Here is a 112063-nt window from a genome sequence, read left to right on the forward strand (position 1 = left end):
TGTGACTTGATCGACCTGTTGATGCCGTCCCAGACGAACTCCCCGGAAAGTGTCGGGTACTGAGATCTGTTACCCTACAGCCCAGATTTCAATCCCATCGAGATGTTGTTCTCGAAGCTCAAGGCCCTGGTGCGTGGTTGGCCGGGAACCTCAGTTCAGGCCCTCTGTGACAGCATTGGTCGCGCCCTCCAGGCGGTCACACCTCAAAACATCTTTGGGTGGTTCCGGCACGCCCATCCATCGGCATTCTTATGACAAACGCTCTAATGTGAAGATCGTGTGTTCCGCATGCCGATTGACAATGCCAAGAATGCGGAATATGCTGTCCTAGACAAGGTTTTTTAGCTCAGTGGCAGAGCATCCGACTGTTAATCGGACGGTCGTTGGTTCGACCCCAACCTGCCGAGCCAGATAGAGCCCCCACTTCGGTGGGGGTTTTTCATGTTCGGCCCAGGCGGTCGTGCTCAGAGCAGGCGACCCTGTTCCGGACCGTGGCCGGGGTCGGGGGTCTGCACGGGCACGCCGTGGGCGTTCAGGGCCTCGCGCAACTGGGGGATGTTGTGCAGCGCGTGCCCCTTGGTGGTGTTCTCGAACAGGACGTACAGTTCGCTCAGATCGTCGGCGGCCAGGGCAATCTTCTGCGCCCATTCGTCCATCTCGGCGCGGGTGTAGCGGTAGTCGTGGCGTTCGGCGGCGCTCTGCCCTTCCCACCAGCTGCCGGTGTTGCGGCCGTGCAGGCGCAGGTAGCCCACGTCGCCCGTGACGTGCAGTTGCGGTTCGGGCAGGCCTCCGGCGGGCGGGTAGTCGGGGCTGACCCAGATCAGGCCGCGTTCGGCCATGCCTTCGCGGACTTCGGGGCGGTCCCAGCCTTCGTGGCGCATCTCGACGGCCAGTTCGTGCCCGGCGAATCGTTCGGCCAGCTGGCCCAGGTAGCGGCGGTTGGTGGGCGTGCGGTGAAACGAGAACGGGAACTGCGCGAGGTAGGGGCCCATGACGCCCGCCTCGCGCAGCGGTTCGGGGCTCTGGAGCATGCGGTCGAAGTCGGCGTCGGTGGGGGCGCGGTCGTGCGTGAAGACCCGGTGGAGTTTCACGGTGAAGCGCACCCGGCCGCCGCTCTTGCGGGCCATGCCCTCGAAGGCTTTCAGGCCGGGAATGGCGTAGAAGGAACTGTTGAGTTCCACGGCGTCGAAGTGCCGGGCGTACGTGGCGAGGTAGTCGTCCTTGCGGACGCCCCCGTAGATCAGGCCCTGTTCTGTCCAGTCGTCGTTGCTGTAGCCGCCGCAGCCGATGTACACGCGCATAAGGTCCAGGGTAACGGCGCGGGGTGCGTGCCGGGCCCGCCGCGCCCTTGCGGTGGCCTTGAGCGTTCCGGGCGCGGCGGGTGGTACGGGTCAGCCGTTGACGCTTGGGGGGCGGTTCAGGGTGGTCCAGAAGGCCTGGATGGTGCGCATGGCGTCGCGGAACTGCGTGAAGTCCATGGGTTTGATGACGTAGGCGCTGGCGCCGTGCGCGTAGGATTCGCGGATGTCGCGTCCCTCGCCGCTGGTGGTGAGCATGACGACCGGAATGCCGCGCAGCGCGGCGTTGGCGCGGATGGCGTCCAGTACGGCGATGCCGTCCATGTGCGGCATTTTCAGGTCGAGCAGGATCAGGTCGGGCAGCGTGCCGCGCACGCGGGCCTGTTCGAGCAGCGCGATGGCTTCCGGGCCGCTGCTGGCGACGCTGACCTCGTGGCCGCCGGGACCGGCCGGGGTTTCGTCGAGGGCCGTCAGGGCGAGTTCCACGTCGTTGGGGTTGTCGTCGATAAGCAGGATCCTGCGGGTGTTCACGGTGCCCCCACGGCCGCTGGCCGGGTCGGTACGAGGAAAACCTGTGACCGGGTGTCACTGGTGACCATCAGCTTAGCAGAGTCCATGAGGGTTTTCTAAAGTCAGTTTAACATTTGAGGACCTGTTCTGTGCAGTAAAGACCTTTGGCGTGGCGAGTGCCGCGCGCCCCGGCCAGCGGCCCGCAGGCGTGCAGACAGCCCGTCCCTGCCCACGGTCCGGGCCGCGCCGAGCGCGTAGACTTGCCGTCATGTTGACCAAGCGCATCATTCCCTGCCTGGACGTGCAGAGCGGCCGCGTGGTGAAGAACGTCCGGTTCTTCGAGGATCACCGTGACGCCGGGGACCCCCTGGTCCTGGCCCAGGCCTACGAGGCGCAGCAGGCCGACGAACTGGTGTTCTACGACATCACCGCCACCCACGAGGGCCGCAGCCTGATGCTGGACGTCGCCGCGCGCGTGGCCGAGCAGGTCATGATGCCCCTGACCGTCGGGGGCGGCGTGAACCACCTGTCGGACTTCCGGCAACTGCTGATGGCCGGCGCGGACAAGATCAGCGTGAACAGCGGCGCCCTGAGTCGCCCCGAACTGATCCGCGAGGCCAGCGACCACCACGGCGCGCAGTGCGTGATGCTGAGCATCGACGCCAAACGCCGCCCGGACGGCCACGGCTGGAACGTGTTCCGCGCCGGGGGCCGCGTGGACACCGGCCTGGACCTGATCGAGTGGGCCGTGCGCGGCCAGGCGCTCGGCGCGGGCGAGATCTGCCTGAACATCATGGACGCCGACGGCACCCGCGCCGGGTTCGATCTGGAAGCGACCCGCACGGTCGCCCGCGCGCTGGACATTCCCGTGATCGCGTCCGGCGGCGCTGGGAAACTCGAGGACTTCCGGGACGTGCTGCGCGGCGGCGAGGACGGCGGCTGGGCCGACGCGGCGCTGGCCGCCAGTGTCTTCCATTTCGGGGAACTGACCGTCCCGCAGGTCAAGACGTATCTGAAAGGCGAGGGGCTGCCCGTGCGGCCCGACTGGCACGACACGCACCTCTGACCCGACCCGTGCCCGCCGACCGTGAACGACCCGGCGGCGCGGCTTGAACCGTGACTCCCCCTGACCTCCCTGCCCTGCCCCCGGAGGGGCCTGACATGACCACCCCCAACACCCCCACCCACCTGAATCTGGACTCCCTGAACTTCGACCCGCAGACCGGCCTGATCCCGGTCGTCACGCAGGACGCCCGCAGCGGCGCCGTGCTGATGCAGGCGTACGCCGACCGCGCCGCCGTCGAGCGCACCCTGGACACCCGCGAGGCCACGTACTACAGCCGCTCCCGGCAGGAGCAGTGGGTCAAGGGCGCGACCAGCGGCCACACCCAGCAGGTCGTGGACGTGCAGGCCGACTGCGACGCCGACAGCCTGCTGTACCGCGTCGTGCAGACCGGCCCCGCCTGCCACACCGGCGCGTACTCCTGCTACCACCAGCCCCTGATGCCCGCCCAGGCCCCCCAGGCCGGACTGGACGGCACGCTGGACCGCGTGTACGCGACCATCACCGAGCGGCTGGCCACGCTGCCCGAGAACAGTTATGTGGCCCGCCTGCACGCCGGAGGCCTGGACCGCGTGCTGAAGAAGATCAGCGAGGAAAGCGGCGAGGTCCTGCTGGCCGCCAAGAACCACGACCGCGCCGAACTGGCCACCGAGGTCGCCGACCTGCTGTTCCACACCCTGTTCGCCATGGCCGAGGTCGGCGTCTCGCCCGCCGACGTGGCCGCCGTACTGCACGAACGCGAGGGGAAAACCGGCCTGAAAGGCCCGAAAGAAGTGGGCTGAGGAAGACCGTAAGGGCGCGGGCAGCGGTGCGCAGTCACCGCAACCCGTGTCCCTCAGAACAGCGTGGGTTGCAGCGCTTCCTCGGGCACCTGGGGAAGCGCCTCGACTTTCACGTACTCCAGTCCGGCGGCCTGCGCGACCTTCAGGGCCGGGACCGTGATGTCCGGGGCGGCCAGGATGCCGCGCACGGTGCCGGGCACCTGTTCCCGCACGGCCTGCACGTACCGGCCGAGTTGATGCACGGCCTCGTGACCGGCCTTGCCGCGCTTGAGTTCCACGACCACGAACCGGCCCTGCGCGTCGCGGGCGTACAGGTCGATGCCGCCCACCCCGACCAGCAGTTCGCGGTTCAGGACACTCAGGCCCGGTTCGATCAGTTCGGGCGTGCGGGCCAGCGCCGCCTGCATCTGCGCCTCGCTGCCCTGAAGCAGGAACAAAGCCTCGTCACCCAGTTGCAGCGCCGTGACCTGCGCGCAGGTGATCACGCGCACCCGCACCACCTCGGCCGGACTGCGGCGTTCGGCGTGCAGCACCACGCAGCCGCCCTCCAGTTCGGCGCTCAGGTGATCGGTGCGCGGCTGCCAGTTCACGGGCTTCACGCCGCGCGGCCCGTGCACCTGCAATGACCCGTCCGGCTTGAGCAGCAGCAGGCGGTCCCCGGCCTCGGCCATGCTGGTCGCCCGCCCGGCGTACAGCACCTCGACCTCACCCGCCAGGTGCAGGGTCACGCGGGCGTGCAGGTGCGCGCGCAGGAAGGTCAGCAGGGCTTCGGGGGTCGGGTGGGTCAGGGAGTCGATCAGCATGGTCGGGTGCGCGGCGCGCGCCGGGCAGCATAGCGCGCACGCAGCGGAATTCAGCAGTGCCCGTGAAACCCGCATGTGAACTCCATGACAGTTTCCCCAGCTTCACGTGAACGTGACCCGTGATCCAGTTCGGGCTGCGCTGCGTATAACTGATCAGAGCCTCACTTCAGCGTCACCCGCCGCCCGTCCACTCCCGCCTCGCCGACGACACGCCCGCTGCCGCTTGCCCCTGCGCTGTAGTCCGAACCCACACCAGACAGGCACCGCCGCGCCCGGCACCGTCCAAGGCACCCCCCCGGAGGAACCACCATGAAAAAAGTTGCCCTGCTCACCCTGATCTCCACCGTCGCCCTCGCCTCCTGCAACATGAACCGCACGCCCGAAGCTCCCGCCGGGCAGATCGCCTACGGCCTGAGCAGCGACGGCAAGCAGCTCGTGACCTTCGGCATGAACAACGCCGACGCCAGCTACGTGAAGACGGACATCACGGGCCTGGGCACCGAGACACTGGTGGACCTGGACGTGCGTAACACCGACGGCCTGCTGTACGGCGTGACTGCCAGCGGCAAGATCTACAAGATCAGCACCGAGAACGGCGCGGCGACGGTAGACAGCACCATCAAGGATGCCACGGTGGTCGCCGTGGACTTCAATCCCTTCGCCAACCGTCTGCGCGTGATCGGCACGAACGACACAAACTTCCGCCACACGCTGGGCAGCACCAACACCACCCCTGACGGAACGTTCGCCCTTTACCCCACGGGTGACACCAACGCTGGCACGAGCCCCAACCTTGTGGCCGCCGCCTACACCAACTCATTCAACGACACCGGCAGGACGGCCCCCGCAACGACGGCACTGTTCACGATTGATGCCGACCTCGACATCTTGGTCGCCCACCCGCCCGTCGGAGCGCCTCAGTTCAACACCCTTCAGACCGTCGGTACCCTCGGCGTGAACGTGATGCCCGAGATGACCGGCTTCGATATTGCCGGGGCCAGCAACGCGTACCTGAGCAGCGTGTCGAACAACGATACGAACCTGTACACCGTGGACCTGACCACCGGGAAGGCCACCATGAAGGGCAAACTGAGCGGCGTGAAGCTCAAGTCCATTGCCCTGAAACTCGCCGCGCAGTAACCCTCCGCGCGCCTGTTTCCGGTGAACGCCCCTGCCTGCGCGGTGGGGGCGTTCACCGTTGCGTGGCGCGGGCGGGGCACAATGGCGGGCATGACCCGACCTGATCCGCCCGCCGACCTGCCGGACAAGGCTGCCTGGCGGGCGTGGGCGCGGGCCACGCGGGCAGGGTTGCCGGACGTGTCGGATGAGGTCGTGGCGGGCCTGCGGGTGTTCCTGCGGTCGGTGGGGGCGCGGCGGGTGCTGGCGTACCGGGCGTTGCCGGGCGAGCCGGACGTGGCGGCCCTGCACGGCGAGTTCGAGTTACTGACCACCCGCGCCCGCTTTCGCCCCGTGCCGAGGTTGACGCTGCACGCGTGGGAGTCGGCGACGGAACTCAGCCGGTTCGGGGCGCTGCAACCGCCGCCCGGTGCGCCGGAGGTGCCGTTGTCGTCGGTGGATGTGGCGCTGCTGCCGGCGCTGGCGTTCGACGTGCGGGGCGTGCGGTTGGGGTACGGGGGCGGGTTTTACGACCGCCTGCTGCCGGGGTTTGCGGGGGTGACGGTGGGCGTGACGGTGCGGGCGCTGGTGGCAGCGCGCCTGCCGCGTGACGCGCATGACTGCCCGGTCGCGTGGCTGGCGACCGAGGCGGGCGTCACGGCGGCCCTGACCGGCCCGTAGCGGCGCGTGTGCCATGCTGGGCGCATGACGCAGATGATCACGGTGCAGGTGGAGGGGTTCGGGGAGATTCAGGCGCGCAGCGGCGAGCGGCTGGTGCTGGCGCTGGAGCGTGGCGGCGTGGACGTCCTGCACCGTTGCGGGGGCGCAGCGCGCTGCACGACCTGCCGCGTCAGCTTTCAGGAGGGCGAGCCGGATGCCATGACGGCCGCCGAGTTCGACAAACTGACCGAGAAAGACCTGATCGGGCAGGCGCGCCTGTCCTGCCAGATCGAGTGCGCGCCCGGCATGAGTCTCACGCCGCTTCAGACGGCGGGCAGCACGGGACTGGAGCCCGGCAAGGCCCCCGCCGAGGAGATCGAACCGGACCCCGTCTGGACCACCCGGCCCGGCGCGTCCACCGAAGGCTGATACGGACTCCGATTGAATGGCTTATAAAGCCGTTCAATCCGAGTTCATATGATCCGGCCCATCGGCAGGGATCAGTGCGGGCCAGCGGCGGCGGGGGCGGCCTCTCCCCCATCGGCTGGCCCGTCGGCTGCACCGTCATCTGGGCCGTCTGCTCCTGCCGCCGGGTTCGGTGAGAGCGGGTCGGTCAGGGCGGGCGTCCAGCGGTCCGAACCGCACGCGCAGGGTCCCGCGCCGTCCTGCGCGCCGTTCTGGGTGCGGCCGCACTCCAGGCAGGCCAGCGGCCCAGTGAACGCCCGCGCCGCGTCCGAGCCGAGTTCCGGGGGTGGTTCCAGATCCCAGGGCGGCACGACCGGCAGGCCCGGCGGCGGGTCGTGCGGGTGCGTGAACACGGTCAGGTTGCCGTCCTGCTCGAAGTACGCGCGTTGCACCGCGCCCAGTTGCCGCACGCCCTGCGCGCGCAGGCGCTCGAACACGTCCTCGCGGCTGAGGTTGGCGCGTTCCAGGCCGCCGCCCAGCAGCACGCCGTCGCGGATCAGTTCGACGGGCGTGCCCTCCACGAACGTCTCGACGCGTTCGCTGACGATCACCAGATGCGAGATCAGGCGTTGCAGGCCCACGACCAGCGCCATGACCAGCATGGCGTGCAGCAGCGGCACTTCCGGGTAGAACATCGGGTCGCCCGCCGCCGACCCCAGCCCGATCACGATGGCGACCTCCAGCGGACTGAGTTGCGCCAGTCCGCGTTTGCCGGTCACGCGCAGCAGCAGCACCAGCCACAGGAACATCACGGCCGTGCGGAACGCGATTTCCAGCAGGAACAGCGGGGGCGTGTCGCCCAGCAGCATCCGCGCCCAGTCGAACGGAACGACCTCGGCGCTCACGGGCTGACCGGCAGGCCCAGCCCGGCCAGGATGCGCGCGCGGTCCCAGCCGGTCAGGGTTGAGAGTTCCGTCAGGGTCGCCTCGAAGTCCGGCCCCGGCACGCCGTCACCGTCCGGCGTCAGGGACCGCAGGCGGCTCCACAGGGCGTTGCGCCGTTCCAGAAACGCGCGGTTCGCTCCGCGCCCGGCCTGTCCGTTCATGCCCGGAGTGTAGTGGGCCACCCACACCCGGGTCTTGAGCAACGGTTCAGGAACACGCGCGCCCATCCAGCCCGGCAGGCGCGGGCACGCACAGAGGGCAGGCAGAGGGGGCAGGCAGAGGGGGCGGGCGCGGTCCGCTTCGACCCTGCCCGCCCCCCGTGTGCTCCCGGTCTGCTTCAGCGGTAGCGGGCCACGTCCCGCAGGTGCGCGGCGTAATCGTGGTTCACGTAGATCTTGCCGTCCAGGCCATGCAGGAAGTACACGGCGTCCCGGCCGTCCGCCATCTTGCGTTCCGGGTTCAGGACGGCCAGCAGCGCCGCCTGACCGGGGTTGTTGATCGGCCCGGCCGGCAGGCCCTGGCGGGTGTACGTGGAGTACGGCGTGTCCTTCGTGAAGTCCCCGGCGCTGCGGTCCAGTTCCGGCAGGTCCTTGCCCAGCCCGTACGCGACGGTCGGGTCGCTGCCCAGCGCGATGCCGTCGCGCAGGCGGTTCAGGAACACGCCCGCAATGACGGGCATCTCGGCGTCGTTGGCCGCCTCGGCCTGCACCATGCTGGCCAGGATCACCCAGTCGCGCACGCTCAGGCCCAGGGCTTTGGCGGCCGCCACGTTCGCGGGCGTGAACTCGGTCTGCATGCGGTCCAGCATGGTCCGCACGATCCTGGCAGGCGTCTCTGCCGGGCGGAAGTCGTACGTGGCGGGAAACACGAAGCCCTCCAGGTCCGGCTGCCCCCCGGCGTACGGGCTGAGGCTGGGGGTACGCAGTGCTTTCAGGATGGCCGCGCCGTCGAACCCGGCCTTCTGGAAGATGGCGGGCAGGTCCTTCACGCGCCGCCCCTCGGGAATGGTGACGCTGACGGTCGGAATGCGGGCCGGGCCAGCCAGTGTCTGCGCGACCTGCGCGGCCGTCATCTGCCCGTTCAGGTCGTACAGTCCTTCTTTCAGGCTGCCGGCCGTGCCGTCACGCCGCATGATGAACCGCAGCACGTCGGCGTTCTTCACGATGTTCCGCTCCTGCAGGGTGCGGGCCACGCTGCCCAGCGTGTCACCGGGTTTCACCTCCAGCGTGAACGCCCCCCCGCCCGCCGCGCCCAGCAGGCCGCGCACGTACAGCAGCGCGCCCCCCACCGCCAGCAACGCCAGCAGCAGCAGGACCAGCAGCACCCGCACCCACACGGGCAGGCCGCGCCGCGCCTCCAGGCGGGTCACCGGGCCACCGTCACGCCGTGCCGCCGCAACCGTTCGTGCAGGTCTGCGTCGGCCGGGGGGCGCGCCCCGAACCGCGACACGACCCAGCCGCCCACCTGCACGGCCAGTCCCGCCGCCCGCACCGCGTCCCCGTGCGTCAGCCACCCGGCCAGGAACGCCCCGCCGAACGAATCCCCGGCGCCCGTGGCGTCGATGGCGCGGTCCTGCGTGGCCGGCACCTGCACCCGCGCCTGCCCCGGACCCTCGATCAGCACGCCGTCCTCGTCGAGTTTCATGACGATCAGCGCCTGCGGGTAGTGCGCCCGGAACCAGTCCATCGCCGCGTGCCGGTCCGCGTGACCGCTCATGGCGCGGGCCTCGTCGTCGTTCGGGAAGAACACGTCGAACGGCACGTCCTGCAACACCCGCAGGAACGACTCGCGGCCCATCTGCTGAATCATCTGGAAACTGCCGGGATCCAGGCTCAGGGTCGCGCCCGCCTCCTTGGCGACCCTGGCGGCCAGCAGCGCCGCCGCGCGCGGCGGATCACGGAACAGACTCCAGGCGGTCAGGTGCAGGTGCGCCGCGCCGCGCAGCGTGTCCAGCGGCAGTTCCTCCGGCAGCAACTCCCAGTCGGCGCCCTGCCCGGTCAGCATGGCCCGCTGCCCGCGCCGGTCGATCAGACCCAGGATCACGCCCGTCGGATGCTCCCGGCTGAGCAGCAGGTCCGTGCCCACACGCTCGGCGTGCAGTTCAGCGGTCGCCAGTTCCCCGAAGCGGTCCAGGCCGATCTTGCCCGTGAAACGCGCCGGGAACCCGCAACGGGCAGCCCACACGGCCAGGTTCGCGGCGCTGCCACCCCCGGACAGTTCGATGCGGCCCGTGCTGTCGCCACCCGGCAGCAGCATGGTGTCGGGTTTCGCCAGGACGTCCCAGGTCAGGTCACCCAGCGAAACGAGAGGGGTACGGTCAGTCATTCCAGCACAGAGCATAGCGCCCACACCCCATCCACCCCGGCAGACGGAACGCCGGGGTCTTGAGGCCCGCCCGTCAGACCCGCTAGCATGCCGGGCGTGTTCCCCCACAAGTCACACCTGCTGCTGTACTGCCTGCTCCTGACGGGCACGCTGGGCACAGACGGGACGGCCAACGCCGAACCCGGCACCCCCGGCAGCAGCGACTTCCGGTACGTGCAGCCCGCCCGGCCCTTCCCACCAGCCCGGCCCGGCGAACCCACCCTGCTGACCCTGCACGCCACGCGCCCGGAACACCTGACCCTGAACCAGCTGCGCGCCCTGCCCGCCACGCAATTCACGGTGCAGCACCCGCAACTGCAACAGACCTTCACGTACCGGGGCGTGCCACTGCGTGACCTCGCGCGGCGCGGCGGGTTCCTGGGACGCGACATCCGCGTCACCGCCGACGACGGCTTCATCGCCATCATCCGCGCCGCCGACTACAGCCAGGCACCCATCATGGTCGCGTACGAAGCCGACGGCCGCCCCATCCCCACCCTGAAAAAAGGCCCGCTGCTGATCGCTTTCCCCCCCGACCGCCGCTTCCCCCCCAACCGCTACGGCAGCCAGTGGGCGTGGTACGTCACCGGCATCAGCGCCCGCACCCCATGACCCCCACCACGCAGACCACCCCCGACCCCGCACGCGACCCCGCCCCCCGAGCCCTGCTGGGCCTGCTCCTCAGCCGCGAGGACCTGCTGCTGGCCCTGCTGCCCACCCTGATCTCGGTCGCGCTGCTGACCGTCGCGTTCCTGCCCGCCTTCCGCTCCCTGAACAACCCCCAGACCACCTGGAGCGGCTACAACTACCAGGGATTCCTGAACCGCGTCCTGCAATACGCCCGCGCCACCACCGACCCCAGCATCACCCCCGAACAGACCAACCGCAAACGCGAACAGGTCCTCTCGGACATCCTGACCGCCGCCCACCAGGCCACCGGCGACCACCCGGACTCCATGTTCGCCGAACTCCCGGAACGGGAACGCGACGCCGGCGTGCGCCTGAACGACATCGCGCCCCTCGTCAGAAGCGGCACCCCCGCCGACGCCGCACAGGCCGTCCGCATCGCCGAACAACTCAACGCCGCCGCCCACACCCACCTGACCCTCGTCCGCAACCAGCTGAGCCGCAACCTGCAATTCATGCAGATCACCGTCCTGCTCGCCGCACTCATCAGCGGCACCCTCGGCTCCGCCCTGATCCTGCGCTCCCTGAACGCCGCCCGCCGCGAACAGGACGCCCGCCACGCCCGCGAAACCCAGCACCGCGAAGCCCTCAGCATGGCCGCCCACGAACTCCGCCGCCCCCTGCAGGCCCTGCTGCTCGCCACCGACGCCCTGCGCGGCACCGAGAACCTCCGCATGCGCGAACAGCTGCTCCGCCGCATCGAAGATCAGGCCGCGCAACTCGCCGTACGCACCGACCTCGAACGCCTCGAACTGATGTACACCAACATCGCCCCCCGCCCCGAACGCACCGACCTGAACGCCCTGCTGACCCGCCTGGAAACCGAACGCGTCCGCACCCGCCGCCCCCCCACCCCCACCCACGTCACCGCCGACCCCAACCACCTGCGCCAGATCCTGGAAAACCTCATCGAGAATGCCCAACGCTACTCACAGGACCTGATCCTCATCACCCTCGACGGCCCCACCCCCGGACACGGCCCCGTGATCCGCGTCCTGGACAACGGCCCCGGCCTGCCCCACGACCTGCTCGAACGTGTGTTCGACGTCGGCTACCGCAAACCCGGCACCCCCCACCGCGAAGGCCAGGGCCTGGGCCTCCCCGTCGCCCGCCGACTCGCCCGCGCCAACCACGCCGACATCACCCTTCACTCCCCCGAAGGCGGCGGCCTCGAAGCGCGCGTCACCTTCCCCGCACCCACCCCGGACCCCACCACCGAACACCCCCACCCCACCCCCACCCCGTAACCCCACACGCCGCACCCCACCCCCCACCCCATGCACTACCCTTGAACCACATGCCCGACGCCCACCCCAACCCCCTCGACCTCACCCACCTCAAGGAACTGCTTGAGGACACCAAGCTGGAACCGCAGAGGGTTACTGAGGAAGCCACCACGCTCTTAACACGGGCGAGGGAATCAGGCGACCTAAAAGCAGAGCACATGCTGTTGTTAGTGCTGGGAGCCGCTCAGATGGAACTGGGCAAGGCGGCCTCTGCTCGCCTCCTTCTTGATGAAGCGCTGGATCTTGCAGGCGACCATTCGGAAATGTGTGCACGGACATACCTAGAGCGACTGCGGTTACTGTTAGGCCACAGCGACAATCTGACTGCACAGGATGATTACACCGCTCTATCAGAACTACTACCTTATTTTACGGATACTGTGGAGCACATCTCAGCGCTCAATGTTCTTGCCGGGGCAGCATATCGCAGAGAAGATCTCGCAGGCACTCTTCAATGGCTTGAGCAGGCTAAGCAGGTAGCTTTAGAGAATCATGATATGGGCAGCTTCGCAAAAGTTGCGGGAAACATGTCAATTCTGTATTCGGACACAGGACAGTTTGCACCAGCTTTGCGCAATGCTCAAGAATTTTTGCGATACAGCACCTCAAAAAATAAGCCCGCCGCAGTTTCTCAGATAGTAGCGACTTACATGACTGTTGATAAGTATCAAGAGGCCGTCGATATAGCCGACGAATATCTGAGTCTTATAGAGATTAATACTCTGAGCAATTCGGATAAACTGCTTCTTAATAATAAAGCCGATTGCCTAATACAATTGAAGCGATTTGATGAGGCGTCTGCCATCATAGAAAACAATAACCTGCACGCTGACGAGAATATGCGCATTAAAATGTATGCGCTGGATACTCTTGGCACCGCCCAGTGGCATCTGCAAGATGTATCTAAATCCAGAATGTGCCTTGCTGAGAGTATAAGACTCTGCTATGAACTGAAGCTGCAACTAGCGAGTGCCAATCCGCTTGTAGGGCTGGCAGAACTGGAACTGGACCATGACGTTTCGCTCGCTCTGAGTTACGGACGGCAGGCGCTGGAAGCACTGGAGGAAGAATCCACGAATCCCAGGCTGTGGTCGCGGGCGCTGCACGTGCTGTCGCGTGGGCATGCGGCGCTCGGGGAGTTCCGGGAGGCGTACGAGTTCGGTGAGCAGCACCGGGCGTTGCAGGCGCGTCTGGACCGTGAAGCGGAGCAGCAGCGCCTGGATGTGGCGTTCGCGGAGTTGGAGGTCGAGCGGACGCAGGTGGTCGCGGAGATTCAGCGGACGGCGCTGGGGCAGGCGCGGGGTGAGGTGGCGGCGCTGCACGCGCATCTGGAGTCGCGGGTGGAGCAGCGGACGCGGGAGCTTCAGGCGGCGAATGAGGAACTGAGTGCGTTCGCGTGGTCGCTCAGTCATTACCTGCGCACGCCGATGCAACTGGTGATGGGGCACGCGGACCTGCTGGTGAGCGTGCCGGAGGCGGAACGGGCCGCGCATGCCGAGGGAATCATGCAGTCCATCGGGCGGATGTCGGAGATGCTGGACGGGTTGCTGCGGTACGCGGAGCGGCATCTGAAGCCGCTGGAGTCGCGGCCGGTGGCGGTGGGTGAGTTGGTGGATCAGGCGTGGACGGAACTGGCGCTGGGTGACGGGGTGCAGTTGGTGGTGAATCCGTTGCCGGTGGTGGTGGGTGATCCGGCGGCGTTGCGGTTGGTGTTCCGGAACCTGCTGGCGAACGCGGCGCAGCATTCGCGTGGTCGGGAGGGCGCGCGGGTGGTGGTGCGGGCCGGTCTGGAGGGGGGCATGCACGTGATCGAGGTGCAGGATAACGGGGTGGGGTTCGATCCGGGGGCGGCGCAGCGGTTGTTCCGGGTGTTCAGTCAGTTGCCGGCCGGGCAGTCGTTCGAGGGGTTGGGGTTGGGGCTGGCGGATGTGTGGCGCGTGGTGATCGCGCATGGTGGGCACGTGCGGACGGAGGGGCGGCCGGGTGAGGGGGCGTCGTTCTTCGTGTACCTGCCGGCAACGCCGGAGTTGGTGCTGGGCGCACCGGCCAGCGCCTGATCTGCCCGGCCCCTGACGGCCGGGGGGTGGGGGTGGCATGCTGGGGCATGTCGCGTTTTGTGTTGCTGTTCCTGCTGGCCGGGTCTGCCCTGGCTGCCGCTCCGGAAGCCCATGCGGGGCCGCCGGCCTTTCTGGTGCAGTTGACGCTGCTTCTGGGCGTGTCGGCGCTGGCGGCGTACCTGTCGTTCCGGTTGCGGCTCATTCCGATCATCGGGTTTCTGGTGGCGGGCGTGGTGGCGGGGCCGGGCGCGCTGGGGTTGATCCGGGATCAGGAACTCATCTCGGCGGCGTCCGAGGTGGGCGTGATGCTGCTGCTGTTCACCATCGGGATCGAGTTCAGTCTGGAGCGGTTGTCGCGGATCGCGCGGCAGATTTTCGTGGGCGGCGGGTTGCAGGTGGGCCTGACGGTGCTGGCGGGCGCGGGGGCGCTGCTGCTGGCGGGGGTGGGCGCGCCGGACGCGGTGTTCACGGGCTGCCTGATCGCGCTGTCGAGCACGGCGATCGTGATGCGTCTGCTGGGCGAGCGTGGCGAGACGAACGGCCCGGCGGGGCAGGTGAGTCTGGGCATCCTGATCTTTCAGGATCTGGCGGTGGTGCTGATGGTGCTGCTGATCCCGATGCTGGCCGGGCAGGGTGGGGGCGCGCTGGGCGTGCTGGTCGCGCTGGCGAAGGCGGGCGGGATCATTGCGTTCGTGCTGATCGCGGCGCGGCGGATCGTGCCGCCCGTCATGGAGGTCGTGGCGCGCACGTGCAGCAGCGAGATCTTCCTGCTGACGGTCGTGGCGCTGTGTTTCGGCACGGCGAGCCTGACGGCCATGGCGGGCGTGAGTCTGGCGCTGGGGGCGTTCCTGGCGGGCCTGCTGGTCAGCGACAGCCGCTACGGGGCGCAGGCGATGGGTGAGATCCTGCCGCTGCAGATTCTGTTCAGCGCGGCGTTCTTCCTGTCGGTGGGGTTGCAGTTGAACCTGGGGTTCCTTGCGGGGAACCTGGGCGTGGTGCTGGGCGCGGCGGCGCTGATCGCGGCCCTGAAGGTGGGGGTGACGTTCGTCAGTGTGCGTCTGCTGGGCGAGTCCACGCGGACGGCGCTGCCCGTGTCGTTCCTGACGGCGCAGGTGGGTGAGTTCTCGTTCGTGCTGGCGACGACGGGCACGGCGCTGGGCCTGAGTTTCGCGGGCATGGGCGCGCAGGGGAGCGGGGTGTTCATCGCGGCGACGGTGCTGCTGATGGCGTTCACGCCCGCACTGAACGCCCTGGCGGACGCGCTGGGCCGCCGCCTGCCTGCCCCGGCACCGGCCAGCGCGGCAGGCGGGTCAGGCGGGGCGGGGCTGGCGGCAGCAGGACCGGGGGGCGGCGAGGCGCACGGCCTGCCGGTCGCGGGGCGGGTGGTGTTCGCCGGGTACGGCGCGCACGCGCGACTCGCGGCCCGCGCCCTGAGCCGCGCGGGCGTGCCGTACAGCGTCATCACCCGCAACCCGGACGGCGCCAGTGAACTGGAGGGCCGGGGGGCGCCCGTGCTGATCGCGGATTACACGCGGGCCGGGCTGCTGCGTGAACTGGAGATCGGCTCGGCCCGCGCGCTGGTGATCGTGGACGACGACACCGAGATGACGGAACGGACCGTCAGCGTGGTCCGTTCCGTCGCGCCGGAGCTGCGGCTCATCACGCGCGCCACGTCCCCCGAGGGCTTCCAGGGGTTGCAGAGCCTGGGAGCGCAGCACATCCTGACCGCCCCGCGCGAGGTGGCGGCCGGGATTCTGGACCTGCTGACCCCGCCGGAGGTGACGCGCGCCGACATCACCCGTCACCTCGCGGAGCATCCGCCCGTGACCCTGAGTGCCACGCAACGCGCGCAGTGCGAGCACGCCGCGCACAACGCCGGGCCGGTCACCCCGGAGGCGGACGTGTGCCTGGAGTGCGTGGCGGCGGGTGACACCTGGGTTCACCTGCGGGTGTGCATGACCTGCGGGCACGTGGGCTGCTGCGATTCCAGCAAGAACAAACACGCCACCGCGCACGCCCGGCGGCAGGATCACCCGGTCATCCGCAGCGCCGAACCGGGCGAGACCTGGGCCTACTGCTACGAGCATCACTGGACGAAGTAGGGGGATCGACGATGGGTGATAGAGGACCAGCCCCCATCACCCATCAACCATCTACTCTGTCCTATTTACTCTGTTCCCCGCCCGGAACGGGTTGCACCTGCAGGGCGCGCAGGGCCAGCAGGGTGGCGGTCAGTTCCAGCAGGCCGCCCAGGCCGTACACGAGTTGCGTGCTGAGGTCCGGGTCGCCGCTGAAGCCGGGGATGGGCACGACGTTCAGGACCGTCATGCCGAGGGTCAGCGCGGCCGACAGGTTCAGCCAGTCCATCAGTTTCCGGCGGGGCGCGGCGGCCAGCGGTTCGGTGCTGACGCGTGCGAGGCCGCCGTACATGGCGTTGCTGGCCACGATGGCGGCGCCCCAGATGGTCAGCAGGGCGCTCAGGGCGACCGGGTTCGCTTCGGGGGTGGCGCCGCCCAGCACGCTGAACAGCGTCAGCGCCCACAGCGCGCCGCGCAGTGAGGTCAGCCACGGGAAGGTCAGGGTCAGGGCGCGCCAGACGCCGTCCGTGCCGGGCGTGGGGTGGGCGCGCAGGGTGCGGCCCAGCAGGGTCGTCCACCACGCCATGACCAGCGCGGCGATCAGCGCCTCGGCGGCGTTGAAGTACCGGCTGAGGTCCTGCGAGTGCCACGCGGCGAACGCGGCCGTACCGATCAGCGCCGCGACCTGCACCCACAGGGCCGCCAGCGCCGCCGCGCGCCAGCGGTCGGGGGTCATGACAGGCCCAGTTTCGCGCTCAGGCGTTCGCGGACCACTTCGGGTTTGGCCTTGCCGCCCGTGGCTTTCATGACCGGACCGAACAGGGCGTTCATGGCCTTGGCGTTCCCCGCGCGGACCTTCTCGACGGTGGCCGGATCGGCCGCCATGGCGGCGTCGATGGCAGCGTCGATGGCGGCCGTGTCGGTCACGACGCTCAGGCCGCGCTCCTGCACGAGTGCGGCCGGGTCGTGGCCGGTCAGAACGTCGGGCAGCAGGTCCTTGGCGATCTTGCCGCTGATGGTGCCCGCGTCGATCAGGCCCACCAGGGCGGCCAGATGCGCGGGACGCAGGGCGCTGGCCTCCAGCGTCTCCTCACGCGCGGCCAGCAGGCCGGACACGTCGCCCAGCAGCCAGTTTGCCAGCTTCTGGGCATCGGGTTTCTGGGCGTCCGGGCGCGGCTCAGGGGTCAGGGCCTCGTCGTAGAAGCGTGAGAGCGGCACGCTGAGGCTCAGGGTCTGCGCGTCGGCCTCGCGCACGCCCGCCGCGCGGTAGCGCTCCAGTTTCTGCGCGGGCAGTTCGGGCATCCGCTCCCGCACCTGCGCGATCCATTCGGGCGTGATATCCAGCGGGGGCAGGTCCGGCTCGGGGAAGTAGCGGTAATCGGCCTCAACCTCCTTGGTCCGCATCAGGAAGGTCTTCTGGCCGCCCTCGTCCCACCCCAGGGTGTCCTGCGTGATGCGCCCGCCGGCGTCCAGGATGCGGGCCTGCCGGGCCGCCTCGAACTCGATGGCGCGCGCCACGGAGCGGAACGAGTTGAGGTTCTTCACCTCGCACTTGGTGCCCCACGGCTCGCCGGGCTTATGAAGGCTGAGGTTCACGTCGCAGCGCATCTTGCCTTCCTCGGGCGTGGCGTCACTGACGCCCAGCGCCTGCGCAATGGCCTGCACGCTCTCCAGAAACGCGCGGGCCTGCTCGGCGCTCACGATGTCGGCCTCGGTGACCATCTCCAGCAGGCTGGACCCGGCGCGGTTCAGGTCCAGCATGGAGTACGGCGCGTACGTGGGGTGCGTCAGTTTGCCCGCGTCGTCCTCCAGGTGCGCGCGCTTGATCCGCACGCGGCTCACCTCACCGCCGGGCAGGGTCACGTCCAGGAACCCGTCGCGGGCGATGGGCCGGTCGTACTGCGACAGCTGGAAGTTCTTCGGGGCGTCCGGGTAGAAGTAATTCTTGCGGTGAAACTGCGTGAAGCCCGATACGTCGCAGTTCAGGCCCAGCCCGAACATCATGGCGAGTTCCACCGCCTCGCGGTTCAGGGTGGGCAGCGTGCCCGGCAGGCCCAGCGTGAACGGGTCCGTGAACGTGTTCGGTTCCGCCCCGTGATACTCCTGCGGGCACGAGCTGAAGATCTTGGACCTTGTCTTCAGTTGCAGGTGAACTTCCAGACCAATAACCGCCACATACGACATGCCACGCAGGATACCGCCGCGCCGCACGGCACCGGCCCGCGCGGGCTAGGAGGTCCCGCCAGCCGGTCCGGGCGGCAGGAAGTGCAGCCGCGCCGCCCGGCTGTTCAACACCTCGGGTGGATAGAAGGCGTGCAGGTACGCCGGATCGAACAGGTGCGGGGTGCGGGCCGCGAACGCCTCCCAGTCCTCCGCCCTGCTCCCGGCGCGGTCCAGATGATCGAGGACTGCGAGGAACCACGCGACGGTCTGCGTCTCGCTGTACTTGTCCTGAAGGCCCAGGCGGTCGGCCAGGGCTCGCAGGCCCGCGCGGAACTCCGCCAGGGCCTCCAGCGCGGGCCGGTCCTGCAACAACTGCCACGCGACGAACAGGTGCGCGGCGTGACTGAACCGCCCGTAGCGCTCAGTCGCCTGCGTGAAGGCACGCTTGAAGGAGGTCATGTGGCTATTCTGCGCGCAGTACGCGGGTCATCTCGTGCGTACTGGCCGCGAATCCCAGCGCCGCGTACAGCGGGCGGGCCATGTCGCTGCTGCCCAGGCTGACGCGCGTGATCCCGCGCGAGCGCACAGCGTCCAGGCAGGCCATGACCAGCGTGCGGGCGTGCCCGGCGCGGCGATGGTCCGGGTGCGTCCAGACGTTCACCACCCGCGCCCGCCACGGCTGCGGATCGCCGCGCGTGGGTCCCCAGTGCAGCAGGGTCACGCCCGCCCCGGCGATCACCTCTCCCCCACCCTCCAGCAGGAAGCCCAGGTACAGGCCGTCCCGGATGGCACCTGCCACCCACGCGGCGTACACGGGCCGCTCGGGGGCGTCCTGCTCGTCCGGGTAACGGTGCGCGGCAATGGTGGTGGCATCAGCGGGTGTGACGGGGCGCATCAGGCCAGTCTGCCGGACCCGGCGGCTCGAAAGTCTGGTACAACGCTGAACATGACGTTCGTGGCGTTGCTGCACGCGGTGAACCTGGGAGCGCGGCGCAAGGTGCCCATGGCCGACCTGCGCGCCCTGCTGACCGGCCTGGGCCTGCGGGAGGTCCGCACGTACATCCAGAGCGGGAACGCCGTGTTCAGCGCGGACCCCGACCCGACGCTGCGCGGGCGTCTGGAGGCGGCGCTGGAAGCGCAGTTCGGTTTCCCGGTGCCCGTGACGCTCCGCACGGCGCACGCGTGGCAGGAGGCGGCCGCAGACTGCCCGGCCCACCTGCGCAGCGAGGCGGTCGTGGTGGCGTTCCTGCGCGACCCGCCCGACCCGGAACGCGTGGCGGCCCTGCGTGCGCGGGACGTGACGCCGGAACGCTGGGAGATAGTAGGGCCGCACCTGTACCAGACGGTGCCGGACGGCGTGCGCAACCTGCGGCTGTCGGCCGCCGTGATCGAACGGACGCTGGGCGTGGGGGTCACAGTGCGCAACGAACGGACCGTGCAGGCCATCGCAGCGATGCTGGACACCTGAGCCCCGGTGGGAACGTGGCTGGTTTAGCCTGCCGCATGACCCGCAAGTTCCCGCCCGCCGCGTTCCTGTCGGCCGCGCCGCTGCTGTTCGTGCTGCTCTGGAGCACCGGGTTCCTGGGCACCAAGGGCGCGGCCCGGAACGCCGACCCGTTCGCGTACCTGACCGTCCGGTTCGCCCTGGCGGCCCTGCTGATGCTGGCCCTGACGGCCGCGCTGCGCGCCCCGTGGCCCACGCGGGCGCAGGCGGGCCGGGCGGGCGTGACGGGCCTGCTGCTGCACGCCGGGTACTTGGGCGGCGTGACCACCGCCATCTGGCTGGGCCTCCCGGCAGGTGTCACCAGCGTGCTGGTAGGCGTGCAGCCCCTCCTGACGGGGCTGCTGTCCTGGCCGGTGCTGGGCGAACGGGTCACGCGGCCGCAGTGGGCGGGCCTGACGCTGGGGTTCGTGGGCGTGCTGCTGGTCGTGGAGGGCCGCGTGGGCGGCGGCGTGGGCAGCCCCGCCGCGCTGGGCGCCGCCGCGTTCGCGCTGATCTGCACCACTGCCGGAACCCTCTACCAGCGCCGCGTGGGAGCCGACATGCCCCTGCTGGGCGGCACGGCCGCGCAGTACGTCGTCAGTGCCGCCGCGCTGGGGGCCGTCACGCTGGCGCGCGGGGGCGGCGTGATCCACTGGAACGCGGAATTCATCCTGTCCCTCACGTGGCTGGTGCTGGTCCTGTCGGTCGGGGCGATCCTGCTGCTCATGCGCCTGCTGCGCGACCTGCCCGCCGCGCGCGTGAACAGCCTCTTCTACCTCGTGCCGCCACTGGCCGTGCTGGAAAGCTGGGCGCTGTACGGCGAACGCCTCAGCGCCCTGTCGCTGGGCGGCCTGCTGCTGTGCGTGACCGGCGTGGCCCTCGCCGCGCGGCAACCGGCCACCCGCCCGGCGCGTACTGGGTGACATGAGCGAACTGAACGGACGGATCGGCGGCGTCACCCAGGGGTACGACCTGCACGCGGGCTGGAACGGCGAACGACTGGACGGCCGCATCGGCGGGACCTTCCAGGGCAAGGACATCAAACTCACGGTCCGCGCCGGGGACGTGGACGGCCGCATCGGCGGCACGTTCGCCGGGTTCGACGCCGACGGCGACGTGACCCCACAGAGCGTCAGCGTGCGCCTCGGCGGCCGCATCGACGGCGACGACGTGCACCTCCAGATCAGCGGCGACCGCGTCCGGGGGCGCTACTCCGGCCGGATCGACGGCAAGACCGTGGACCTGCACGTCAGCGGTGACCGCCTGCACGGCCGGATCGGCGGCGTGCTGGACGGCAAGGACGTGAACCTCACCCTGAACGGCGTGCCCACCGAGGTCGCCGCGCTGGCCGCCGTCTGCGCCTACAAGGCCCTCGAAGACCAGCAGGCGCAGGACGCCTCCGCCGCCAGCAACAGCGGGGGGTGAATCTAGGGGAAGGCGTCGCCCGCTGCGTTCAGAACGGCCGCAGCGGGCGTATCGACGTGGTCCTGAGCGGTCCCCCCAAGGCGTCTCAGGGCGTGGCCTACCAGTTCGAATCCCAGGGTGTACCCGGCCCAGCGGGGCAGGTCGTGTCCTGCGGACCCGTAGAACCACGCCTCGAACCCGAAGTCGGTCGTCTGGAGCAGCGGCCGCGCCCTCTGCCAGAGCGCTGCCCGGTCGATACGGGCCTGCGCGTAAGGGGGTGCCTGCCCGGCCCGCTCGGTCCGTTCGTGGTGCTGGGCGAGGCCCTCGGTGACCAGCACTTCCAGCAGCGTGCGGCCGTAACCGGGACCGCGCCAGCGACGGGCGTGGTGCAGTTCGTGGGCCAGCGTGGCAGGCAGTTCGGTGCGCCAGCCGGGCAGGAACTCCGGGTTGTCCGGACTGACCGTCAGTTCCACATACGACCCGGTGGGCGCGAAGCCGTGAATCCCGGTTTCCGGCAGCCCCCAGGGCAGCACCCGCAGGGCCACGTCCACGCCGGTCAGACCCAGCGGAGCGGTGTGGCGTTGCAGGGTCGCCTCCAGCACACACCTCATCTCGTCCGCCAGGGGCGAAGGCAGGGTCCCGGCCGCGTTCATGACATGCAGGACGTTCACCTGGGCTTACTCGCTGCCCTCCTTGCGGCGTAGCAGGAAGAATCCGGCGGCGCTGCCCAGGGCGAGCAGGACGGCAGGCGCCCCGGTGGCCCAGCTGGCGGTTCCGGCGAGGGCAGTCGTGAGGCCGAGAATGCCGAGGATCCAGCCGCAGGCGAGCAGGGCGAAGGTGGTCCAGGGGAGGCGGCTGACGGTCAGAAAAATTAGCGGCACGAACGCGGGGTAGAGCAGGGTGCGGGCGCTGCCGCTGGTCTGGAGGTCGGCGGTGGCGGCGGTGAGTGCCCAGACGGTCAGTGCGGCGACGGGGATCAGCAGCAACGTGGCAGCGGGGCTGGTGGGTGTCCGGGTGCTGGTCATGCGGTCAGCGTAGTGGGTGGCGATCCGGCCTGCACGCGAGGTTGCGCCTTGCGGGCGGGCGCGGCGGTGGGGGATTCCCAGCAAGCCGCACATTCCCGCGTGTGGGTGCGTGGTACGTTCCGCCCATCATGACGGTGACGACGAAGGCGAGAACGTTGGGTGAATTGCTTCAGACGGCAGAGTACGCCGGGCGCGCGCCGTTCGACGGCCGGATCCGGCTGGTGCAGGACGAGGTGCGGGAGAACCTGACCCGCAAGTTGCGCAGCGGCGAGGAGTTGTTCCCCGGTGTGGTCGGGTACGACGACACGGTGATTCCGCAGCTGGTGAACGCGCTGCTGGCGCGGCAGAACTTCATTCTGCTGGGTCTGCGCGGTCAGGCGAAGAGCCGGATTCTGCGGGCCATCACGGGCCTGCTGGACCCGGAAGTGCCGGTCATTGCGGGCGTGGACATGCCAGACGACGTGCTCAACCCGGTGGGCGCCGAGGGCCGTCACCTGCTCGAAGCGCACGGGCTGGACCTGCCGATCCGCTGGCTCCCGCGCGCCGACCGGTACGTGGAGAAACTGGCGACGCCGGACGTGACGGTCGCGGACCTCGTGGGCGACGTGGATCCCATCAAGGCGGCGCGTCTGGGCACCAGCCTGGGCGACGTGAGAAGCATGCACTTTGGGCTGCTGCCGCGCGCGAACCGGGGCATCTTCGCGGTGAACGAACTGGCGGACCTATCCCCGAAGGTGCAGGTGGCGCTGTTCAACATCCTTCAGGAGGGGGACGTGCAGATCAAGGGCTACCCGATCCGCCTGGAACTGGACGTGATGCTGGTCTTCAGCGCGAACCCCGAGGATTACACGGCGCGCGGGAAGATCGTCACGCCGCTCAAGGACCGCATCGGCAGCGAGATCCGCACGCACTACCCGACCGACGTGCGCCTGGGCATGGACATCACGGCGCAGGAGGCCGCGCGGGCCGAGGGTGTGATCGTGCCGCCGTTCATCGCGGAACTGATCGAGGAGATCGCGTTCCAGGCGCGCGAGGACGGCCGCGTGGACAAACTGAGTGGCGTGTCGCAGCGCCTGCCGATCTCGCTGATGGAGGTCGCCGCCGCGAACGCCGAGCGCCGCAGCCTCGTGGCCGGGGACGCCCCGGTCGTGCGGGTCAGTGACGTGTACGCGGGCCTGCCGGCCATCACGGGCAAGATGGAACTGGAGTACGAGGGTGAACTCAAGGGCGCCGATCAGGTCGCCAAAGACGTGATCCGCAAGGCGGCCGGGGCCACGTACGCCCGCAACTACGGCAGCGCGAACACCCGCGACCTGGAGAAATGGTTCGAGGCCGGGAACGTGTTCCGCTTCCCGCAGGGTGGGGACAGCGCCGCCGCGCTGAAGGCAGCGGGCGAGGTGCCGGGCCTGAGCGACCTGGCCGCCGAGGTCGCCGCGAGCAGCGACGACGCCGTGCGCGTGTCTGCCGCCGAGTTCATCCTGGAGGGCCTGTACGGCCGCAAGAAACTCTCGCGTGCCGAGGAACTGTACGCCGCGCCGGAAGCCGAAACGCGCCAGCAGCGCGGCGGCCGCTGGAACTGATACGGATCTCCGATTGAAGGGGCTGCAAAGCTCCTTCAATCCGAGCGGATGCGAGTGGGAGCAGGGCGGGTTCCGGATTGTCAGCAAACCAGACGGAATCCGTATGAACTGGGCAGAAAACGACAGGCAGTGGGGAGTGGATCGGGGCGGGCGTCCCATCCGCTCCCCGTTTCCTGCTCCCTGCTTCCTATTACCCTGGGTGGGTGCTGCCCTCTGCCCTGGCTGATCTGATCGAGTTTCACGCGCCGCTGTCGGTGGTGCAGCGCGAGCAGGGGAGCGCGGTGACGCTGCTCACGCCGGGCGTGAACGTGCTGGCGTTGAACGCGACGTTCCTGCCGGGTGATGTGACCGGGGTGAATCTGCGGGACGTGCAGGACTGGCATGAGGGTCAGGGGTTGCCGCCGCTGATGGCGTGGGCAGGCGCGGATGCCCCGGCGGGGCTGGCGGCGGGGTTGGCGGCGCGGCCGGTAGCGCGGGTGTGGGTGGGCGACTGGGCTGGTCAGCCGGAACCGCTGGACGCCCCGGCGGGCGAGCAGGTGGTGGTCGAACAGGTGGTGGTCGAACAGGTGGTGGTCGAGCAGGTGGGCCGCCTGCACCTGAGTGCGTGGGCGGAGGCGCTGTGCGCGGCGCACGGCACGCCAGGGTGGGCGGCGGGACTGGCGCGGCAACTGGCGGGGCCGCTGGAGGCCGCTGCCGGGCGTGGGAATGCCGGGGCTTTCGCGCTGCTGATGGCGTACCGGGACGGGCAGTCGGTCGGGTCGCTGCTGTGGCAGGCGCGTGGGGCGGGCGGCGCGGCGCACCTGTGGGGCGCGGCCGATGCCGGAGCGGGCGCGGCGCTGCTGGACGCGGCGGCAGCACTGGGGGACGGGTTGCGCGTGACGGTTCCGGACGGGTGGGCAGGCCTGGACAGGCACGAATCCGTGACATACGCCCTGCTGACCGGCGAGCATGATACGGACTCCGATTGAATGGGCTGCAAGGCCCGCTGGGTCCGAGCGAAGCGAGTGGGAGCAACACGTCCCTCCGGACGTGGAGCTGGCAGGGGCGGTGAAGTTCCGGATTGCTGGCGAAACAGACGGCAGTCCGTATGAGAACCACAACTGACCTGCCTTCCATTTGAAAATCATGAGGAAACCCGCGTGTGAGAATTCCCGCAAAGGCAGGCTTTCCGCTCACCGACAGCCTGTCTAAGCAGACATGAGAAATGAGAAAGGTTTCCTCACGGTAAAGAGACAACGGCACGTTCTAATGCCTGCATGCCCCTCACCCCCCTGCGCGGCGCCGGTCTGACCGCGCTGATCCTGACCCTCAGCGCCTGCGGCGCGGGACTCCCCGGCACACCCACCACCAGCCCCAGCACCGGCCCCAGCACTGGCCCCGGCAACACCATCAGCGACACGCTCGCCCCGCAGGGCGTCGCCAGCCCCGTCACCCTCACAGCCGGGCAGCCGCAGCAGCTGACCGTCACCGTCGGCGGCCGCGCCCCCACGCCTGGCCAGCTCGTGTGGACCACCACCAACGCAGCGGTCGCCACCGTCACGCAGACCGGACTGGTCACGCCGGTGAGCAGCGGGAACGCCACCGTCCGCGCCGCGCTGAGCAGCAACGCCTCCGCATTCATCGACTTCCCGCTGGTCGTCCGCGCCGCTGCCCCGGCCCCCACCCCTGTACCCACCCCCGCCCCAGCCCCCGCCACCGGGTTCGCACAGCAGGTGCTGGACCTCGTGAACGCCGCCCGCGCCCAGGCACGCACCTGCGGCGCGACCGCGTACGCCGCCGCGCCTGCCCTGACCCTGAACGCGCAACTGGGTCAGGCTGCGCAGGGGCACGCCGCCGACATGGCCGCCCAGAACTACTTCAGCCACACCAGCAAGGACGGCCGCACCGCCGCGCAGCGCATCGCCGCCGCCGGGTACGCGTACCGCACCTGGGGCGAGAACATCGCCGCCGGGCAGGCCACCGCCGCGCAGGTCGTGGACGGCTGGCTGAAAAGCGAGGGCCACTGCCGGAACATCATGAGCGCCAACTTCAGGGAACTCGGCGTCGGGTACGCGCAGGGCGGCAGTTACGGCCACTACTGGGTGCAGGACTTCGGCACCCGCTGAAGCACGCAACGCAAAGAGGGGGAGGCCAGATCAGCCTCTCCCTCTTTCTCGCTGCCGTTGCTCTTTACCCGAACAGCTGCCGGTACTCGCCGTACCCCTGCGCGTCCAGCTCCGCGAGCGGCACGAAGCGCATCGCGGCCGAGTTGATGCAGTAGCGCAACCCGCCGTGCTCCTGCGGGCCGTCCGGGAACACGTGCCCCAGGTGAGAGTCCGCCACTGCCGAGCGGACCTCGGTGCGGGCGTACCCGATCCTGTAATCCGTGTTCTCGGTCAGGGTCACGCTGGGAATCGGGCGGGTGAAACTGGGCCACCCGCACCCCGCGTCGTACTTGTCGAGGCTGGAGAACAGCGGCTCGCCGCTCACCACGTCCACGTAGATGCCTTCCCCGGTGTGATCCCAGTACTCGCCGGTGTAGGCCCGCTCGGTGCCCTCGTGCTGGGTCACGCTGTACTGCATGGGCGTCAGCCGCTCGCGCAGCTCGGCATCCGACGGTTTCACGAACGGCTTGTCAGTCATGCAGGCAGTCTAGGCGCCCTCGGACGCCGTGACGGTGACCGAGAGTAGGAAGTGGCGAGTGGGTCGGGGCCAGCGTCCCACCCACCTCACCACAGCCCGCCCCTCCCTTACAGCGGGATGTTGCCGTGCTTCTTGTAGGGCCGGGCTTCTTCCTTGTCGCGCAGCATGGCAAACGTCTGGATCAGCACGCGCCTCGTGTCCTCCATGGGGATCACGTCGTCGATGTAGCCCTTGCTGGCGGCCACGTAGGGGTTGTCGAAGGCGTCCTTGTACTCCGCGATCTTCTGCGCGCGGGTCGCGTCGGGGTTCTCGCTGCCCGCAATTTCGCGTCGGTACACGATGTTCGCCGCGCCCTCGGCGCCCATGACGGCCACGGCGGCAGTCGGCCACGCATACACCACGTCGGCGCCCATGTCGCGGCTGTTCATGGCGAGGTACGCGCCGCCGTAGCTCTTGCGGGTGATCAGGGTGACCTTGGGGACGGTCGCCTCGGCGTACGCGTAGAGCATCTTCGCGCCGTGCCGGATGATCCCGGCGTGCTCCTGCGCGACGCCCGGCAGGAAGCCCGTCACGTCCACCAGCGTCAGGATCGGGATGTTGTAGCAGTCGCAGGTGCGGATGAACCGCGCGGCCTTGTCGGACGCGTCGATGTTCAGCGTGCCCGCCATGACGCGCGGGTTGTTCGCCACGATGCCCACCGACTCGCCGTTCAGGCGCGCGAAGCCCACCACGATGTTCTTCGCCCAGTTCGGCTGGATTTCCAGGAAGGTGCCGTCGTCCACCAGTTCGTGGATCACGTCGTGCATGGCGTACGGTTTGCGCTGGTCCGGCACGACGATGTCCAGCAGTTTCTCGTTCGTGCGGTCGGCCGGGTCACTGCTCGGCTGGCTGGGAGCCTTCTCGCGGGCGTTCTGCGGCAGGTAGCTCAGCAGGTCGCGCACGCCCGCCAGGACCGCCTCGTCACCGTCGTACTCCAGGTGCGCCACGCCGCTCTTGCGGGTGTGCACGTCCGCGCCGCCCAGCGAGTCGAAGGTCACGTCCTCACGCGTCACGGACTTGATCACCTCGGGACCCGTGATGAACATGTAACTGCTCCCGCCACTCATCAGGATGAAGTCCGTCAGGGCCGGCGAGTACACCGCGCCGCCCGCGCAGGGACCCAGGATCGCGCTGATCTGCGGCACCGCGCCCGAGTAGATCGCGTTGCGGTAGAAGATCTCGCCGTACCCACTCAGAGAATCCACGCCCTCCTGAATGCGCGCCCCGGCACTGTCGTTCAGGCCGATCACCGGGCACCCCGTCCTGGCGGCCATGTCCATGATCTTCGTGACCTTCGCGGCGTTCATCTTGCCTAAGGAACCGCCCAGCACCGTGAAATCCTGACTGAACACGAACACCTGCCGCCCGTGAATCGTGCCGCGCCCGGTCACGACACCCTCGCCCGGCGCGTCCACGCCCTGCATCAGACGGCCGCCCCGGTGCTCCACGAACGTCCCCATCTCCAGGAACGAACCCGGGTCCAGCAGCACGTCGATCCGTTCACGGGCCGTGAGTTTCCCGCCGTCCCGCTGCTTCTTCAGGCGTTCGGGCCCGCCGCCCTGCTCGACCCGCGTGCGGCGCTGCTCCATCGCCGCGATCAGTTCCTGTAACTCCACGCCCGGATTTGTCATGCCCGCATGGTATCCAAACGCGCGTTAGGCGCACGCGTGACCGGGCCGGGGACAGAAGGCGGATGGTTGATGGTTGATGGTCGAAAGAGGGTGGGTGGCCTGACCAGTCCAGTCAGGCCACCCACCTCCCACAACCCAACTGCCACTTACCTGCCCGCTTCGACCTCGATACCGTCCGCCTCGCTCATGCGGACGATGTTCGCCAGGGTGTGAATCGGCACGTTCAGGTCCGCGAGTTTCGCGCGGCCCGCCTCGAACTGCTTTTCCACCACGCAGCCGATACCCAGCAGCTCGGCGCCGCTGACCTCGATCATGCCCGCCAGCGCCCGCAACGTGCCGCCGGACGCGAGGAAATCGTCGATGACGACCACGCGGTCCCCGGCGCCCAGGAACTCGCTGCTGATGAACAGGTCCACCACGCCGCCCTTGGTGCGGCTGACGGACTGCGCCGTGAAGGCGGGTTCCTTCATGGTCACGGGTTTCTTCTTGCGGGCGTACACCATCGGCACGCCCAGCACCATGGCCGTGGCAATGGCGGGCGCAATGCCGCTGACCTCGATGGTCACGATCTTGCCGGGGTTCAGCGGCGCGAAGTGCGCGGCGAACACCTCGCCCATCTCACGCGTCAGGTGCGGCAACAGCTGATGGTTCACCAGTCCGTCCACCTTGAGAATCCCACCGGGAAGAACTTCACCCTGCTGCCGAATCGCGTCCACGAGTGCCTGCATGCCCCGGAGTGTACCCGCTGAGGTGCGGCAGCGGCGGGCCAACGGACCCACTACCATGCGGGGCATGCCGTCCGCTGAGCGCCCGCATGATCGATAGGCTTCACCTGGGCCGCCGCGTGGCCCTGGCTGCCCTGCTGGCCGGAACTGTCCTGGGTGTCCATGCGCTGCTCGGGCCGCCGCCGCCTGCGTTGTCAGCCGCCGCACAGACCTGCGATCAGGTGCTCGCGTCCCGGTTCCCCCGCGTCGTGGGGTCCGGCCATTACCGCCTCGAACGGTCCAGGGGGCAGTTGTCGCTGTCACGCTTCCCGAACTTCCGGTACGCAGTGTTCAGTCGCGCGAACAACACGGCCCTGGGCTGGACGCGGTGCGGCCACTGGCAGGACCGCACCGGGAGTGGCTACCGGGTCACGTACACCTCGGGCAGCCTGCTTGATCTGGAACGCCGCCTGCCCCCGTGCGACCCGCTGGCGCCCGGGGGGCGCAGCCACCCGGCGGATGCGGGCGACCCGGCCAGCGCGTCAGACTGTGGGGGTGTCTGACCTTCCCGACCTGACGCCGGGTGAGCTGGCGGCCTTCGCGCAGCAGTTCGGCCTGGAACCGCCCCTGACGCGTCTGCCGAGCGTGGGGATCGTGAACCGCGTGTACCGGGCCCGGCGGGCCGGGCGGGACGTGGTGCTGCGCGTGCCGATGCCCGGCGACATCGGGGATGCCCGGACCGAGAGTGTGGCCGTGCCCGCAGCGGTGCGGGCGGGCATTCCGACGCCGGAACTGCTGGTGTTCGACGACTCGCGCGCGGTGCTGGACGCCCCGGTGACGCTGTACGCCTTCGCGCCGGGCCGCAGCCTGGACGGCCTGCCCTGGAGCTACGGTGATCCGCGCCTGTCCCGCGCGTGGCGGGAGGCGGGCCGCGCCCTGGCCGCCCTGCACGCCGGGGTGACCGACGCGCCCGACCCGCACGGATACCTGGAGTCCATCACGCCGCCCGACCCGGCCCGCACCCGCACGCGCGTCCTGACCGCCGAGCGGCTGGGCACTGCCGAGGCCGACTGGGCGACCGGCCTTACCGCCCGCCTGCTGAGCGAGAACCCGCCGCCCGCGCAGCCTGCGTTCCTGCACGACGACCTGCACGCCGGGAACCTGATGGTGACGGAGGACGGCGCGGTGACGGCCCTGATCGACTGGGGGGACGCCGGGTGGGGCGACCCGGCCCTGGACCTCAGTTACTCCGGGCCGCTGGCTGTGCCGGACCTGATCGCCGGGTACCACGAGGCAGGCGGCACCGCAGGCGACGCCCTGACCCTGCGGGTGCTGGCGTACACGCTGGACAACGCCACCCGTTACCTGACGCGGCAGCCGGAAGCGCACGAGAACGGCGACCTGTGGTACACCCGCCCCGCCACCGCCCTGATGGGATTGCTGCGCGTCAGTCCGCGCGTGCCGCAGTGGCAGGAGGCGCTGGGGCAGTGAGCCACGAGCTTACAGCCCGGCCCTCAGAGCCCCCGTTCCCTTACAACTCGTTGATTTCGGGTCTGAAGCCGACCTGCCGGATGTACTCCAGGTACTCGGGGCCGGTCAGGGCTTCGCGGCGGCCGCTCAGGGCGACGAACATGGCTTCCAGGACGTTGGTGGCGAAGTTGCGGCTGCCCATGCGGGGGGTGGTGGTGATCAGGCGGGCCACGCCGCGCGCTTTCATCCAGTCGCGGTCGGCCTGGGTGATGGTCTGCGTGAGGATGGTCTTGCCGGTCAGGTCCTGCGGGGCGTAGCGTTTGGCGTAGTGGGTGTCTCCGGCGATCACGTCGGCCCAGGCGTAGTAGCGCGTACCTTTGCCCTGCACGCTGGTGTCCTGTTTGGCGCCGGTCGGGTAGAACCAGTCCTGCGGGAGGCGGGTCAGGGCGGGCAGGATCAGCCGCGCGACGCGCCGCAGGGACGTGATGCTGCGCAGGGGCCGGTCCACGTTCAGACCGAACACGATGTCCCCGAACACGATGTCGGCGCCGTGTTCGGCGAGGGCCTCGGCCATCCCGAAGCGGTCCACGGCGGAGACCATCAGGACTTTCTGCGTGCGCCAGTTCAGGATGGGGTCCAGTTGCGCGATGGCGTCGCGTTCCAGGGTGTTTTTCAGGCCGCTGCCGTCGAGGACCGGGGTGATGCGCGCCCCGGCGACGAGTTTGCGGACGTTCGTGAAGGTGTAGCGTTTCCCGCCGGCCAGCAGGTACAGGTCCGCGCCGCCCAGACCGAAGGCGTCCACGCGGCCGTCGAGCGCCTGAAACAGGGCGGCCATCTTCTTCGCGTCGCCGTCCGTGCCGATCCGTTCGATGATGAACGGCTGGCCGAGCACGGTGACGGTCTCGCGGGCGTTGCGGGCGCTGCTGCCCAGGCTGACGCTGACGACGTGCTTGTGCCCGGCGGGCGCGGGCTGCCAGCCCTGGAGGGGATCGGTCATGCGGGGCATTCTACGCGCGTTCACGCCCGGCGCAGCAGTCCCTCCGGCCGGTCAGGTGCGGGGTAACTGTACGCGCACGCCGGTGCGGGCCGAGGCGTACAGGGCGTCCAGCACGCGTGCCTGCGCGACCGCGTCGGCGGGGGGGTACAGCGCCGGTTCCTGGCCGCGCGCGAGCCGCTGGAAGTGAGTGACCATGCGCGCGTACCCGTTGGACGGCGGGAATGCCTCGTGGGTTTCCTGGCCGCCCACGTTCAGGTGCAGGGTCACGGGTTCGTGCGTGTGGCTGTGGTACACGCGGGGCACGTCCAGCGTGCCGAGGGTGCCGACGACCGTCAGGCGGCTGACGCTGGGTTCCGTCCAGTCGAACGCGCAGTCCAGGCTGGCGAGCGCCCCGCCGAACTCCAGGGTGCCGCTGAGGGCCACGTCGATGCCGCCCACGCCCTCGTCCGGTCCGGCGTCGGTCCAGCGGGCGGTGGCGGTCACGGCCTGCGGTTCGCCCAGCAGCAGGCGCATCAGGTTCACGGGGTAGGTGCCCACGTCGAACAGCGCCCCGCCGCCCTGCGCGGCGTTCCAGCGGAAGTCGTCGGGGTTGGTCATGTGGAATCCGAACGCGCCGTGCACGGACCGCACGTCGCCCAGCGTGCCGCTCCGCACGAGTTCCACGATCCGCAGGATGTGCGGCTGGAAACGGTACGCGAAGGCCTCCAGCAGCGTGCCGCCCGTCCCGGCGGCGGCGTCTGCGAGTTGCTGCGCCTCGGCGGCGTTCAGGGTCAGGGGTTTCTCGGTCAGGACGTGCTTCCCGGCTCGCAGCGCGGCCAGCGTCCAGGGCAGGTGCGCGTCGTTCGGCAGGGGGTTGTACACGGCGTGCACGTCGGCGGCGATCAGGTCTTCGTACGTTCCGGCGACCTGCACGCCCCATTCCTGAGCGAAGGCCTGCGCCCGCGCCGACTGAGGGTCGCGCACGCCGACGAACGCCACCTCGCCGCCCGCCTCGCGGATCGCGGGAATCAGGGCGCGGGCAATGCGGGCGGCGCCCAGCAGCCCCCAGCGGAACGCAGGTTCAGTCATACCCGCAGCCTAGCAGGCTGAATGGCGGATGGCGGATGGCGGATGGTCAACGGCATCTGCGCGGCGAACCGGCCCACGTCCCACCTGCCGCGCCCCCCGGTCAGCGTTTGCTGAGCAGGTACGCCTTGGGGTGATGGCCGCCGCTGGCCACCTGGAAGAGTTCGTGGGCGTTCCATTTCTGCTGGTCGGCCATGACGCGTTCGAACAGGCGGATCTCATGCGTGATGACGCACAGGCGGCCGCGCTGGCTGGTCAGGCGGTGCATTTCTTTCAGGAAGGCGGGGTACAGGGCCTCGTTGCCGCCGTGCGTGCCGATGGCGTCGCCCCACGGCAGGTCGGCCATGACCAGATCGAAGGAGCGGGCGGGCAGGCCGGTGTGCAGGGCGTCGATGGCGGCCACCTCGATGTCGCGTCCGGCGGCGCGGATGTTCGTCTGGGCGCACGTGACGGCGTCGGGGTTGATGTCCACGCCGACCAGCGCGTCGTAGGGGCCCATCAGGGCACGCTCGATCAGGAGGGTGCCGCTGCCGCTCATGGGATTGAAGATGCGGTCGTTGTCGCGCTGCCCGGCGAGTTTGTGCGCGGCGTAGGCGATGGTGGCGTTCAGGCCGCCGGACATGTTGCACTCGCGCCACGCGCGGGCACTCAGGGGGCGGCGGGTGATGCGGGCCAGCACGTCCCAGCCTTCACCCTGCTGCTGCGGCAGGATGCGGATCAGGAGTTCGCCGGTTTCGGGTTCGTGCGGGAGTTGCAGGGCCGTCTGGAGTTCCTCGGCGATGCGCTGCATGACGCTGCTTTCCCGGCCGGCCGCGCCGATACGGAAGGAGGTGTGCCCGCCGACCGCGATGACTTCTTTCAGGAAGGCGGTCAGTTCCCCGAGTTGCTGGTGGCCCAGCAGCCCGCGCGGGCGGGGCACGTCCCAGCCCTGCACGCGGTACACGGCAGTGACGCTTTTCATGCGGGTCAGGCGTTCCGGGTCGCCGGGGTACCAGAAGCGCGGGCCGCGAATGTCACGGGCGAGCGGAACGGTGTCCAGTTCGGTGGCGGCGACGTGTTCCAGTCCGGCCAGCGCCTCCAGTTCGTATTCGCGCGCCGGGGCGCGGGTGCGGTGATCGACCTTGGGTCGGCTGGATTTCCGCCCGGTGGGCGCGGCGCGGTCTGATCGGGCGGGTCTGGGCATAGCAGGACAGTATATGCCGGGGCGTGCGGGGGAACGCCGGGGCGTAGAATCCGGGCCACGTTATGACCCGTCCACCCCCGAGCCGTCCCCCTGCAGGTCCATCCGACGCGGCGCGCGCTGTGCGCCGCAAGACGCTCTATTCACGCCTGAGTCCGCCGCAGCTGATCGCGCTGTCGTTCCTGCTGGCCATTCTGGTGGGCGGCGTCCTGCTGGCCCTGCCGGTCACCCACGGCCTGAACGAGGACGGCACGCGCCGCTCCGTGAATTTTCTGCAGGCGCTGTTCACATCGACCAGCGCGCTGTGCGTGACGGGCCTGAACGTCATCGATCCCGCCAAGGACTTCAACCGGCTGGGGCAGGTGATCATCATGCTGCTGATCCAGCTGGGCGGGCTGGGCATCATCACGTTCGGCACGTCGTTCGCGCTGCTGTCGCGCCGCCGCGTGAACTTCACCGAGCGGATGCGGGTGGCGCAGCAGGTGGGCGCGCTGAACGCGGGTGGCGTGCTGTCGTTGATTCGCAGCATCTTCCTGTACACCTTCCTGATCGAACTGGTCGGCGCGGCGCTGCTGGCGTTCCGGTTCGTGCCGCTGGAAGGCTGGGGGCGGGGGCTCTTCTACGCGCTGTTCCACTCGATCAGTGCGTTTAACAACGCGGGCTTCGCGCTGTACAGCAACAACCTGATGAACTTCGTGGCCGACCCGCTGGTGAGTATCGTGGTGGCGCTGCTGATCATCCTGGGCGGCACGGGCTTCCTGGTGCAGCTGAACGTGGTCGCGCACCTGATGAACCCGCGCCGCAACCGGCTGGCGGTGCACAGCAAACTGGTGCTGACCATGATGACGGTCCTGCTGGTGGTCGGCACCCTGACGTACCTGATCTTCGAGTGGAACAACCCGGCCACGCTGGGCCCGCTGGGCTTCGGCGCGAAACTGCTGGCCAGCTTCTTTCAGAGCGTCACGACCCGCACCGCCGGCTTCAACACGCTGGATTACGGCGCGATGGGCCTCACGACGCTGTTCATCAGTATCATCCTGATGTTCATCGGCGCGAACCCTGGCGGGACCGGGGGCGGCATCAAGACCAGCACCTTCTACGTCATGATGGCCAGCGCCTGGAGCATGGTGCGCGGCCGGCGCGACGCGACGCTGTTCCACCGCCGCATCGACACCGACACGATCCTGCGGGCCATGACGGTGGGACTGCTGAGTATCGGGCTGGTGAACATGATGTTCGTCCTGCTGCTGGCCCTCAATACCCGCGCAGACGTACGCTTCGTGAACCTGTTCTTCGAGGCGGTCAGCGCCTTCGGCACGGTGGGCCTGAGCATGAACACCACGCCGCTGCTGAACCCCGACCAGCACATCGTGCTGATCATCCTGATGTTCCTGGGGCGCATCGGGCCGCTGACGTTCGCCGTGGCGTTCAGCCGTTCGGGCTCCGGGGACCTGGTCCGCTACCCGGCCGAGAAGGACATCCTGATCGGCTGAGCCCGGCCCGCCGGACGCCCCTCCCCTTTCCCGCCTCTCGCCCACGCCCGGCAGCGGCCCCGCTGCCCGTCAGATAAGGACTTCCCATGAAAAGCAAACAATGCCTGGTGATCGGACTCGGCCGCTTCGGAACGGCGGTCGCCACGACCCTCTACGAGATGGGCCACGAGGTCATCGCCGTCGATCAGCACGAGGAGAACGTCGAGCGGGTCATGAACCTCGTCACGCACGCCGCCATCCTGGACGCCAGCGACGAACGCGCCCTGCGGACCCTGGGCGTCGCGGACTTCGACGTGGTCGTGGTCGCCATCGGCACGGACGTGCAGGCGAACATTCTGGCTACCATGAACGCCAAGAGCCTCGGCGCGCCGTACGTGGTGTGCAAGGCCATCGACGAGATGGCCCGCCGCGTACTGGAACGCATCGGCGCGGACCTCGTCATCCGCCCCGAACATGACATGGGCGTGCGCCTGGCGCGGCAGATCGCCACGCCGAACATCGTGGACACCCTGGACCTGGGCAGCGATTACGCCGTCGTGGAAATCGAGGCGAACGACCGCCTGAAAGGCACGCTGCGCGACCTGAACCTCACGGGCCGTTTCGGGGTGCAGGTGATCGCCATGAGCCGCGCCGGGAAGATCGAGGTCACGCCCGGCGCCGAGGATGAACTGCGCCCCCACGACAAACTCGTGGTGATCGGCACCACCCACGCCCTGGACGAACTGCGCCGCTACCTGGGCGAGTGACGCCCGAGGGTAGGCTGTGCGCCGGACCCGCCCGCCCTTACTGCCCGCCCAGGGCGACGACCATCGCCGCCAGCAGCGGCAGGGTCGCGGCCAGACCCCACACCGCCCCGGCCCGCGCCGCGCCGGGACGCAGCAGGAACAGCAGCAGCAGCGCGGCGGTCGCCAGGGTCAGCAGCAGATACAGGGCGTTCATGCGGGCCAGTGTACGCCGCCGGCCCGCCCGGCCGGTTTCAGCGCCCTGCCTGGGCCTGGGCCTGGGCCTCGTCGAGCGCGGCCTTCGCGTTTGCCTTTCCGGTCGTGGCTTTCTGAATGGCGGTTTCCAGCAGGGCCGTCCATTCGGCGTAGGCGGGCGTGGTGGGGCGCGGCACGGCGCGGTTCATCTGGGCGTGCGCGGCGCGCAGTTGCGGGTTCCGGCCGTACCAGCCTTCGAGCAGCGGCAGCGCGGCGCGGCGGGTGGGGGCGTACGCGGTGACCTGCACCCAGTCGGCCAGGCGTTCGGGGGTGTTCAGGTACTGCCAGAACGCGGCCGCTCCGGCCTGCTCGGCGGCGGGCGTCCCGGCGGGCACGGCCAGGGTCGCGCCGCCCAGCGGAACCGTGCACGCCCCGGCCTTCTCGCACGGGAACGGCGCGACGCCCAGACTGAAGAACGGGAGTTTACGGGCGTCCGTCCAGTTGGCGACGCTGGCCAGCACGAACACGTTCTGCCCGCGCGCGAAGTCGATGGCGGCGCGGGTCGCCTCGCCCAGCGTGCGCGGCTGCGCCTGACCGGCGGCGCTCATGCGGGCCAGTTGCGTGAGGGCTTCCACGGCGTCCGGGCTGTTCAGGCGGGGCTGCGCGCCACTGACCAGACTGCCGCCGCGTGACAGGACGTTCGCCTCGAAGGTCCAGGCGTCGGCGGCGACGACCAGTGGGCGGCGCCCGCCGGAGGTCAGGGCGCGGCTGGCGCTTTCCAGGGCCGTCCAGGTGGCCGGGGGGGTCACGCCTGCGTTCTGGAGGATGCGGGCGTTGAACATCAGGACCGGCACGCTGACGTTCCAGGGCAGGCCGTACGTGCGGCCCGCCAGTTCACCGGCGCGCCACACGGCCGGGTAGTAATCGTTCTTCAGGGTGCCGGGCAGGTCGGCGACCACGCGGGACAGGTCGGTCAGTTTGCCCGCCTGGGCCAGCGCCGGGAACTGCGTGAATTCCAGTTGCACCAGCGCCGGGGCCTTCCCGGTCTTCTGCGCGGCCTGCAACCTGGGCAGCAGGTCGCGGTAGTTGCCCTGCGCGACCGGCACGAGTTCGTAGCGGTCCTGCGAGCGGTTGAAGTCGCGGGCGTAGGCGGCGACCGTGTCTTTCACGCCGGTCATGGCGTGCCAGAACTCCACGCGGACCGGCGCGGCCTGCGCGGCCGGAAGCAGCAGGGTCAGGGTCAGCAGGCAGGTCAGGGAGCGCATGCGCGGAGTGTACCCGCTGCACCTGACGGCCATCTGCCTGCCGGGCTGACGGTCCGGACTGACGGTCTGGATTGACGGTCGGGGCAGGGTGTCCGGGGTGGGGGCGGCGTTCAGGGCAGCACGGGGTACAGGTCCACGCGGCTGCCGGGGCGCACGTCCTGCCGCGCGGCGATGCCGACGATGGCGACGTTCCCGCTGCGCTCGCCGAGGCGGCCGAGCAGCGTCACGAACTCGGTCACGTCCAGGCCCTGCACGTACTCGCTGGGCACGCCGCGCGTGGTGATGTCCAGCATGGTGTCGCGCACGAGGTCGCTCACCTGTTCCTGCATGGCGCCGGGCGTGGCGCGCAGGTTCACGCTGGCGCGGCGGATCACCTGATTGCCCCGGAACAGCACGGCGTTCGGGCGGGCGTCGCAGGTCAGGTCGACCGGGAATCCGGCGGCGCTGTTCTGCGCGGCGCGGCACTGCACGAAGGTGCTGACGTTCAGGCCGCGCAGTTTGGTTTCCAGGGCGGTGCGGGCCTGGGTGTTCAGGCGGACGCTGGGCGTGCCTTTCGCGCCGCGCGTCTGGGCGGCGCGGGCCGCCTCGGTCAGGAAGGCGTCGAGGTTGCGGACGCTGGGCACCACGGCGGCGTACACGAGGTCGTTCTTGGGGTACGCGAGGTCGGTGTTGCGGCTGGCGCTGAGTTCCGCGCGGCTGCTGGAGTACTCGTCCTGCAGTCTGCCCAGCGTTTCGCGGGCGGCGGCCAGGTCCCGGCCCAGCGCCTCGTTGCTGGCGCGCAGCTGGGTCTGCTGGGCCTTGAGTTGCGCCTGCTGGGCCTGCAGGGTGGTCAGTTCGGCGCGCACGCGGTCGCGGTCGCGGGCGGCGGCGTCGCGGTCGCTGGTCAGCTGGGTGCGTTCGGCCAGCAGGCGGTCGCGGGTCTGCTGCGCGGCCTGCTGCTGCGCGCGGGCGCGGGCCAGGGCGTCCTGCGCCTCGGTCAGGGCGCTGTCGGCGGCGGCGCGGGAGGCGTTCAGTCGGCTCAGCTGGGCGCTGAGGGCCGCGACCTGCGCGCTGGCCTGCGCGGTCTGGGTCCGGGCGGCCTGCTGCGCGGCCTGAGCGGCCTGCTGCTGCGCGGCGGCGCGCGCCTGGGCCTGCTCGGCGGCCTGCTGGGCGGCGGCGGCGCGTTCCTGGGCGCTGCGGGTCTCCTGTTCGCTCAGGGCGATGCGCGCCCCGAGGTCCACGACCTGCGCGTCGAGCGCCTGGGCGCGCTGCTGGCTGCGGGTCAGGGCCTGCTCGCTCTGCGCGAGTTTCTGGCGGCTTTCCTCCGCGCGGCGTTCCAGTGAGGTGCGGGTGGTGGTCAGGGCACTCACGCGGCGTTGCAGGTCGGCGGCCTGGGTGGTCAGGGTGCGTTCGGCGGTGCGGGCGGCGTTCAGGTCGGCGCGGGTGCTGGTCAGGTCGCGCTGCGCGGCCTGCTGCTGCCCGCGCAGGGTCTGCGCTTCCTGCTGGGCGCGGTCACGGTCGGCCTGCGCGGCTTTCAGGTCGCCCTGCACGGTTCCGATCTCGGTGCGCAGGGCCTCCAGTTGCGGGCGCAGCTGGTCAGCCATGGCGATGGTGCTCACGGCGTTGCGGTTGAGCAGCAGGAACGCGGCGAGACTGGCGGCGCTGATGCCCATGCCGGACAGCACCGCCACGAGCAGCGCGGTCGTCTTGGGCCGCAGCCCGAACAGGCGGATGTGCTTGCGTCCGGCCTTGCGGGCGATGGTGTCGGCGGCGTACGCGACCACGCCCGAGAGGACGATCACGAACGGCAGGAACAGCCACAGCATCTCAGGGACTCCGGTGGGGGGCCGCGTTCACGGCGGGGGGCGCGGGGGGGATCACAGTTCGAAGTCGTCGCCCAGGTAGTACTGGCGGGCGTCCTCGTCCTGCGCGAACTGGGCGGGCGTGCCCTCGAACTTCACCTGCCCGTCGAACATCAGGTACACCCGGTCGGTCAGGGCGATGGTCTCGCGGACGTTGTGGTCGGTGATGAACACGCCCAGGCCCCGGCGGTCGCGCAGTTCGTGGATCAGGCGCTGAATCTCGCGGATGCTCTTGGGGTCCACGCCGGTGAAGGGTTCGTCCAGCAGCAGGTAGTCGGGGTCGGTGGTCAGGGCGCGGGCCAGTTCCAGGCGGCGGCGTTCCCCGCCGGACAGCTGGTAGGCGTAACTGCCCGAGAGGTGCGTCAGGCCGAACTCGGCGAGCAGCGAGTCCGCGCGGGCTTCCTGCTCGGCGCGGCTCAGGTTCTGGTATTCCAGGATGGCCAGCAGGTTGTCGCGGGCCGTGAGTTTCCGGAAGGCGCTGGGTTCCTGCGGCAGGTACCCCAGGCCCAGGCGGGCGCGTTCGTGCATGGGCAGGCGCGTCACGTCCCGGTCACCCAGCGCGATGCGGCCCGCGCCGGGCCGGATGAAGCCCACCAGCATGTAGAAGGTGGTGGTCTTGCCCGCACCGTTCGGGCCGAACAGCGCCACGATCTCGCCGGGCCGGACGGTCAGGTTCACGTCGCGGACCACGGCGCGGCGGCCGTAGTTCTTGCCCAGGTGCTCGGCGTGCAGGACCGGGCGCTGCGGCGCGTCCTGCACGGGCGTGACAGCCGTCTGAGAGGGAGTCTGGGAGGCGGGAGCAGTCACGTTCGCAGCGTACCACGCGCCCCCCATGAGTCCCGTGATGAAGTTCCGGTTCAGCCCCAGAACCGGCCCCCGCCGGAGTGTGGGCGGGCGCGGAGGGTCGCGCGGACAGACGGACTCGAGAAAGTCAGACAGCTGGGGCGGCCTAAACCGCCGCTTTCACAGGAGAGCCAATGATCATTTGGCAAGACAAGGCAGTGCCAATTGCAGGCAGCTATGATCGTTGCGTGATATCCGCCCTATCCACTCCGCTCTATCTGGTTTTATCCCTTCAGCCATCCCTTCCCCTGCTGCCGAAAAATCTATCTGATCCACAGCGTAAGGTGGCCCTCACGCTACTTCCAATGGCCAGTACTGCACTTGATGGTCAGCGATACAGTGGCCAACCCTGGACCAGCATATGCCAACCTAAATCAGAGAAACTTGGATTCGTGAAGAACGGCCCCTCTAGCTTTTCAGAGGCTAAAAAGGGATTTGCGAAAGCCGGCTTTACATTGATCAAAGAAACCAAATACGATATTCTGATGGCTGCGGAGTGGCGAGACAAGAATGAAGGTCGTTGGATCTTGGCTTGGCTTCCCGGCCATCAAGAGCCCGCAGTCATATCAGTCTGCAAGAGAAAATAATTCATCGGACCTCCTGCAAAATTCCCCGATTCTCAGCCATACATAAGCATCTCGCAGTACGGACAGCAACAACAGAGAAGTGAACCGGCACGAAAAACACCCCTCGCGGGTAGCTTATTCTCCGTCCTGATCGGCAGAATTCACTCAATTCACTCAACGCTAAAGAGCCTGGATTTGGGGTAAATGCTCTAGACTGGGCGGCATGTTGCTGACGATTGTCGTACTGGATTCCGTGGGTGCCGGCGAACTGCCGGACGCCGCGAGCTTCGGGGATACCGGGGCGCACACCCTGAACCACACCCTGCAGGCCGCGCCCGTGCATCTTCCGAACCTCGCGGCGCTGGGCCTGGCCCACGTGCCGACCGTTCACACGGACCCGGCGACTGTCCCGGCCGTGCCCGCGCAGGGAGCGTTCGGGCGGATGCGGGAGGTCAGTCCCGGCAAGGACACCAGCACCGGCCATTGGGAGTTCATGGGCGTGCAACTGGAACACGCATTCCAGGTGTTCCCGGACGGCTTCCCGCCCGCCGTGATGGACCGTTTCGACGCGGCGACCGGCACCGGGCACCTGTGCAACCGCCCGTACAGCGGCACCGACGTGCTGCTGGACTTCGGTGAGGAGCACGTGCGAACCGGCAAGCCCATCGTGTACACCAGCGCGGACAGCGTGTTCCAGATTGCCGCGCACGAGGACGTGGTGCCGCTGGAGACGCTGTACGCGTGGTGCGCCGCCGCGCGCGAGATCCTGCAGGGCGAGTACGCCGTGGCCCGCGTGATCGCCCGCCCGTTCCGGGGCGAGTTGCCGTTCGAGCGCGTGAACGAGCACCGCAAGGACTTCAGCCTCGTGCCGCCGCCCACCGTGCTGGACGCCCTGAAGGACGCCGGGCGGGCGGTCGTGGGCATCGGGAAGATTCCGGACATCTACGCGCACCGGGGCTTCACCGAGGAGATCCACACCGACGACAACGCCGACGGCATCATCAAGACGCTGGAGCGGATGCGCCGCGCGGCCGCCGAGGGCACCTCGGGCCTGATCTTCACGAACCTGGTGGATTTCGACAGTCGCTTCGGGCACCGCCGCGACCCGCAGGGCTACAGCGCCTGCCTCGCGCAGTTCGACGCGGCCCTGCCGGACCTGATCGCCGCCGTGCCCGCCGGGGGCGCGCTGATCGTCATCAGTGACCACGGGAACGACCCCACCTGGAAGGGCTCGGATCACACCCGCGAGTACGGACTGCTGCTGGCGCACGCGGGCGGCGCGGCGGGCGTGGACCTGGGCGAACGCGCCACCTTCGCGGACGTGGGCGCCACCGCCGCCGACGCGCTCGGCGCCGACTGGAGCGGGCCGGGCGAGAGCTTCTGGCCGCTGCTGAGCGCCCGGAACGGGTGAACGGACCGGCGCCCACCCCGCTGCCGGACGGCCTGTACGCCGCGCCGGAAGCGTTCACGCTGACCCTGACCCTCGGCGGCCGTTACGCCGGAGAGCAGCACTGGGCCATTCACCCGGAACGCAGCGCCGTCGTGGCGCGCGTACAGACCGATTTCGGCGGGGTGCTGCCCGAGATCCGGCGCGTGCAGACCAGCCGCGTCCACCCGCGTCAGCACACCAGTCTGGGGTACGCCGAGGGGGACGGGCGCGGCCGCGCGGCCTTCGAGGTGAACTTCGACCGGCGCGCCGGGACGGTCACGCTGCGGCAGGGTCGCGATGAGGCCAGCGCCCCCCTGACCACCGAGTACCAGGATCCGGTCAGTCTGCTGCTGTGGCTGCGCGCCCTGGTGGCCCGCGACCCGGCGCACACGGACCCGGCCACACCCGAACGGACGCACGCGCAACTGACGGGCGGCCGGGTGCTGATTCAGCGGCTGCCGGACCAGGAGATCGCGGGCGCGGTGTGCAGCGGGTTCTACCTGCGGCCCGGCGGCGCGTACGTGTTCGTGGAACAGGCCGCGCCGTGGCGCCTGACACGCCTGATTCAACCCACCGATTTCGGCCCGGTCGAGGCGAACGTGTCGGCCGGAGCGGCCCGCCGCGCCCCGGCTGGCGGCGCCCCGAACGGGAACGCTCCCCGCCGCCGCCGCGCCTGACCTGCCCCCCTGACCTGCCCGCCTGACTGGCCCGGCGGACCTTCTCCCCTCCCCCCCCTGTCCCCTGCCCCAACCCTGGAGTGATCATGCAAGTTCTGGAAGGCCCTGACGCCCGCCGCGCCCTGACGCGCACCTTCAATGACCTGCCCGTACCGGACGCCGTCCTGGCCCGCATCGAGGCGACCTTCGGCGAGGCCCTGAGCCCCACGCAGGTCGCAGAGCGCATCCTGGCCGACGTCCGCGCGCGCGGCGACGACGCCCTGCGCGACTGGACCGAACGCCTGGACGGCGCCCGCCCGGACACCCTGGCCGTCAGCGCCGACGAACTGGCCGCCGCCAGCGTGCCCGCCGACCTGCACGCCGCCATCCGGACCGCCATCGCCCGCGTGCGCGCCTTCTACGAGCAGCAGCCCGCGCATGGGTTCCTGAACCACGGCCCGGACGGCGCGCTGGGGCAACTGGTGCGCCCGCTCGGCCGGGTGGGCGTGTACGTGCCGGGCGGGCTGGCCCCGCTGATCAGCACCCTGATTCACACGGCGGTGCCCGCGCAGGTGGCGGGCGTGACGGACATCGTGGTCACCACGCCGCCCGCCCGTGACGGCAGCGTGCACCCGGCCATCCTGGTCGCGGCGCGCGAACTGGGCCTGAATCAGGTGTTCCGCGCCGGGGGCGCGCAGGCCATCGCGGCGCTCGCGTACGGCACGGCCAGCATTCCCGCCGTGGACAAGATCGCTGGGCCGGGCAACCTGTTCGTGGTGATCGCCAAGCGCCTCGTGTACGGCCAGACCGGCATCGAGAGTCTGCCCGGCCCGACCGAGACGCTGGTCGTGGCCGACGACAGCGCCGACCCGCGCCACGTGGCCGCCGACCTGCTCGCCCAGGCCGAGCACAACGGCGCGGAACCCGTGCTGGTGTCCACCAGCCGCGAGCTGCTGCTGCGCGTGCAGGCCGAACTGAACGGGCAACTGGAGGCGCTGCCGGAACCCAACCGGGGCTGGGCGCGGGACAGCGTGTCGGCGCGCATGAAGGTCGTGCTGGCCGGCACGCTGGACGAGGCGCTGGACCTCGCCAACCTGTACGCCCCCGAGCACCTGTGCCTGCTGACCCGCGACCCCTGGAGCCTGCTGGGGCAGGTGCAGCGCGCCGGGGGGGTGTTCATCGGCGAGTACTCCATGGAGGCGCTGGGCGATTACGTGGCCGGGCCGAGTCACGTCATGCCGACCGGCGGCACCGCCCGCTTCATGAGCCCCGTGAACGTGCGGGACTTCCAGAACATCATCTCGGTCGTGGGCCTGAACGAGGGCACGCTGCGCCGCATCGGCCCGGCCGGAGCGACCCTGGCGCGCGCCGAGGGCCTCGAGGCGCACGCCCGCGCCATCGAGAGCCGCCTGCCCCGCGACCCGGCGTGAACGCCGCGACCCACGCATGAACGACCTGCACCTGAACGATCACCGCCCCAGCGACCCGGTCAGTCTGGTCGTCCGCCGCCGCATCCGCCCCGGCCGGGAAGCCGAGTACGAATCCCTGCTGACCGAGGCGAACGCCCTGCTGGCCCGCATTCCCGGTCACCGGGGCACCGGCGTCGTGCGCCCCCCGCCCGGCGAGCACGAGTACACCCTGCTGGCCCGTTTCGAGTCCCTGAGTGCCGCTGCCGACTGGGAACTCTCGCCGGAACGCGCCGACTGGCTCGCGCGCATCGCGCCGCTGGTCGACGAGCACGTCAGTTTCGAGAAACAACCGGGCCTGGACTTCTGGTTCACGCCGCCCGCCGCGCCCAGGTTGCGCCAGCCGCCCCGCTGGAAGATGGCGCTGCTGACCCTCGCGGCGCTGTACCCGGTGAGCGTCAGCACGTCATGGCTGTTCGGGGAGGCCCTGAAACCCTGGCTGGGGCACTGGCCCATGCCCGTGCGGGCGCTGCCGCAGATGATCGTGGTCGTGCTGTCCATGACCTACCTCGTCATGCCCGCCGTGACCCGCTGGGCCACCCCCTGGCTGCGCCGCTGATGGGCTGGCTGCGCCGCTGACGGGCACCCGGATTCCGGACAGGAAGGGGGGCATCCGGGTACGTGCCCAGATGCCCCCCTCCTCGTACGGGTTCCGTTTGTTTCCCACTCGTTTCGCTCGGATTGAACGGCTTTGTAAGCCATTCACTCGGAGTCCGTATCAGTTCAGCTGGGCGCCCTGCCAGCCGTGCACGGCGGCGGCGTCGCTGGCGGCGGCCAGCAGCGTCACGAGCTGCCCGTCGCGGTAGGGGGTCAGCAGCAGCGTCTGCTGGCCGTACGTGACCTGTACGCCGCTCAGGTCGCCGCGGTTCAGGTGGAAGCTGGCGGTGGCGGCGGCCGTCACCAGGAAGCGGGCGTACATGCCGAAGTTCTCGGAGAGGGCCTCGCCGAACGCGTCCTGGCGTTCGCCGTCGGCGTCGTACAGCACCGCGCCGAGCACGCCGGGAACGGCGCGCAGCGAGGCCAGCGGCCCGCTGTGGGTGTGCGTCGGGGCGGCCGGTGCGGGTGAGGCGGGCACCGGTGCGGCGGGGGCAGGCACGGCAGGGGCAGCGGCGGCCTGCGGGGCAGGAACCGGGGCGGGCTCACTGACCGCCGGGACAGGATCACTGCTGGCGGGGGTGTCCTGGCGCCGCGCGAGGGCGGCCTGCAGGTGCGGTTCGATGGCGGGCAGCAGTTCGGTGGGCGTGAAGGGTTTGCGCAGCACGCCGCAGGCTCCGGCGTTGCTGGCGTCACGCTGGGTCACGTCGTCCACGATGCCGCTCATGAGCATCACGGGAATGTTCAGCTGACGGTCACCCAGGATGCGGGCCAGTTCCAGGCCGCTCATGCCGGGCATCAGGATGTCGGCCAGGATCATGTCGGGCAGCGGTTCGAGGTTCAGCAGGGCGTTCTCGGCGCTGTCGGCCATGCGGACCACGTAGCCCTGCGGGGCCAGGATGCGTTCCAGGGCCTTGCGGACGCTGACGCTGTCGTCGACGACCAGGATGGTGGTGGGGGTGGGGGGCAGGTCAGACGGGTTCATGAGGCCTCCAGGGCGGCGTTGGGTGATGTTGCCTGAGAATGATCGATCTGCACGGCGGCTTCCATCAGCAGGCGGGACGTGGGAAGCGTGATCTGTTTAGGGTACCCGTTCAGGGCGTCGGGGGAAATCAGGTGGAAGCGGAACTCGCCGGGCCCGGAGACGGTCAGCAGGTGCGTGGCGGCCTGGGTGGGGTTCAGGTCCGCGAATTCCGCGTCGATGATCTCACCCCGGCGCAGCACCAGGTGCGCGGGTTGCGCGCCCAGGTGCAGGATCAGCAGGCCCGTCAGTTGCAGGTCCTGGGTGCACAGCAGCACGTCGGTCAGGCCCAGCGAGGTCAGGGTGCCGTGCATGGCGGCGGCGTCCGGGTCGGCCCAGCGGGGCGCGGTCAGTTCGCCCAGGCGGGCCAGGGCGCGGGCCAGGCCCTCGGGCACGCTCAGTCCGGCGGGCACGGTCACGTCGTGCGGGCCGCCGTAGCGTTTGGGCAGTTGCGCGCCGGGAATCAGGACGATGGTCTCGGCGCTGGCCGGGTCGTCCCGCAGGATCTCGTGCAGGTCGGCCGGGCTGAGGTCCTCGAGGTGCGGGTCGATGATCACCAGGTACGGTTTCTCGCGTTCGATCTGCGTCAGGGCGTGCAGGCCCCCGGCGGCGGTGGTGGCGGTCCAGCCGGCCACTTCGATCAGCGCGGCGTGTGACAGGGCGCGTGACAGGTGCGGCGAGACCACCAGGCAGCAGCTGTCGGAACCTCCCCAGGTCATGCGCTCACCTTCCCGGCGGGCAGCAGCGCGGTCAGGCGGCGTTGCAGCAGGCGTTCCTCGGCGGGTTTGGCGAGGTAGTCGCTGGCGCCGAGTTCCATGGCAAGCTGCTGGTGTTTCTCGCCGGCGCGGGTGGTCATGATCACGACCGGCAGTCCCGTGTGCGCGGGGCTGCTGCGTACGGCGCGCAGGAGCTCGAAGCCGTTCATGCGGGGCATCTCGAGGTCGCTGAGCAGCAGGTCGGCGCGTTCCCCGGCCAGCAGGCGTTCCAGGGCTTCCTGGCCGTCGCTGGCGGTGGTGACCTGGAAGCCGAAGCGTTCGAGGCTGCGGCCCACGTGGCGGCGCACGCTGAGGCTGTCGTCGACCAGCAGGATGTGCGCGGCGGCGGTGGGGGCGGCCGTGCGGCGCTCGGCGCGGCGCACGCCACGGGCGCTGGCCTGCGCCAGTCCGGCCGGGTCGAGAATCGCGACCGGGAAGGCGCGGCCCGACGCGTCGTTCAGGGTGGTCATGCCGCTCAGGTACCCCAGGTTGCCCAGCAGTTGCCCGGCGGGACGCAGCACGATTTCCTCGAGGCTCAGGAACTCGTCGACCAGCAGGTGCAGGGTCCCGGCGCCGTGCTCGCCGGCCAGCGCGACGCGGGCCACGTAGCGGACGCTGGCGGGCGCCTCGCCCCACAGGTCGTTCAGGTCCACGCTGCCGGCGGGGGCCTCGCCGTCCAGGACGCTCATGCCCTGCATCTGCGAGGCGAGGATGGCGACGCGTTGCGTGCCGACGCGCATGACCAGCACGTCCGTGATCTGCTGCGCGACCGGGACGTGCAGGGTGATGGCGGTGCCCTGGCCGGGCTGGCTGCGCAGGTTCACGCGGCCGCCCATGCGGGCGATGGCGTCGCGTACGGCGTCCATGCCGACGCCACGTCCGGCTTCCTGCGTGACCTGCCCGGCGGTGCTGAGGCCCGGCAGGAACACCAGTTGCGCGGTCTGGTCGTCGGTGTACGCGGCGAGTTCCCCGGCGCTGGCGTGCCCGGACTGAAGGGCGCGCTGGCGCAGGGCGTCGAAGTTCAGTCCGCGTCCGTCGTCCTGCACGGTCACGCTGAGGTGTCCGTCGGCCACGCGGGCGTTCACGCTGACCTGCAGGCGGCCGGGTTTGCCCTGCGCGGCGCGTTCTTCCGGCGCCTGCCCGCCGTGCACGGCGGCGTTGGTGAGCAGGTGCAGCAGCGCCTCGCCCAGCGGTCCGGCGTGCTGCGCGTCGATCAGGCTGTCCTCGCCGTGAATGGTGAGGGTCAGGTCGTCGCGGCGGCCCGCCCAGCGGTGCAGGGGCGCGGTGACGCGGCTGACCGGCAGCAGGCGGGCGCGGCTGAGTTCCACGCGCAGCTGGCGGGTCAGTTTTTCCAGGCTGGTCAGTTCGTCGCCCAGCGCGCTGATGCCCTGCGCGGTCTGGGCGCGGATCTCGGTCAGGTCGGCGCTCAGTTCGGTCACGGCGCGCGCCAGGATGTTCAGGTCGTCGTACGTGTCGAGTTCCAGCGCCCCGAAGTCCGCGAGGCGGTCCTGGAGTTGCAGGTCCCCGGCCGGGCGGGCGGTTGGGCCTCCTGCACCGGCGTTGCCCGCTCCCATGCCTGCGCCCATGCTGCCGCCGGGTGTCAGGTGGGGGTTCAGGTAGCGTTCCTCGAAGTCGCGCACGGTGCGCTGCACGCGTTCGTGCGCGGCGTCCAGGCTTCCAGAGAGCGCCTGCTGGCGCAGGAACAGGCCGTTCAGGCGGGCGCGGCTGGCGACCAGTCCGGCCACGTCGTCCAGCATGCCGTCCAGGCGGGCGCTGTCCACGCGCACGCTCAGGCGGGTTTCGCTGCGGGCGGTGTCGGTGGGCGTGACCGGGACCGGCAGGGCCGGGGCCTGACCGCCCAGCAGCGCGGCCACGCTGGCGCGGTAGGTCTGCACGCGGTCCGTCTGCGAGCCCAGGCGGCCCTCGGCGTGAGCCAGGACCGCCTCGGCCACGTTCAGGCCGTCCTCGAGCAGCGGCAGCGCGCGGTCCAGGGGAATGCCGTCCTCCCGGGCGCTGGACATCAGGTCTTCCAGGGCGTGACCGGTGTCCGCAAGGTCCTGCAACCCCACCATGGCGCTGCTGCCTTTCAGGGTGTGCGCCGCGCGGAACAGCGCGGTCAGGTCCGGGGTGTCCGAATCCAGGCCCTGGCGGAGCGCGGCGGTCAGTTCGGCCGCTTCCGGCCCGAAGTCCTCCCAGATGGGTGCGTTGATGACCGCGAAGGGTTGCTCCTCGCGCAGATCGCTCAGGGCGTCGCGGGCCTTGAGTTCGAAGGGATGGGCCTGCAGCAGCGCCGTGACGTGCTGCGGGCCGTCCTTGTGCGCGAACATCAGGCCCACGTCGCCCTCGCCCTCGCCGCGTTCGATGCGGTCCAGGGCGGTGTTCAGGCACCCCACGGCGCGTTCGAGCACCTCGGTGATGTGCGGCACGGCCGTCTCGGGGAAGCTGGCGCGGCCTTCCATCAGGCGTTCGAGCAGGCCGGCCAGCGCGGCGGTCTGCGGGTAGCCGTACAGGCCGGCGGTGCCCTGCAGGCGGTGGCCGAGCACCCACAGGGTTTCCATGGCCTGCATGCGGGTGGTGGGCATCCACAGGTCGACGGTCGCGTCCTCGAGCCCGGCCGTGACGCTGCGGGCGTCTTGCAGGTACGTGGCGGTCAGGTCCGCGTCCAGGGTGACCGGGTTGTAGGGAACGGACGTCATGGCTGGTTTCCTCTCAGGGCGTGAAGGGGGGCGGGCGGAGGGACAGGGGGCCACGCGGGCAGGCGTGACCCCCGTACGTTCAGCTGGGCAGCTTGAAGCGCGACAGGCTCTGCAGCAGGTTCTGCGCGAGGTGCTGCAGGCGCTGCGCGGCGTCACGGCCCTGCTGCACGCTCTCGTGCGACTGCTCGGCCACCTGACCGATCTGCTGCACCGATTCGCTCACCTGCTCGACGCTGCGCACCTGTTCGGTGGTGGCGGCGTTGATTCGTTCCGCGAACTGCGCGGCCTGCGCGGCCAGCGTGCCCAGTTCCTCGATGCGCTCCCCGGCGGTCGCGGCGACGCGGTAGCCCTGTTCCACCTCGCGGGTGCCGTCTTCCACGCTGGTGACGACCTCCGTGATTTCCAGCTGCACCGTGCGGATCAGGCTGGCGATGCGCGCGGTGGCCTGCGCGGAGGAGTCCGCGAGTTTACGCACTTCGTCTGCCACGATCGCGAAGCGGCTGCCGGCGGCCCCTGCACCGGCCGCCTCGATGGAGGCGTTCAGTGCCAGAAGGTTGGTCTGGCTGGACAGGCGCGAGATGGTGTCCACGATTTCCTGAATTTCCAGCGAGCGTTCACCCAGCGTCTTGATTCGGCGGGACACGCCCTGCACCTCGCGGCGGATGTTCTGCATGCCGTCCAGGGTGCCCAGCACGGCCTCGCGACCCTGCTGGGAGGCCGCGAGCGCCTGGCGGGCGGATTCGGCGCTCTGGCGGGCGGCGTCGGCCATCTCGCGGAAGCCTTCGGTCACGGCCTGCACCTGCTCGGCCACGCGGCGCGTTTCGGCGGTGGTGGTGTCGGCGCCGCGCACGATCTGGTCGGTGGTGCCCAGCATCTCGCGGCTGGCGGACGTCACGGACGCCGAGGCTTTCTGCACCTCGCCCAGAACGGCGCCCAGCTCGTCGACCATCACGTTGATGGAGTCCACGACGTTCCCCAGCACGTCCTCACTGACGACGCCGCGGCGGGTCAGGTCGCCGCCCGCGATGTCCATGGTCACGTCCAGGAACGAGCCGATGTTGCCCTGCAGGCGCTGCGCTTCTTCACGTTCGGCGACGTTCTTCTGTTCGTTGGCGCGCAGCTGCGCGGTCGCGTTGTTGAAGGTGTAGGCCATGAAGCCCAGTTCATCGCGGGTCTGCACGGGCACCTGCACGTTCAGGTCGCCCTGGGTCAGGGCGCGGCTGGCGCGGGTCAGTTCCGAGAGGGGCTTGACGATCGAGCGTGACAGGCGGATCAGCAGCGTGAACGCCAGGATCAGCGCGGCGGCCACCAGCGTCAGCGCGATCAGCAGTTGCCGTCTGGCGTCGTCCACGCGCTCTTGCAGCAGGCCGCCCAGGACCTTGGTGCCCACGTTCAGGGTGGCGGTGCCTTTCAGTGACGCGCCGTCCTCGATGCTGCTGGCGTTCACGCCGTTCAGGGTGCCTTTCTCGACCGCTGCGTTCAGGTCGGCCAGGACCGGGGTCAGGGAGTCCGCGAAGGTCTGCGCGGACTTCCCGAGGGTGTCTTCCAGGGCGGGGTTCACGCGCACGGCGCGTTCCACGCTGGACTGGTAGGCGACCAGCGCGCTTTCCATCTGCACGTTCAGGCGGCGGATCAGTTCCAGGTAGGCGCTGTCGTCACCGGGTTCGCGCAGGCCCGCCTCGGCGGTCAGGCTGGCCACGTGCAGGCGGGTCAGGATTTCCGGCAGGATTCGCAGCGTGGCGTCCATGGTGAAGAAGGTGTCGGCGACCGGGTCGAGCATCAGGCCCGACTGGGTCAGGGCGTCCTCGGTCATGCCGCGCTGGTAGTTGGCGGTCAGGCTGCTGAAGGCCTGCACGATGCTCAGGTCGGCCTGCGTGCCGATGGCGTCGGGCAGCACCTTCCACTCCTTGCGGAACTCCTCGATGCGGCTGCGGTAGATGGGGTCCACCATGGGTTCCAGGGCGTCCAGCGCGGCGTCCACGCCAGCGGCGGACTTCTCGGCGCGGGCGGTGTCCCCTTCGAGCGCGCCGTCCATGAAGGCGTTCACGTTGTTGCTGATGGCGCTGAGCGGCCCGAACAGTTGCAGGCCGCTCAGTTCGCGCTGCGCGAAGCTGATGTTGCTCTGCTGCCCGGCCAGCATGATGCTCACCAGGATGGTCAGCGGCACGCCGAAGGCCAGCGCGGTCAGCGAGAGTTTCTGACCCACGCGCAGTTGTCCCAGCCAGCCGACGCGCTGATCCTGGGCGGTGCGGGAAGGGCGGGACAGTCGGGCAGTCTGGAACTGGAGTTGCATGGGTGAACCTCCGGGGGGAAGGGAGCGGCCTGGGGGCAGCGGAGCGGGGGGCGGGCAGGGACGGACAGGAAGGCGGGCGGGGGTCAGCCCAGGGAGTCGCGCAGTTCGCGGGCCAGCACGGGCGGGTTCAGCAGCGGACCGCCGGGCAAGTCGATCAGCAGGGCGCTGCTGACGGGCGGGGTGGGCAGCGCCGTGACGCCGAACACCTCGTTGACCAGCAGGGCCACGCGGTCCCCTTCGAGGCTGGTCAGGACCATCAGGCGGGGCTCGTCGGCGGCAGGTTCGCCGGGCAGCAGCGGGGCGAGGTTCACCAGCGGCACGGCGCGCCCCTGCACGGTGGTCAGGCCCAGCAGGAGCGGCTCGCCGTTCGGGAGGGGCGCGACCGGTCCGAGTTCGGCGATGGTCTGCTCGCCCGAGAGGGGCAGGGCCAGCCTCTCGCCCTGAATGCGGACCAGCAGCGCGTCGGGCATCAGCCGATCAGTTTGGCGATCACGCCGTGCAGCTGGTCCGGGGTGTAGGGCTTGACGATGTAATCGTCGGCTCCCTGACGCAGGCCCCATTTCACGTCGGTTTCGTTGCCCTTGCTGGACACGAACACGACCTTCAGGGACTCCATGCCGGGCTGGCGACGCAGGCCGCGCACGACCTCGTAGCCGTTGCGGCCGGGCATCACGACGTCCACCATCAGCAGGTCGGGTTTGACCTGCTCGGCCACGGCTTCCACCTGCGCGGGGTCGTTCAGGGCGGTGACGGTGTGGGCGCTGCCGTTCAGGGCGGCTTCCATGAATTTCAGGTCGGCGGGGGAGTCATCAACGATCAGGATTCGTGCCATGCAGATTCAACTTCCTTTGGGGGCCGCGCCCCACTGGGTGGGGCCGGGCGCAACCGGAAAACCTTTCCGGGGAGGGGGCGAAACGGGAAGACGGAAACAGAAGAGGTGGGCGCGCGGCCCGCAGCGGGCGGGGGTCAGTCGGCCGGGTCAGTCGGCGGCGCTGCCGGAACCGAAGTCCATCTCGTCCAGGTCGCCGCCGCGCCCGGCGTCCATCAGGATGCTCGTGACGGCCAGACCGATCAGCAGGAACGACACGACACCCACGATCAGGGCCAGCAGCGAGGTGTCCACGCCGCCGGACGCCAGTCCGGTCTTCATCTCGTCGACCACGTGATAGTTCAGGGCGGCCATGCCGGTGTAGTGCATGCCGATCACGGCGGCGCCCATCACGAGGCCCGCGCCGAGCTTCACGCCGAACAGGCCCATGCGGGTCTGGCGGCTGACCCATTCACTGGACAGCAGGCGGAACAGGAAGAACGCGACCATGCTGGCGCCCACGGCAATCAGGACCGACGCGATCAGCGGGAACCACACGATCTGCGCTTCCGTGCCGGGCATCTGGTAGGCGGCCATGCCGGTGTAGTGCATGACCACGATCCCCAGACCGGCGATCGACCCGGCGGCAGCCAGGCGGCCCAGGGTCAGGGGTCCGGCATGCAGGATGCGCAGCGCGGGGTAGATCATGGCCACGGCGATCAGGCCGGAGAACACGGTCAGACCCGTGTTGAAGCTGGCGGCCACGTCCACCTGGTAGGCCAGCATGCCCACGAAGTGCATGGCCCAGATGCCGTACCCGAGCACCAGTGCCTGCGCAACCAGCCAGAAGCGGCTGGTGCTCTGAGTGAAGTTCTGTCCGGCGCGTCCCGCGAGTTCCAGCGAGACGTACGAAGCCAGCGCCGCAATGATGTAGGACAGCACGATGTACGAGCTGTTCCACTGCGCGCTCACCATCTGAGAGTGATCCATAGGTCGTTCCTCCTTCGTCACGGTTGGCCCACCGTTCAACGTCCCTGAACCATAAACCCAGTGAACTCACATAAAACTTACTGACCAGTCACCTCATAGAACGCCACCAACGAATGCCAGAAACCGCACATTCCTGCCGTGCGGACGCTCCTTTCCCCGTAACGGCCCTCTTCCCCACCCCACGCACCTGCCCCGCAGGCGCACAGACGCGCCCCGTATGGTGAAGGCATGACCGACCTCCCCCACACCGACACACAGACCAGCTTCCCACTGACCGACCGATTCACGGCCGCCCTGACCCTCGCCAGCCACTGGCACGCCGGGCAGTACCGCAAGGTCACCGGCAGCGCCACACCCACCGTTCCGTACCTGTCGCACCTGCTGGGCGTGGCATCCATCGCCCTGGAATACGGCGCGACCGAGGATCAGGCCGTCGCCGCACTCCTCCACGACGCCCTCGAAGACGGCCCCGCCAACACCGGCCACACACCCACCCACCTGCGCGAACAGATCGCCGGAACGTTCGGGGAGAGCGTCGCCCGCCTCGTGGACGACGCCACCGACGACACCCCCGCCCCCGGCCAGCCCAAACGCCCCTGGCCCGCCCGCAAGACCGAATACCTGAGCGGCCTGCACCACAAAAGCGCCGCCTCACTCCTCGTCAGCGCCGCCGACAAACTGCACAACGCCCGCACCATCCTCGCCGACGTGAGCGCACTCCCCACCGACCAGCGCCACGCGTACTTCGACCGCTTCGGGCAGGGACACGCCGGCACCATGCAGTACTACCGCCTGCTGAGCGACCACTACCAGGCCGCGCCCGCCACCCACACCCAGCCGCGCCTGCGCGCCCTGCTACGCGAACTCGAACGGACCGTCACCGACCTCGAACACGCCACCGGCCTGACCGCCGACCAGACCCGAGGGCTGCCGCTGCTGCGAGACGCCCAGGCACCCCGGTCACAGGACGCCAGCGGGACGGGGTCCGTCTGACACTCCGATTGAACGGTTTTAGCAAACCCTCCAATCAGAGCAGAGCGAGTGGAAGCCGGGCGGATTCCGGACGTGGAACTGGCAATCCGGTGAAGTTCCGGGTGGTCGACGAAACAGACGGAATCCGCATGAGCCGGACCCGTCACTGATCCCATGGCGCATCTCAGAGCATCAGACCTCTCGGCGCTGCAACGCCGCGACCTGGACACCTTTGTTCAGGTCATGCTGGCACGCGGCTGGCAGCCCTCGGGGACGTTCGGCATCCTGTTCGAGCAGGGTTGGGCCGTGCCGTACCAGGCCGAGTTCAGTCTGCGGCGAACCCGCACGTCACTGATCGTCCGTTACATCTGCGGGTCGGGCGACACGACCGTCAATCTGACCCTTCACGACGCCACTGACAATCAGATGCTTGCGCTGAGGTCTGAACGACCTGATCCCGTGAGCATCCATCAACTGATCGGCCACGCCGAGGAACTTCCATCACAGGGTGTCCGCCGCGTGCTCGAAGCGATTGCCGCGAGTGCTCTGCCGATCACGCTGAATGTCCGTGACACCTACCTTCCGCTGGACGCCGCGCTGATCCGACGTCTGTACAGCCGTTGACGGCCAGTCGTGCACAGGTCACGGCCCGTTTCTCTCAACGTGAGGTCGCATCCATGACGCCAGATACCGAGGCTATCCTCTACTTTCGCCAGCAGTTCGGGACGGTCATCGGCGCGGTGAAGCCTGCTGCCGACACCCTGCGCGAGTATCCGGAGTTCCTGCGGCTGTTCTGGCAGGAAGTCGGATTCGGCTCTCGCGAGGATGGGTTCGTGTGGCTGGTCCATCCGCAGGAAACCGGCTGGTTTGCGCCGATGTTTGACCTTGACCGGAGCCTGATTCCATTCGCGCGGACTTCGTTTGGCGACTTTCACCTGTTCGACCGGAGTGGACGCTGTTTCTTCTTCTCGCCAACGAACAGGGAGCTTCTACTGATTGCAGATTCCTTCCACACCGCCATCATGACGCTGAGCGAGGCGGAGTACATCGAGGATGATGTCCTGTTCGCACGTCATCAGGAGATGTGGGAGGCAGGCCACCATATTAACGCCACCACCTGCTACTGCCTGAGCCCAGCTGTCCCGCTGGGAGGAGACGAGCTGACCTCAGAAATCTACGTGGGCGACCTGCAACCCTACTGCCACCTGCTGAGTCAGGCTTGAGGTCCGTGACTGGAGCGACGCGGCTGGCCCGGGATCCTGGGAGTATCCGGAGCGCAGGAATGAAAAATCCCCCTCTGGGAGGGGGAGTTTCTATGGTGTGCCCGAAGGGATTCGAACCCCTGGCCTTCTGATCCGTAGTCAGACGCTCTATCCAGCTGAGCTACGGGCACGTCCTATGTGTTGCTGGCGCTTTTGTTGCGGGCACTCGTTGCCCAGCCGAAAGAGGCTACAGGGTTCAGGCGGAAATTGCAAGTGGGGATGGTGGGGTGCGGCGCCAGGGCAGCAGCACGGCGCGGGTCGCAAGAGCGAAACACCCACGCGTGGCGGGGGCTCTGCTGTGGTGGTGTGCCCGAAGGGATTCGAACCCCTGGCCTTCTGATCCGTAGGTGGCAGCTTTCAAACGTCCCTGATGACCCTTGGCACCCGTAGATGCCCTCAACAGTGCTTTTAAGTACGTCGAAGCTAACATTGCGAGATTCCGGGAAGGCGCCGGAACCTCTCCATTCCCGCTTCAACATACTTCCTCTGCTACGCGCTCCGCGCGGTTTATCTAAAAGATAAACGCAGTGTACTTAACGGGGTTTCTCAGGTCACCTGCTGTCCTTCGAAGGTCTTGGAGCGCCTGTGAGGCCTGCCCGGGTAAGGCACGCACAAGGCACGATCCTTCCTCATGCAGCGGGAGTCCTGGCGAGGTCAAAGTTTGGGTCCTGGCCATACCGCCGGGCCTGCCGGTCAACGAACAGAACGTGAACAGCCTCGGGTTGATAGTCAAGTATGACGGCTTCAAGGCCCTGATGACCGGGAACAGCGAAATACCCCAGACGAACGCGTGGCTCAAGCCCTTCGGCAGACAGGCGTTCGGACCGGTAGACGTGTACAAGAGCATGCTCCATTCTCTTGATCAGGTCGGCGGCGGCTCCGCAACCGTGTTCCCTGGCTCGGGCCTTGACGCTTACGGTGTCACGCGGATCAACTCTTCAACTGGAGCGGGCTGGAAGGGCCTCGTCCGTAAGATCGAAGATCACGTCCGACCGTACGTCTCCCACAGTAACTACGCGACGGTCAGCATGTCGCCTATTACAGTCGACGTTCGACAAGGATGACTCGCCAAGGATGACCATGATTGAAGAATTCTTCTCCATGTACTTCGACAAGCCAGCCGGGCCGGTTCTCCGACCTGCCATGACGATCAATCACCCGGTGATCCGCCATATTTACGAAGAGTATGGCATCTGCACATCCAGAAACGGCTTTTTCCGCGTGATCGACCCGGAGAAATGGCAGGAGAGTTACATGCCTTGGTTTCGGTTGATGCGGGACGACGACGGCGTCTACGAAGGGCCGGAACTGTTCCCGTTCATGACCACGGTGTTCGGCTACCCGTACATTTTCTCGAATCTGGAAAATGCGACTGTTGCCGGCTATATCGACGTGACCGACAATTTCCACACACTGGGGCACGCAAGTGCCCTCTTCGAGGAGGTCTTGCTGGATGACGTTTCGTATCAGTACAGCCTTTACGGGGAAGTCTACGAGGATCTGATGCCTGTAGACCCGCTCCTTACAAGTGAGGAGTGTTTCGGGTTTTTCCCGCCGATTACAATGGGTGGTGAGCCATCGGCAGAGACAGTGCAACGCGTCAAGCTACGTGAGCACCTGCACTTCCTGGCAGAAATTTCCGGCCTCCCGACCAAGTAGACCTTGCCTCTTCAGCACCGGACATCTTCAGCTTTTTACCGTCCAGACCGTCAAAAATTACGACATTCTCTCCAACGTCATCTATTGACACCGGCGTAAGTTGACATTACTCGTCACTCTCTTGTGTTGGAGGGACGCTGGCCAGGACACCTTGGAGGACAGCACAGGTGATGCGGATTTACGCCGTTATCAATAGAGCCACGCAACGGTTTTTTCGCGTGCCAGACGCGATTGAACCCGAGTTTCCGGTACTGAAAGGGGCACCTCAGGAAGGAGATACCGTCAGCCCAGCGTGCGTGTCCGGCGAGGCGTTCAACTTCTGCAACCCGATGGCAGCGGCCGAGGCACTCAGTTCAGTCGTCCTCAATGGTGCAAGAAGCGGCCGGCGGACCCAGCATGTCTGAGAATTTAATGCCCGTCCCACGCCGTAAGGCACGAACAAGGCACGCGCCCCTGACCGTGCGCGTGCCCAAAATGAAAAACTCCCTCTGGGAGGGAGTTTCTGTGGTGTGCCCGAAGGGATTCGAACCCCTGGCCTTCTGATCCGTAGGTGGAAGCTTCCCAGCGTCCCTGATGATCCTTGGCACCTGCTGATGGCCATAACTCCGTGGTTCAGGGAGTTTCCCGAGGGAAAGCCTTCGCTGGCGGGCTCCAGCACGTCTCCAGGGTCTGCTCCAATAAGGCACGGACAAGGCACGACCCAGGTAAGGAAAATATGTGATAGCAACGATTTGCGGATGATTAGGAGCGACCTGATGCCCCGCCCCTCCCAATATGCGGGCACTCTCAATTCGATGCTCGAGTCTGCTTCTCGACACTCAGCATCTACATCCAGTCAGTCCTGTCCGGCTCGCAAACATCACCGTCCCTCGTCGCCTCTGACCTCAGCTCCTTGACCCTATAAGAACCATCCCCAGAGGCATTTTCTTTTGCTACACCCCGAGGGCAAAGAGGAATGGGGGCGTCGGCAAAAATCTCCCCAGGCACTGGACCGATCAAGGAGGAGGCATATCATATGGCTGTCTTAATTGAAGCAATCAGTGTCATTGTCAGAACGAAAGCCATTAAGGAGAAGATGCGTGGCGGCATCGCTCATTTTGATGCGTTGATTCCCAACGCTACGGGCTGTCGCGATGACCATCTTGTTCGTGTGGGCTTCATGTCACCCGCAGATAGTCGACATTTCTTGGATTCGCTTACTTCGCGGGGCCTAGTTTTCTTTGATGGTCAACAGTTTGTCGACGTAGCCGTCGTGGACCAGCATCATGGACCTACGGCTCCCACGCCGTGGTTGACCATCATTCACACCCCTGAAGGCTTCAAATTCGCCGCTCTCAGTAGCGAAGAGTTAGGGGACTTTATGGTACCTGTAGACTGGTCTCCAGAAATGTCCATGACCCGCCGTGGAACCTTCATAGATACCGCCGATCTGGACACGATTCTTAAGCCGTTGGGCTCAGATAACGGTATCCATGCATTTTATGACCGCCGCTTAAACAAGGTCATGTACTTGGGGAGCCCAGAGCAGCACGAGGCGGGGTCTTCGCCCCTCACCGAACCAGTGCCGTCTTACATTGCGCGGCAGGCCCTTCTGGGTTATCTGCGTGAGCAGAAGACGCTTTATCCCTCGCTGGAACACCTTCGTCTTGCCATCAAACGGGGTGAAATCCACCCGAAGGTTCTCTCGAAAGAGGTTCGCTGGGGCTTGCACTACGCTGGAGTGCCTGGCGTTCTGTAACTTCAGCTATTAATCCCCGCATAAATTGATAGCGCGCCAGAGTAATGCTGCTGATGAAACTGGGCAGGACGTTGGCTGGACTCCTGAATTCGCCAGAATTCTGGCTGCCTGCACGTGGCGCTTCGAATCAAAGGACGAATCAGTAGTTCAGTAAGGAGAAATTGAGGTTGTGACGCGTGTCGCGAGCCCAAGCACGTATGCGTTGCACCCGCAGTCTACAAATGAAGCAGGTTATGTGAAAAAGCTGTTCTAGACGGGCTTGACTGTGTGAGCGAGCCTGATCCAGTGTGTGCTGCCTCGCCAGACCGCAGGCGGGGCAGGAGGCTTCATGACACCGTCAGAAGATCAGCTCAACTTACAGGCCGCTCGCCTCTACCTCACCCGTCTGCTGCCCCACCTGGCGCCGTTTACGCCAACGGAGGTGCAGGGGCTCACGCTCAAGGCGGGCCTCTGGTCGCTGTACCGCCAGACGCAGCCCGCCGAGCCCACCCTCACGGATCACCTCCAGGCTCACGCACGACTCGTGAGAGGGCAGGGCAGCGACCTTGACCGCCTGGAAGCCCAGCACCTGCGTCAGTCGGATCGGCGCGCCACGCCTCCGCTGCTCCCCGTTGAGGCCAGCCCGCCCGCCTCAAGCCCCAGCCTGGAGAGCATGCGGCATTTAGCCCACCGGCTGGATCTCCCCTGGTTCACCCGTCAACCCCTCACTCAGGCTAAAACTCAGGTGACTTACCGCGTCACCCGGTCCTTTGAACGCGCCCTGCATGACGCCTGGAAAGAGAGTGCGCCCCGTGGGGCCTCCCGCAGCGACCTGCAGTCGACGCTCGCCCTGGCTTATCTCAGCCTCCCGGAGTTCAGGCAGCGTGTGAGACAGGTGCAGGACATCCGCTACGCGCGCACGCCAGTCGCCTCAGTTCCTGAAGAGGCCAGCAACGTCGCGGCGCTCCTGACCCGCTGCCGCTTGCCCGCCCGCGGGGCACCCACCCTCCGCAATGAGGTGGTGCAGCTGAGCTACCGCACCACGCTGACGGCCAACGACCAGGTGCGGCGCAGCTTGCCATCGGCAGAGCGCACGCGGGCCTACCTGCACATCGACCTGCTTGCCCTGTACCTCACGGCACCCGACATCCGCGCCCTGATCGACGAGGCCCTCGAAGACCGCGCCCAGAAGTAGCTCACAACAGACAAGAGGGGGCGCACGATCAGGTGCGCCCCCTCTGCGTTCTGTCTTACTGGTCGGCGTCCAGTTCCGCGTAGTACCCCTCGTCCAGCGCCCGCTGCTTGTCCGGCCGGAAGTAGATTCTGAGTACGGTGCTCAGCGTGTCCCCCAGGAGGGTCGCGGCCTGCTGGGCATCCTCGATCTGGCCCCCTCCCACGATGTGCGTGGCGACGCAGTGCCGGATCATATGCGGCCGGAAACGCTGCCCGAGAACCTCCAGCGCGGCGTTATCCACGCACTCCAGGAAGTACTTGTGGCTCATCTGCACCCAGCAGTAGTTCCCCTGATCATCCTGTAGGGTCGACAGCATCGGGAACACCAGAGGCGTGACCTGCTCAAAGTGGTCGCCCAGAAAGGCCCGCAGCTGCTCACGCCACCAGAGAACCCACGCTATTGCTCCTTGCGGCAGGCGCAGCCGATAGGTATTCACCCGGTCGCCGTAGGTGCCGTTTTTCAGGTCTGCGCCGCTAAACTCGATCCACCACTCGCCCGGCTGTTCCTCCCTCAGGTGATCGCCCCAGCGCATCTCTCGCCAGTTCCGGCCCCGGACAGGGGCGTAGACCCCCAGGCCGAAGAACACCGCGGCAAACAGCCGCCGGAAGGCCTGTCGGCGCGACGGGGCCCGGCCGTCCGTGGTTCGCGGGGGCAGGTCCCGTAGCTTGCGTGCCAGGGCGGCCAACTCCCCCGGGGTGCGGATGGGGAGCTTTTCGGCGTCCGCGTATTGCTTCTTCGCGTACCCCTCCTGCCTTTTCCTCCGGCCGATCATCACGAACTGCATCCAGGGGGTTTCCGGGTGCGTGGACGTCACCTCAAAGGGGGTCTCCAGTGAGCCGATTGCTTTCAGGTAGGCCGCGATTTTCGCCAGACCCGTACAGACCCGCTGGAAGAAGGCGTGGCCACCCCGCTTCACCTGCTTGAAGTACCACTGGCGGAATTGCAGGAAGCGGGCGGGGTCGATCAGGTCGAGCAGGGTCAGCTCCTGGTAGCCTTTTTCGTGCAGCAGGAAGGCCACCAGTCGGTTGAGGCTGGTCGCGAAGTTGTCGAAGGAGATGGGCCTCAGGGTCTTCGTGACCAGGTACTTGTACCCGGGACCCGCGTAGTCCGGGTCCGTGTACGCCTCGCGCATCTGCTCGAGTTCGGCCCGCAGGCCTGCAGGCCACTGGTCGGAGCGCAGACCTTTCTGCCACCGGCCCTGTTCGATCCGGCGAAGCTGTCTGGCGGCCTTCGGGGCGACGCCAGGCAGTTTGAGCAGATCACTCAGAGCGGTCCGGAGGTGGCGGAGGCTGGAGCGCAGGTTGCTGGCCATTTTCGCGTTCGGGGCGTGACCCAGTCGCCGCGTGGTGCCGAGGATGAGGTCGTCGAGCACCGTGTCCACATCCCGGGCGAGGAACGAGAGCGGCACCTTGTTGAGGTCCTCCGTATGGGCGAAGCCGAGCGCCGCGTCCTTGAAGGCCCGCAGGCGGTTGCCCAGATCGACAGCGCTGCGCTCAGCATTCGTTCCAGGCTTGCCGTTCTCGCGGGGGAGCGTGAGGTAGTACTGCCAGCCCTGCCCGGCGGTGAGGGGCGAAGACTGTTCGGTCATTCCGGGATGGACGGGAAGTGGTCGGGGTTGGGCTGTGGTCGTCATGCTGGTCATGGGAGACCCTCCTTCGGGGTGTGTGATTACTCGCTCTGATGCAGGAAAAAAGCAAGTCGGAGCAGCGACGTTTCACGGTTTGTTCCTGAACGGCCGGACACGGCCTTTTTTCAGGAAGAAGTTGGAACGTGTAAGTCGTGAAGTTGACTTCTTCTTCCTGAACTTTCGTGGCGGTTGCTGGCGGTTCGTGCCGTTTTCTGCCGTGCTGGACGGGGTGATGTTCCGGTTGGTGTTGTTTGGGGTCTGCTGGGTGCCCCTGGTGCCCCGGTCCTGTTCCTGAAAGCCCACTGACCGTTCCTGAATGGCGTCTCACACGGCACTTTTCCGGATGAAAAATCAGACGACCGGCGATGGCCGAACGGGGTCTTATGGGCCTGATCGGGGCAGCGGTGCCGCGTCAGGTGCCCACCCGCCGGAGGGTGTCGAGGGTGAGGTTGACTGGGCCCTGCTGGAGGAGGCCGCTCATCCCGGTCACGTGCAGGCGGTGTTCATGGCTGTACACGGTGCGGTAGGTGTTGAGGGTCAGGTTCACGTTCTCGTGACCCAGCCAGGTCTTCACGACTTCGGCCGGGACGCCCCTCGCCAGATGCAGGCTGGCGCTGGTATGCCGCAGGCCGTGGAAGGTCACGTGCGCCAGACCTGCCTGGGTGCCGAACTCCCGTGCCAGCGTGGAGAGCCGGTCCGGGTGGAAGGGGGTGCCCCGGAGGGTCGTGAAGACGTGGCCGCTGTCGACCCACTTCTCCCCCACCATCACTCCGAGCGCGCGCTGCCGACCCTGCCAGGCGGCCAGCAGCGCCACGGTCTCGGTTGCCAGCGGCACGGTCCGGTCACCCGCCTGCGTCTTGGGCGTGCCGGGGGTCGGTCGCCCCCGGACCACCACGAGGTTGTCGCGGACGTGCAGGATGCCCTGGTCCAGATCGACGTGCTCCCAGCGCAGCGCGGCGGCCTCACCCCGGCGCAGGCCGAGCAGGCCCGCGATGTGGAAGACCGGGCCGGCGACCTCCTCGAACGGCGCCGCCGCCTGAAGGAAGTCCTGAAGCTGCGCGGAGCTCAGGGCGCGGTTCTGGCGGCTGCGCCGGGAGGTGCGGGCAGTGGGCAGGTCGACGTCCTTCGCGACATTGCGCGGCACGACATCGTTTACCACCGCGAGTTGCAGGGCCTGCCGCAGCACGGCCCGCACCTGCCTCAGCAGGGAGGGGCTGTAGGAGCGGGCCAGCAGGGTGTAGAGCTGCAGGACGTGCTGGGCCCTGAGTTTCTGCACCTTGACGGCACCGAGGTGCGGCACCAGATGCAGGCGGATCAGGTCCTCGTTGTTCGCGAGGGTCTTGGGCTTCCACTCGGCCCGCCGGCTCTCGACGAGTTCGCGGAGCAGGGCCTCGACCGTCAGGGTGCTGGGGCTCCGGAGCAGGCCGCGGCTGTGGTCGGCGAGAAGCTGGGCCAGCACCAGCCGGCCCTCGGCCTCGGTGGGCACGACCCGGCTGACCTGCTGCTGGCCGCCTGCGGTGGTCACGGTGACCTTGACCCGGTACTGCCCGCGGTAGGGCCGCAGGCTGCCCGCGCCGTTGGGGGTCCTCGACCGCCTGGTGTGGGGCGCCTCAGCCATGGCGCTCCCGGCGCTGCTCATGCTGGCGGCGCTGCTCGGCTTCCCAGGCGTGGACCGCCTCGGCGGAAATGCGGTACTCCTTCTGGCCGACGCGCACGGCGAAGATGGCCTCGGAGCGGACCATGCCGTAGACGACTTTCTTGCTGACGCCGAGGTACTCGGCAAATTCCTGGATGGACAGGTAGGGTTTCAAGTTCGAAGCCTCGTGTGGGGACGGAGGTCTTCAGCGTGGTGAGGCCGCGGCTCGACGCGCGGGGCGGAGCAGGTCAGCAGGGCTGACGGGGCGGGGTCAGGCAGTCACACCGTGTTGAGCAGCACCACAAGCCGCTTGACCGCTCAACACGGTGCGGCGAGTCGGGGCTCCACCCCGGCGTGAATCCGGGGTCGGATGAGTCTGGGCCGCGTGAGCCGGGAGAGCTTCGCCTCGGTGCCGAGGCGCTGCTCCTGCAGGGTACGCAGCAGGCCGGTCATCAGCGCGCCGAGCTCCGCCGTGAGATCGACGAAGCCGAGCTCACTCGCAGCGGTACGCAGGGCCTGCAGTCGACCGATCAGGCGGGCCTGGGCGAACAGCGCCAGACTCGCGGCGCGGCCCCGCGCGAACGTCCGGAAGGCCCGTTCGGTCGCTTCGAGGACCTGAGCCTGCGCCGCTTCCTGCCGGCGCCGTTCGGCATGACGACGCCGGGCGCCTGAGCGCGGGGCGGCAGCGGGAGTGGAGGAAGGAAAGGTCATCAGGGAAAGGCAAGCGCCTCAGCGGGCGGTCAACCACAAGCATAGTCGGCTCAATCTGCAGCAGCGCGACCCACTGCACACTCTTCGGCCTGAACTGTTCTGGACGGCGTCTAGAGTTCTGCGCTGCCCTGGATGTATCCCGCGACTTGAGCGAACATCCCACTCCCGGAAGAGCAGAACGCTCACCGGGAGGGAGAAAACCGGATGAAACGACGTGAGAATGGCGAGGGGTGTGTCAAGAAGCTGCCGAGTGGGAGTTACCGCTGGCAGGTCACGCTGGGCTTCGACGATCAGGGCAAGCAGCTGCTCAAGAGCGGCACGGAGAAGACGAAGAAAGATGCGGACCGGGCGCGCGTGCAGGCGGTGGCGGACCAGCAGCGGGGCCTGCTGCCGGTCCCCAGCCAGATCCGACTCGCGGAGTGGCTGCCGCGCTGGCTGGAGCTCAAACGCCCGAACCTCGCGCCGAAGACCCTGGCGAACTACGCGTACGTCATCGAGCGGCATCTGGGTCCTCTCCTCGGTCACCGCAGGCTGCAGGACCTCAAGCCCAGCGAGGTGCGGGGCGCCTACGTCAAGCTGGCCGATCAGGGCTTCTCGAAGTCACTGCTGCATCAGGTGCGGGTGATTCTGCGTCAGGCGCTGCAGGAGGCATTACTGGACGAGATCGTGAGCCGGAACGTCGCAGAGGTGGCCCGACTGCCCAACTTCAAACGCAGCCGGACGGCCAGAGCGCTGGACGCCCGGGAGGTCACGGTCTTCCTGAAAGCCGCCCAACACCACCGGCTGGGCCTGCTCTTCGAGTTCGTCATCGCCAGCGGCCTGAGGCGGGGCGAGGTCTGCGCCCTGAAATGGGCGCACATAGACCTCGACAAGGGCCTGCTGCGCGTCCGCGAGAATCTCACGGTGGTGAACGGTCAGGCCACGCTCGGCACGCCCAAGACGGAGTCCGGTGTCCGCGACCTGCACCTGGCTCCGGAGACGGTCGCCTTGCTGCGCCGGCAGTGGACGGCGCAGCAGACCCAGGGGCTGACAACCGCAGAGCACGTGTTCACGGGCGCGGATGGACGCCGCCTCTACCCGGACTCCCTGACCAAACTGGCCGGCCGCCTCGCGCGACAGGCGGGGCTTGGGGCGGTGCGCTTCCACGACCTGCGGCACACCTACGCCAGCCTGATGCTGAGCATGGGGGTGCCCATGGAGGTGGTCAGCGAGAAGCTGGGCCACTCGAGGCCGAGCACGACCGCTGACATCTACCGGCATGTCTTCCTGGAGGAGCACGAGCAGCACACCTTCGCGCTGGGAGACCTGCTCACCCCCAGGCCGCTGCGGCTTCAGAACCCGGACAGAACCGCCGCTCAGGGAGACAGCGACCAGGTCGCCTGAGGGCCGGTTCAGCCCAGATGCTCGGCCGCCGGGCGCCCGTCCCAGCTCCGAGGCGGCCATACCTGCCGTTGCTCCCGGAGGGCCCGCAGGAACGACCAGCGCTCCTGCGCGGTGCGGCCGGTGTCGCGGATCAGAGCGTCACGCAGTGGATAGTGGCTGTCGATGAGGTACGAGTTGCGCTGGTGCAGCCGCTCCAGAAAGCGCCGGGTGGGGAAGGCATCGCTCTCCTCGCCCGACCACTCGGCGCAGGCCAGCACGAGATCCACCGTTCAGGTCGGTCCTCGCCAGCTGGAACCCCGGCCGCCGTGGAAGCTGTCCGTGAAAGCGAGATCCGCTTGACGACTCGACTGGCTCAAGGCCAGCTCCAGCCCTTCTCAGACACACATAAGGCACGACGTACGACCCTGAGGCGGCAGACTGACAGGCATGACCGAACGCTTGACTCAAACCCGCTGGGAAGGATGGGGGGCTGGACTGAGCCTCCTTGAGCAGCGGCCCGGCACCCTGTGGATCGTCTCCCCTTTCATCACGGCGTCCCTACCTGCCCATCTCGTCAGCGGTGCACGGGTCCTGACGACCCTTGACCCGGTCGATCTGGCGCGCGGCTCCTCGCAGGCGACGGCCCTGGCCGCCCTCATGGATGGGGGTGCGGAGGTACGCACTCTGCCCGACCTGCACGCGAAGGTGTACCTGCGGATGCACGCCAGTCAGGCAGTCGGCTTTTCCGGATCGGCGAACCTGACTCAAAGGGGCAACCACCGCAACCTGGAAGCGATGACCGGCCCGGAAGAGTTCAGCATTTCCTTCATCCGGGACCTGATGGGGCACTGGTCGCGTGCAGATCCGCTCAATCAAGCACGGCTCCTTGAGGCTCAGGCGAAGGGTGACCGTCTCCGGGAGAATTTCCTGACGCAGGAGATGATCGAGAGCGACGTCGTCGTGATCATGGTGGACACCCGCATGATGCGCGGCATGTTCGAGCTGACCGAAAGCAAGGTCGGGATTCCCGTCGCCGACCGGACCCCGGGGTTACGACCCGCACGGGTGGATTTCGTGACGGCCAGGGAGCGAAAAGTCGGGCTGGATCAGCTGCGGGCAGGCCTGAAGAAGCTGCAGGATGGGCAAGCTGGACGCGCCGTGAAGCTGTCTGGCGGCCTGGCCTACGCCGTGCCCATAGCGGATCGTGATCGCTTTCAGAACAGAATCGAGAGCCTGCATCACGAATTGCGGGACACCATGAATGCACTCGTGGCAGACAACGCCTCCGCCTGGAAGAAGGATTTCATGGGGCGGTTACGGCAGGCGGCTTCAAAGTACCTGAAGGCGGATCCGGAACGTGTGGAACATGTGGTGAAGGAAGCCGGGGATCGCTTCGATCACTACCTGACACAACTGGACGTGGGTCTGAGCTACGGGACGTACCTGCCTCTACAGACGCCGTCCCGGCCACTGGCCCATGATTTCCGAACTTACTTCCGGAGCGTGCGGGAGAACCAGACCCTGGAGTTGGACCTCACCTGACAACGAGGCAGCAGGTTACTGCCAAATTTCGAGCTTCCAGCCCTGGCCGCACCCGGTAGCTACTTCCGGGCCGCCGGGTCATCGCGGTCATGTCACCTCTGCCGGGCTCAGGTCACGGGTCGCGCCGGGCGGCAGCAGGCGACGCGCCACCGACCGCACCAGCCCCGGCACGCCCGGCAGCGCCCGCACGCAGCGCGCCAGCACCTGCGCGGACTCCAGGCAGTCCTGCACCGGGTCACTCAGCGACGACTGCTCGCGGTACAGCTTGTCCAGCGCCTGCGACGGCTCACCGGGAAACACCAGACTCGCGAGTTCCAGCGTGTCTACCACTCGGGCATCCAGTTCGGCCGGGAAGTGTGTTCCGATCAGACGCTCCAATTGCGGCACATCGAACCGCCGGACGTTATGCCCCGCCAGCACCGCCACGCGCGGCGCGACCTGCTCCACCTGCGACAGGTGCTCACCAGTGAACACCCACGGCTGCCCCCCGCTGACCATCGCCCCCGCCCTCAGCGACCCGTCCCCCCGCACCTCCAAGTCCAGGAACGCCACGCCCGCAGGAATCTCAGCAGGCCACGCGTCGCCCTCGGCAGGAGCAGGAACGGCAGTAGTCGACACGCGGGCAGCATAGGCCCCTGCTGCGCCCAACGCCGCCGGAAACCATGCAACGGGCAGTCACGGGGTGCTCATACGCCCAGGTGCACCATGCCCACAACCCGGCCACGCGTAGCCGGGTTGTGCACCTATAGGCATTAGGGAGCGCAGAATAGATAAACATCAAGCAGTGACGTTCCAAGATTCGGTATCAGACAACTCACCAACTGCATGAGGCGCCAGACTTGCCCTCGTGTCCCTCAACCTCTTCGAGAGACTCCTTCAGACGAGCGAGTTCAACTATCGTTTTTTAAGCCAAGATGGCACACCTGCCCCTTCGCTCGTAGGCCGATGATCTTTCCACCAGTCTGAGGGTGCCTGTGGCGGAAGAGGAAGTGCTCCGGCACGGACCAAATTCTCACTGAGGGCGGGAACATCTTCAAGCTTCCGTTTCAGCATGGCCCTGATGTTCTGTGCAATGAGTTGAAAGATGGGGTTCTTACCCTGGATGAGTTCCTTCAGAAGACGCGATTTATCCGGCTCACGGTAGTCATCAGCTGTAAAAATCAATTTTTGATCGCCGCCCTGATAGCGATCCCAGAGGTCCGGCTCGATGCTGAGCAGTATCAATGTGTAATAGACAATCCAAGACGGAAAATTATCCATATAAGGCCCGTAGTGACTTGAATTGCGTTCGGGGTGCTGAAAGTTCCGCTGGCCAGCTTCTTGGATATTTTTTCCCTGCAAGGATGGAATGTATACCGCATCGTAATCAATCAAATAGAGTTGATCATCATGGACGATAACATTATCTGGATGGATATCACCGTGCGCTAAATCCAGACCACGCAGATAGTCGAACATCTCGACCCATTTTCCAGCCAACTGCAATAATCGATCCGCATCGCCTAATAATGATTTGATATGCCTTTCCAGCGGCACTCCATCACGCCACTCCATCACCATTAGAGGCTGCCACTGACCTGCCACTTTCAGACCCTGCGGATGAAATTCGAAATCCACAAAGTAGCGACAGGGATAACGTTTCAGATAAGCTGATATGTGAGCGAACCGCTCTCCCTGATCAGAGGCCGGGCGTATGAAACACCGCAACGCGTGGCGCTTGCCAGAGTATTCGGTTTGATAAACCACGGCGAAATTGCCGCTGTCAGGCGTAGGGAGTCCCATTGCATTGACAACGAGCCTACCATTTTTCAGATCTCCCAGACTGGGATGGTATGACGCAGGCATCTGTACCGCTTCACTGAAAGAAGCAAGATCTGGCATGTTTTCAGGCCTCCCGCAGGCTTACATGTACAAATGAGACGTCGTCATCCTTGAGTCCTCTGACTGTTTTTGATTCTTCTACCCAGTGCCCGAACGCTTCATCAAGACTGGGATGCCCAATGATCCCGTCCGATCGGTGAATACTTTTATTCCCCTCTTCGATTCGGCTATATCGAGAGAGGTACAATGATAGCGGCCGAAGATCATCTATACTATAATCGTGACGTTCAACATGAGATACATCCTGGTCCTCATGAATTTGAGGGGATTGATCAGTAAATGTCCGCAAAGTTTCTTGGGGGGTCCTACCCTGCTCCGTCTCCCGAACGAACCATGCGGCTAATGCATCTGTCATTAACAGAAATTCGTCTCCCGCCTGCCACTTACCTTGGGTTTCTCGGAAGTACTCTCGAACCCGCGAGTTCATGTCGGGACGGGTGGGCAAGAGGTAAGGACGCGCGGAAAATGCTTCGGAAGTCTGCAATGGAAAGGAAAACGCATAGTCCCCATTTCGCCAGACCAACTTCCCTTTGCGGCACTGGACGAGGCAACTGTCGCCTATGGCGAGGGCCTGCCATGTGCCGTCCGGATGTAAGGTCAGTTGCAGAAACGTACTGAAGGCTCCCTGCTCGACTTTGGCCGCTGCAAACCAGGGGAGGTCGTTGATCCGGTCCTGAATCGCGGCCTGCCATGCTGTTTGCCAGGAGGGAAGTCGCGCCATCAGGTCATCCACATCAGCGAGGGGTCGCTTTTCTTGTTCCGTGCAGAGAATGTTTGCCCACTCCTGAGAGTAGGAGTACGTTGTCGCCCCATCAGCCACTGCGACCGCCAACCCCTGCGGAGGAAGCAAGACGGGGCCCGACCTTTCTGGAGTTGGTGATGTGGCGTCTTCGCACTCAGACAACGGAGCTCCCGTTTTTGGAACTCTACGGGCGGTGAGAAACGCGATAGGCATGTTCAGCGATCAGCTTCCATAGCCGCCGCCGGACTAGTTCCGATATCGAGGAAGTTAATGAGGTTGGCGGAGTCTGCGTTATAGACAAAGCCTCGGGCACCATCCCCCAATTGATGTCCGGCATGGTTTGCTGCGACCAGAATTCCGTGCGGAAGAACGCTGGACATCTCGAACAGAGTGCGCGAGTAAACGTCACTCAGGGCGGCATCTGAGTCGGGGAACTCCACAGCAATGCCCCCTGATGCACTGATATGAGCGTTAAACACCAGAACGTTGCCATCGTTGGTGTGCAGGTTTTTGAGAGTCTGCGCAGGCTGCACGGGGTCCCCGTCCGTCGATTCTCCATCCGTGATGTGCAAAATGATGGGAGGGTGACTGTCCGGGTGCTGATCGATCCAGGGCTCCAGAATAGTGCGAGCGTATTCGAGCGCCGCGCACATCGGCGTACCACCGGCAGCCTGAGGGTCCATCCAGACTGGGAACCTCACCTTCTGTTCAATCAGACCGCCGGCCCCGTCATCAATTTTCTTGGTCCGATCTTCAACCCGCAGCGGATATTGGGCAATGTCGCTGACAGGAATCAGGTCTCGGTTCGCCAGTGTTCCGCCAAGCACGGGTTGGACCCCACGGCCGTAGCCGATCACGGCGATGTCGAAGTAGTCACGGACACCCTCACCCTTCGTGCAACGAATTGACAAGTTAGTCAATTGGCGGTTGATAATGGTTGCAACCTGTTCAGCTTTGGTCATCCCACTGCTGCCCCATTGCTCCGACATAGAGCCCGATTGATCGATGACGAACACGAAGGCAGAAGGATGAGCACGGTTAATGATTTGTGTGTAGGGCATATGCACTCCTAAGTCAAGAAATGACGAGATGCTAACACCGTTTTTTGCCCAGTGCCACCACATTTGCGCCAACGGACGCGCATTGAAGGTGCGATACTGGCAACAACCCTATGAGCACCGATTCCTCTCCTCTTAATGTCGCCTCATTATTTCTCAGTTTTGTCTTTCCAACGACGGTCGAAGGGATCGTCGTCGTGACTGGCCTCCTCGGGCTCTCCATTTACACCTTCATCCAGAGCCGCCAGTTACGGTCAAACATCGCCGGACTCTCGACCACCCTGGCGGACATCGATAAAAATGTCATGCCCAATATCTTGGCCCATCATGCGGTCCTGCCATTGGGCAACTATGGTGCAGTTGGGGCCACCCTGCAGGAAACATGGCAGCACCTCCGAGGACTGCGGAAACTTCCCTCGGTGGACACACAAGTGGCGCTCAATGCCGTGCCTTTACTGCATGAAAGTACGCTCGCGCGCCTGCGGCAACGACCGAACCAACTCATGTTGATTGGCCTGCTGGGCACCGTCTTGGGCTTGAGTATTACGATCGGACGATTTGCGCCGCAACTGGAGCAGTCACTCGAACTGCTGTCTTCAGGCCAGTCGCCGGAAGCACTCAATGAAAGCCTCGGGTCCCTGCTCCGGCAGATGAAGGTTGCGTTCATCTGCACGCTCTGGGGCGTGGCCACCTCACTCATCGTAACGCGTTGGGCACTGATGCCCACCATGGAACAGCGTGACAACGTTCAACAAACCCTAGAACAACTGGTGATTTTCAAAATGCTGCCTGTGGCCTGGAGCGAGGTTGGGCAGCGTCAGGACGCAATCCTCAAAGCGTTGAGCGCCAACAAAGACAGTTTGGACCGGATCCACACGACAATGGCGCAACAGATTCATGTGTTCGAGAAGCAAAACGACCGTGCGGCGCAGATCTTTACCGACGCAGGTCAGCACCTGGAAACCGTAGGGCTGGAAGCAGTACGGTCAGCGGAAGAAGTTTCCCGCACGAGTAAGGCCGCAGCCGACGTTCTGCAACAGGTCACCGAAACCCTGCAGCGCAGTGAGGCACAACTCAGCGCCACGACCACCTCCCTGGACGCCAACGTCACCGCGCTTCATACCCAGCAGCGCCTGTACACAGAGACGAGCGAGCATATTCTGAAAACAGCAGGTGATCACAGCCGCGACCTGGGCACCTTGGTGCAAAGTTTCATGGACACTACCAGTCGGCTCCTGGACGGCCTGCAGGACAACCTGGATGGTTTCGAAACCGCACGGGCCGAACTGGTTGGCCACACTACGCAGATGCTTGAACAGCAGCGTCGCAGCGGAAGCGATATGACCCAGACGACCGCTCAATTGTTTACGAAGGTCGACGACCTGTTCCGGGACCATCACAGCGCAGCTGAGTTCCTTCGGAATGACCTTCAGCATGTCAGTGCCGCCTTGCAACCACTCGAAGAACTCACGCAGCGCCTCGATCCACAGTTGCTACCTACAGAACGCTGGCAGCAGTTCCAGCAGAGCCTCGAACAGCTGGCCGCCCGATGGAACGCCTGGCAAGATACATTTGCGCAGCGCCTGGACACACTTCTTGACACCAACGGCGTGGCCATCGTGACTGAAACCCGTGCGCAGACCCAGGCAATGGGGCAGCAGCTTACCGACACCACCACAAAGGTCAGCGCCGAGATCCACCAGGCCATCGGGCAATGGCACAGCGCATATGCACAGCTGGCCCAGCACACCACCGGAACACTCCAGGGGCAGATGAGCGTCGCAGAACAACTGCAAAAACAGCATGATGAAACTCGCAGAGATTTCCACCGCATCACGGATTCTCTCCAAGGGTTGGTTACCGAACTCAATAAGCTGACCGAGCGTGAACAGACCAAAACGATTGCCCAGTCGGAACGACCAGTTCGCGAAAGCCAACCCTACCGGTTCATAGGTGACGACCTGCCTGAAACTGCGAGCCTGGGCCGCACCCGTCGAGACGGCACGCAGAAATGACCCGGCGCCGGACCCCAGATATTGAGTCGAACTTCTACATCGCCTATACGGATATGGCGTTCACCATGGTCATGGTCATGACCCTTATTGCAGTGCTCGTCGTCCTATACGGACGAATCGGGTGGGACAGCATTCAGTACAAGAAAGCCCAGGCCCAGGTTGAGCGTGAGGTAAAAGACGCGTATGCGCAGAACAATTTAAAAGCCCCTTATGTCAATAGAGGAAGAAACGACCCACCCGGGGCACAACGCTGGGTCTTCAATCAGCAGAACCTGTTCACCCCTGGCACCGCCCGCCTGACGGTCAATAGCCGAAGGGCCCTGCTGGAATTTGCCCGTGTCGTTCGGGAACATGATGATCAGTGGCGTCGCCTGAGGATTGAGGGGCACACCCGCCCGCCGCGCCCAGGCGAGGCCGACAACTGGCAACTTTCGGCCGCGCGTGCAGAGATGGTGACGCGGGTCTTCAGTGGGGCTGGACATATTCCAGCGTACAAAATGGCTATCGCTGGCCGGGCTGGACAAAACCCTATTTTCAAGGCGTCGCAGACGGGAAATGAGCGAGTCGAGATCCTCATCGAGTATGCCAACTCAGCGAAATAGAAATAAGGTCGAGACATGGCTCACTTCGTCGTAACGGAAGCAATTGCGGGCGATGAGGGGGCCGTTTCAGCACGCGTCTGGCAGGCCGTGCGAGAGGCCTGGAGGACGCGGGACGCTGTGGTTTACTGGCGCTATCCCATCTTCACAACCCATGCTCAACGGGAACCCGACATTCTGATTCTCGACCGGACTCTCGGACTGATCGTCATGAATGTCCATCCGCTTCGGGATGATCAGGTGCTTCGAATCGACGGTCCAACCTGGACGGTCCAACATTACGTCACCAAGACCATGCAACCTGTGGAGGATGCCTGGCAACACGCCAACGCTCTGCTGAAGAAGTTGAATGGTGACCCGCTCCTGCTGGACAAGGTGCCCACCAGGTTTCTCGTCGGACTGCCACTTGCGTCCAGGGCCCAGTGGCAGTCCAGACATCCGAGCACGCTGCCCTGTCTGTTTCTGGATGACCTGAAACCCGAACGTCTCGTCTCTGCAGTTCAAAGCGCCGCCCCTCTGCACTCTCGTGGTCCAATGGACGATCAGACGTGGGCGGCCCTGCAGTCGGCCCTGAGTGCTGGGGGTGGTCTGCGCAACCCAGCGCAGGTTGACCAGGGCTTAAGCGGCCAGAAGGCCAGCATCATGATCCGCGCCCGTGCACACCGGCACGATTTCGATCACCAGCAGGAACGTCTTGCGCGCCTCATTCCTCCGGGTCCGCAACGAATCCGGGGCATAGCCGGTTCAGGCAAAACCATTCTGCTGGCTCAACGCGCTGCCTCGATGCGCCTGAAGCATCCGGACTGGACGATTGCCCTCGTTTTCTTCAACCGGAGCCTCTACCATATGGTCGAGAGACAGGTCGACCGTTGGCTACGCTATTACAGCGACGGAGAGGTCACACTGAAGACCAGCCCCCAGTTGCACGTCTTTCATGCGTGGGGAAGCACGAAACGTGACGGGTTCTACCGCATGCTTGCCCGGCAGCATAACCTCAAGCCGCGCGCCGTGAACGATTACACCGGCACGCCCGCCGAACGCCTGGCGCAGGCCTGCCGGGATCTGCTGAACGCCACAGAGGGGCACGGTGGCATCCGGCCAGTCTTCGACGCGATTCTTCTGGATGAAAGCCAGGATCTCGTGGTGACTCCACCGACATACCGGTACCGTGACCGGCAACCTATCTTCTGGTTAGCCCATGAAGCGCTCCGGCCGATAGGCGGAACAGGTGAACGCCGACTCGTCTGGGCCTACGACGAGGCCCAAAGTTTGAATGCTCAGGCCGTGCCGACAGCCCGCGAATTGTTCGGAGAGGGAGGCGCGAACCTCGTCACTGGAACACATCATGGCGGCGCCCAGAAAAGTGAAGTCATGCACCGCTGCTACCGCACACCTGAAGACATTCTGGTCGCTGCCCACGCCCTGGGCATGGGCTTACTGAGAGAAAACGGCATGTTGGCCGGACCGACGAACCAGCGTGAATGGCAGGACATCGGGTACGTCGTGGACGGGCAGTTTCTGTCTGGACGTAGCGTCACGTTGCGGCGCCCAGCAGAACACTCGCCCAACCCTCTGAAAAGGTACTGGCAAGGATCATTGCTCGACTTTCATTTCTTCGAGAGTCGGGAAGCTGAACTTGATCATCTGGTGGAGCAGTTGCGCCGCAATACGACATTCGATGGGTTCGCTCAGAGTAGGCAGATCCTGGTGGTGGTGCTCGGACAAGGTCGTCAGAAGAACGCACTGGTAAACGCAATCTGCAGGCGCATGACAGAAGCCCATCTCGATTTCTACTTACCGGGCCAACTTCAGAAGAACGACATGAGCGCTACCGATTGGCGCGTCAAGAACGCCGACCTCTTCTGGTGCGACGACGCCATCACCATCACTGACATTCACCGTGCCAAGGGCAACGAGGCAGACATGGTTCATGTCATCGGGGTCGATGCCATCGCCAGAAACGAGAGCAGTATCGCCACTCGCAACCAGTTGTTTACTGCCATGACCCGCACGCGTGGTTGGTTACATGTCAGTGGGGCGCAGTGCAGCCCTCAATTTCAGGACGAAGTGCGGAAAGTCATGAGTGCCAAAGGCGTGTTCACTTTCACGTACCGTCGATCACCGCACCAACATGAGGAAACAAGCGGCAGCACGAAACCGGGATGGCTCTCCGACTGGGTGTCATAAGCGCCGCTTGTTGCAGAGTCCCACGCTGCTGTACGCCACCTTTTCGCTGATCCTCGTGGGGTTGGTGCAGTTCGTCTGGCCGAAGCGCAAGCTCAGGCACATGCTCAACCCCTGACCGACTTCTTTCCCATAAGCGGGAAGAGCGTCAGGTCTCCATACGCGACACAGGTTTCTTCATGGCTCCGGCAATCCGGTCCAGCAGCGCCGATCGACGAGCCATGAAGAACGCGTTGAAGTCGTCGCTGCGCAGGGCTGCCACGTCAATCACGTGGGTTTCCAGGATCTCGTCCAGGCGTTCCCCATCTACTGGGGGCGTGTCCTTGTCACCCCTCTGAAGGCGGGCAAGGTAAGCGCTTGGCGCACTGCCTCCAATCTTGCGGTTTGTCCTGTACGCCAGCGGCGTCTTGTTGATCACGCTGTCGTACACGCGTTTCTTGATGCCCTGCTTCTCACACCAGTCCTGCGGGAAGATGTGATGGATATCGATGCTCTCGTCGAAGTACGCCGTGTCCGTCGCGGGGAGGCCCGTGCGGAAGTCCTCGGCGCCGTCGCGCATCAACAGGGCGTACACGCCCTTGTAAGCGGCGCTGTTGCGGGTGCGGAGGTCATCCAGGCGCTGCGCGTTGAAACTCGCCTCCCGCACCGTGTCCGGCGCATCCTTGCCATCCATCCAGGCCAGCAGTTCCGGGAAGTCCTTCGCGAAGCGCGTCTCTGTGGCGCTGGCGTACAGTTCGCCGAACACGCCGTTCCAGTACCACTCGGCCAGCTTGTCCTGCACCGCCACGCTCTGCGCCTTGTCGCCCAGCACGGCCAGCGCCGCCGCCATGGGCACTAGTTGTGTCCGGTACGGCAGGTCGCGGGCCGTGAACATCTTCTGCGTCCGCAGGAACTGCGCCGCGCGGATGAACCCCTGCTCGACCGCCTGCGCGTGCGCCTGATACTCCTGCAAGGTCAGCTTCAGCACGTCCTTGCGCTTGCAGGACACGGCCGCCGCCTCCGAATCCAGCTTCCCGGCCTGCAACTGCTCCAGCCGCCGCGCCCGCGTGGCCAGCAGCGTCACCGCCTGCAGGAAGTCCGTGTTCTCCACGTTCCCCAGCACCGGATGCTTGTGCAGGCGCCCCTGAATCCCGGTCACACCGGACTTCGGATCGCCCAGCCACGCCTCCCGCAGGTGGAAGTTCTCCGCCGCGAACGTCGCCGTCAGCAGCTCGAACACCGTCAGGCTCACGCCGCCCGTGTTCACCTTCTCGAACACCAGACACACCGCTTCCTTCGGCGTTCCATTCCCCATGGCAATCACAGGCACCTGATACTTCTGGAACGGTTCCAGCACCGCCTTCCGGAAAGCCTTCCAACGCTCCTTATGCTCCGGCGACAGGTCACGGTACTCCTCCGCCCAGTCCTCGTATTCACCAAACATCAGGCCCACCGGGAACAGCCCACCCGCCCGCTCCAGTTCCGGCGTGCTGTAATCCACCACGACCTCACCCCGGAAATTCCGCGTCAGGCGGTCCCTCGGCAGACTCACGAACGCCTCCTCCCGGTCCACGTTCGGATCAACGGCCTTCCGAATATCCACGTAGTACCACCGCTGAATATCCTTGTCCCGCGCGTCCCGCGTATCTACAACTTTGCCACTGGCAATCGCCTGAAACAGACTGGTCATGCGCTGCTGCCCGTCCAGCAGCAGGAAATCCGGCCTTGCATTCACCGGAGGTTCTGCGCCCTCCAGGGGCCGCGTCTTGAACTTCACGTCCGGATTCCCGGTCGCCAGCGTCATGACCGCCCCCACCGGGAACGACATGGAAATACTGGCCAGCAGACTGCGGATGTGATCGTCGTTCCACACCCAGCCACGCTGGAAGTCCGGGAGTTGCAGTTTGCCGTCCGCCACCGAGCGCAGCATGTCGGACAGGGCAATCTTGTCCGGGCTGAATGTCGTCGTCATGCGTTCCCCCGCTCGTTCTTGATGCTGTTCATAAGTACCCCGACCGTCACGCCAGCACCCCCGCAGGGGCCAAGCGCCGGAATTCCGCCAGTGCCGCGTCTTTCACCGTTTGATCCACCAGTGGGAACGTGCCCAGGATGTGCGTGAATTCGCTCTCGCTCAGGCCGTACAGGTGCGCCACGCGGGCGTCCAGTTCGGCGCGCAGGGCGGCGCGGCCCGCGTCGTCGGTCACGCCGTCCGTGTGACCTTGCAGGCCAGCCGCTTTCGCCAGATCGTCGAATTCCGGCGTGGTGCAGATCAACTTCGCCGCCGCCGTCACGATAGGCTGGAAAGAAGGATCAGCAGAAGTGAGGCGAGGAACTGGGAGTTGGTAGATATAGAAGAAATTGATAGTTGTGGTGACCTTCTGCCGGATAACCCAATCCATAGTGAAGCTATTGAAGATAGCTGCAAGAGACAAATTCTGCGCGCCGTCCAAACCTTCTGTGGTGGGTAGCTTGTTGCCGTGGAAAGCTGGAGGAATCACGGTGGAGATGAGCGTACGAGAGTCCGTGTTACGTGCAATGTCTCGGAAGCCCAGACGATAGCCCTGGAAGTCCAGTGTTTGTCCTGCATCAATATCTCTTCCCAGAACGCCTTTTCGCCCCTCCTTTTCATCTACCCAGTAGCGCGGCCCTGCAAAGTCGTGCCTGAATTGATGAATCATTTTCCCTTCGTAGAGCGGGAGTCGCCCTGGCGCTGGCTGGGTGTGGAACAGGTGACTATCAGTTGTCATGTTGAACTCGCTGCTCAATTTCAGGTTCCACACGCCGTCCAGCTGCTCGCCCAGCAGGGGGAAGCGCAGCATCTTCTCGGCAATGTGGGCGTCCAGTTCACTCTTGAACTCCATGACGCTCAAACTGTCCGGTGACAGGCGGCGCACGTTGTCCACGCTGAGGGTCATGCCGACCCCGCCGGGGAAGTTCTTGAGGTCTTTGACGTCGTGGCGCATGAACGCCGCGGGGAAGTCCTGGGTGCTGTGGCCCTTGCGGAAGCTGAGCACCACGAACTTGAAACGGCTATCCACGTTCTCGAAGATCATTCGGCGATTCTCGAAGGCGAACAGCCCGGTCACTTCCGTCTTCTCGAACAGCATCTCGCGCAGGCCCTTGGCTCCCAGGTCGGTGTACACGCCGCTGGGAATCACGATCCCGCACTCTCCCCCGTCGCGCAGCAGGCGGTAACTCTGCTCCAAGAAGTAGGTATAGAGATTTATTTTTGATCCTACGTTCCGACCATTTACAAATGAGATATTATGGCTGAATTGAGGGGATTTTTTAAAGTATGCGGAAGTGTGGGGGTAACGGCTCGCAAATTCTAGCCAGGCGTCCCGTATTTCCGGAATGGCCATAAGCTCAGCCTGCTTTTTCTTCCAATCTTCAATACGGATTTTGTTCTTCTGAATTCCCGTCGCGTGGCGCTGAAAGAATTCTTTCTCGTCCGTCTGCCATACGTCCCAGGGTGGGTTGGCGATCACAGCGTCGAATCCGCCGCGTGCCATGACTTCCGCGAACTCGAACGCCCAGTGGAAGGGTTTCAGGGCCGTGATGTCGTCCAGGGTCAGGGCGCGCTTCTTGGTCTTGCCTTCCTTGCCCTTGGCGGCGTCCCAGGTGACTTCCTCGTACTTGATGCCCAGGTCGTGGAATTGCTTGTGCAGCAGGGCGTTCAGGGTTTCGTAGGCGGTGTCTTTCTGCCGTTGGATGTCTTCGCGCAGGGCGGTCAGGTCCTGGGTGGCCTGCACGTCACGGTGTCGGTAGATCTTCAGCAGGCGCTGGCGTTCCTTGACGATGTCGCCGTACGTGACTGAGCCGATGCCCAGCAGGGGGGTCATGGCGGCGGCCTTGCCACTACTGCGCTGGGCGTTGTAGGCGTTTTCGTTGACTTCGAGCAGGCCGATCAGGCTGTTGCCGGTCAGGATGTTGAAGTCGATGTTCGGCAGGGGTTCCAGGTCGTCCAGGGTGTTGGCGCTGCTGACCAGGGACAGGAACAGGCGCAGTTTGGCGATTTCGGCCGCTTCGGGCATCAGGTCCACGCCGTACAGGTTGTCGGTGATGATCTGCTTTTTCAGGTTGTAGTGGTAGCTGGCGTGGCTGCCGCGCAACTTGGCTTCCCAGGTCAGCAGGGTGGGGTCGTGCAGGGCGTGGATTCGGCCCATGAGGACGGTGTAGATGTCCAGCATGGTTTTCAGGGCGGCGACCAGGAACGCGCCGGAGCCGCAGGCGGGGTCGAGGAGGCTGATCTGTTTCAGGCCTTCGTCTGCGGTCAGCAGGTGCCGGACGAGGTCGCGGTCGGCGCTGGTCAGGGCGTCGCTGAGGTTGTGATGCAGGTGTGTGTCGCTGGGGCGGTAGGCTTTGATCTTGTCCAGGACGAGTTTGCGGACGGTCTGTTCGCAGAGGTACTCGGTGATTTCGGGGCGGGTGTAGTACGCACCGAAGCCTTTCTGGTTGATGTACTTCTCGAAGATGTGGCCCAGCACGTCGGGGTCCAGGCCGTTCGCGTGCTTGTCGTCTTCGCTGAGGTTCCAGGTGTACTTCCCGAACAGGTCGAGGATGCCGTCGAAGGCGGCGTCGGGGATGGTGATGCCGGGGTACTTGAGTTCGATGCCGTGTTTGAGGAACAGGCCGCCGTTCAGGTAGGGGATCTGCCCGGTGCGGCGTACGGTGTCGGCGCTGCGTTGGTCTTCGGGTTTGGCGAAGGCGTCGAAGAACAGGTGGTGCAGGAAGGTGCTGTAGTACAGGTCTGGGCCTTCTGTGCGGCTGGCGTCCAGTTTGTGTTGCAGGTAGCGGCGGTCGCCGTCGCTGGTGGGTTTGGGGCGGCCCAGGAAGCCTTTGCCTTGCAGGAAGTACACGAACATCAGGCGGTTCAGGAGGACGCTGGCGTACCACGCGCGGTCCTTGGGGTCGCTGATGCCTCTGATCTGCTCGGCGAGGGTTTCGCGGACGTCCTTGAATTCGTTGTAGAAACGTTTGACGACCGCTTCGCTGTCCAGCGCGGTGCTGAGGCGGCGGGCGGCTTCCAGGACGGGCAGTTCGCCGTTGTCGTCCAGTTCGGCGATGTCCACGAACAGGCCCGAGAGTTTCCCGATGAACAGGTCGTCCGGCTGGCCCTTGATGTAGGTGTGGGTGCGGGGTTGCGCCTTGCGTTTGGTGCCGTCGAGTTCCCGTTTGACCCAGTACCAGTGGCTCTGGGTGCGGGCGGCGTCCACGAAGATCAGGACGTGTTCGCGGGCGGTGCTGGTCAGTTCGTCGCTGAGTTTGCGGCGCGTCTGTTCCAGCGGCAGGGTGGTGGGGTTGCCCTGGCTGGTGACTTCGATGACCTGCACGCCGCCCAGTTGCGCGATGGGTTTCAGGGTGAACTGGTCGTCGCCTGCACTCAGGGTGCTCTGTCCGGTGGCGTGGTTCCAGCCGAGCAGGTTCATGACGCGGGTGAAGTTGAAGTCGCGCAGCGCGGCGCGGATGTCTTTCAGTTCGGTGCTGCTGAGGGTTCTGGTGCTCATGGGGCCTCCGGGGCGGGTGGAAGGAACGGGGTGGGGCCGGGGCGGGTGGTGGGTCGTGTGGGGTCGGTTCAGGCGGGGCGCAGGCCGAGTGAGCAGATGATCTGCGGTTCGCGGGCCGTTTCGTCGTCGTCGCTGCGCAGGATGAGGCGGTCATCATCGCGCAAACTCAGCACCAGCGCTGCCAGAGTTGCGCTGTCGATGCCGCTACGCAGTTGCCGGGACAGGGTGTCGGCGGCAGCGGCGCGCAGTGGGTGCTGGTAGATGTCGTCGATGGCCAGGGCCAAGTCAGGGTTGGCGTACAGGTTGCCTTCCAGGCTTTCCCAGTAGTGCTTCAGGCGTTCGTACGTGCGGGCGCGGGCGCCGTTGGGGCGGCCCAGTTGCCCGCCGCTCAGTCCGGCTTCCTGCGCGGCGATGTGCGCCACGCCCTGCCGGACGAGGTCGTGGTGGTGGTCCAGGCGCGGCTGGGCGGGGGTGTCCGGGAGGCACTCGGCGGCCTGGAGGACTTTCAGCTGGCTCTGCGTGACGCTCTGCCCCTCCTCGTCCATCCAGGCGAGGGCGTCGTAGCCGCTGGGGGTGCGGGTGTAGACCAGCACGCCTCCGGGGCCGTTCGCGGTGACGTGGTGGGCCTTGGTGCTGTACACCACGTCGGGCAGGGCGGGAATGTAGGCGTTGCGCTTGGGGTCTTCTTTCAGGGCGTTCTGCCAGATCTGGTAGGCGTAACTGGCCAGGTCGACCTCGTTGTCGGTTTCGCCGTCCAGCAGACCGGACTTCTCGTTGTACAGGTCCACGAGTTTCTGGGTTTCGTCGTCCTCGAAGAAGCGTTCGTCGGTGCCGACCACCTCGGCGTTCTCCGCGAGGCGCTGGCGGACGCGGGCACGCAGGTTGATCAGGCGTTCCACGCCGTCGGCGGGCAGGAAGGAGTACACGTCGATCTCGCGGGCCTGCTGCCCGATGCGGTCCACGCGGCCTGCCCGCTGAATCAGGCGGATGATCGCCCAGGGCAGGTCGAAGTTCACGATGACGTGCGCGTCCTGAAGGTTCTGCCCTTCGCTCAGGACGTCCGTGGCGATCAGCACCCGGAGTTCCTGATCGGGCGCGTAGGTCTTGTTGTTGCTGCCGGGCGAGAACCGCCACGCCAGTTCCGTGGGGTCCTTGCTGGACCCGATAGCGCCCTCGATGTGCGTGACGCCTCGTTTCCGCAGTTCCCGCACGAGGTACTCCACGGTGTCCGCGAACTGCGTGAACACCAGGACTTTCTCGTTCGGGTGTGTCTGCGTCAGCAGGGTGTGCAGAGCGTTCAGTTTCGGGTCGTGTTCCGGCTTCCACTCCCCGGCGGCAGTCAGGATGTCCAGCAGCGCGCGCGCGTCCTGCCGCAGGGCCGTGGCGAGCTTACCCGTGAACAGTTCCGCGCGGATCCAGCGGAAGCGCTTCTTGAAGGCCGTTTCGTACACGGCGTACACCTGTGCGGCGCGGGCGCGGTAGGCGGCCTCAGTCAGGTCCAGGGTGTTCAGGGACTCGGCGGTGTCGGCGGTGGGTTCGGCGGGCGTGGTGGCCTCGCCGTCGGTGCTGAACAGGGTGCCCTCGTCGTCATCCCGTTCGTCCAGCAATTCGGCATTCTGCGGGCCGATCGGCAGGGGTTTCCCGTTCTCCAGGGCGTGCAGGAAGATGTAGTTCCGCAGGACGTGGCGTTCCAGGGACTGCACGAAGGTCGCCCCGCCGCTTTCCAGGCGTTTGAACAGGTTGGTGCGCGAGAACCCGATCAGACGTTTCCCGGCGCGGCCCAGGTTGTCCAGCACTTCCTTCTCGGCCCCTTTCGCCTCGCGGCGGGCCTTGTCGGCAATGAAGTTCCCCAGTCCGTAGCGGGGCAGGGCCAGCTGCCCCACGGTGTCCACGACGTCCGGGGCGTACAGGCGGGCGTACACGTCGGCAGGGTCGCTTTCATCCACGGCGAACGTGACGGTGCGGGGGCGGCGCACCGGGAAGTACGCGCGCTGCCCGTCGCTGAACGTCAGGTAGCGGCGGCCGTCGGTCGGGTCCTCTTCGGCGTAGTTGGCCTGCACGAACGAACGGGTGCGGCGCACGAGGTACAGGCGCATCAGGTCGCGCCAGTCGTCCGCGTGGGTGCTCTTTTCGAACGCGGCGATGCTGCGCACGGGCGCCTGGTACTTCGCGCGGAAGTCCGCTTCCCCGGTCTCGCGGATCAGTTCCTCGGGACGGATCCCCAGGTCGGCGTCCTCGGGCACGAACAGCCGCAGTTGCGCGCCCAGGTCCTCGTAACTCTTGTTGTACGGCGTGGCCGACAGCAGGATGACCTTGCTCTCGTGAAAGGCCACGTACTCCTGAATGGCGCGGTAGCGTTTCCCTTCGCGGTTGCGCAGGTTGTGGCTCTCGTCAATCAGGACCAGCTGGTAGTGCTTCTCGTCCGGCAGGCCCTTCGTGACGCGGCTGATCGGCATGACCTTCGCCAGCAGGGCGTGCCTGTGAACGTAGTCCTCCCACATGGGCACCAGGTTCACCGGGCAGATGATCAGCGTCCGGATCGGCGCGGCCTCCTGCATGACCCGTACCAGGGCCGTGGCCATCAGCGTCTTGCCCAGGCCGACCACGTCCCCAAGCATCACGCCGCCCCGCTTGTTCAGGTGGTGCGCTGCGATCTGCACGGCAGCCGTCTGGTACGGGAACAGGATCTTCTGCAGGTCCTGCGGAATCCGGAATTCACCCACCCCGGCGCGGGCCTCGCGTGAGAGGTGGTACGCCATCTTCAGGTAGATGTCGTGCGGCTGGTGGCCCTGCTCGCCTGCCCAGCTCTCATCAATGATCTGCGCGAGTTCCAGGGTGATGTCGATGGCCCAGCGGTCCGTCCAGCGGTCCTCGAACCACCGCGCGAGCTTCTGCGTGGCGTCGGGGTCAACCACGTCCACGTTCAGCTCACCCTGCCGTTTCAGGCCCGCGAAGGTCAGGTTGCTGCTGCCCACATACGCCACGCGCGGCGCGGCGTGATCCGCCCGGTGCAGCAGGTACAACTTGGCGTGCAGCAGGAAGCCCAGGAACAGCTTGACCTGCACCTTCCCTTCTTTCAGCTGACGGCTCAGGCGGCGCAGGCCCACCTCGTCACTGTTCGACGGGGCTCCCAGCATCAGCTGCTGCCGGAACGATTCCGCCACGCGCCGCCTGAGCCGCTTGGCCTCCTTGTTGTCCAGTCCGTCGTGCCTCTCCAGCAGACTCAGCGAGGAGCGCAACTCTCCTTCCGGCAGATCCTGCATCCCCACCAGCAGACGCGTGCGGGCGTCTCCCTCCCCGGACCACTGGTCGGTCAGGTCATCAATGAGCTTCCAGCCGCGCAGGTTGAAGTACCCCACGCAGAAGTCCGCGCGCAGCGCCGAACCCATAGAGATACGCAGGTCGTCCAGCAGCTTGTCATTGATGTTGTCCAGGATCTTCGGCATGGGTCTGCAGGCAGGTTAGCTCAGGTGACCTCGCTGCCGCTGTCCACCTGGGGGCCGCAGGCAGACAGCGGCAGCAACGGCCAATCATCCACAAGGCACGAACAAGGCACGTGCCCCTGACCGTGCGCGTGACCAAAATGAAAAACCCCCTCTGGGAGGGAGTTTCTGTGGTGTGCCCGAAGGGATTCGAACCCCTGGCCTTCTGATCCGTAGTCAGACGCTCTATCCAGCTGAGCTACGGGCACGTCCTGTTTGTGTATTCAACGTGCTGGCGTTGAATGGTGGCGAAGAGGGAGGGATTCGAACCCTCGATACCTTGCGGTATACACCCTTAGCAGGGGTGCGGTTTCAACCACTCACCCACCTCTCCAGTCCGGTTGTCATGTTTTGGCGAGGGGTGAGGGATTCGAACCCCCGGTAGGTTGCCCTACTACGGTTTTCAAGACCGTTGCCTTCAACCACTCGGCCAACCCCCCCTGCATGGCGGGGCGCGCCGTCGCTTAACTCAGGCGCGAGAGGAAGTATATGAGGGGGGGCGCGTCCTGTCAAATGCGGGTCAGGGGCGGCGGCGTAGCAGCGGCAGGGTCAGCAGGGTCAGGGCGGCCAGCGCCCAGGGCCACAGCCTGGGGCGGGGGGCGTGGGCCTCGCCGCGCAGCAGGGCGCGCAGCGCGGTTTCGTGCGGGGTGGGTTCGGGGGGCGTGAGGGGGGTGGCGGGCAGGGTCAGGTCGGCGTGCAGGGTGTCGGTGCGGTACTGGTTTTCCAGGGGGTGGCCGCTGTGCGCGGCGCGGTTCAGTCCGGCCTGCCGCAGGTGGTCGGGGGTGCCGTCCTCGACCCAGGGGGTCAGGGCCAGGAAGCCGGGGCGCGGGTCGGTCAGGACGTAACTGCGGGGCTGGGGGGCCTGTTCGGGCGGGCCGGTGATGGCGCTCTGGCCGTCGAAGGTGAGGTCGAGGAGGTTGCCGACGACCATGGGGTTCACGGCGTAGCGGATCTGGGCGCTGGTGCTGGTGACCTGCCAGCTGCTTTCCAGCCACGCGACGGTCTGGTCGCGGATGTGGGCAGGGTCGGGCGGCAGGCCTTCCTTGGCGGTCCAGGGGGAGCCGTTCGCGTCGGGTTGCAGCAGGACGGTGCAGCCCTGCGCTTCCAGCGTGCCGATCACGTCGGGGCGGAAGGCGTCGAGGCTGATGGCGACGCCCAGGTTCCCGGCGGGGGTGGGGAACACGCGCAGTTCATTCAGGTCGCCGGGGGTGAGGTCCACGCCGCCCGCCTGCTCGTCGGGGGTGAGGTGGACCTTGTCGGTCACGCCGATCAGGTCGCCCTGCGGGTCGAGAAGGACGGTCTGGTTGGTCAGGATGCCGGGCGCGCGGGTCAGCTGGCGGCCGCGCACGCGGTAGCGGGGTGTGGGGGCGCTGCCGCAGCAGAGGTACACGCCGTACTCGCGGGCCAGGTCGCGGCAGGTGTGCAGGTACAGGGCGGTGTTCTCGTCGATTCCGGCGAGTTGCAGGGCGCGGATGGGTGACACGCGTTCGCGCAGCAGGATGGGCAGCGTGCGCGGCAGCCGTGCCAGGAACAGGGCCAGCGCCACGCGCTCAAAGGTGCGTAGCCGCAGTGCCCAGTGGCCGCCGCGCAGGACCAGCGGCAGGCCGTTCAGTTCGGTCAGGACGACCAGGGTGGGGTGGTCGGCGCTCAGGTGCGGGCGGGCGGCTTCCAGCTGGGCGCGCATCCAGCGGCGGAAGGCGTCGGCGTCGGTGAAGTCGTGGGCGTGCCATTTGGGTTGCACGGCCACGGCGCGCACGACCCGGTCCGGGGCGGTTGGGTGGGAGGTCATGTGCCGCTCAGCGTAGCGGTCGGCGCGTGAGATCGCAGCAGGATTGCGCTGTGCGGGGCCGGACGGAACCCGTAGCATGGGGGGCGTGAGTGGCGAGATGTCCGGGGCAGACTTCGACAGTCTGGTCTTCACGTGTCTGGGGGACGCGGCCCTGAGTGTGGGCACGCCGCGCGCGCGGGCGCTGCTGGCGGACCTGCGGGACACGCCGCTGCCGGGCGTGCTGGAGGTCGTTCCGGCGCTGGCGCAGCTGACCGTGCTGTTCGATCCGTTGCAGCTGGACGCCGCGCAGCTGGAGGCGGCATTGCGCGGGCGGCTGGCAGGACTGCCGGAGCGCCCGGCACACGAACCGGCAGGAGCCGCGCGGACGCTGGTGGTGCCGGTCGTGTTCGGCGGGGCGGGCGGCCCGGACCTGGAGTGGTGCGCGGCGCACGCCGGGCTGACCGTGGGGGCGTTCGTGTCGGCGCTGTGCGCGCAGACGCTGGAGGTGGCGTTCCTGGGGTTCACGCCGGGCTTCGCGTTCCTGACGGGCCTGCCGCCGTTCCTGCGGATGCCGCGCCTGGACGCCCCGCGAGCGCAGGTTCCGGCGGGCAGCGTGGCGCTGGGCGGGCCGTGGGCCGGCGTGTACCCCAGCGGCACGCCGGGCGGCTGGCGCATCGTGGGTCACACGGACCTGAGTCTGTTCGACCTGTCGCGGCCCGAGCCGGTGCCGTGGCGGGCCGGGGACCGCGTGCAGTTCCGGGCGGTTACAGCCGGAGGTGAAGGGTGATCGAGGTGATCCGGCCGGGCATGCAGTCCACCGTGCAGGACGCCGGGCGGCGCGTGCGGGCGCTGGGCGTCCCGGCGGGCGGCGCGGCGGACGGGGCGGCCCGCCGGCTGGCGAACGCCCTGGTCGGGAACGCGCCGGAGAGTCGCGCGGCGGGCTTGGAGGTCACGCTGGCCGGTCCCACGCTGCTGTTTCACGCGGCGGCGCTGGTCAGCCTGTGCGGCGCGCCGTTCGGGGGTGCGCTGGTCGGCGCGGACGGCGCGGGGCGGCCCTTCGCGCCCTGGCGGGCCGTGCCGGTGCGGGCCGGGGACCGCCTGAGCATCGGGGGTACCCCGGCGGGCGCGCGGGCGTTCCTGGCGGTGCGGGGCGGGCTGGACGTCCCGGAGGTGTTCGGCAGTCGCGGCACGGACCTGCGCAGTGCGTTCGGGGGCATGCAGGGGCGGGCACTGCGGGCCGGGGACCGGCTGGCGTGGTCTTCCCTGCCGCCCGTCCGGCCCGCGCGGGCGTTCGTGTCGCCGGAGCTGCGCACGCCGGTCGGGCCGGACCACACGCTGCGGGTGCAGGTCACGCCGGACGGCACGCCGGACCTGCTGGCCGCCCTGACCGGGCAGACGTTCACGGTGAGCGCGCAGGCGGACCGCATGGGCGCGCGGCTGGGCGGGGTGGTCGCCGCGCCGCACGATCCGGCGCGCGCCAGTGTGCCGAACGTGCCGGGCATGGTGCAGGTGCCGCCGTACGGGCAGCCCATCGTGCTGCTGCCGGACGCCGGAACGCACGGCGGGTACCCCACGCCGCTGGTCGTGATCAGCGCGGACCTGCCCCGGCTGGGGCAGTTACGGCCCGGTGACCGCGTGACCCTGCAGCCCGTCACGGCCGCGCAGGCCCGCGCGGCGCTGTGGGCGCACGAGCGGGGGCTGCGGCAGGCCGAATGGGCGCTGCGGCACTGGTACGCGGGAGCCGGGAGCGCTCCACTATGCTGCGCCCATGCAGATTGATCTGAACGCGGACCTGGGTGAGGGCAGCGCGCACGAGGAATCGGTCATGGCGTCCGTGACGAGCGCGAACATCGCGTGCGGCGGGCACGCCGGGGACACGGAAACGATGCGGGATTCGCTGCGGCTCGCGGCGCGGTTCGGGGTGGCGGCGGGCGCCCATCCGGGCTTCCCGGACCGCGAGGGCTTCGGGCGGCGCGAACTGCACTTCCCACCAGCCGAGGTCACGGCCTTCGTGCGCGAGCAGATCGAGGCGCTGAAGGCCGTGGCGGCCCGCGAGGGCGTTCGGCTGAGTCACGTCAAGCCGCACGGCATGCTGTACAACATGGCCGCGCGTGACCCGGCGCTGGCGCGGGCGGTGGCGCGGGCGGCGGCCGACAGCGGCATCGGGGTGTACTTCGGGCTGGCGGGCCGGGACAGCGTGATGCTGCGCGAGGCGGCCGCGCTGGGCCTGCGGGCGCTGGGCGAGGGCTTCGCGGACCGTGGGTACGCCCCGGACGGAACGCTGTGGCCGCGCGGTCAGGCGGGCGACCTGCTCGGCGCGGCCGACGCGGCGGCGCAGGGCGTGAGGATCGCGCGGGAGGGCCGCACGCGCGCCGTGACCGGACAGGACATCGCCGTTCCGGCCGGGACGCTGTGCCTGCACGGCGACGGTCCCGAGGCGGCGGCCCTGGCCGGTGACCTCCGCCGGGCGCTGCTGGAGGCGGGCGTGCGGGTCGCGGCGCCGACCTGATAGCGCCCACCTGATAGAGCCGACATGATCGCGCCGACCTGATAGGGACTCCGTCTCTGGGGATGGGGGTACCGCCGGGGGGGCTCTGGGGGGGGAGGAACTGACTGTCAGGTCAGCGTGAGAGTTCACCTGCTTCACTGTGAGGCAAGATGAGACGCCCTCCCCTTTCCCGCAGGGACCACCTGACCTCCAGTCAGGCGGACGGTGGAGTGGTCCGCGACAGTCTGGATCGCCGCACCCTGAACCGCCGCCTGCTGGGCGTCGTGCTGCTGGCGCTGCTGCTGAAGATGCTGTACCTGCCCATGAGCAGTTTCGAGCGGGCCGCGCTGCCGCTGCTGGCCCTGCTGATGGCCGGCGCGGCCGCCAGCACCTACAACGTCACGGTGCCGCTGCGGACCCTGCACCTGACCACGCTGCTGGGCGCCTGGACGTACCTGCTGGGCAGCCTGTGGTTCGTGCTGTTCCGCGTGCCGACCGAGTTGCAGCTCGCCACCCTGAGTGGCATGGGGCCGTGGATCACGGTGATGGTCGCCTCGCACCTGTGGCTGCTGGGCCGCCAGGACAGCGTTCCGCTGAACGTGCTGGGCCTGGGCGGCGTGACGGCGCTGCTGCTGACGTACGTGGCCGGGCACGGCGGCTGGACTTCGCCGATCGTGGGGATGGTCCTGCAGACGCTGCTGGCGTCCGTGATCCTGCTGGCCGGGCAGCACAGCGCGGTGCTGCGCACGCTGGGCAACATGCGCCGCGACCTGCTGGGCGGCGGTCTGCCCGGCGAGCACGATCCACTGACCGGGCTGCCCAACCGTCACGGAATCGAGGACGTGCTGGCCCGCGAATTCCAGCGGCGGCCCGAGGGGCTCAGCGTGGCCGTGATCGGCGTGGACGGCCTGGGCGCGTTGCAGGAGCAGTACGGGCTGGGGTTCACCGAGCGGCTGGTGGCGCACCTGTCGCGCGTGACGCTGGGCGTCGTGCGGGATCAGGACGTGCTGGGTCGCCTGGGGCCGGATCAGCTGGTGATGGTCATGCGCACACCTGATGCCCGCGCCGCCCGCGCGGCCTGCGAGCGGCTGCGGGTGCGGATCGCGTCCCGTCCGCTGGAGGGCGTGAACCTGACCGTCAGTGTGGGTGTCGCGTTCCACGCGGAGCACCCGGACCCGGAGGCGCTGTGGCAGGAAGCACAGGACGCGCTGGTGTCGGTGCAGTCGCGTTCGCAGAACCGCGTGGCGCTGGGCGTGTGGCAGGAAGCGAGTTACGAGGAACCGCAGGATCTGGGCGGCGCGCAGCAGGCGCTGCCTGCCTGACCCCGCCCCGTTCAGTCCTGGGTGCCCTTCAGTCCTGGGTAATCTGCACGCCCTTCCAGAACGCGACCCGCCCGGTGATCTGCCGGGCGGCGTCCTTGGGTTCGGGGTAATACCACGCGGCGTCGGGGTTCTCCTGGCCGTTCACGTGCAGGGTGTGGTAGCTGGCCTCGCCCTTCCAGGGGCAGGTGGTGTGGGTGGCGCTGGGGCGCAGGTACCCGGGGTTCACGCTGCCCGCGGGGAAGTAGTGGTTACCCTCGACGACGACGGTGTCGTCGGACTGGGCGATGGTCGCGCCGTTCCAGGTGGCTTTCATGGGTTCACGCTACGGGCGGCGGGCGGGCGTGACTGTTGCCGGGCTTTCCGCGTGAGCATTCGGTGAAGGTTGACTTCCGGAAGCGCTTCCGCTTTCAATGAAAGCCTACATGAAACGCTTCCATATGGTCGGGCGCGCGGGCGCCCTGGCGGCCCTCACGCTGTCCCTGTCGGCCTGTAGCCTGTTCAAGGCTCCCACCGCAACTCCTCGCATGTGGCAGGACGAGGTCATCTACTTCGCCATGACCGACCGGTTCGCCAACGGCAACGCGGCCAACGACAACGGCCCGAACCGCGACGCCGGGGACCGCGCCGACCGCACCAACCCGCTGGCGTGGCACGGCGGGGACTTCACGGGCCTGAAAGCCAAGATCGACGACGGGTACTTCAAACGGATGGGCTTCACCGCCATCTGGGTCAGCCCGGTCGTGCTGCAGGTGCCCGCCATCAACACGGGCAGCGGCCCCAGCCAGGGCAAACCCTTTGCGGGGTACCACGGCTACTGGGCCGAGGACTTCAAGAAGGTCGATCCGCACTTCGGGACCCTGGACGAGTACAGGGCGCTGATCGACACGGCGCACCGGAACGGCATCAATGTCATTCAGGACATCGTGGTGAACCACGCCGGGTACGGCGCGACCCTCACGAAGACGAACCCCGACTGGTTCCACACGAAGGCCGACTGCGACGCGTCGAGCAACAAGACCACCGACTGCGACCTGGCGGGCCTGCCGGATTTCAAGCAGGAACTCCCGGCGGTCACGGCGTACCTGAACGACTTCGTGACGTACTGGCGCGGCGCGACCGGCATCGACGGGCTGCGCATCGACACCATGAAGCACGTCCCGGACGCGTACTGGACGCAGTTCTTCAGGGCGGGCGGCGCGGGCGACCCGGCGAAGATCTGGTCGGTCGGCGAGGTGTTCGACGGGAACCCCGCGTACCTCGCGCGCTTCATGAACGACCTGGGCGCGCCCAGCGTGTTCGACTTCGCGCTGTACTTCTCGTTCAAGGACCAGATGAGCAGCGCGGGCGGGAACCTGGACCGCATGGCGGACGTGTTCGCGCAGGACGGCGTGTACCGCGACCCGACCCGCCTGACGACCTTCGTGGACAACCACGACGTGCGCCGCTTCGTGACCGAGGTGACCGAACGGGGCGGCAGCGCCGCGCAGGCCGCCGAGCGGCTGGACATGGCACTGTCCACCATGTACTTCTCGCGCGGGACGCCCAGCGTCTGGCAGGGCACCGAATACGCCCAGCCCGGCAAGGGCGACCCCTACGACTACCCGCTGGGACAGGGCAACCGCGAGGACATGGACTTCACCCGCCTGGGCGGCAGCACGCTCGACGAGCGCCTGGGTGCCCTGGCCGCCGCCCGCACGAAGTACCGCGCCCTGACGCGCGGCGCGCAGCAGGAACTCTGGCGCCCGAACGGCGGCGTGCCCGTCCTGGCGTACCGCCGCGTGATCAGCGGCGTGAATGGCGTGGCCGGGCAACCGGTGGTGTTCGTCGTGAACAACGGCGACACGGAACTGGATCTGGGCAGCCTGAGTGGCGGCGGGATTCCGCTGCTGGGCACCTTCGCGGGCACCGCCCTGACCGAGGTGACGGGCCGCGCCAACACCCTGAGCGTCAGCGGCGGCAAACTGGTGGGCCGCGTGCCCGCCCGCAGCGTCCTGGCCGTCACCGCGCCCGGCGGGTCCGGCGCGGCAGGCACCGTGAACGCGGCCCTGCCGGAGGTCGCGGGCCTGACCGTGCTGGCCGGGGACAGCGCCGCGCAGCTGACCTGGACGCCGAGCACCGACGCGAAGGTCGCCGGGTACCGCGTGTACGTGAAGGGGGCGGGCGGCACCGAGCGCCTCGTGAACTTCGCGCCCATCCCGGCCACGCAGGGCAGCTTCCTGGTGCGCGGCCTGACGAACGACGTGACCACCACCTTCCGAGTGGTGACCGTGGACAGCGCCGGGGCCGAGAGCAAGGGCGTGACGGCCAGCGGCACGCCGAGCAGCAAGAACACCGCCAAGGTGACGTTCACCGTGGACGCCCGCACGCAGGGCAACGGCCCCGTCGAACTGCGCCGCTTCGACACCGGCAGTCAGGTCGAGTACTCCATGACGCAGGACACGCCGGGCGTGTGGAAGACCAGCATCGACCTCCCGCTGTTCCGCGAGGTGAAGTTCAAGTTCGGGAACGACAGTGCGGGCGCGAAGAACGGCGGCTACGAGGCCCCGGGCCAGGGTGACCGCGCCTACGTGGTCGGCACGAACGGGAACGCCTACAGCGGCACGTACGACTTCACCGAGCAGCCCGTCCCGGCCGCCACGGTGACCGGGCGCGTCACGGGCGGCGGGCAGAACCTGGGCGGGGCACTCGTGGAGGCGACGGGCGCCAACCCGGCCCTGAACTACGCGATCACCTTCCCGGACGGCACGTACACCCTGCGCGTCCCCGCCGGGGCGCAGACCCTGAAAGCCAGCGCCGGTGGCTACCTGGACGGCACCCTGAACGTCACGGCGCCCGCGCAGGACGCGAACATCGACCTGGCACGCGACATCCGCACGAAGTACACCATCGACGGGAACCTGAACGACTGGACGGCCCCCGCCGTCAGCGTGCAGAGCCCCGCCGAGGGCACCTTCGGCGCGAACAACAACTGGCTGACCCTGCGGGCCGACAGTGACGCGGACTTCCTGTACCTCGCGTACACGTACCGCGTGGACGGCAACAGCGCCATCCTGTACCTCGACACTGCGCCCGGCGGCGCGAAACAGGCCGATCAGTTCGACGCCTGGAAGCGCGCCGCGACCTTCAGCGGCCAAGTGGACGGCGTGAACGCCTTCATCGCCCGCTACGGCACCGAGAAGGCCCAGCTGCGCCTCGTGCAGAGCGACACGGCCACGCCCGAGGTGAACGCCGCCGACTACCTCCAGGCCAGCAGCGGCGCGGCCCCCGACCAGACCGTGGAACTCGCGATTCCCTGGACGGCGCTGGGCCTGAGCGGCAAGCCCGCCACCGGGACCAAGCTGATGGGCGGCATCTTCGGCGGGGACGGCTACGGGGCGGGCGACATCATCCCGGACGCGGGCAGCACCCCGGCCGGCGCGAACAGCACCGACTGCACGCAGCAGTGCCGCGCGACGTTCACGGAACCCCTCAGGCTGCCCTGAACCCGCTACACTGATTCTTCGACCGGCGGGAGGCGCCCAGACTGGCCCTCCCGCCTGACCTTGCCCACCGGAGCTGACATTTCCATGACAGTCCGGCGGACAATCAGGAGGATTGTCATGGTTCTGTCAAAATTCATGCCCACCAACCCCAAGTTCAGCCAGAAGTTCGCTGAAGCCGCCCGCAACGCCCACGCGACCGCCACCGCGCTCGTGGACCTGCTCGAAAACTACACCGACGTGGACGCCAAGGTGCAGAAGGTCCGCGACCTGGAACACGAGGGCGACCGCCTGACCGGCGAGATCACCAACCTGCTCGCCGAGTCCTTCATCGTGCCGTTCGACCGTGAGGACATCATCAGCCTGAACAACGAACTCGACGACCTCGTGGACGACATGGAGGATGCCGCGCGCAAACTCAGCCTGTACGGCGTGGAGAAACCCCTGCCGCAGATGGCGCAACTGGCCCGCATCGTCGAGCAGCAGTGCGCGCTGCTGGCGCAGGGAATGCCGCTGATCGAGAACAAGGCGCAGCTGGGTGAACTGGCCCGCATCGCCCGCGAGATCCGCGCGCTCGAAGACCAGGGCGACACCATCAGCGACGAGGTGCAGCGCACCCTGTACGACGGCGTGAACGACGTGCCGGGCATGATCCGCGCCATGCGTGGCGGCGAGATCGTGGCGCTCATCGAGAACGCCAGCGATCAGGCGCAGCGGGTCGCGAAGACCGTCGAAAGCATCCTGCTGAAGAACGCCTGAGCGCCGGGACCGGACTGTTATGGATCCCCTGCTGATCGGCTTTCTTCTGATTATTTTCCTGGCGCTGGCCTTCGACTTCATCAACGGCTTTCACGACACCGCGAACGCCATCGCGACCTCGGTCGCCACGAAGGTCCTGACGCCCGCGCAGGCCATCGCCATGGCCGCCGTGCTGAACGTGGTGGGCGCGCTGGCGGGCACGGCCGTCGCCAAGACCATCGCCACGTCCATCGTCCCGCAGGAGTACGCGACCCTGCAACTGACCGGCGCGGCGCTGCTGAGCGCCATCCTCTGGAACCTGTTCACGTGGTGGAAGGGCCTGCCCAGCAGCTCCAGCCACGCGCTGATCTTCTCGCTGGTCGGGGCGGGCGTCGCGGCCGGCGGGTGGGGCATCATCATTCCCAAGGGCGTGCAGAAGACCGTCACGGGTCTGTTCACCAGTCCCGTCCTGGGCTTCATCGTGCCGATCCTGCTGATGGCACTGCTGTCCTGGCTGGTGCTGCGGCACATGCGGCCCCGCACCGTGACCGGCACGTTCCGCTGGTTGCAGATCGGCTCGGCGGCCTTCATGGCCTTCAGTCACGGCGGCAACGACGCGCAGAAGGCCATGGGCATCATGACCTTCGCCCTGAGCGCCTACCTGGGCACGCAGGTCGAGCAGGTGCCGCTGTGGATCATCCTGTCGGCCGCCACCGCCATGGGCCTGGGCACCAGCATCGGCGGCTGGCGGATCATCAAGACCATGGGTTTCAAGGTCGTGGACCTCAAACCCGTGGACGGCTTCGTGGCCGAGGCGAGCGCCGCCGCGATCATCACGGGCGCCACCGCGCTGGGCATCCCGGTCAGCACCACGCACACCATCAGCACCAGCATCATGGGCGTGGGCACCACCAAGGGCTTCAGGAAGGTCAAGTGGCAGGTCGCGGGCCGGATCGTGCAGGCGTGGGTGTTCACGATTCCCGTGTGCATCGTGCTCGGCTGGCTGTTCCACAAGGCGCTGCTGCTGCTGGGTTGAGTGCCGCCTACCAGAAGCTGAAGTTGGGGGAGGACGAGTGCCGTGCGTGCGCCGTTCTCCCCCACTGCCCTGTAGCACCCTTCGGATCTCAGTGCTGACCGGAGTTCAGCGTGTGATGCGTTCGCTCTGGCCGGGAGTGGCCTCGCCGCGCAGCAGGGCCGCCAGCACCTCGGCGCCGCGCACCACGCCCAGCGAGGGGCGGCTGAACAGGGCGTTCGCATCCACCGCCCACACCTGCCCCAGCGGCCGCTGCGGGTCCAGGGCGCGGGCGAACGCGACGTTGTCGCCCAGACCGTACCCGCAGCACATGACGACCGTCACGTCGGGCCGCAGCGCCCCGACCTGCGCCCAGTCGAAGCGGCCCGAGTCGGTCCCGGCGGCGCCCAGCACGTTCACGCCCCCGGCCCGCTCGACCTGCCCCGGCACCCAGTGACCGCCGTAGAAGGGCGGGTCCGTCCATTCCAGCGTCAGGACGCGTGGTGTGTGCGGGGCGGGCTGCACGGCGTCCCAGCGGGCCTGTGCCTGCGCGGCCAGCGCCCCGGCGCGTTCCGGCATTCCGGCAGCCTCGCCCAGGGCGCGCAGGTCGTCCAGGATGCCGCTCAGGTCGCGGCCCTCCAGGCTCAGGACGTTCCCGGCGGGCAGGCAGCCCGGCAGGTACCGCGTGGCTGCCTCGATGGTGCCGGGCGTGACGGCGCAGACCTCGCACACGCCCTGCGTGACCACCAGATCCGGGTTCAGGGCGTCCAGCAGCGGTCCGTCCACCTGGTACAGCGCGCGGCCCTCGCGCACGGCGTCACTGACGGCCCGGTCGATCTGGGCCTGCGGGGCGGCGCTGTCCACGATGGACCGCGTGAGGACCGGCAGTCCCCGCGCCTGCGGGTGATCGCAGGAGTGACTGACGCCCACCACCCGCCCGCTCAGCCCGGACTCGCTCAGCAGGTCGAACAGCAGGTCGGTGGCGCTGGGCAGCAGGCTCACGATCCGGGCAGGACCGGACGGCAGGCCGGGCGCGGCGGGAGGCTCGGCACGGGTCATGCGCGTAGCGTAGAGCATCCGCTGGGGGCGCAGGGCAGCAGGTGCGCCGGGCCAACCGGCATGGAAACAGCGGGCAGGGCCCCCGCGCTGCCGTCCGGGGGCCCTGCTGTCTCGCTTTCACTCACTTCTGCCTGCACGCTCTGGCCTTCCTTGTCTCCCGGAGGCTACCTGTCCGGTTCCCGCTCAGGAAAGGGGGCTCAGGGGCGGGTGGTGGTGCTGCCGCTGGCGTCCACGCCGAGGTTCAGGGTGCCCGTCAGGCCGCCGATCAGGCTGGCGCCGCCTGTGCCGTCGCTCCCGGTGTTGCTGCCGCTGGCGCTGCCGCCCAGCAGGCCGCTCAGGGTGCCGGACAGGCCCACGTTCAGGCTCCCCTCGCTGCTGGTGCTCCCGCCGTCGTTGTCGGTCGTGGTGGTGCTGCCACTGGCGTTCACGCCCACGTTCAGGGCGCTGTCGACCGCGCCGAGCAGGCTGCCGCTGCCCGCGCCTTCACTGCCCTGCGCCTGTCCTGCGAGGACCGTGCCCAGTCCGGCGCCGAGGTTCACGCCGACACTGCCGGTGCTGCTGGTCTGCGCCGATGCGGCACCGGCGGTCAGGGCGAGGGCGGTCAGGGCGGTCATCATCTTGGTCTTGGTCATGGTGGTTCCTCCTGACCCAGATGATGCGCGGGCCGTGTGGCACGACCTTGAGAGGATCGGGGCGACCCTTGTGGCTTGCGCCGCACGCTCTCATGACGGCCGGGGCAGGGAGGGAGCCGGAAAGCGCGTGTGGCACGCCCGGACCCCTGCGCCCCGCACGGCGCGCCCTTCTGAGAGAAGCGTGTATTTCCGCGCTGGGCGCCCGTTGCAGTGATCCGATCCGGCCTGAACTGCATACGCGGGCGGAGTGACAGGTGTGGGGAGCAACAGGTGTGGGTCCGGTCAGCGTGTGGTGCTCAGCGGGCGGTCAGCGGCTGGCCCAGAGTTCAACGAGACCGCGCAGGGTCAGGGTCTCGTCGTAGTGGTCGATCTCGCGGCAGATGCCCTCGATGGTGCGGGCGAACCCGCCGGTGGCGATGGCGACCGCTTCGCCCGGCAGTTCCGCGCGGATGCGGCGCAGCAGGCCGTCCACCATCTCGGCGTACCCGAACACCAGCCCCGACTGCAGGGCGTGCGTGGTGTTGCGCCCGATGGCCGTCTGCGGCGCCTGCAACGTGATGCGCGGCAGTTTCGCGGCGCGGCTGAACAGCGCGTCGGCGCTGACCTGCGCGCCCGTGGCGAGCACGCCGCCCAGGAAGCGGCGGCCCCGGCCGATCACGTCGAAGTTGGTGCTCGTCCCGAAATCCACGACCACGGCGTACTCGTGGGTGCTCATGTAGCGTTCCGCGCCGAACAGGTTGCACAGGCGGTCCGCGCCGACCGCGTCGGGCTGGTCGAGTTCCACGTTCACGTCCGGCAGGTTGGTGGCGCTCACGCTGAACGCCTCGACCATGAAGTGCCGGCGCAGCGCCAGTCCGTAGTTCTCACCGACGGGCGGCGCGACGCTGCTCAGCACGGCCGAGCGGGGCGCACTGGCCCCGGCCAGCGTGAACAGCCCGTGCAGTTGCAGCGCGAGGTCGTCGGGCAGCACGTCGCGGTTGGTGCGTACGCGCCACGTGTGCGTGAGGTTCAGGCTCTCGTCCGCGAGCCCGATGACGGTGCTGGTGTTGCCGATATCCACGGCCAGAAGGGGAAAGGCGGGCACGCCCCGCAGTGTAGAGCAGCCGGGGGGCTGCCCGGCACGCGCCGTGCGGGGGTTCGCGCATGAGGGACGGCGGGCTGGGTTGCGTTCACACCGCTCATGCGGGGGCGGTAGCCTGGGCTTCCACACAACCCAATCACACACCCCGACATCCCCCCTTCTTTCCCCCACCGGAGGTTGTTTCATGGACGCTGCCCTGCTGTCTGCCCCGCTCGTGCCGCCCACCGCCGCCCTGAGTGCCCGCCCGCCCGTCCCGCCCGCCGAGGCGCGACGCCTGCGCGACCTGGACCCGCAGGCGTACTGGCTGCACGTGGCGCAGGAACTCAGCTGGGACACGCCGCCCACTGCGGCGCTGGACGGCACGCTGGGCGATTTCCGGTACTTTCCCGGCGCGACCGGGAACGTCAGCGTGAACTGCCTGGACCGGCACCCGCCAGAGCGTGTGGCGCTGCGCTACGAACGCGAGGACGGCCTGCGTGAAACCTGGACGTACGGCCAACTGACGGACGCGGCGGCCCGCTTCGCCGCTGCGTTGCAGGACCTGGGCGTGACGCGCGGGGACCGGGTGGCCGTCTACCTAGGGAACGTGCCCGAGGCGTTCATCGCCATTCACGCCTGCTACCGCATCGGGGCGATCTACTCGGTGATCTTCGCGGGCTTCAGTGCCGCCGCCGTGCGCGACCGCCTGGAGGACGCCCGCCCGAAGGTGGTGGTCTGTACGGACGCCACGCTGCGGCGCGGGCGGGTCGTGCCGCTGAAGGCCACGCTGGACGAGGCCCTGACCGGCCTGCCGCCCGCACAGGTGATCGTGGCGCGGCGCGTGGACGCAGGCCACCCCCTGCACGCCGGGGAACTGGACTTTCAGGAACTGTTGGACGCCACCACGCGCCGCGCCGACCCGGTCATGCTGGAGGCGAACGAGCCGGGGTTCATCATCTACACCAGCGGCACGACCAGTAAACCCAAGGGCCTGGTGCACGCCGGGCTGGGTTTCCTGACCGGCGCGTACGCGAACGTGAAATGGACCCTGAACCTGCATGGGCAGGACACGTACTGGTGCACCGCCGACGTGGGCTGGCTGACCTTCCCGATCTTTGCGCTGGTGGGAGGGCTGGCGCACGGGGCGACGCACGTGATCTACGAGGGCAGCATCGACACGCCCACGCCCGCCCGGCCGTACGAACTGATCGCCGCCTACGGCGTCACGAAGGTCTTCACGGCCCCCACCGCCCTGCGGATGCTGCGCCGCGCCGGGGACGACGCCCTGCGCGGCCACGACCTGAGCCGCCTGGAGCTGATCGGGCTGGTCGGGGAACCCCTGGACCCGGAAACGTGGCACTGGGCGCACGACACGCTGGGCGCCGGGAACGTGTTCATCAACAACACGTACGGGCAGACGGAGACCGGCACCGCCTGGGCCGCCAGCATGGTCGGCCTGACCCCCACCCGGCCCGGCGCGTGCGGGCACCCGCTGCCCGGCTACCGCGCCCGGATCGTGCGGGACGACGGACTTGAAGCCGCGCCGGGCGAACTGGGCGCCCTGACCCTGACCGAGCCGTTCCCGTGCCTCGCGCGGACCGTGTGGGGCGACCATGACCGTTACCGCGCCACGTACCTGAGCGACCACCCGGGCGCGTACGCCGCCAGCGACGCCGCCCTGCTGGACCAAGACGGGCAACTGTGGGTGACGGGCCGCCTGGACGACGTGATGAACGTCGCCGGGCACCGCATCGGCACCATGGAGATGGAGGCGGCGCTGATCACGCACCCGGCCGTGTCCGAGGCGGCCGTGGTCGCCATGCCCGACGACGTGAAAGGCTCGGTGCCCGTCGCGTTCGTAGTGCCGCGCGGCGACGCGCAGGGCAGCCCGCAGCTGCAACGCGAACTGGCCGAGGCCGTCGTGCGGGGCGTGGGCGCCATTGCCCGCCCGGCGCGCGTGATCGTCACGCCCACCGTGCCCCGCACCCGCAGCGGCAAGATCATGCGCCGCGTCCTGCGCGACCTGCTGATCACCGGTCAGGCGGGCGGCGACCTGAGCAGCCTGGAGAACCCCGACGCCATCGACACCGTGCGGGCGTTGCTGGCGGCAGCCGTGGATAGCGGGCAACAGGCATAGCGGGCAATAGAGAGTAGGGAGGGGTCAGCCGCCCAGGCCACCGACCCACTCCCCGCTCCCTGCAGCCCTCTTCAGCTGAACTTGCCGAGGTTCACGGGCACGGAGTACGCGCAGTTCGTGTCCGCCTCGGTGCGCAGCAGGAGGCTCACGGTGTCGCTGGCACCCAGCCCGGCCTTGAGGGGTTCGAAGTAGTACACCAGGGTGCCGCTCCAAGTGCCGCCTTCCTCCTTGAAGTCGTTCACGTAGGTGCTTTTCACGGGGGCGATCAGTTTGCCGTCTGCGCCTTTCAGGCGCACGAGGTACGCGCCGCGCGCCCGTTCACTCGGGAGGCCCTGCACGGCGATGTCGATGCGCAGTTGCCCGTCCGGGAGGCGTTTGCTGGCGTACTCGTCGGTCAGGGCGTCGGCCGCGCTGAGGTTCCTGAAGTTGTCGCGGGCGTCCTGCGCCTGGAAGAACAGCTGGTCGGCCTGTCCGCTGGCGGTCACGGTGACGGGTCGGCTGCCGCGCGCGTAGTCCTGCGGGGCGGCCAGCCAGTCGGCGACGCAGGCGGCCCCGCCGTCGAAGGCGGTCACGGCGCCCTCCCCGGCCTCGAACTGACCGTCCTTGACCTTCAGGCTGGTGATCAGGTACGTGGGGACCGGGTCGCGGCGGCCGTACGCGCCGTCGATGACGTTCCGGGCGGTGGTGTCTTCCAGTTTGGGAACCCAGGCGTGGGCGGGCGCGGCCAGCAGCGCGGCGAGGCCGAGGGTCAGGGTGAGGCGGGCGGGCTTGGGGATGAGCATGGGGAACCTCCGGAAGGGGTGGTGGGGCAATGTCACTGGTCGGCGGGCAATGGTCGGCGTGCGTACCGAGCATGAGGTCAGGTGAACATGACGCGCACCTGACCGTGGGTGGGCGGGTCAGGTTGTGCCGCTCAGGTCTTGAGGTACACGACCCGGCAGGCCTGCCCGGCCGAGCGGAACTGCGCGGCGGCGCTGGCCGAGAGGGTCACGTCCGTGTACACCTTCGAGGTGGGCGCGTAGCGGTTGGACTGGATGCGGGCGGCCCTGACGCGGGTGATGTTCTTGAACGCGGACAGTTCGGCCTCGCTGGTCACGTAGGTGTGCAGGCTGCCCTCCTGCACGAGGCGGCTGCTGACGCCCTTGATGAGTGCGGCGTCCGGCCAGATCTGCGCGCCGCCCTCGGCGTACACGACGCTGGTCATGTCCCGCTGGAACGCCCCGAGGCCGCGCACGTCGATCACGACCGTGCAGGTCAGCGGGCGCGTCTCGCTGCCCTCGCCGCCGCCGCCGCGCGCGACCGTCCCGGCGGGCGCGGCGGGGGTCGCGGCCGCGCCGGTGCCGCCGGGGCCGGTGCGTGGGGCGGCGGTTGCCGGGCCGTCCGCGCCGGGCGTGGCGTCAGGACCGCTGCCGCCCCGACTGGCCTGCGCCGGTGCGGGCGCCTCTGCACCGGCGGGCGTGTTCCCGGCCGCGCTGCCCGGCGGGCGTGCAGCGGCGCTGGCAGGCGGCGCACTGGCATCAGGGTTGCTGTCACCCCCTGCCGGTGTGCGGGCCGGTGTGCGGGCAGCCGCGCCACCTGCGGGCGGGGCCGCCTCCGGGGTGGGGGCAGGCCGGGCCGCCGCCGCCGGGGCAGAGGGGGCCGCAGCCGGGGCGGCGGATGGGGTCACGGGGGCCGGTGCAGTGGGTGCCGGTTCAGAGGCGGCCGGGGTGGCCGCCGTGCCGGAAGGTGCCGTGCGGGGCGCAGCCGTGGCGGGCGCTGCCTGCGCGGGTGTCGGGGCCGGGGTGGGCCGCGCGGACGCCTGCGGGGCGCTGCCGGTCGCGTTTCCGGCGCTGGTGTCGCCGCTGGCCTGGGCACGGCCGGGCTGGGTGCGACTGGGCGCCGCCGGGTCCGGCGTGGTGACGGGCGACGCGTCCGGCAGGGTGGCGCGCGGGGCTGCCTCGGCGGGCGTGCCGGTGGCAGCCGGTCTGGACTGCGGGCGGGCCGGGATGGCCGTCACGGTCACCGGGTCCGGCGAGGCCGTGGGGCGGCCCGTTGCGGCGCGCGGCGCGGCGTCGGTGGGGGCGCTGCCGGGCGCGGCGTCCTCCCGGCGGGGCAGGGCCGCGACCGATGCGGGCGGAGCGGCGCTGGCGGGCGTGCGGGGCTGCACGGCCGCCTCCTGCGCCTGCGGGTCCGGGGTGGTCACGGCCGGGGTGCGCGCCGGAGCGGCTGGCACGTCCGGCGCGGTCGGCTGGGCAGCGGACTGCCCAGCGGACTGCGCAGAGGCGGTCACGGCGGGCACCGGGTCGGACGGCGTGCCCGATGGAGCCGCCGCCTGGGCCGCCGGAGGGGCCGGTTCTGCCGGTGCCGGAGTGACCGGGGGCGGGGTGATCGGGGTCGGGGTGATCGGCTCGGCCGCACTCTGCGCCGGGGGAACCGGTGCCGGGGTGGGGTCGGGCGTGGGGCGCGGGTTCGCCGGGCTGGGCTCGGAGGGCTGCGGGGTGACCGGGGCCGGACTGGCCGCGCGGGGGGCCGGGGCGGGCGCCCCGGCAGGCGCAGACGTGGAGGGCGCAGACGTGGGAGGCGCGGCCTCTGCGGTCGGCTGGGTGGGCGCGGGCGTGGGTTGCGGGGGGGGGGGGGGCGCCTCGGGTTGCGCGGCGGGTTGCGGTTCCGGCTGCTCGGGCTTCGACTGCTCGGGCTTCGACTGCTCGGGCTTCGACTGGGGTGCGGTGGTCTGCCGGGGCGCAGCGGTCACCCTGGACGTGGGGACCGGCACAGCGGCAGGTGGGGTACGGACAGCGGGCGGGGCGAGCGTGACGACCTCCATGGGCGCGGCGCTCAGGTCGGGCGTCCCGGCGTCCGGGAGCGGCTGGGGCCGCAGCAGCAGCAGGCCCGTCAGCAGGGCCGCGTGCACGGCGACGGCCACCACGCCCGCCCGGACCTGTTCGCGCCGTTCAGGTGAGGAGCGGCCAGGGCCACCCGTGGGGCCGGGACGCGGGGCGGTGGTCACGGCGTGCTCTCCCCCGCCGCGCCGTCCGGCTGGGTGCCGAGCGCCAGGCGGGAACCCCCGGCCTTCTTGATCTCGTCCATGACGCGCACGACCGTGCCGTAGTTCCCGCGTTCGTCGGCGCGCAGGCCCACCAGTCCGCCCGACGCTCTGGCCAGGGGTTCCAGGCGGCCGCCCAGGCGGGTCAGGGTGGTTTCCTGGCCGTTCAGGAACACCTTCCCGGTGCGGGTGACGCTCACGATGGGCAGGTCCGGGGTTTCCTGCACGGTGCTGCTGGCGCGCGGCAGGTCCAGCGGCAGGGCGTTCTGCCGGGCGCCCAGGTTGCTGGTCAGGAAGAAGAAGATCAGCAGCAGCAGCACGATGTCCACCATCGGCGCGAAGTCGAAGGTCACGGTGTCCGCGTCCTCCCGGAAGCGGCGGCGGGCGGCGCTCACACCGACCTCACGCCACTGGACTGCATGCGTTCAGACCTCACTGCGCCCCGCCGAAGTTCATGGCGACTTCCGGCAGCGGCGCGGCGGGCACGGCGGGACGGGTGGCGGGGGTGGGGCGGGTCAGCCAGCCGGGCAGGTCCTCGCGCACCTGTTCGGCCTGCAGGGCCAGCCGGTCGGCTTTCAGGCGCAGGGCGTTGCGGCACACGTACGCGATGATCGCCACGACCAGCCCGGCCGCTGTGTTGACCAGCGCCTCACTGATCCCGGTGCCAAGCTGCGCGGGCGTGGGGTTGGTCGTCTGGCTGAACACCAGGAACGACCGCACCATGCCGATCACGGTGCCCAGCAGGCCCAGCAGCGGCCCGATCTGCGCGGCGGTGCCCAGAGCGCCCAGTCCGGCGTACAGGCGGGCGTCCTCGGTCAGCAGCGCGGACTGCATGGCGGCCTGCGCGGCGTCTGCGCCACGGTCGGCGCGGGCCAGTCCGGCCCGCAGGACCTGCGCGGCGGGGCTGGGGTGCGCGGCGCGGTCCACCTCGGCCAGCGCGGCGGCCGGGCCGCTCTCGGCGGTGACGGCGCGGGCGCGTTCGATCAGGGTGCGGGCGTCGGCGCCCATGCGGGACAGCGCCTGTGCGCGCGCGGCACTCAGGTACACGACGTACACGGACAGGGCCAGCAGCACCCACAACAGGGGTCCGGCGGCGCGGAAGAGGTCAATGACGTTCATGTTCCCCACGGGTAGCACGCACGCGCGTGGCAAGCGTGAAAACGGCGTGCGCGGCACTCATGAGGAGAGGGGCTGGATGCGGTGTACGGGCAGCAGTGAGAGTCGAGAGCGGGCGGGACGTGGGGAGTGGGTCGGCGGCGAGGGCGTTCACGCGGCCAGAAGCAATCCTTATCCTGCCTGTGCCCTGCCTGCCCCGGCAGAATCCGCAGTGAATCACTCGACTTTGCAGGCTGCGGCGGGTAAAATAACCCGGTAAGTAGGAATCATTCCTAACAAAACCCCCTGATTCCCGAAGGAGCCCGCATGACCCACCAGCTCGAAATCCGCAACCTGCACGCCACCGTCGGCGACACCGAAATCCTCAAGGGCATCAACCTGATCGTCCCCCGCGGCGAACTGCACGCCATCATGGGACCGAACGGCAACGGCAAGAGCACCCTCGCCAAGGTCATCGTCGGCGACCCCGAATACACCGTCACGCAGGGCGAAGTCCTCGTGGACGGCCAGAACATCCTGGAGATGGAACCCGACGAACGCGCTCGCCTCGGCGTCTTCCTGGCCTTCCAGTACCCCGTCGAGATTCCCGGCGTCACCATCGCCAACTTCCTGCGCCTCGCCATGCAGGCCCGCAAGGCCGAAGGCGAAGAAGTCTCCTTCACCGAGTTCTACGGCAAACTCCAGAGCGCCCTCAAGACCCTGGAATGGGACGAGAGCATCGTCGAACGCTACCTGAACGCCGGATTTTCCGGCGGCGAGAAGAAACGCAACGAGATCCTCCAGATGCTGATGCTGGAACCCAACTACATCATCATGGACGAAACCGACAGCGGCCTCGACGTCGACGCCCTGAAGATCGTCTCCAAGGGCGTGAACTCCATGCGCGGCGAGAACCTCGGCGGCCTGATCATCACCCACTACCAGCGCCTGCTGGATTACATCGTCCCCGACAAGGTCCACATCATCCTCGACGGCAAGGTCGTCCAGACCGGCGGCCCCGAACTCGCCAAGAAGATGGACACCGAAGGCTACGACTGGGTCAAGGAACTCGCCACCGCCTGAACCTGAAGCGCACGCGTGTCGCTTCTCCAGTGGTTGAACTCGACTGAAGCCGGATTTGTCTTCTATTTCCCCCTCGGGTTGCTCCTATGTCTCGCAATCGTCAGTACATACATCGCCGCCCGTAAGAAATGGTATTTCCTGCTGATCCTGCCCACACTCTGCATTGCCCTCTCTGTTACTTTGTTCAATTTCGTATTCTCTGAATATCAAAAGGCTACAAAGGCACACTTCGACGCTATCACTCTCATATCGAAGAAGATTTTCAAAAGAGAGCCTGAGTCTTCCAGAATCCTCCTCTATCGAAATGCATTTGATATCGGAATATTTTACTTCCAGGTAGACTTTTCTAGCGCTATGGAGGCTCGACTGGGCAAAGGCAAGGAATGGTTAGAATGTGAGCACGTTGCAGCAGGATCGGAATGCAGGGAATATGATTTTCAGCACTCAAATCCAAGCGATGGCGAGACTCCGTGCAGCATCGATCCAGAAAAAGCCTTCGCCGCTTCTCACACTCGAATAGGGTTCACTGAGGAGCAATACGAGAAGAACGAATATTCCGATGCTTTCATCGTCAGAAACCCTGAGAAAACCGCCTATTGCTTCTACTGGAACAAATAAAAGGAGGTCATCATGACCATCAATCCTGAAGTGAACGAGATCAACAAAGAGTACGAGTACGGCTGGAGCAACCCCGAACGCTACGCCGTGAAGGCCCCCAAGGGCCTGCGCCGTGACGTGGTCGAGATGATCAGCCGGGCCAAGGACGAACCCCAGTGGATGCTGGACTTCCGCCTGAAGGCGCTGGACATCTTCTACTCCAAGCCCATGCCCACCTGGGGCGCGGACCTGTCGGGGCTGGACCTTGACGAGATCTACTACTACATCAAGCCCGAGGGTGCGAACGCCCGCTCGTGGGATGACGTGCCGGACGACGTGAAGCAGACCTTCGAGCGTCTGGGCATCCCCGAAGCCGAGCGCGCCGCGCTGGCCGGTGTGGGCGCCCAGTACGAATCCGAGATGGTGTACCACAACCTGAAAGAGGAGTGGGAGAAGCTGGGCGTGGTGTTCCTGAGCATCGAGGACGGCCTGAAGGAGTACCCGGACCTGTTCCGTGAGCACTTCGCCACCATCGTGCCCCCCGAGGACAACAAGTTCGCGGCCATCAACTCCGCCGTGTGGTCGGGCGGCTCGTTCGTGTACGTGCCCAAGGGCGTCAAGGTGGACATCCCCCTCCAGACGTACTTCCGCATCAACGCGGAGAGCAGCGGGCAGTTCGAGCGGACCCTGATCATCATCGACGAGGGCGCGCAGGCCCACTACATCGAGGGCTGCACCGCCCCCGCGTACTCCAGTGATTCCTTCCACTCCGGCGTGATCGAGATCGTCGTGAAGGAAGGCGCCCGCTTCCGGTACAGCACCATCCAGAACTGGAGCCACAACGTCTACAACCTCGTGACCCAGCGCGCCGCCGTGTACGGCAACGGCGTGATGGAGTGGGTGGACGGGAACCTGGGCAGCAAGGTCACCATGAAGTACCCCGCCTGCTACCTGCTGGAGGAAGGCGCGCGCGGTGAAGTCCTGTCGATCGCCATGGCCGGTCGCGGCCAGCACCAGGACGCCGGCGCGAAGATCGTGCACTTCGCCCCGAACACCAGCGGCACCATCGTCAGCAAGAGCATCAGCAAGGACTCGGGCCGCAGCTCCTACCGTGGCCTCGTGAAGATCTACGAGGGTGCCAGGGGCAGCCAGACGAACGTGGAATGCGACGCCCTGCTCCTCGACGACGAGGCCCGCACCGACACCTACCCCTACATCGAGATCGAGGAAAAGGACGCCCGCGTCGGCCACGAAGCCACGGTGTCCAAGATCAACGACGACCAGATCCTGTACCTCCAGAGCCGCGGCCTGAGCGAGGACGAGGCTGCTGGGCTGATCGTGCGCGGCTTCATCGAACCCATCGCGAAGGAACTCCCGCTGGAGTACGCCGTGGAACTGAACCGCCTGATCGAACTGGAAATGGAAGGCTCGGTCGGCTGATCTTCCCTCGTCTGCCGGACCGGTCATGACGCGCCGGTCCGGCAGGCAGACGGATTCCATCACCGCGGCCGCAGGGCGACCCCTCCGCCCCTCCGGGGCACCTCCCCTTGAGGGGAGGCCTGGTGTGCCCTGCCCCCCCCGGGGGGAGCTGGCCGCGCAGCGGACTGAGGGGTTCCCCCCGCCGGAGCAGCCGTGCTGCCTGGGGATGCCCGTAACAACGTAATCAAGGAGGGTTCATGACGACATTCAATGATCAACTGGCGCAGGTGCAGGGGCCGGAGTGGCTGACCGCAAAGCGTAAGGAAAGCCTGGAGCTGTTCACGACGCTGGACGTGCCGCAGGAGTCGGTGGAGGCGTGGAAGTACACGCGCGTGGACGTGGATTTCGACGCGCTGCGCCCGCACGGGAAGCGCGACGTGGTGTCGGACGTGTCCGCGCTGCCGCAGAGCGTGCAGGACCGCCTGACCGGCACGGACGTGGGCGCGTTCCTCGTGCTGGACGGGCCGGACGTGGTGTACCGCACGGAACTCCCGGCGGAACTGACGGCGAAGGGCGTGATTTTCACGGACCTGAAGACGGCCGTGGAGCAGCACGCAGATAAAGTGCAGCAGTACCTCTACAGCGTGGTTCCGGCGGAAGTGCCGGACGACACGACGATTGCCGCGCCGGGCACGACGCCCAGCAAGAGCCCGGACCCCAGCGAGGGTAAGTTCTCGGCGCTGGCGGCCGCCCTGTGGACGAACGGTGCGTTCGTGTACGTGCCGCGCGGCGTGGAGGTCGAACTGCCCCTGGGTTCGTTCCGCGTGATGAGTGACGCCGGGACGTACACCGCGACCCGCACGCTGGTCGTGGCCGAGGAGAACGCGCAGGTGACGTTCATCGACGAGCAGGACAGCGAGGCGCTGCCCGGCACGTACGCGATCGGCGCGGTCGAACTGGTCGTGAAGGACGCCGCGCGCGTCCGGTACGTCAGCATCCAGAACTGGGGCGAGGGTGTCACGCACATCCAGCGTCAGCGTGGCGACGTGGGCCGCGACGCGACCCTGAACTCGCTGGTCGTCACGATGGGCGGCACCCTGAGCCGCACCGAGATGCAGTCCTACCTGCGCGGGCAGGGGTCGAACAGCGAGATGCTGGCCCTGTACTTCGCGAACAGGGATCAGCACTTCGATCACTACACCCTGCAACACCACGCCGCGCCGAACGCGTACAGCGACCTGCTGTACAAGGGCGTGAACAACGACGCCTCCGTCGGCGTGTTCAGCGGCATGATCAAGGTGGACCTGGGCGCGCAGAAGACCGACGCGTACCAGAAGCACCGCACCCTGATGCTGAGCAGCGACGCGCGGAACTTCAGCGTGCCGCAGCTGGAAATCAACGCGAACGACGTGCGGTGCAGCCACGGCAGCACCACCAGCCCCGTCGATCAGGAGGCGCTGTTCTTCCTGCGTTCACGCGGCATTGCCCGCGAGGTCGCCGAGAAGATGCTGGTCACGGCGTTCCTGGAGGACGTGCTGGGCCGCGTGCCCCTGAAGAGCGTCGTGAAGTACATCGAGGGCATCATCGCCCGGAAGGTCGGCGCAGCCTAAGCGTCCCGTTTCCGGCGGCGGTCAGTTCCTGCGGGAGCTGACCGCTCTGCTTTGTCCGCTGCGCCTGCCCGTCACCACTTGCTGCCGCCGGAGTTGTCGCGGCGGGAGCTGCTGCGGCCACTGCTCCAGCTGCTGCGTTCACTTTTTCGCAGGCTGGACGGGCCACTGGTTTTCTTCTCCTCGGCGCGGCGTTTCGCTTCTGCCTGCTGGCGCGCCTGTTCTTTCGCGGCCTTCTCGGCTTCCTCGGCCGTGTACGCGGCGTGGGCGTCGTCGCTCTGCGCGGCGGCGTGCAGGCGGCGGTACGTGGCTTCCATCAGGGCGGCGCTGATGCGGTCAGCCAGGGCTTTCTCCTGCCATTCGATCACCTGCGCGGCCAGTTGCTCCAGTCGGGTGGCGCGGCGCTGCTCCTGCGGGGTGTCGCGGCGGGCCGCGGCGAGTTCCTGCTGCACCTGCCGGTCCAGATCGGCGGCCGTCAGGGTGGCCTTCTCGATGCGTGCGGCGCGGTTGGCAGCCTCCTCGGCGGCCATCTTCTGGCCTGCCCGGACGGCCCACCACACGAACCACACAAGGAACATCAGCAGCCCGACCCACCAGAACCGCCACGGCGACAGGGCCAGCGCCGGGCCGTCCAGGACAGGAGGCTGATTCTGCTGCAACGCCCGTTCCAGTGAGGCCAGCGACTCCGGGTCCGCGAATCCCAGACTGGGCGACAGGGCGCGTGCCTGTGCCAGCGCGGCGCGTGAGGTGTCCCACTGGCGGGCGAGGGCCTCGGTCATGGCGAGCAGGTAGTACGCCTTGGGGTCGTCCCCCTCAGCCAGCAGCACGTCGGCCAGCAGTCCGCGCGCGGCGGCCGGGTCGCGCAGCATGACCTGCTCTATGTCGCCCGGCGACTCGAAGGGCACGCCGAGTTCCTGCTCATCCCACTGCGGGAGCGTCTGGGCGCGGCTCAGGGCGGCGCGGGCCTCCGGGAGTCTCCCCTGCCGCGCCTGAATGCGCGCCAGCAGCAGCAGGGACCGCGCGGATTCCGGGTGCGCGGCCGAGGCGGCGCGGGCGGCGGTTTCGGCGTCGGTCAGGCGGCCCGCGTTCATCAGGACGATCACCTCGTCCGGCGTGAGCAACTTCGCGGAGGCCTGAACGCTCCGGGCCACCTGCGCAGGCTGTAGCGGTGACACCAGGGTCGCCCCGGCGCCGGGCAGCACAAGGGCGCCCGCGAGCAGGAGAGTCAGGATGAGCTGGGGCAGACGCTTCACGCTCTGCACTGTACGTCCCGCCGCGCCCGCACGCCGCCTACACTGACGGAATGCGCGTCGTGTTCCCGGCGGATTACTTCAACCCTCGTCAGCCCGATGAGACCTTTGCCGCCCAGGCAGAAGCGTTTGCCGGGCGGGGGTGGTCGGTGTCCACCTGTGCCCTTGATGGTGACCGGGTGTTCCGGCCGGCGCTGATGCCGGGCGAGACAGTGCTGTACCGGGGCTGGATGCTGGACGGTGCCGGTTACCGGGCATTTGTGGATGCCGTGCAGGGGGCGGGGGCGTGGGTGATGACCTCGCCAGAGGCGTATCTGGCGGCGCATCACCTTCTGCGCTGGGCGCCGCTCCTGGCGGATGTGACGCCGGAAACGGTGTGTTTCACGGACCTGAGCGACCTTCCGCCCCAGTTAGAGCAGCTGGGCTGGGACGGCTTTTTCGTGAAGGACTTCGTGAAGTCACTGAAGACCGGGGCGGGCAGCGTCATCACGCGCTCTGATCAGATTGGGGAACTGCTGGAGCGCATGGCGCACTTCCGGGGGCAGATTGAGGGTGGGGTGTGCGTGCGCCGCGTGGAGGATCTGGACCCGGCGTCGGAGGCGCGGTTCTTCGTGAGGGCGGGCCGGGCGTTCAGCGCGGACAGTGAGGGGGTGCCGGAACTGGTTCGCCTTGTAGCGGGGCGCATCCCGTCACCTTTCTTCTCTGTGGATATCGCCCGGCGCGCGGATGGTGTGTGGCGCGTGGTGGAGGTCGGGGACGGGCAGGTGTCTGATCTGGTGGGCTGGACGCCGGAGCAGTTCATGACCGTATGGGAGGGCGCGTGATCCTTACAGTTCGATCTCGCCGTCTTCCTCGCCCCACCAGTTCACGCGCCGGGCTTTCACTTCGATCATGGTCAGGCCGGGGGTGTCCAGGCCTTCCTTGAACCACTGCGTGAGTTGCTCCTGCCAGTGCTGCTGCATGGCGTCGCGGTCGGTGGTCAGGGTGGCCTCGCCCTGCACGGCCACGAACAGGAACTCCTTCTCGGCGCGGAAGTTCAGTTGCACGTGCCTGTTCTTCCCGATGTCTCTGGCGGTGCGGGAGTCCGCCCAGGTGAAGAAGTAGCTGGTGCCGTTGTACTCGACCTCGCCGTTGTTGCTCATGGGTCTGGAGGCGAGGCGGCCGTAGCTGGTGACGGTGGTCATCAGGCACAGGTCCAGGCCGCGCATCTTGCGGGCCAGCTGGGTCATCTTCTGGTCGGGCATGCCTTCCACGCTACGGGGCGGGATGGGCAGGCGGGTGGGCGGGCGTTCATGCAGTGAGGAGGGGGCCTTCATGCGGCCTTGCGCGGCCAGGGCATTTGCGGGTGGGCGTGCACTTCGCGGGGGCAGCGCGGGGTATCAAGGGCGCATGCGACTGAATCACCTGAACCTGAGCGTCACAGACGTACCGGGCACCGTTTCACTCATGGAAACCTTTTTCGGGTTCGCGCGCACGCCGGACATGCCGGTGAACGAGCACATGGCGTTCCTGCGCGGCCCGGACGGGTTCCTGCTGTCCATGTTCCGCGCGCGGGACGTGGCGTACCCGAAGTCCTTTCACGTGGGCTTCCTTCAGGACACGCCCGAGCAGGTGCTGGCGGTGCGGGAGCGGCTGCTGGCGGCCGGGTTCACGGTGCCGGAACCGCAGCGCAATCACGGCCGCCTGACGTTCTACTTCGACGCGCCGGGCGGGTTCGTGATCGAGGTGGAGTCGTTCCTGGGTGATACGGACTCCGATTGAATGGCTTATAAAGCCGTTCAATCCGAGCGGAGCGAGTAGGAGCAAAGCGGGTTCCGGACGTGGAGTTGGCAACCCGGCGCCCTCCCGGGTTGTCAACGAAATAAACGGAATCCGTACGAGTACCAGCAAGCGTTTGGCCGCAGTTCGGATCAGCGCAGGCGCAGGTTGGGGGGTGGGGGCATCGGGAGGCCGTCCTCTTCGCTGCCCAGTTCCAGGGTCAGGTCGTCCACTACTCCCGGCTGCCGGGTGGCCTGCACTGTCCCCAGCCCGTCCATCAGGGTGCCCAGCCGGACGAGGTGCGCCAGCGTCAGGTGCG

Annotated in this window: 104 protein-coding genes and 4 tRNA genes (1 of these 108 cut by a window edge); 50 read left to right on the plus strand and 58 right to left on the minus strand. The window is 67.6% G+C overall.

Annotated elements, in window-relative coordinates; genetic code table 11:
- Positions 1–464 precede the first annotated feature (464 nt).
- Both IEY70_RS06235 and IEY70_RS06240 read right to left on the minus strand, forming a co-directional pair.
- Positions 465–1301, minus strand: coding sequence for a DUF72 domain-containing protein (locus IEY70_RS06235; protein WP_189064151.1), 837 nt, complete (start codon positions 1299–1301; stop codon positions 465–467).
- 90 nt (positions 1302–1391) lie between these two features.
- Positions 1392–1829, minus strand: coding sequence for a response regulator (locus IEY70_RS06240; RefSeq protein ID WP_189064152.1), 438 nt, complete (start codon positions 1827–1829; stop codon positions 1392–1394).
- Positions 1830–2076: 247 nt separating this feature from the next.
- On the opposite strand from IEY70_RS06240, the gene hisF reads away from it, so the two are divergent.
- A complete protein-coding gene (gene hisF / locus IEY70_RS06245) occupies positions 2077–2874 on the plus strand; it encodes an imidazole glycerol phosphate synthase subunit HisF (RefSeq protein WP_189064153.1) in 798 nt (265 codons plus the stop codon).
- A gap of 95 nt (positions 2875–2969) precedes the next feature.
- Positions 2970–3653: a bifunctional phosphoribosyl-AMP cyclohydrolase/phosphoribosyl-ATP diphosphatase HisIE gene (gene hisIE, locus IEY70_RS06250; RefSeq protein WP_189064154.1), complete on the plus strand. Its 684-nt coding sequence runs from the start codon at positions 2970–2972 to the stop codon at positions 3651–3653.
- A gap of 53 nt (positions 3654–3706) precedes the next feature.
- On the opposite strand, the gene nucS is transcribed toward hisIE, so the two are convergent.
- Positions 3707–4531: an endonuclease NucS gene (gene nucS, locus IEY70_RS06255; RefSeq protein ID WP_229777690.1), complete on the minus strand. Its 825-nt coding sequence runs from the start codon at positions 4529–4531 to the stop codon at positions 3707–3709.
- A 234-nt stretch (positions 4532–4765) separates the two neighbouring features.
- Between nucS and IEY70_RS06260 the strand changes: the two genes are divergently transcribed.
- From IEY70_RS06260 to IEY70_RS06270, 3 genes are all read left to right on the plus strand, one after another.
- A complete protein-coding gene (locus tag IEY70_RS06260; protein ID WP_189064155.1) occupies positions 4766–5596 on the plus strand; it encodes a DUF4394 domain-containing protein in 831 nt (276 codons plus the stop codon).
- A 90-nt stretch (positions 5597–5686) separates the two neighbouring features.
- Positions 5687–6253 carry a 5-formyltetrahydrofolate cyclo-ligase gene (locus IEY70_RS06265; RefSeq protein WP_189064156.1) on the plus strand — a complete coding sequence of 189 codons (567 nt, stop codon included), beginning with the start codon at positions 5687–5689 and terminating at the stop codon, positions 6251–6253.
- A gap of 33 nt (positions 6254–6286) precedes the next feature.
- Positions 6287–6661, plus strand: a complete 375-nt coding sequence (locus IEY70_RS06270) for a 2Fe-2S iron-sulfur cluster-binding protein (RefSeq protein WP_189064285.1) — start codon at positions 6287–6289, stop codon at positions 6659–6661.
- Positions 6662–6732: 71 nt separating this feature from the next.
- Here the strand turns inward: IEY70_RS06270 and IEY70_RS06275 are convergent, their stop codons facing one another.
- The 4 genes from IEY70_RS06275 to IEY70_RS06290 form a co-directional block, all read right to left on the minus strand.
- On the minus strand, positions 6733–7542 hold the full coding sequence (locus IEY70_RS06275; protein ID WP_229777691.1) for a DUF421 domain-containing protein: 810 nt from the start codon (positions 7540–7542) through the stop codon (positions 6733–6735).
- Positions 7539–7742, minus strand: a complete 204-nt coding sequence (locus IEY70_RS06280) for a hypothetical protein (RefSeq protein WP_189064157.1) — start codon at positions 7740–7742, stop codon at positions 7539–7541. Before IEY70_RS06280 ends, IEY70_RS06275 begins: the two co-directional genes overlap by 4 nt.
- A gap of 176 nt (positions 7743–7918) precedes the next feature.
- On the minus strand, positions 7919–8950 hold the full coding sequence (gene mltG / locus IEY70_RS06285) for an endolytic transglycosylase MltG (RefSeq protein WP_189064158.1): 1032 nt from the start codon (positions 8948–8950) through the stop codon (positions 7919–7921).
- On the minus strand, positions 8947–9906 hold the full coding sequence (locus tag IEY70_RS06290) for a carbohydrate kinase family protein (RefSeq protein ID WP_189064159.1): 960 nt from the start codon (positions 9904–9906) through the stop codon (positions 8947–8949). The genes mltG and IEY70_RS06290 overlap by 4 nt, the downstream gene beginning before the upstream one ends.
- Before the next feature lie 96 nt (positions 9907–10002).
- Here IEY70_RS06290 and IEY70_RS06295 point away from each other — a divergent pair, with 96 nt between their 5' ends.
- Genes IEY70_RS06295 through IEY70_RS06310 form a run of 4 tightly spaced genes read left to right on the plus strand, consistent with a single transcriptional unit; the run spans position 10003 to position 16077 of the window.
- The gene (locus tag IEY70_RS06295) at positions 10003–10557 is read left to right on the plus strand and encodes a hypothetical protein (protein ID WP_229777692.1); all 555 of its coding nucleotides are present in this window, start codon (positions 10003–10005) and stop codon (positions 10555–10557) included.
- Entirely contained in the window at positions 10554–11879 is a 1326-nt protein-coding gene (locus IEY70_RS06300) for a sensor histidine kinase (RefSeq protein WP_189064160.1), read from the plus strand. Before IEY70_RS06295 ends, IEY70_RS06300 begins: the two co-directional genes overlap by 4 nt.
- Before the next feature lie 50 nt (positions 11880–11929).
- Complete coding sequence (locus tag IEY70_RS20940) at positions 11930–13975, plus strand: ATP-binding protein (protein ID WP_229777693.1); 2046 nt, start codon at positions 11930–11932, stop codon at positions 13973–13975.
- Positions 13976–14022: 47 nt separating this feature from the next.
- Positions 14023–16077, plus strand: a complete 2055-nt coding sequence (locus IEY70_RS06310) for a cation:proton antiporter (protein WP_189064161.1) — start codon at positions 14023–14025, stop codon at positions 16075–16077.
- Between the two features lie 61 nt (positions 16078–16138).
- On the opposite strand, the gene IEY70_RS06315 is transcribed toward IEY70_RS06310, so the two are convergent.
- From IEY70_RS06315 to IEY70_RS06330, 4 genes are read right to left on the minus strand one after another with little or no spacing between them, the layout of a single operon-like run.
- A complete protein-coding gene (locus IEY70_RS06315; RefSeq protein WP_189064162.1) occupies positions 16139–16789 on the minus strand; it encodes a hypothetical protein in 651 nt (216 codons plus the stop codon).
- A complete protein-coding gene (gene gatB / locus IEY70_RS06320; protein ID WP_189064163.1) occupies positions 16786–18237 on the minus strand; it encodes an Asp-tRNA(Asn)/Glu-tRNA(Gln) amidotransferase subunit GatB in 1452 nt (483 codons plus the stop codon). The genes IEY70_RS06315 and gatB overlap by 4 nt, the downstream gene beginning before the upstream one ends.
- A 45-nt stretch (positions 18238–18282) precedes the next feature.
- Positions 18283–18675 (minus strand): hypothetical protein, encoded by a 393-nt coding sequence (locus IEY70_RS06325; protein WP_189064164.1) that lies wholly within the window; start codon positions 18673–18675, stop codon positions 18283–18285.
- Positions 18676–18679: 4 nt separating this feature from the next.
- On the minus strand, positions 18680–19111 hold the full coding sequence (locus IEY70_RS06330) for a GNAT family N-acetyltransferase (protein WP_189064165.1): 432 nt from the start codon (positions 19109–19111) through the stop codon (positions 18680–18682).
- A 51-nt stretch (positions 19112–19162) separates the two neighbouring features.
- On the opposite strand from IEY70_RS06330, the gene IEY70_RS06335 reads away from it, so the two are divergent.
- From IEY70_RS06335 to IEY70_RS06345, 3 genes are read left to right on the plus strand one after another with little or no spacing between them, the layout of a single operon-like run.
- Positions 19163–19684 carry a DUF1697 domain-containing protein gene (locus IEY70_RS06335; protein ID WP_189064166.1) on the plus strand — a complete coding sequence of 174 codons (522 nt, stop codon included), beginning with the start codon at positions 19163–19165 and terminating at the stop codon, positions 19682–19684.
- A 35-nt stretch (positions 19685–19719) separates the two neighbouring features.
- Positions 19720–20622, plus strand: coding sequence for a DMT family transporter (locus IEY70_RS06340; protein WP_189064167.1), 903 nt, complete (start codon positions 19720–19722; stop codon positions 20620–20622).
- 1 nt (position 20623) lies between these two features.
- The gene (locus IEY70_RS06345; protein ID WP_189064168.1) at positions 20624–21124 is read left to right on the plus strand and encodes a hypothetical protein; all 501 of its coding nucleotides are present in this window, start codon (positions 20624–20626) and stop codon (positions 21122–21124) included.
- Between the two features lie 2 nt (positions 21125–21126).
- Here the strand turns inward: IEY70_RS06345 and IEY70_RS06350 are convergent, their stop codons facing one another.
- Complete coding sequence (locus tag IEY70_RS06350) at positions 21127–21774, minus strand: DUF2268 domain-containing putative Zn-dependent protease (protein ID WP_229777694.1); 648 nt, start codon at positions 21772–21774, stop codon at positions 21127–21129.
- A gap of 6 nt (positions 21775–21780) precedes the next feature.
- On the minus strand, positions 21781–22128 hold the full coding sequence (locus IEY70_RS06355) for a hypothetical protein (RefSeq protein WP_189064169.1): 348 nt from the start codon (positions 22126–22128) through the stop codon (positions 21781–21783).
- 128 nt (positions 22129–22256) lie between these two features.
- On the opposite strand from IEY70_RS06355, the gene IEY70_RS06360 reads away from it, so the two are divergent.
- The 3 genes from IEY70_RS06360 (at position 22257) to IEY70_RS06370 (ending at position 25813) form a co-directional block, all read left to right on the plus strand.
- Positions 22257–23708 (plus strand): magnesium chelatase ATPase subunit I, encoded by a 1452-nt coding sequence (locus IEY70_RS06360; protein ID WP_189064170.1) that lies wholly within the window; start codon positions 22257–22259, stop codon positions 23706–23708.
- Between the two features lie 203 nt (positions 23709–23911).
- Positions 23912–24676 (plus strand): hypothetical protein, encoded by a 765-nt coding sequence (locus IEY70_RS21270; protein ID WP_189064171.1) that lies wholly within the window; start codon positions 23912–23914, stop codon positions 24674–24676.
- Between the two features lie 288 nt (positions 24677–24964).
- The gene (locus IEY70_RS06370; protein WP_189064172.1) at positions 24965–25813 is read left to right on the plus strand and encodes a CAP domain-containing protein; all 849 of its coding nucleotides are present in this window, start codon (positions 24965–24967) and stop codon (positions 25811–25813) included.
- A 64-nt stretch (positions 25814–25877) separates the two neighbouring features.
- Here the strand turns inward: IEY70_RS06370 and msrB are convergent, their stop codons facing one another.
- The 3 genes from msrB to xpt all read right to left on the minus strand — a co-directional run bounded on the left by msrB (position 25878) and on the right by xpt (position 28728).
- Positions 25878–26330: a peptide-methionine (R)-S-oxide reductase MsrB gene (gene msrB / locus IEY70_RS06375; protein ID WP_189064173.1), complete on the minus strand. Its 453-nt coding sequence runs from the start codon at positions 26328–26330 to the stop codon at positions 25878–25880.
- A gap of 107 nt (positions 26331–26437) precedes the next feature.
- Positions 26438–28000: an acyl-CoA carboxylase subunit beta gene (locus IEY70_RS06380; RefSeq protein WP_189064174.1), complete on the minus strand. Its 1563-nt coding sequence runs from the start codon at positions 27998–28000 to the stop codon at positions 26438–26440.
- A gap of 146 nt (positions 28001–28146) precedes the next feature.
- A complete protein-coding gene (gene xpt, locus IEY70_RS06385) occupies positions 28147–28728 on the minus strand; it encodes a xanthine phosphoribosyltransferase (protein WP_189064175.1) in 582 nt (193 codons plus the stop codon).
- A gap of 86 nt (positions 28729–28814) precedes the next feature.
- Here xpt and IEY70_RS06390 point away from each other — a divergent pair, with 86 nt between their 5' ends.
- Positions 28815–29267: a hypothetical protein gene (locus IEY70_RS06390; protein ID WP_189064176.1), complete on the plus strand. Its 453-nt coding sequence runs from the start codon at positions 28815–28817 to the stop codon at positions 29265–29267.
- Positions 29260–30195: a phosphotransferase family protein gene (locus IEY70_RS06395; RefSeq protein WP_189064177.1), complete on the plus strand. Its 936-nt coding sequence runs from the start codon at positions 29260–29262 to the stop codon at positions 30193–30195. Before IEY70_RS06390 ends, IEY70_RS06395 begins: the two co-directional genes overlap by 8 nt.
- Positions 30196–30235: 40 nt before the next feature.
- Here IEY70_RS06395 and IEY70_RS06400 read toward each other — a convergent pair whose 3' ends face one another.
- From IEY70_RS06400 to IEY70_RS06410, 3 genes are all read right to left on the minus strand, one after another.
- Positions 30236–31171 carry a DUF8754 domain-containing protein gene (locus IEY70_RS06400; RefSeq protein ID WP_189064178.1) on the minus strand — a complete coding sequence of 312 codons (936 nt, stop codon included), beginning with the start codon at positions 31169–31171 and terminating at the stop codon, positions 30236–30238.
- A 51-nt stretch (positions 31172–31222) separates the two neighbouring features.
- Positions 31223–32239: a Gfo/Idh/MocA family protein gene (locus IEY70_RS06405; protein ID WP_189064179.1), complete on the minus strand. Its 1017-nt coding sequence runs from the start codon at positions 32237–32239 to the stop codon at positions 31223–31225.
- A gap of 100 nt (positions 32240–32339) precedes the next feature.
- Positions 32340–33419, minus strand: a complete 1080-nt coding sequence (locus IEY70_RS06410) for a methyltransferase domain-containing protein (protein WP_189064180.1) — start codon at positions 33417–33419, stop codon at positions 32340–32342.
- A gap of 62 nt (positions 33420–33481) precedes the next feature.
- Here IEY70_RS06410 and IEY70_RS06415 point away from each other — a divergent pair, with 62 nt between their 5' ends.
- Together IEY70_RS06415 and IEY70_RS06420 are read left to right on the plus strand one after the other, a co-directional pair.
- A complete protein-coding gene (locus IEY70_RS06415) occupies positions 33482–34909 on the plus strand; it encodes a TrkH family potassium uptake protein (RefSeq protein ID WP_189064181.1) in 1428 nt (475 codons plus the stop codon).
- Positions 34910–34995: 86 nt separating this feature from the next.
- Positions 34996–35655: a potassium channel family protein gene (locus tag IEY70_RS06420; protein ID WP_189064182.1), complete on the plus strand. Its 660-nt coding sequence runs from the start codon at positions 34996–34998 to the stop codon at positions 35653–35655.
- Between the two features lie 37 nt (positions 35656–35692).
- Here the strand turns inward: IEY70_RS06420 and IEY70_RS06425 are convergent, their stop codons facing one another.
- From IEY70_RS06425 to lptB, 4 genes are all read right to left on the minus strand, one after another.
- Complete coding sequence (locus IEY70_RS06425) at positions 35693–35848, minus strand: hypothetical protein (protein ID WP_189064183.1); 156 nt, start codon at positions 35846–35848, stop codon at positions 35693–35695.
- Positions 35849–35885: 37 nt separating this feature from the next.
- Entirely contained in the window at positions 35886–37091 is a 1206-nt protein-coding gene (locus tag IEY70_RS06430; protein WP_189064184.1) for an ABC transporter substrate-binding protein, read from the minus strand.
- Positions 37092–37201: 110 nt separating this feature from the next.
- Positions 37202–38896: a DUF3084 domain-containing protein gene (locus tag IEY70_RS06435; RefSeq protein WP_189064185.1), complete on the minus strand. Its 1695-nt coding sequence runs from the start codon at positions 38894–38896 to the stop codon at positions 37202–37204.
- Positions 38897–38947: 51 nt separating this feature from the next.
- Entirely contained in the window at positions 38948–39739 is a 792-nt protein-coding gene (gene lptB / locus IEY70_RS06440) for an LPS export ABC transporter ATP-binding protein (RefSeq protein WP_229779428.1), read from the minus strand.
- Positions 39740–39909: 170 nt separating this feature from the next.
- Here lptB and IEY70_RS06445 point away from each other — a divergent pair, with 170 nt between their 5' ends.
- The 5 genes from IEY70_RS06445 (at position 39910) to IEY70_RS06465 (ending at position 44451) form a co-directional block, all read left to right on the plus strand.
- Entirely contained in the window at positions 39910–40362 is a 453-nt protein-coding gene (locus IEY70_RS06445) for a hypothetical protein (RefSeq protein WP_189064187.1), read from the plus strand.
- A 202-nt stretch (positions 40363–40564) separates the two neighbouring features.
- Complete coding sequence (locus tag IEY70_RS06450) at positions 40565–41752, plus strand: phosphopentomutase (protein ID WP_189064188.1); 1188 nt, start codon at positions 40565–40567, stop codon at positions 41750–41752.
- On the plus strand, positions 41749–42447 hold the full coding sequence (locus IEY70_RS06455) for a DUF3108 domain-containing protein (protein ID WP_229777695.1): 699 nt from the start codon (positions 41749–41751) through the stop codon (positions 42445–42447). Before IEY70_RS06450 ends, IEY70_RS06455 begins: the two co-directional genes overlap by 4 nt.
- 86 nt (positions 42448–42533) lie before the next feature.
- Positions 42534–43856 (plus strand): histidinol dehydrogenase, encoded by a 1323-nt coding sequence (gene hisD, locus IEY70_RS06460; RefSeq protein ID WP_189064189.1) that lies wholly within the window; start codon positions 42534–42536, stop codon positions 43854–43856.
- 16 nt (positions 43857–43872) lie between these two features.
- Complete coding sequence (locus IEY70_RS06465) at positions 43873–44451, plus strand: antibiotic biosynthesis monooxygenase (RefSeq protein ID WP_189064190.1); 579 nt, start codon at positions 43873–43875, stop codon at positions 44449–44451.
- A 159-nt stretch (positions 44452–44610) separates the two neighbouring features.
- Here the strand turns inward: IEY70_RS06465 and IEY70_RS06470 are convergent, their stop codons facing one another.
- The 7 genes from IEY70_RS06470 to IEY70_RS06500 all read right to left on the minus strand — a co-directional run bounded on the left by IEY70_RS06470 (position 44611) and on the right by IEY70_RS06500 (position 53049).
- Positions 44611–45471, minus strand: coding sequence for a response regulator (locus IEY70_RS06470; RefSeq protein WP_189064191.1), 861 nt, complete (start codon positions 45469–45471; stop codon positions 44611–44613).
- Positions 45468–46226 (minus strand): DUF4388 domain-containing protein, encoded by a 759-nt coding sequence (locus IEY70_RS06475; protein ID WP_189064192.1) that lies wholly within the window; start codon positions 46224–46226, stop codon positions 45468–45470. The genes IEY70_RS06470 and IEY70_RS06475 overlap by 4 nt, the downstream gene beginning before the upstream one ends.
- A complete protein-coding gene (locus IEY70_RS06480; RefSeq protein ID WP_189064193.1) occupies positions 46223–48958 on the minus strand; it encodes a hybrid sensor histidine kinase/response regulator in 2736 nt (911 codons plus the stop codon). Before IEY70_RS06480 ends, IEY70_RS06475 begins: the two co-directional genes overlap by 4 nt.
- Before the next feature lie 79 nt (positions 48959–49037).
- Entirely contained in the window at positions 49038–51251 is a 2214-nt protein-coding gene (locus IEY70_RS06485; protein ID WP_229777696.1) for a methyl-accepting chemotaxis protein, read from the minus strand.
- Between the two features lie 83 nt (positions 51252–51334).
- Positions 51335–51721 carry a chemotaxis protein CheW gene (locus IEY70_RS06490; RefSeq protein ID WP_189064194.1) on the minus strand — a complete coding sequence of 129 codons (387 nt, stop codon included), beginning with the start codon at positions 51719–51721 and terminating at the stop codon, positions 51335–51337.
- Positions 51721–52083 (minus strand): response regulator, encoded by a 363-nt coding sequence (locus IEY70_RS06495; RefSeq protein WP_189064195.1) that lies wholly within the window; start codon positions 52081–52083, stop codon positions 51721–51723. Before IEY70_RS06495 ends, IEY70_RS06490 begins: the two co-directional genes overlap by 1 nt.
- A gap of 147 nt (positions 52084–52230) precedes the next feature.
- Positions 52231–53049, minus strand: a complete 819-nt coding sequence (locus IEY70_RS06500) for an MHYT domain-containing protein (RefSeq protein ID WP_189064196.1) — start codon at positions 53047–53049, stop codon at positions 52231–52233.
- A gap of 228 nt (positions 53050–53277) precedes the next feature.
- On the opposite strand from IEY70_RS06500, the gene IEY70_RS06505 reads away from it, so the two are divergent.
- The 3 genes from IEY70_RS06505 to IEY70_RS06515 all read left to right on the plus strand — a co-directional run bounded on the left by IEY70_RS06505 (position 53278) and on the right by IEY70_RS06515 (position 55244).
- Positions 53278–54042, plus strand: a complete 765-nt coding sequence (locus tag IEY70_RS06505; protein ID WP_189064197.1) for an HD domain-containing protein — start codon at positions 53278–53280, stop codon at positions 54040–54042.
- 153 nt (positions 54043–54195) lie between these two features.
- Positions 54196–54645, plus strand: a complete 450-nt coding sequence (locus IEY70_RS06510; RefSeq protein ID WP_189064198.1) for a hypothetical protein — start codon at positions 54196–54198, stop codon at positions 54643–54645.
- Between the two features lie 53 nt (positions 54646–54698).
- Positions 54699–55244 (plus strand): hypothetical protein, encoded by a 546-nt coding sequence (locus IEY70_RS06515; RefSeq protein ID WP_189064199.1) that lies wholly within the window; start codon positions 54699–54701, stop codon positions 55242–55244.
- Between the two features lie 93 nt (positions 55245–55337).
- Here IEY70_RS06515 and IEY70_RS06520 read toward each other — a convergent pair.
- Positions 55338–55414: transfer RNA gene (locus IEY70_RS06520), tRNA-Arg, on the minus strand.
- Between the two features lie 576 nt (positions 55415–55990).
- On the opposite strand from IEY70_RS06520, the gene IEY70_RS06525 reads away from it, so the two are divergent.
- The 4 genes from IEY70_RS06525 (at position 55991) to IEY70_RS06540 (ending at position 59854) form a co-directional block, all read left to right on the plus strand.
- Entirely contained in the window at positions 55991–56347 is a 357-nt protein-coding gene (locus IEY70_RS06525) for a polymorphic toxin type 15 domain-containing protein (protein ID WP_189064200.1), read from the plus strand.
- Positions 56348–56363: 16 nt separating this feature from the next.
- Positions 56364–56942 (plus strand): T6SS immunity protein Tdi1 domain-containing protein, encoded by a 579-nt coding sequence (locus IEY70_RS06530; protein ID WP_189064201.1) that lies wholly within the window; start codon positions 56364–56366, stop codon positions 56940–56942.
- Between the two features lie 1015 nt (positions 56943–57957).
- Positions 57958–58680: a hypothetical protein gene (locus tag IEY70_RS06535; RefSeq protein WP_189064202.1), complete on the plus strand. Its 723-nt coding sequence runs from the start codon at positions 57958–57960 to the stop codon at positions 58678–58680.
- Between the two features lie 328 nt (positions 58681–59008).
- Positions 59009–59854 (plus strand): hypothetical protein, encoded by an 846-nt coding sequence (locus tag IEY70_RS06540; RefSeq protein ID WP_189064203.1) that lies wholly within the window; start codon positions 59009–59011, stop codon positions 59852–59854.
- Positions 59855–59909: 55 nt separating this feature from the next.
- On the opposite strand, the gene IEY70_RS06545 is transcribed toward IEY70_RS06540, so the two are convergent.
- From IEY70_RS06545 to IEY70_RS06560, 4 genes are all read right to left on the minus strand, one after another.
- Positions 59910–61535, minus strand: a complete 1626-nt coding sequence (locus IEY70_RS06545) for a hypothetical protein (RefSeq protein ID WP_189064204.1) — start codon at positions 61533–61535, stop codon at positions 59910–59912.
- Between the two features lie 397 nt (positions 61536–61932).
- Complete coding sequence (locus IEY70_RS06550; protein ID WP_189064205.1) at positions 61933–63138, minus strand: tyrosine-type recombinase/integrase; 1206 nt, start codon at positions 63136–63138, stop codon at positions 61933–61935.
- Complete coding sequence (locus tag IEY70_RS06555; protein WP_189064206.1) at positions 63131–63331, minus strand: helix-turn-helix domain-containing protein; 201 nt, start codon at positions 63329–63331, stop codon at positions 63131–63133. The genes IEY70_RS06550 and IEY70_RS06555 overlap by 8 nt, the downstream gene beginning before the upstream one ends.
- A 143-nt stretch (positions 63332–63474) precedes the next feature.
- Positions 63475–63867, minus strand: a complete 393-nt coding sequence (locus IEY70_RS06560) for a hypothetical protein (RefSeq protein ID WP_189064207.1) — start codon at positions 63865–63867, stop codon at positions 63475–63477.
- A gap of 204 nt (positions 63868–64071) precedes the next feature.
- On the opposite strand from IEY70_RS06560, the gene IEY70_RS06565 reads away from it, so the two are divergent.
- On the plus strand, positions 64072–65250 hold the full coding sequence (locus IEY70_RS06565; protein WP_189064208.1) for a tyrosine-type recombinase/integrase: 1179 nt from the start codon (positions 64072–64074) through the stop codon (positions 65248–65250).
- Between the two features lie 8 nt (positions 65251–65258).
- On the opposite strand, the gene IEY70_RS06570 is transcribed toward IEY70_RS06565, so the two are convergent.
- Positions 65259–65516 (minus strand): hypothetical protein, encoded by a 258-nt coding sequence (locus IEY70_RS06570; RefSeq protein ID WP_189064209.1) that lies wholly within the window; start codon positions 65514–65516, stop codon positions 65259–65261.
- A 160-nt stretch (positions 65517–65676) separates the two neighbouring features.
- Between IEY70_RS06570 and IEY70_RS06575 the strand changes: the two genes are divergently transcribed.
- Positions 65677–66771 carry a phospholipase D family protein gene (locus tag IEY70_RS06575; protein ID WP_189064210.1) on the plus strand — a complete coding sequence of 365 codons (1095 nt, stop codon included), beginning with the start codon at positions 65677–65679 and terminating at the stop codon, positions 66769–66771.
- A gap of 87 nt (positions 66772–66858) precedes the next feature.
- Here the strand turns inward: IEY70_RS06575 and IEY70_RS06580 are convergent, their stop codons facing one another.
- The 4 genes from IEY70_RS06580 to IEY70_RS06595 form a co-directional block, all read right to left on the minus strand.
- Entirely contained in the window at positions 66859–67389 is a 531-nt protein-coding gene (locus tag IEY70_RS06580; RefSeq protein WP_189064211.1) for a 3'-5' exonuclease family protein, read from the minus strand.
- A gap of 276 nt (positions 67390–67665) precedes the next feature.
- Entirely contained in the window at positions 67666–68652 is a 987-nt protein-coding gene (locus tag IEY70_RS06585) for a serine/threonine-protein kinase (RefSeq protein ID WP_189064212.1), read from the minus strand.
- Between the two features lie 4 nt (positions 68653–68656).
- Entirely contained in the window at positions 68657–69607 is a 951-nt protein-coding gene (locus IEY70_RS06590) for a protein phosphatase 2C domain-containing protein (protein ID WP_229777698.1), read from the minus strand.
- 2 nt (positions 69608–69609) lie between these two features.
- Positions 69610–70455 (minus strand): vWA domain-containing protein, encoded by an 846-nt coding sequence (locus tag IEY70_RS06595; protein WP_189064214.1) that lies wholly within the window; start codon positions 70453–70455, stop codon positions 69610–69612.
- Positions 70456–70565: 110 nt separating this feature from the next.
- On the opposite strand from IEY70_RS06595, the gene IEY70_RS06600 reads away from it, so the two are divergent.
- The 3 genes from IEY70_RS06600 to IEY70_RS06610 are packed head-to-tail and all read left to right on the plus strand — an operon-like array spanning position 70566 to position 75253.
- Positions 70566–72467, plus strand: coding sequence for a hypothetical protein (locus tag IEY70_RS06600; RefSeq protein ID WP_189064215.1), 1902 nt, complete (start codon positions 70566–70568; stop codon positions 72465–72467).
- A complete protein-coding gene (locus tag IEY70_RS06605) occupies positions 72464–73069 on the plus strand; it encodes an OmpA/MotB family protein (RefSeq protein ID WP_189064216.1) in 606 nt (201 codons plus the stop codon). The genes IEY70_RS06600 and IEY70_RS06605 overlap by 4 nt, the downstream gene beginning before the upstream one ends.
- A gap of 15 nt (positions 73070–73084) precedes the next feature.
- Positions 73085–75253, plus strand: coding sequence for a DEAD/DEAH box helicase (locus IEY70_RS06610; protein WP_189064217.1), 2169 nt, complete (start codon positions 73085–73087; stop codon positions 75251–75253).
- Positions 75254–75398: 145 nt separating this feature from the next.
- Here IEY70_RS06610 and IEY70_RS06615 read toward each other — a convergent pair whose 3' ends face one another.
- From IEY70_RS06615 to IEY70_RS06645, 7 genes are all read right to left on the minus strand, one after another.
- Positions 75399–77201, minus strand: a complete 1803-nt coding sequence (locus IEY70_RS06615) for a DUF262 domain-containing protein (protein ID WP_189064218.1) — start codon at positions 77199–77201, stop codon at positions 75399–75401.
- A gap of 46 nt (positions 77202–77247) precedes the next feature.
- Positions 77248–80736 (minus strand): Eco57I restriction-modification methylase domain-containing protein, encoded by a 3489-nt coding sequence (locus tag IEY70_RS06620; protein WP_189064219.1) that lies wholly within the window; start codon positions 80734–80736, stop codon positions 77248–77250.
- Between the two features lie 68 nt (positions 80737–80804).
- Positions 80805–84182 (minus strand): SNF2-related protein, encoded by a 3378-nt coding sequence (locus tag IEY70_RS06625; RefSeq protein WP_189064220.1) that lies wholly within the window; start codon positions 84180–84182, stop codon positions 80805–80807.
- 168 nt (positions 84183–84350) lie between these two features.
- Positions 84351–84427 (minus strand) — tRNA-Arg (locus tag IEY70_RS06630).
- A gap of 37 nt (positions 84428–84464) precedes the next feature.
- A tRNA-Ser gene (locus tag IEY70_RS06635) sits at positions 84465–84552 on the minus strand.
- Between the two features lie 18 nt (positions 84553–84570).
- A tRNA-Ser gene (locus tag IEY70_RS06640) sits at positions 84571–84658 on the minus strand.
- Between the two features lie 80 nt (positions 84659–84738).
- Positions 84739–86007 (minus strand): nitrilase-related carbon-nitrogen hydrolase, encoded by a 1269-nt coding sequence (locus IEY70_RS06645; RefSeq protein WP_189064221.1) that lies wholly within the window; start codon positions 86005–86007, stop codon positions 84739–84741.
- An 85-nt stretch (positions 86008–86092) separates the two neighbouring features.
- Here IEY70_RS06645 and IEY70_RS06650 point away from each other — a divergent pair, with 85 nt between their 5' ends.
- The 4 genes from IEY70_RS06650 (at position 86093) to IEY70_RS06665 (ending at position 89796) form a co-directional block, all read left to right on the plus strand.
- Complete coding sequence (locus IEY70_RS06650) at positions 86093–86773, plus strand: 5-oxoprolinase subunit B family protein (protein ID WP_229777699.1); 681 nt, start codon at positions 86093–86095, stop codon at positions 86771–86773.
- Positions 86770–87765: a 5-oxoprolinase subunit C family protein gene (locus IEY70_RS06655; RefSeq protein WP_229777700.1), complete on the plus strand. Its 996-nt coding sequence runs from the start codon at positions 86770–86772 to the stop codon at positions 87763–87765. The genes IEY70_RS06650 and IEY70_RS06655 overlap by 4 nt, the downstream gene beginning before the upstream one ends.
- Entirely contained in the window at positions 87755–88495 is a 741-nt protein-coding gene (locus tag IEY70_RS06660; RefSeq protein WP_189064222.1) for a 5-oxoprolinase subunit PxpA, read from the plus strand. The genes IEY70_RS06655 and IEY70_RS06660 overlap by 11 nt, the downstream gene beginning before the upstream one ends.
- Positions 88496–88644: 149 nt before the next feature.
- Positions 88645–89796, plus strand: a complete 1152-nt coding sequence (locus IEY70_RS06665; RefSeq protein ID WP_189064223.1) for a GGDEF domain-containing protein — start codon at positions 88645–88647, stop codon at positions 89794–89796.
- Positions 89797–89824: 28 nt separating this feature from the next.
- On the opposite strand, the gene IEY70_RS06670 is transcribed toward IEY70_RS06665, so the two are convergent.
- Complete coding sequence (locus IEY70_RS06670; RefSeq protein ID WP_189064224.1) at positions 89825–90109, minus strand: DUF427 domain-containing protein; 285 nt, start codon at positions 90107–90109, stop codon at positions 89825–89827.
- 109 nt (positions 90110–90218) lie between these two features.
- On the opposite strand from IEY70_RS06670, the gene IEY70_RS06675 reads away from it, so the two are divergent.
- The 3 genes from IEY70_RS06675 (at position 90219) to IEY70_RS06685 (ending at position 95049) form a co-directional block, all read left to right on the plus strand.
- Positions 90219–93278 (plus strand): alpha-amylase family glycosyl hydrolase, encoded by a 3060-nt coding sequence (locus tag IEY70_RS06675; protein WP_189064225.1) that lies wholly within the window; start codon positions 90219–90221, stop codon positions 93276–93278.
- A 117-nt stretch (positions 93279–93395) separates the two neighbouring features.
- Positions 93396–94034, plus strand: a complete 639-nt coding sequence (locus IEY70_RS06680; protein ID WP_189064226.1) for a DUF47 domain-containing protein — start codon at positions 93396–93398, stop codon at positions 94032–94034.
- Between the two features lie 19 nt (positions 94035–94053).
- Complete coding sequence (locus IEY70_RS06685) at positions 94054–95049, plus strand: inorganic phosphate transporter (RefSeq protein ID WP_189064227.1); 996 nt, start codon at positions 94054–94056, stop codon at positions 95047–95049.
- 105 nt (positions 95050–95154) lie between these two features.
- Here IEY70_RS06685 and IEY70_RS06690 read toward each other — a convergent pair whose 3' ends face one another.
- The 3 genes from IEY70_RS06690 to IEY70_RS06700 form a co-directional block, all read right to left on the minus strand.
- Positions 95155–96084 (minus strand): TroA family protein, encoded by a 930-nt coding sequence (locus IEY70_RS06690; protein WP_189064228.1) that lies wholly within the window; start codon positions 96082–96084, stop codon positions 95155–95157.
- A gap of 197 nt (positions 96085–96281) precedes the next feature.
- Positions 96282–96716, minus strand: a complete 435-nt coding sequence (locus tag IEY70_RS06695) for a hypothetical protein (protein ID WP_189064229.1) — start codon at positions 96714–96716, stop codon at positions 96282–96284.
- Positions 96717–97023: 307 nt separating this feature from the next.
- On the minus strand, positions 97024–97800 hold the full coding sequence (locus tag IEY70_RS06700; RefSeq protein ID WP_189064230.1) for a type III pantothenate kinase: 777 nt from the start codon (positions 97798–97800) through the stop codon (positions 97024–97026).
- Positions 97801–97981: 181 nt separating this feature from the next.
- On the opposite strand from IEY70_RS06700, the gene IEY70_RS06705 reads away from it, so the two are divergent.
- Positions 97982–99913: an acetate--CoA ligase gene (locus IEY70_RS06705; protein WP_189064231.1), complete on the plus strand. Its 1932-nt coding sequence runs from the start codon at positions 97982–97984 to the stop codon at positions 99911–99913.
- A gap of 71 nt (positions 99914–99984) precedes the next feature.
- Here IEY70_RS06705 and IEY70_RS06710 read toward each other — a convergent pair whose 3' ends face one another.
- From IEY70_RS06710 to IEY70_RS06725, 4 genes are all read right to left on the minus strand, one after another.
- Positions 99985–100695 carry a hypothetical protein gene (locus IEY70_RS06710; RefSeq protein ID WP_189064232.1) on the minus strand — a complete coding sequence of 237 codons (711 nt, stop codon included), beginning with the start codon at positions 100693–100695 and terminating at the stop codon, positions 99985–99987.
- A gap of 131 nt (positions 100696–100826) precedes the next feature.
- Positions 100827–102899 (minus strand): hypothetical protein, encoded by a 2073-nt coding sequence (locus tag IEY70_RS06715; protein ID WP_189064233.1) that lies wholly within the window; start codon positions 102897–102899, stop codon positions 100827–100829.
- Positions 102896–103330: an ExbD/TolR family protein gene (locus tag IEY70_RS06720; protein WP_189064234.1), complete on the minus strand. Its 435-nt coding sequence runs from the start codon at positions 103328–103330 to the stop codon at positions 102896–102898. Before IEY70_RS06720 ends, IEY70_RS06715 begins: the two co-directional genes overlap by 4 nt.
- A 37-nt stretch (positions 103331–103367) precedes the next feature.
- Complete coding sequence (locus tag IEY70_RS06725; RefSeq protein ID WP_189064235.1) at positions 103368–104054, minus strand: MotA/TolQ/ExbB proton channel family protein; 687 nt, start codon at positions 104052–104054, stop codon at positions 103368–103370.
- A gap of 303 nt (positions 104055–104357) precedes the next feature.
- Here IEY70_RS06725 and sufC point away from each other — a divergent pair, with 303 nt between their 5' ends.
- From sufC to sufD, 4 genes are all read left to right on the plus strand, one after another.
- Complete coding sequence (gene sufC / locus IEY70_RS06730; protein ID WP_078300758.1) at positions 104358–105113, plus strand: Fe-S cluster assembly ATPase SufC; 756 nt, start codon at positions 104358–104360, stop codon at positions 105111–105113.
- 15 nt (positions 105114–105128) lie between these two features.
- Entirely contained in the window at positions 105129–105731 is a 603-nt protein-coding gene (locus tag IEY70_RS06735; protein WP_189064236.1) for a hypothetical protein, read from the plus strand.
- 12 nt (positions 105732–105743) lie between these two features.
- Positions 105744–107150 (plus strand): Fe-S cluster assembly protein SufB, encoded by a 1407-nt coding sequence (gene sufB, locus IEY70_RS06740; RefSeq protein WP_189064237.1) that lies wholly within the window; start codon positions 105744–105746, stop codon positions 107148–107150.
- 236 nt (positions 107151–107386) lie between these two features.
- A complete protein-coding gene (gene sufD / locus IEY70_RS06745) occupies positions 107387–108739 on the plus strand; it encodes a Fe-S cluster assembly protein SufD (RefSeq protein WP_189064238.1) in 1353 nt (450 codons plus the stop codon).
- A 71-nt stretch (positions 108740–108810) separates the two neighbouring features.
- Here the strand turns inward: sufD and IEY70_RS06750 are convergent, their stop codons facing one another.
- A complete protein-coding gene (locus tag IEY70_RS06750; RefSeq protein WP_189064239.1) occupies positions 108811–109989 on the minus strand; it encodes a tetratricopeptide repeat protein in 1179 nt (392 codons plus the stop codon).
- Positions 109990–110039: 50 nt separating this feature from the next.
- Here IEY70_RS06750 and IEY70_RS06755 point away from each other — a divergent pair, with 50 nt between their 5' ends.
- Positions 110040–110810 carry an ATP-grasp domain-containing protein gene (locus IEY70_RS06755; RefSeq protein ID WP_189064240.1) on the plus strand — a complete coding sequence of 257 codons (771 nt, stop codon included), beginning with the start codon at positions 110040–110042 and terminating at the stop codon, positions 110808–110810.
- Between the two features lie 3 nt (positions 110811–110813).
- On the opposite strand, the gene IEY70_RS06760 is transcribed toward IEY70_RS06755, so the two are convergent.
- Positions 110814–111302 carry a pyridoxamine 5'-phosphate oxidase family protein gene (locus IEY70_RS06760; RefSeq protein ID WP_229777701.1) on the minus strand — a complete coding sequence of 163 codons (489 nt, stop codon included), beginning with the start codon at positions 111300–111302 and terminating at the stop codon, positions 110814–110816.
- 73 nt (positions 111303–111375) lie between these two features.
- On the opposite strand from IEY70_RS06760, the gene IEY70_RS06765 reads away from it, so the two are divergent.
- Positions 111376–111747 (plus strand): VOC family protein, encoded by a 372-nt coding sequence (locus tag IEY70_RS06765; RefSeq protein ID WP_189064241.1) that lies wholly within the window; start codon positions 111376–111378, stop codon positions 111745–111747.
- Between the two features lie 149 nt (positions 111748–111896).
- On the opposite strand, the gene IEY70_RS06770 is transcribed toward IEY70_RS06765, so the two are convergent.
- Positions 111897–112063: the end of a DUF6930 domain-containing protein gene (locus tag IEY70_RS06770; protein WP_229777703.1), read on the minus strand. The gene runs 2203 nt beyond the window's last position; the window shows 167 of its 2370 coding nt (coding positions 2204–2370); its start codon lies beyond the right edge, outside the window — the gene reads right to left on this strand; it ends in the stop codon at positions 111897–111899.

The organism is Deinococcus seoulensis (assembly GCF_014648115.1).
Classification (GTDB): Bacteria; Deinococcota; Deinococci; order Deinococcales; family Deinococcaceae; genus Deinococcus; species Deinococcus seoulensis.

Excerpts from the sequence above, each read along its gene's own strand:
- IEY70_RS06235 (WP_189064151.1), bottom strand. The coding sequence starts at position 1,301 with ATGCGCGTGTACATCGGCTGCGGCGGCTACAGCAACGACGACTGGACA.
- hisF (WP_189064153.1), top strand. The coding sequence starts at position 2,077 with ATGTTGACCAAGCGCATCATTCCCTGCCTGGACGTGCAGAGCGGCCGC.
- hisIE (WP_189064154.1), top strand. The coding sequence starts at position 2,970 with ATGACCACCCCCAACACCCCCACCCACCTGAATCTGGACTCCCTGAAC.
- nucS (WP_229777690.1), bottom strand. The coding sequence starts at position 4,531 with ATGCGGGTTTCACGGGCACTGCTGAATTCCGCTGCGTGCGCGCTATGC.
- IEY70_RS06260 (WP_189064155.1), top strand. The coding sequence starts at position 4,766 with ATGAAAAAAGTTGCCCTGCTCACCCTGATCTCCACCGTCGCCCTCGCC.
- IEY70_RS06265 (WP_189064156.1), top strand. The coding sequence starts at position 5,687 with ATGACCCGACCTGATCCGCCCGCCGACCTGCCGGACAAGGCTGCCTGG.
- IEY70_RS06270 (WP_189064285.1), top strand. The coding sequence starts at position 6,287 with ATGATCACGGTGCAGGTGGAGGGGTTCGGGGAGATTCAGGCGCGCAGC.
- IEY70_RS06280 (WP_189064157.1), bottom strand. The coding sequence starts at position 7,742 with ATGAACGGACAGGCCGGGCGCGGAGCGAACCGCGCGTTTCTGGAACGG.
- IEY70_RS06290 (WP_189064159.1), bottom strand. The coding sequence starts at position 9,906 with ATGACTGACCGTACCCCTCTCGTTTCGCTGGGTGACCTGACCTGGGAC.
- IEY70_RS06300 (WP_189064160.1), top strand. The coding sequence starts at position 10,554 with ATGACCCCCACCACGCAGACCACCCCCGACCCCGCACGCGACCCCGCC.
- IEY70_RS20940 (WP_229777693.1), top strand. The coding sequence starts at position 11,930 with ATGCCCGACGCCCACCCCAACCCCCTCGACCTCACCCACCTCAAGGAA.
- IEY70_RS06310 (WP_189064161.1), top strand. The coding sequence starts at position 14,023 with ATGTCGCGTTTTGTGTTGCTGTTCCTGCTGGCCGGGTCTGCCCTGGCT.
- IEY70_RS06315 (WP_189064162.1), bottom strand. The coding sequence starts at position 16,789 with ATGACCCCCGACCGCTGGCGCGCGGCGGCGCTGGCGGCCCTGTGGGTG.
- gatB (WP_189064163.1), bottom strand. The coding sequence starts at position 18,237 with ATGTCGTATGTGGCGGTTATTGGTCTGGAAGTTCACCTGCAACTGAAG.
- IEY70_RS06325 (WP_189064164.1), bottom strand. The coding sequence starts at position 18,675 with ATGACCTCCTTCAAGCGTGCCTTCACGCAGGCGACTGAGCGCTACGGG.
- IEY70_RS06330 (WP_189064165.1), bottom strand. The coding sequence starts at position 19,111 with ATGCGCCCCGTCACACCCGCTGATGCCACCACCATTGCCGCGCACCGT.
- IEY70_RS06335 (WP_189064166.1), top strand. The coding sequence starts at position 19,163 with ATGACGTTCGTGGCGTTGCTGCACGCGGTGAACCTGGGAGCGCGGCGC.
- IEY70_RS06340 (WP_189064167.1), top strand. The coding sequence starts at position 19,720 with ATGACCCGCAAGTTCCCGCCCGCCGCGTTCCTGTCGGCCGCGCCGCTG.
- IEY70_RS06345 (WP_189064168.1), top strand. The coding sequence starts at position 20,624 with ATGAGCGAACTGAACGGACGGATCGGCGGCGTCACCCAGGGGTACGAC.
- IEY70_RS06355 (WP_189064169.1), bottom strand. The coding sequence starts at position 22,128 with ATGACCAGCACCCGGACACCCACCAGCCCCGCTGCCACGTTGCTGCTG.
- IEY70_RS06360 (WP_189064170.1), top strand. The coding sequence starts at position 22,257 with ATGACGGTGACGACGAAGGCGAGAACGTTGGGTGAATTGCTTCAGACG.
- IEY70_RS06370 (WP_189064172.1), top strand. The coding sequence starts at position 24,965 with ATGCCCCTCACCCCCCTGCGCGGCGCCGGTCTGACCGCGCTGATCCTG.
- msrB (WP_189064173.1), bottom strand. The coding sequence starts at position 26,330 with ATGACTGACAAGCCGTTCGTGAAACCGTCGGATGCCGAGCTGCGCGAG.
- IEY70_RS06380 (WP_189064174.1), bottom strand. The coding sequence starts at position 28,000 with ATGACAAATCCGGGCGTGGAGTTACAGGAACTGATCGCGGCGATGGAG.
- xpt (WP_189064175.1), bottom strand. The coding sequence starts at position 28,728 with ATGCAGGCACTCGTGGACGCGATTCGGCAGCAGGGTGAAGTTCTTCCC.
- IEY70_RS06390 (WP_189064176.1), top strand. The coding sequence starts at position 28,815 with ATGATCGATAGGCTTCACCTGGGCCGCCGCGTGGCCCTGGCTGCCCTG.
- IEY70_RS06400 (WP_189064178.1), bottom strand. The coding sequence starts at position 31,171 with ATGACCGATCCCCTCCAGGGCTGGCAGCCCGCGCCCGCCGGGCACAAG.
- IEY70_RS06405 (WP_189064179.1), bottom strand. The coding sequence starts at position 32,239 with ATGACTGAACCTGCGTTCCGCTGGGGGCTGCTGGGCGCCGCCCGCATT.
- IEY70_RS06410 (WP_189064180.1), bottom strand. The coding sequence starts at position 33,419 with ATGCCCAGACCCGCCCGATCAGACCGCGCCGCGCCCACCGGGCGGAAA.
- IEY70_RS06415 (WP_189064181.1), top strand. The coding sequence starts at position 33,482 with ATGACCCGTCCACCCCCGAGCCGTCCCCCTGCAGGTCCATCCGACGCG.
- IEY70_RS06420 (WP_189064182.1), top strand. The coding sequence starts at position 34,996 with ATGAAAAGCAAACAATGCCTGGTGATCGGACTCGGCCGCTTCGGAACG.
- IEY70_RS06425 (WP_189064183.1), bottom strand. The coding sequence starts at position 35,848 with ATGAACGCCCTGTATCTGCTGCTGACCCTGGCGACCGCCGCGCTGCTG.
- IEY70_RS06430 (WP_189064184.1), bottom strand. The coding sequence starts at position 37,091 with ATGCGCTCCCTGACCTGCCTGCTGACCCTGACCCTGCTGCTTCCGGCC.
- IEY70_RS06435 (WP_189064185.1), bottom strand. The coding sequence starts at position 38,896 with ATGCTGTGGCTGTTCCTGCCGTTCGTGATCGTCCTCTCGGGCGTGGTC.
- IEY70_RS06445 (WP_189064187.1), top strand. The coding sequence starts at position 39,910 with ATGATCATTTGGCAAGACAAGGCAGTGCCAATTGCAGGCAGCTATGAT.
- IEY70_RS06450 (WP_189064188.1), top strand. The coding sequence starts at position 40,565 with ATGTTGCTGACGATTGTCGTACTGGATTCCGTGGGTGCCGGCGAACTG.
- hisD (WP_189064189.1), top strand. The coding sequence starts at position 42,534 with ATGCAAGTTCTGGAAGGCCCTGACGCCCGCCGCGCCCTGACGCGCACC.
- IEY70_RS06465 (WP_189064190.1), top strand. The coding sequence starts at position 43,873 with ATGAACGACCTGCACCTGAACGATCACCGCCCCAGCGACCCGGTCAGT.
- IEY70_RS06470 (WP_189064191.1), bottom strand. The coding sequence starts at position 45,471 with ATGAACCCGTCTGACCTGCCCCCCACCCCCACCACCATCCTGGTCGTC.
- IEY70_RS06475 (WP_189064192.1), bottom strand. The coding sequence starts at position 46,226 with ATGACCTGGGGAGGTTCCGACAGCTGCTGCCTGGTGGTCTCGCCGCAC.
- IEY70_RS06480 (WP_189064193.1), bottom strand. The coding sequence starts at position 48,958 with ATGACGTCCGTTCCCTACAACCCGGTCACCCTGGACGCGGACCTGACC.
- IEY70_RS06485 (WP_229777696.1), bottom strand. The coding sequence starts at position 51,251 with ATGCAACTCCAGTTCCAGACTGCCCGACTGTCCCGCCCTTCCCGCACC.
- IEY70_RS06490 (WP_189064194.1), bottom strand. The coding sequence starts at position 51,721 with ATGCCCGACGCGCTGCTGGTCCGCATTCAGGGCGAGAGGCTGGCCCTG.
- IEY70_RS06495 (WP_189064195.1), bottom strand. The coding sequence starts at position 52,083 with ATGGCACGAATCCTGATCGTTGATGACTCCCCCGCCGACCTGAAATTC.
- IEY70_RS06500 (WP_189064196.1), bottom strand. The coding sequence starts at position 53,049 with ATGGATCACTCTCAGATGGTGAGCGCGCAGTGGAACAGCTCGTACATC.
- IEY70_RS06505 (WP_189064197.1), top strand. The coding sequence starts at position 53,278 with ATGACCGACCTCCCCCACACCGACACACAGACCAGCTTCCCACTGACC.
- IEY70_RS06510 (WP_189064198.1), top strand. The coding sequence starts at position 54,196 with ATGGCGCATCTCAGAGCATCAGACCTCTCGGCGCTGCAACGCCGCGAC.
- IEY70_RS06515 (WP_189064199.1), top strand. The coding sequence starts at position 54,699 with ATGACGCCAGATACCGAGGCTATCCTCTACTTTCGCCAGCAGTTCGGG.
- IEY70_RS06530 (WP_189064201.1), top strand. The coding sequence starts at position 56,364 with ATGATTGAAGAATTCTTCTCCATGTACTTCGACAAGCCAGCCGGGCCG.
- IEY70_RS06535 (WP_189064202.1), top strand. The coding sequence starts at position 57,958 with ATGGCTGTCTTAATTGAAGCAATCAGTGTCATTGTCAGAACGAAAGCC.
- IEY70_RS06540 (WP_189064203.1), top strand. The coding sequence starts at position 59,009 with ATGACACCGTCAGAAGATCAGCTCAACTTACAGGCCGCTCGCCTCTAC.
- IEY70_RS06545 (WP_189064204.1), bottom strand. The coding sequence starts at position 61,535 with ATGACCAGCATGACGACCACAGCCCAACCCCGACCACTTCCCGTCCAT.
- IEY70_RS06550 (WP_189064205.1), bottom strand. The coding sequence starts at position 63,138 with ATGGCTGAGGCGCCCCACACCAGGCGGTCGAGGACCCCCAACGGCGCG.
- IEY70_RS06560 (WP_189064207.1), bottom strand. The coding sequence starts at position 63,867 with ATGACCTTTCCTTCCTCCACTCCCGCTGCCGCCCCGCGCTCAGGCGCC.
- IEY70_RS06565 (WP_189064208.1), top strand. The coding sequence starts at position 64,072 with ATGAAACGACGTGAGAATGGCGAGGGGTGTGTCAAGAAGCTGCCGAGT.
- IEY70_RS06575 (WP_189064210.1), top strand. The coding sequence starts at position 65,677 with ATGACCGAACGCTTGACTCAAACCCGCTGGGAAGGATGGGGGGCTGGA.
- IEY70_RS06585 (WP_189064212.1), bottom strand. The coding sequence starts at position 68,652 with ATGCCAGATCTTGCTTCTTTCAGTGAAGCGGTACAGATGCCTGCGTCA.
- IEY70_RS06590 (WP_229777698.1), bottom strand. The coding sequence starts at position 69,607 with ATGCCTATCGCGTTTCTCACCGCCCGTAGAGTTCCAAAAACGGGAGCT.
- IEY70_RS06595 (WP_189064214.1), bottom strand. The coding sequence starts at position 70,455 with ATGCCCTACACACAAATCATTAACCGTGCTCATCCTTCTGCCTTCGTG.
- IEY70_RS06600 (WP_189064215.1), top strand. The coding sequence starts at position 70,566 with ATGAGCACCGATTCCTCTCCTCTTAATGTCGCCTCATTATTTCTCAGT.
- IEY70_RS06605 (WP_189064216.1), top strand. The coding sequence starts at position 72,464 with ATGACCCGGCGCCGGACCCCAGATATTGAGTCGAACTTCTACATCGCC.
- IEY70_RS06610 (WP_189064217.1), top strand. The coding sequence starts at position 73,085 with ATGGCTCACTTCGTCGTAACGGAAGCAATTGCGGGCGATGAGGGGGCC.
- IEY70_RS06615 (WP_189064218.1), bottom strand. The coding sequence starts at position 77,201 with ATGACGACGACATTCAGCCCGGACAAGATTGCCCTGTCCGACATGCTG.
- IEY70_RS06620 (WP_189064219.1), bottom strand. The coding sequence starts at position 80,736 with ATGAGCACCAGAACCCTCAGCAGCACCGAACTGAAAGACATCCGCGCC.
- IEY70_RS06625 (WP_189064220.1), bottom strand. The coding sequence starts at position 84,182 with ATGCCGAAGATCCTGGACAACATCAATGACAAGCTGCTGGACGACCTG.
- IEY70_RS06645 (WP_189064221.1), bottom strand. The coding sequence starts at position 86,007 with ATGACCTCCCACCCAACCGCCCCGGACCGGGTCGTGCGCGCCGTGGCC.
- IEY70_RS06660 (WP_189064222.1), top strand. The coding sequence starts at position 87,755 with ATGCAGATTGATCTGAACGCGGACCTGGGTGAGGGCAGCGCGCACGAG.
- IEY70_RS06665 (WP_189064223.1), top strand. The coding sequence starts at position 88,645 with ATGAGACGCCCTCCCCTTTCCCGCAGGGACCACCTGACCTCCAGTCAG.
- IEY70_RS06670 (WP_189064224.1), bottom strand. The coding sequence starts at position 90,109 with ATGAAAGCCACCTGGAACGGCGCGACCATCGCCCAGTCCGACGACACC.
- IEY70_RS06675 (WP_189064225.1), top strand. The coding sequence starts at position 90,219 with ATGAAACGCTTCCATATGGTCGGGCGCGCGGGCGCCCTGGCGGCCCTC.
- IEY70_RS06680 (WP_189064226.1), top strand. The coding sequence starts at position 93,396 with ATGGTTCTGTCAAAATTCATGCCCACCAACCCCAAGTTCAGCCAGAAG.
- IEY70_RS06685 (WP_189064227.1), top strand. The coding sequence starts at position 94,054 with ATGGATCCCCTGCTGATCGGCTTTCTTCTGATTATTTTCCTGGCGCTG.
- IEY70_RS06690 (WP_189064228.1), bottom strand. The coding sequence starts at position 96,084 with ATGACCCGTGCCGAGCCTCCCGCCGCGCCCGGCCTGCCGTCCGGTCCT.
- IEY70_RS06695 (WP_189064229.1), bottom strand. The coding sequence starts at position 96,716 with ATGACCAAGACCAAGATGATGACCGCCCTGACCGCCCTCGCCCTGACC.
- IEY70_RS06705 (WP_189064231.1), top strand. The coding sequence starts at position 97,982 with ATGGACGCTGCCCTGCTGTCTGCCCCGCTCGTGCCGCCCACCGCCGCC.
- IEY70_RS06710 (WP_189064232.1), bottom strand. The coding sequence starts at position 100,695 with ATGCTCATCCCCAAGCCCGCCCGCCTCACCCTGACCCTCGGCCTCGCC.
- IEY70_RS06725 (WP_189064235.1), bottom strand. The coding sequence starts at position 104,054 with ATGAACGTCATTGACCTCTTCCGCGCCGCCGGACCCCTGTTGTGGGTG.
- sufC (WP_078300758.1), top strand. The coding sequence starts at position 104,358 with ATGACCCACCAGCTCGAAATCCGCAACCTGCACGCCACCGTCGGCGAC.
- sufB (WP_189064237.1), top strand. The coding sequence starts at position 105,744 with ATGACCATCAATCCTGAAGTGAACGAGATCAACAAAGAGTACGAGTAC.
- sufD (WP_189064238.1), top strand. The coding sequence starts at position 107,387 with ATGACGACATTCAATGATCAACTGGCGCAGGTGCAGGGGCCGGAGTGG.
- IEY70_RS06755 (WP_189064240.1), top strand. The coding sequence starts at position 110,040 with ATGCGCGTCGTGTTCCCGGCGGATTACTTCAACCCTCGTCAGCCCGAT.
- IEY70_RS06760 (WP_229777701.1), bottom strand. The coding sequence starts at position 111,302 with ATGAAGGCCCCCTCCTCACTGCATGAACGCCCGCCCACCCGCCTGCCC.
- IEY70_RS06765 (WP_189064241.1), top strand. The coding sequence starts at position 111,376 with ATGCGACTGAATCACCTGAACCTGAGCGTCACAGACGTACCGGGCACC.